Source organism: Streptomyces sp. NPDC051555, from assembly GCF_044454405.1.
Classification (GTDB): Bacteria; Actinomycetota; Actinomycetes; order Streptomycetales; family Streptomycetaceae; genus Streptomyces.
On the sequence record NZ_JBITDP010000015.1, the window covers coordinates 18,057 to 131,665 of the forward strand.

Annotated in this window: 103 protein-coding genes, 1 tRNA gene and 1 pseudogene (1 of these 105 only partly in view); 55 read left to right on the top strand and 50 right to left on the bottom strand. The window is 72.5% G+C overall.

The window, feature by feature from the left end:
• The first annotated feature begins 799 nt into the window (after positions 1–799).
• The gene (locus tag ACIBEA_RS27235; protein WP_399265262.1) at positions 800–1,138 is read left to right on the top strand and encodes a MerR family transcriptional regulator; all 339 of its coding nucleotides are present in this window, start codon (positions 800–802) and stop codon (positions 1,136–1,138) included.
• Positions 1,139–1,210: 72 nt separating this feature from the next.
• Here ACIBEA_RS27235 and ACIBEA_RS27240 read toward each other — a convergent pair whose 3' ends face one another.
• The 3 genes from ACIBEA_RS27240 to ACIBEA_RS27250 are packed head-to-tail and all read right to left on the bottom strand — an operon-like array spanning position 1,211 to position 5,308.
• On the bottom strand, positions 1,211–1,909 hold the full coding sequence (locus ACIBEA_RS27240; RefSeq protein WP_399265264.1) for a response regulator: 699 nt from the start codon (positions 1,907–1,909) through the stop codon (positions 1,211–1,213).
• Positions 1,906–3,087, bottom strand: a complete 1,182-nt coding sequence (locus ACIBEA_RS27245) for a sensor histidine kinase (RefSeq protein WP_399265266.1) — start codon at positions 3,085–3,087, stop codon at positions 1,906–1,908. The genes ACIBEA_RS27240 and ACIBEA_RS27245 overlap by 4 nt, the downstream gene beginning before the upstream one ends.
• A 19-nt stretch (positions 3,088–3,106) precedes the next feature.
• Positions 3,107–5,308 carry an MMPL family transporter gene (locus ACIBEA_RS27250; protein WP_399265268.1) on the bottom strand — a complete coding sequence of 734 codons (2,202 nt, stop codon included), beginning with the start codon at positions 5,306–5,308 and terminating at the stop codon, positions 3,107–3,109.
• A gap of 311 nt (positions 5,309–5,619) precedes the next feature.
• Between ACIBEA_RS27250 and ACIBEA_RS27255 the strand changes: the two genes are divergently transcribed.
• Complete coding sequence (locus ACIBEA_RS27255) at positions 5,620–6,513, top strand: NAD-dependent epimerase/dehydratase family protein (protein WP_399265270.1); 894 nt, start codon at positions 5,620–5,622, stop codon at positions 6,511–6,513.
• Here ACIBEA_RS27255 and ACIBEA_RS27260 read toward each other — a convergent pair.
• Positions 6,510–6,920, bottom strand: coding sequence for a winged helix-turn-helix transcriptional regulator (locus ACIBEA_RS27260; protein WP_399265272.1), 411 nt, complete (start codon positions 6,918–6,920; stop codon positions 6,510–6,512). The genes ACIBEA_RS27255 and ACIBEA_RS27260 overlap by 4 nt on opposite strands.
• Positions 6,921–7,003: 83 nt before the next feature.
• Here ACIBEA_RS27260 and ACIBEA_RS27265 point away from each other — a divergent pair, with 83 nt between their 5' ends.
• From ACIBEA_RS27265 to ACIBEA_RS27310, 10 genes are all read left to right on the top strand, one after another.
• Positions 7,004–7,957, top strand: coding sequence for an NAD(P)-dependent oxidoreductase (locus ACIBEA_RS27265; protein ID WP_399265274.1), 954 nt, complete (start codon positions 7,004–7,006; stop codon positions 7,955–7,957).
• A 171-nt stretch (positions 7,958–8,128) separates the two neighbouring features.
• Complete coding sequence (locus ACIBEA_RS27270) at positions 8,129–8,593, top strand: DUF5990 family protein (RefSeq protein ID WP_399265276.1); 465 nt, start codon at positions 8,129–8,131, stop codon at positions 8,591–8,593.
• Between the two features lie 88 nt (positions 8,594–8,681).
• Complete coding sequence (locus ACIBEA_RS27275) at positions 8,682–8,954, top strand: hypothetical protein (protein ID WP_399265278.1); 273 nt, start codon at positions 8,682–8,684, stop codon at positions 8,952–8,954.
• A gap of 72 nt (positions 8,955–9,026) precedes the next feature.
• Entirely contained in the window at positions 9,027–9,548 is a 522-nt protein-coding gene (locus ACIBEA_RS27280) for a MarR family winged helix-turn-helix transcriptional regulator (RefSeq protein WP_399265280.1), read from the top strand.
• 95 nt (positions 9,549–9,643) lie between these two features.
• Complete coding sequence (locus ACIBEA_RS27285) at positions 9,644–10,111, top strand: hypothetical protein (protein WP_399265282.1); 468 nt, start codon at positions 9,644–9,646, stop codon at positions 10,109–10,111.
• Positions 10,108–11,064 carry an NAD(P)H-binding protein gene (locus ACIBEA_RS27290; protein ID WP_399265284.1) on the top strand — a complete coding sequence of 319 codons (957 nt, stop codon included), beginning with the start codon at positions 10,108–10,110 and terminating at the stop codon, positions 11,062–11,064. Before ACIBEA_RS27285 ends, ACIBEA_RS27290 begins: the two co-directional genes overlap by 4 nt.
• Positions 11,065–11,114: 50 nt before the next feature.
• Positions 11,115–12,059, top strand: coding sequence for an RNA polymerase sigma factor SigJ (gene sigJ, locus ACIBEA_RS27295; protein WP_399265286.1), 945 nt, complete (start codon positions 11,115–11,117; stop codon positions 12,057–12,059).
• Positions 12,060–12,207: 148 nt separating this feature from the next.
• On the top strand, positions 12,208–13,422 hold the full coding sequence (locus tag ACIBEA_RS27300) for an NAD(P)/FAD-dependent oxidoreductase (RefSeq protein WP_399265288.1): 1,215 nt from the start codon (positions 12,208–12,210) through the stop codon (positions 13,420–13,422).
• A 212-nt stretch (positions 13,423–13,634) separates the two neighbouring features.
• Positions 13,635–14,612: an ATP-binding cassette domain-containing protein gene (locus ACIBEA_RS27305; RefSeq protein WP_399265290.1), complete on the top strand. Its 978-nt coding sequence runs from the start codon at positions 13,635–13,637 to the stop codon at positions 14,610–14,612.
• A 121-nt stretch (positions 14,613–14,733) separates the two neighbouring features.
• A complete protein-coding gene (locus ACIBEA_RS27310) occupies positions 14,734–15,579 on the top strand; it encodes an ABC transporter permease (RefSeq protein WP_399265292.1) in 846 nt (281 codons plus the stop codon).
• Positions 15,580–15,757: 178 nt separating this feature from the next.
• On the opposite strand, the gene ACIBEA_RS27315 is transcribed toward ACIBEA_RS27310, so the two are convergent.
• Positions 15,758–18,919 (bottom strand): ATP-binding protein, encoded by a 3,162-nt coding sequence (locus tag ACIBEA_RS27315; RefSeq protein ID WP_399265294.1) that lies wholly within the window; start codon positions 18,917–18,919, stop codon positions 15,758–15,760.
• Positions 18,920–19,132: 213 nt separating this feature from the next.
• Between ACIBEA_RS27315 and ACIBEA_RS27320 the strand changes: the two genes are divergently transcribed.
• From ACIBEA_RS27320 to ACIBEA_RS27335, 4 genes are all read left to right on the top strand, one after another.
• Entirely contained in the window at positions 19,133–19,702 is a 570-nt protein-coding gene (locus ACIBEA_RS27320) for a helix-turn-helix domain-containing protein (protein ID WP_399265296.1), read from the top strand.
• A 101-nt stretch (positions 19,703–19,803) separates the two neighbouring features.
• The gene (locus ACIBEA_RS27325) at positions 19,804–20,724 is read left to right on the top strand and encodes a class I SAM-dependent methyltransferase (RefSeq protein WP_399265298.1); all 921 of its coding nucleotides are present in this window, start codon (positions 19,804–19,806) and stop codon (positions 20,722–20,724) included.
• Between the two features lie 155 nt (positions 20,725–20,879).
• Positions 20,880–23,837 carry a BTAD domain-containing putative transcriptional regulator gene (locus tag ACIBEA_RS27330; protein ID WP_399265300.1) on the top strand — a complete coding sequence of 986 codons (2,958 nt, stop codon included), beginning with the start codon at positions 20,880–20,882 and terminating at the stop codon, positions 23,835–23,837.
• Positions 23,838–23,992: 155 nt separating this feature from the next.
• Positions 23,993–24,712: a DUF4232 domain-containing protein gene (locus ACIBEA_RS27335; RefSeq protein ID WP_399265302.1), complete on the top strand. Its 720-nt coding sequence runs from the start codon at positions 23,993–23,995 to the stop codon at positions 24,710–24,712.
• Between the two features lie 142 nt (positions 24,713–24,854).
• Here the strand turns inward: ACIBEA_RS27335 and ACIBEA_RS27340 are convergent.
• Positions 24,855–24,929: transfer RNA gene (locus tag ACIBEA_RS27340), tRNA-Trp, on the bottom strand.
• Positions 24,930–25,077: 148 nt separating this feature from the next.
• Here ACIBEA_RS27340 and ACIBEA_RS27345 point away from each other — a divergent pair.
• On the top strand, positions 25,078–25,611 hold the full coding sequence (locus ACIBEA_RS27345; RefSeq protein ID WP_399265304.1) for an NUDIX hydrolase: 534 nt from the start codon (positions 25,078–25,080) through the stop codon (positions 25,609–25,611).
• Here the strand turns inward: ACIBEA_RS27345 and ACIBEA_RS27350 are convergent.
• Positions 25,581–26,939 carry a hypothetical protein gene (locus ACIBEA_RS27350; protein ID WP_399265306.1) on the bottom strand — a complete coding sequence of 453 codons (1,359 nt, stop codon included), beginning with the start codon at positions 26,937–26,939 and terminating at the stop codon, positions 25,581–25,583. The genes ACIBEA_RS27345 and ACIBEA_RS27350 overlap by 31 nt on opposite strands.
• A gap of 398 nt (positions 26,940–27,337) precedes the next feature.
• On the opposite strand from ACIBEA_RS27350, the gene ACIBEA_RS27355 reads away from it, so the two are divergent.
• The 3 genes from ACIBEA_RS27355 to ACIBEA_RS27365 all read left to right on the top strand — a co-directional run bounded on the left by ACIBEA_RS27355 (position 27,338) and on the right by ACIBEA_RS27365 (position 29,566).
• Positions 27,338–27,493, top strand: a complete 156-nt coding sequence (locus ACIBEA_RS27355; protein WP_157853303.1) for a hypothetical protein — start codon at positions 27,338–27,340, stop codon at positions 27,491–27,493.
• Between the two features lie 82 nt (positions 27,494–27,575).
• A complete protein-coding gene (locus tag ACIBEA_RS27360) occupies positions 27,576–28,787 on the top strand; it encodes a JmjC domain-containing protein (RefSeq protein ID WP_399265308.1) in 1,212 nt (403 codons plus the stop codon).
• Positions 28,721–29,566, top strand: a complete 846-nt coding sequence (locus ACIBEA_RS27365; RefSeq protein WP_399265310.1) for an aldo/keto reductase — start codon at positions 28,721–28,723, stop codon at positions 29,564–29,566. Before ACIBEA_RS27360 ends, ACIBEA_RS27365 begins: the two co-directional genes overlap by 67 nt.
• Here ACIBEA_RS27365 and ACIBEA_RS27370 read toward each other — a convergent pair.
• The 3 genes from ACIBEA_RS27370 to ACIBEA_RS27380 all read right to left on the bottom strand — a co-directional run bounded on the left by ACIBEA_RS27370 (position 29,557) and on the right by ACIBEA_RS27380 (position 32,969).
• The gene (locus tag ACIBEA_RS27370) at positions 29,557–30,414 is read right to left on the bottom strand and encodes a hypothetical protein (protein WP_399265312.1); all 858 of its coding nucleotides are present in this window, start codon (positions 30,412–30,414) and stop codon (positions 29,557–29,559) included. The two genes, ACIBEA_RS27365 and ACIBEA_RS27370, sit on opposite strands and share 10 nt — an antisense overlap.
• 205 nt (positions 30,415–30,619) lie before the next feature.
• Positions 30,620–31,681 carry a serine hydrolase domain-containing protein gene (locus tag ACIBEA_RS27375; RefSeq protein ID WP_399265314.1) on the bottom strand — a complete coding sequence of 354 codons (1,062 nt, stop codon included), beginning with the start codon at positions 31,679–31,681 and terminating at the stop codon, positions 30,620–30,622.
• Positions 31,682–31,742: 61 nt separating this feature from the next.
• Positions 31,743–32,969: a Shedu anti-phage system protein SduA domain-containing protein gene (locus ACIBEA_RS27380; RefSeq protein WP_399265316.1), complete on the bottom strand. Its 1,227-nt coding sequence runs from the start codon at positions 32,967–32,969 to the stop codon at positions 31,743–31,745.
• Between the two features lie 159 nt (positions 32,970–33,128).
• On the opposite strand from ACIBEA_RS27380, the gene ACIBEA_RS27385 reads away from it, so the two are divergent.
• Positions 33,129–34,658 (top strand): alkaline phosphatase, encoded by a 1,530-nt coding sequence (locus ACIBEA_RS27385; RefSeq protein ID WP_399265318.1) that lies wholly within the window; start codon positions 33,129–33,131, stop codon positions 34,656–34,658.
• A gap of 71 nt (positions 34,659–34,729) precedes the next feature.
• The gene (locus ACIBEA_RS27390; protein WP_399265320.1) at positions 34,730–35,275 is read left to right on the top strand and encodes a hypothetical protein; all 546 of its coding nucleotides are present in this window, start codon (positions 34,730–34,732) and stop codon (positions 35,273–35,275) included.
• On the opposite strand, the gene ACIBEA_RS27395 is transcribed toward ACIBEA_RS27390, so the two are convergent.
• From ACIBEA_RS27395 to ACIBEA_RS27415, 5 genes are all read right to left on the bottom strand, one after another.
• The gene (locus tag ACIBEA_RS27395; RefSeq protein WP_399265322.1) at positions 35,265–36,347 is read right to left on the bottom strand and encodes a hypothetical protein; all 1,083 of its coding nucleotides are present in this window, start codon (positions 36,345–36,347) and stop codon (positions 35,265–35,267) included. The two genes, ACIBEA_RS27390 and ACIBEA_RS27395, sit on opposite strands and share 11 nt — an antisense overlap.
• Positions 36,348–36,395: 48 nt before the next feature.
• Positions 36,396–37,946 carry an alpha/beta hydrolase gene (locus ACIBEA_RS27400; protein ID WP_399265324.1) on the bottom strand — a complete coding sequence of 517 codons (1,551 nt, stop codon included), beginning with the start codon at positions 37,944–37,946 and terminating at the stop codon, positions 36,396–36,398.
• A 255-nt stretch (positions 37,947–38,201) separates the two neighbouring features.
• Entirely contained in the window at positions 38,202–38,657 is a 456-nt protein-coding gene (locus ACIBEA_RS27405) for a tellurite resistance TerB family protein (RefSeq protein WP_399265326.1), read from the bottom strand.
• Positions 38,658–38,774: 117 nt separating this feature from the next.
• Entirely contained in the window at positions 38,775–39,542 is a 768-nt protein-coding gene (locus ACIBEA_RS27410; RefSeq protein ID WP_399265328.1) for an anti-sigma factor domain-containing protein, read from the bottom strand.
• Positions 39,539–40,141 carry a sigma-70 family RNA polymerase sigma factor gene (locus ACIBEA_RS27415; RefSeq protein WP_399265330.1) on the bottom strand — a complete coding sequence of 201 codons (603 nt, stop codon included), beginning with the start codon at positions 40,139–40,141 and terminating at the stop codon, positions 39,539–39,541. Before ACIBEA_RS27415 ends, ACIBEA_RS27410 begins: the two co-directional genes overlap by 4 nt.
• Before the next feature lie 245 nt (positions 40,142–40,386).
• Here ACIBEA_RS27415 and ACIBEA_RS27420 point away from each other — a divergent pair, with 245 nt between their 5' ends.
• The 4 genes from ACIBEA_RS27420 to ACIBEA_RS27435 all read left to right on the top strand — a co-directional run bounded on the left by ACIBEA_RS27420 (position 40,387) and on the right by ACIBEA_RS27435 (position 45,794).
• Positions 40,387–42,051 carry a molybdopterin-dependent oxidoreductase gene (locus tag ACIBEA_RS27420; RefSeq protein WP_399265566.1) on the top strand — a complete coding sequence of 555 codons (1,665 nt, stop codon included), beginning with the start codon at positions 40,387–40,389 and terminating at the stop codon, positions 42,049–42,051.
• A gap of 93 nt (positions 42,052–42,144) precedes the next feature.
• A complete protein-coding gene (locus ACIBEA_RS27425) occupies positions 42,145–42,792 on the top strand; it encodes a fasciclin domain-containing protein (RefSeq protein ID WP_399265332.1) in 648 nt (215 codons plus the stop codon).
• 139 nt (positions 42,793–42,931) lie between these two features.
• Complete coding sequence (locus ACIBEA_RS27430) at positions 42,932–45,067, top strand: restriction endonuclease (RefSeq protein ID WP_399265334.1); 2,136 nt, start codon at positions 42,932–42,934, stop codon at positions 45,065–45,067.
• A gap of 139 nt (positions 45,068–45,206) precedes the next feature.
• A complete protein-coding gene (locus ACIBEA_RS27435) occupies positions 45,207–45,794 on the top strand; it encodes an NADPH-dependent FMN reductase (RefSeq protein WP_399265336.1) in 588 nt (195 codons plus the stop codon).
• 66 nt (positions 45,795–45,860) lie between these two features.
• Here ACIBEA_RS27435 and kdpC read toward each other — a convergent pair whose 3' ends face one another.
• From kdpC to ACIBEA_RS27465, 6 genes are all read right to left on the bottom strand, one after another.
• Positions 45,861–46,493, bottom strand: coding sequence for a potassium-transporting ATPase subunit KdpC (gene kdpC, locus ACIBEA_RS27440; RefSeq protein WP_399265338.1), 633 nt, complete (start codon positions 46,491–46,493; stop codon positions 45,861–45,863).
• Positions 46,494–46,499: 6 nt separating this feature from the next.
• Entirely contained in the window at positions 46,500–48,611 is a 2,112-nt protein-coding gene (gene kdpB, locus ACIBEA_RS27445; protein ID WP_399265340.1) for a potassium-transporting ATPase subunit KdpB, read from the bottom strand.
• Complete coding sequence (kdpA, locus tag ACIBEA_RS27450) at positions 48,608–50,272, bottom strand: potassium-transporting ATPase subunit KdpA (protein ID WP_399265342.1); 1,665 nt, start codon at positions 50,270–50,272, stop codon at positions 48,608–48,610. The genes kdpB and kdpA overlap by 4 nt, the downstream gene beginning before the upstream one ends.
• A 5-nt stretch (positions 50,273–50,277) precedes the next feature.
• Positions 50,278–50,367, bottom strand: a complete 90-nt coding sequence (gene kdpF / locus ACIBEA_RS27455) for a K(+)-transporting ATPase subunit F (protein ID WP_354378716.1) — start codon at positions 50,365–50,367, stop codon at positions 50,278–50,280.
• Entirely contained in the window at positions 50,364–50,486 is a 123-nt protein-coding gene (locus ACIBEA_RS27460) for a hypothetical protein (RefSeq protein ID WP_354378717.1), read from the bottom strand. The genes kdpF and ACIBEA_RS27460 overlap by 4 nt, the downstream gene beginning before the upstream one ends.
• 72 nt (positions 50,487–50,558) lie before the next feature.
• The gene (locus tag ACIBEA_RS27465) at positions 50,559–52,853 is read right to left on the bottom strand and encodes a SpoIIE family protein phosphatase (protein ID WP_399265345.1); all 2,295 of its coding nucleotides are present in this window, start codon (positions 52,851–52,853) and stop codon (positions 50,559–50,561) included.
• A 204-nt stretch (positions 52,854–53,057) separates the two neighbouring features.
• Here ACIBEA_RS27465 and ACIBEA_RS27470 point away from each other — a divergent pair, with 204 nt between their 5' ends.
• Positions 53,058–53,900, top strand: coding sequence for a SigB/SigF/SigG family RNA polymerase sigma factor (locus ACIBEA_RS27470; protein WP_399265568.1), 843 nt, complete (start codon positions 53,058–53,060; stop codon positions 53,898–53,900).
• Here the strand turns inward: ACIBEA_RS27470 and ACIBEA_RS27475 are convergent.
• Positions 53,897–54,427, bottom strand: a complete 531-nt coding sequence (locus tag ACIBEA_RS27475) for an ATP-binding protein (RefSeq protein ID WP_399265347.1) — start codon at positions 54,425–54,427, stop codon at positions 53,897–53,899. The genes ACIBEA_RS27470 and ACIBEA_RS27475 overlap by 4 nt on opposite strands.
• The gene (locus tag ACIBEA_RS27480; RefSeq protein WP_399265349.1) at positions 54,420–54,785 is read right to left on the bottom strand and encodes an STAS domain-containing protein; all 366 of its coding nucleotides are present in this window, start codon (positions 54,783–54,785) and stop codon (positions 54,420–54,422) included. Before ACIBEA_RS27480 ends, ACIBEA_RS27475 begins: the two co-directional genes overlap by 8 nt.
• Positions 54,786–54,968: 183 nt before the next feature.
• Here ACIBEA_RS27480 and ACIBEA_RS27485 point away from each other — a divergent pair, with 183 nt between their 5' ends.
• From ACIBEA_RS27485 to pucL, 3 genes are all read left to right on the top strand, one after another.
• Positions 54,969–55,709, top strand: a complete 741-nt coding sequence (locus ACIBEA_RS27485) for an SDR family NAD(P)-dependent oxidoreductase (RefSeq protein ID WP_399265351.1) — start codon at positions 54,969–54,971, stop codon at positions 55,707–55,709.
• Between the two features lie 152 nt (positions 55,710–55,861).
• Positions 55,862–57,214 (top strand): aspartate aminotransferase family protein, encoded by a 1,353-nt coding sequence (locus ACIBEA_RS27490; protein ID WP_399265353.1) that lies wholly within the window; start codon positions 55,862–55,864, stop codon positions 57,212–57,214.
• Positions 57,215–57,522: 308 nt separating this feature from the next.
• The gene (gene pucL / locus ACIBEA_RS27495) at positions 57,523–58,440 is read left to right on the top strand and encodes a factor-independent urate hydroxylase (RefSeq protein WP_399265355.1); all 918 of its coding nucleotides are present in this window, start codon (positions 57,523–57,525) and stop codon (positions 58,438–58,440) included.
• A 10-nt stretch (positions 58,441–58,450) separates the two neighbouring features.
• Here pucL and ACIBEA_RS27500 read toward each other — a convergent pair whose 3' ends face one another.
• A complete protein-coding gene (locus ACIBEA_RS27500) occupies positions 58,451–58,909 on the bottom strand; it encodes a histidine phosphatase family protein (protein WP_399265357.1) in 459 nt (152 codons plus the stop codon).
• A gap of 236 nt (positions 58,910–59,145) precedes the next feature.
• Here ACIBEA_RS27500 and ACIBEA_RS27505 point away from each other — a divergent pair, with 236 nt between their 5' ends.
• The 6 genes from ACIBEA_RS27505 to ACIBEA_RS27530 all read left to right on the top strand — a co-directional run bounded on the left by ACIBEA_RS27505 (position 59,146) and on the right by ACIBEA_RS27530 (position 62,039).
• Positions 59,146–59,358, top strand: coding sequence for a CbtB domain-containing protein (locus ACIBEA_RS27505; protein ID WP_399265359.1), 213 nt, complete (start codon positions 59,146–59,148; stop codon positions 59,356–59,358).
• Positions 59,359–59,387: 29 nt separating this feature from the next.
• Complete coding sequence (locus ACIBEA_RS27510; RefSeq protein WP_399265361.1) at positions 59,388–60,140, top strand: CbtA family protein; 753 nt, start codon at positions 59,388–59,390, stop codon at positions 60,138–60,140.
• 39 nt (positions 60,141–60,179) lie between these two features.
• Positions 60,180–60,500, top strand: a complete 321-nt coding sequence (locus tag ACIBEA_RS27515) for a hypothetical protein (protein WP_399265363.1) — start codon at positions 60,180–60,182, stop codon at positions 60,498–60,500.
• A 264-nt stretch (positions 60,501–60,764) separates the two neighbouring features.
• Positions 60,765–61,394, top strand: coding sequence for a hypothetical protein (locus ACIBEA_RS27520; protein WP_399265365.1), 630 nt, complete (start codon positions 60,765–60,767; stop codon positions 61,392–61,394).
• Positions 61,395–61,480: 86 nt separating this feature from the next.
• Complete coding sequence (locus tag ACIBEA_RS27525; RefSeq protein ID WP_399265367.1) at positions 61,481–61,831, top strand: hypothetical protein; 351 nt, start codon at positions 61,481–61,483, stop codon at positions 61,829–61,831.
• A gap of 55 nt (positions 61,832–61,886) precedes the next feature.
• The gene (locus tag ACIBEA_RS27530) at positions 61,887–62,039 is read left to right on the top strand and encodes a hypothetical protein (RefSeq protein WP_399265369.1); all 153 of its coding nucleotides are present in this window, start codon (positions 61,887–61,889) and stop codon (positions 62,037–62,039) included.
• A gap of 249 nt (positions 62,040–62,288) precedes the next feature.
• Here the strand turns inward: ACIBEA_RS27530 and ACIBEA_RS27535 are convergent, their stop codons facing one another.
• Complete coding sequence (locus ACIBEA_RS27535; RefSeq protein ID WP_399265371.1) at positions 62,289–62,687, bottom strand: hypothetical protein; 399 nt, start codon at positions 62,685–62,687, stop codon at positions 62,289–62,291.
• Between the two features lie 226 nt (positions 62,688–62,913).
• Here ACIBEA_RS27535 and ACIBEA_RS27540 point away from each other — a divergent pair, with 226 nt between their 5' ends.
• The 5 genes from ACIBEA_RS27540 (at position 62,914) to ACIBEA_RS27560 (ending at position 69,679) form a co-directional block, all read left to right on the top strand.
• A complete protein-coding gene (locus ACIBEA_RS27540) occupies positions 62,914–63,741 on the top strand; it encodes a hypothetical protein (protein ID WP_399265373.1) in 828 nt (275 codons plus the stop codon).
• Positions 63,742–63,812: 71 nt separating this feature from the next.
• Positions 63,813–65,801, top strand: coding sequence for an FUSC family protein (locus tag ACIBEA_RS27545; protein WP_399265375.1), 1,989 nt, complete (start codon positions 63,813–63,815; stop codon positions 65,799–65,801).
• A 102-nt stretch (positions 65,802–65,903) separates the two neighbouring features.
• Positions 65,904–66,614 carry a hypothetical protein gene (locus ACIBEA_RS27550; RefSeq protein ID WP_399265377.1) on the top strand — a complete coding sequence of 237 codons (711 nt, stop codon included), beginning with the start codon at positions 65,904–65,906 and terminating at the stop codon, positions 66,612–66,614.
• Positions 66,611–67,894, top strand: a complete 1,284-nt coding sequence (locus ACIBEA_RS27555) for a sensor histidine kinase (protein WP_399265379.1) — start codon at positions 66,611–66,613, stop codon at positions 67,892–67,894. The genes ACIBEA_RS27550 and ACIBEA_RS27555 overlap by 4 nt, the downstream gene beginning before the upstream one ends.
• A 240-nt stretch (positions 67,895–68,134) precedes the next feature.
• A complete protein-coding gene (locus ACIBEA_RS27560) occupies positions 68,135–69,679 on the top strand; it encodes a VWA domain-containing protein (protein WP_399265381.1) in 1,545 nt (514 codons plus the stop codon).
• Positions 69,680–69,773: 94 nt separating this feature from the next.
• Here ACIBEA_RS27560 and aspS read toward each other — a convergent pair whose 3' ends face one another.
• Positions 69,774–71,585 carry an aspartate--tRNA ligase gene (gene aspS / locus ACIBEA_RS27565; RefSeq protein ID WP_399265383.1) on the bottom strand — a complete coding sequence of 604 codons (1,812 nt, stop codon included), beginning with the start codon at positions 71,583–71,585 and terminating at the stop codon, positions 69,774–69,776.
• 125 nt (positions 71,586–71,710) lie between these two features.
• On the opposite strand from aspS, the gene ACIBEA_RS27570 reads away from it, so the two are divergent.
• The gene (locus tag ACIBEA_RS27570) at positions 71,711–73,924 is read left to right on the top strand and encodes a SpoIIE family protein phosphatase (protein ID WP_399265385.1); all 2,214 of its coding nucleotides are present in this window, start codon (positions 71,711–71,713) and stop codon (positions 73,922–73,924) included.
• Positions 73,925–73,932: 8 nt separating this feature from the next.
• Positions 73,933–75,015, top strand: a complete 1,083-nt coding sequence (locus ACIBEA_RS27575) for an AI-2E family transporter (protein WP_399265570.1) — start codon at positions 73,933–73,935, stop codon at positions 75,013–75,015.
• A gap of 40 nt (positions 75,016–75,055) precedes the next feature.
• On the opposite strand, the gene ACIBEA_RS27580 is transcribed toward ACIBEA_RS27575, so the two are convergent.
• Both ACIBEA_RS27580 and ACIBEA_RS27585 read right to left on the bottom strand, forming a co-directional pair.
• Entirely contained in the window at positions 75,056–76,051 is a 996-nt protein-coding gene (locus ACIBEA_RS27580; RefSeq protein WP_399265387.1) for a pirin family protein, read from the bottom strand.
• A 152-nt stretch (positions 76,052–76,203) separates the two neighbouring features.
• Positions 76,204–77,640 (bottom strand): hypothetical protein, encoded by a 1,437-nt coding sequence (locus ACIBEA_RS27585; RefSeq protein ID WP_399265389.1) that lies wholly within the window; start codon positions 77,638–77,640, stop codon positions 76,204–76,206.
• A gap of 118 nt (positions 77,641–77,758) precedes the next feature.
• Between ACIBEA_RS27585 and ACIBEA_RS27590 the strand changes: the two genes are divergently transcribed.
• Positions 77,759–77,956 (top strand): hypothetical protein, encoded by a 198-nt coding sequence (locus tag ACIBEA_RS27590; RefSeq protein ID WP_399265391.1) that lies wholly within the window; start codon positions 77,759–77,761, stop codon positions 77,954–77,956.
• Positions 77,957–77,994: 38 nt separating this feature from the next.
• Here the strand turns inward: ACIBEA_RS27590 and ACIBEA_RS27595 are convergent, their stop codons facing one another.
• The 4 genes from ACIBEA_RS27595 to ACIBEA_RS27610 all read right to left on the bottom strand — a co-directional run bounded on the left by ACIBEA_RS27595 (position 77,995) and on the right by ACIBEA_RS27610 (position 80,926).
• Positions 77,995–78,396 carry a hypothetical protein gene (locus ACIBEA_RS27595; protein ID WP_399265393.1) on the bottom strand — a complete coding sequence of 134 codons (402 nt, stop codon included), beginning with the start codon at positions 78,394–78,396 and terminating at the stop codon, positions 77,995–77,997.
• A 112-nt stretch (positions 78,397–78,508) separates the two neighbouring features.
• Entirely contained in the window at positions 78,509–79,477 is a 969-nt protein-coding gene (locus ACIBEA_RS27600; RefSeq protein WP_399265395.1) for an ArsR family transcriptional regulator, read from the bottom strand.
• A 21-nt stretch (positions 79,478–79,498) separates the two neighbouring features.
• Positions 79,499–79,960 carry an SseB family protein gene (locus tag ACIBEA_RS27605; protein ID WP_385783190.1) on the bottom strand — a complete coding sequence of 154 codons (462 nt, stop codon included), beginning with the start codon at positions 79,958–79,960 and terminating at the stop codon, positions 79,499–79,501.
• 57 nt (positions 79,961–80,017) lie between these two features.
• The gene (locus tag ACIBEA_RS27610) at positions 80,018–80,926 is read right to left on the bottom strand and encodes a Scr1 family TA system antitoxin-like transcriptional regulator (protein ID WP_399265397.1); all 909 of its coding nucleotides are present in this window, start codon (positions 80,924–80,926) and stop codon (positions 80,018–80,020) included.
• Positions 80,927–81,038: 112 nt separating this feature from the next.
• Between ACIBEA_RS27610 and ACIBEA_RS27615 the strand changes: the two genes are divergently transcribed.
• From ACIBEA_RS27615 to ACIBEA_RS27645, 7 genes are all read left to right on the top strand, one after another.
• On the top strand, positions 81,039–81,257 hold the full coding sequence (locus ACIBEA_RS27615) for a hypothetical protein (RefSeq protein ID WP_399265399.1): 219 nt from the start codon (positions 81,039–81,041) through the stop codon (positions 81,255–81,257).
• A gap of 106 nt (positions 81,258–81,363) precedes the next feature.
• Positions 81,364–81,807, top strand: coding sequence for a hypothetical protein (locus tag ACIBEA_RS27620; RefSeq protein WP_399265401.1), 444 nt, complete (start codon positions 81,364–81,366; stop codon positions 81,805–81,807).
• Positions 81,807–83,870, top strand: a complete 2,064-nt coding sequence (locus ACIBEA_RS27625) for a hypothetical protein (RefSeq protein ID WP_399265403.1) — start codon at positions 81,807–81,809, stop codon at positions 83,868–83,870. Before ACIBEA_RS27620 ends, ACIBEA_RS27625 begins: the two co-directional genes overlap by 1 nt.
• Positions 83,867–84,403 (top strand): hypothetical protein, encoded by a 537-nt coding sequence (locus ACIBEA_RS27630; protein ID WP_399265405.1) that lies wholly within the window; start codon positions 83,867–83,869, stop codon positions 84,401–84,403. The genes ACIBEA_RS27625 and ACIBEA_RS27630 overlap by 4 nt, the downstream gene beginning before the upstream one ends.
• 144 nt (positions 84,404–84,547) lie before the next feature.
• On the top strand, positions 84,548–86,374 hold the full coding sequence (locus ACIBEA_RS27635; protein ID WP_399265407.1) for an acyl-CoA dehydrogenase: 1,827 nt from the start codon (positions 84,548–84,550) through the stop codon (positions 86,372–86,374).
• A gap of 135 nt (positions 86,375–86,509) precedes the next feature.
• Complete coding sequence (locus ACIBEA_RS27640) at positions 86,510–87,238, top strand: hypothetical protein (protein WP_399265409.1); 729 nt, start codon at positions 86,510–86,512, stop codon at positions 87,236–87,238.
• A gap of 112 nt (positions 87,239–87,350) precedes the next feature.
• On the top strand, positions 87,351–88,643 hold the full coding sequence (locus ACIBEA_RS27645; RefSeq protein ID WP_399265411.1) for a M18 family aminopeptidase: 1,293 nt from the start codon (positions 87,351–87,353) through the stop codon (positions 88,641–88,643).
• A gap of 194 nt (positions 88,644–88,837) precedes the next feature.
• Here the strand turns inward: ACIBEA_RS27645 and ACIBEA_RS27650 are convergent, their stop codons facing one another.
• Together ACIBEA_RS27650 and ACIBEA_RS27655 are read right to left on the bottom strand one after the other, a co-directional pair.
• The gene (locus ACIBEA_RS27650) at positions 88,838–90,664 is read right to left on the bottom strand and encodes an NHL domain-containing thioredoxin family protein (protein WP_399265414.1); all 1,827 of its coding nucleotides are present in this window, start codon (positions 90,662–90,664) and stop codon (positions 88,838–88,840) included.
• A gap of 15 nt (positions 90,665–90,679) precedes the next feature.
• The gene (locus ACIBEA_RS27655) at positions 90,680–91,510 is read right to left on the bottom strand and encodes a hypothetical protein (RefSeq protein WP_399265416.1); all 831 of its coding nucleotides are present in this window, start codon (positions 91,508–91,510) and stop codon (positions 90,680–90,682) included.
• Between the two features lie 32 nt (positions 91,511–91,542).
• Between ACIBEA_RS27655 and ACIBEA_RS27660 the strand changes: the two are divergent.
• Positions 91,543–92,031, top strand: a pseudogene (locus ACIBEA_RS27660) (LURP-one-related/scramblase family protein); the annotation flags it as partial.
• 170 nt (positions 92,032–92,201) lie between these two features.
• On the opposite strand, the gene ACIBEA_RS27665 reads toward ACIBEA_RS27660, so the two are convergent.
• The gene (locus tag ACIBEA_RS27665) at positions 92,202–93,014 is read right to left on the bottom strand and encodes a carbon-nitrogen family hydrolase (RefSeq protein ID WP_399265418.1); all 813 of its coding nucleotides are present in this window, start codon (positions 93,012–93,014) and stop codon (positions 92,202–92,204) included.
• 159 nt (positions 93,015–93,173) lie between these two features.
• Here ACIBEA_RS27665 and ACIBEA_RS27670 point away from each other — a divergent pair, with 159 nt between their 5' ends.
• On the top strand, positions 93,174–94,001 hold the full coding sequence (locus ACIBEA_RS27670; protein WP_399265420.1) for a maleylpyruvate isomerase family mycothiol-dependent enzyme: 828 nt from the start codon (positions 93,174–93,176) through the stop codon (positions 93,999–94,001).
• A gap of 367 nt (positions 94,002–94,368) precedes the next feature.
• Here ACIBEA_RS27670 and ACIBEA_RS27675 read toward each other — a convergent pair whose 3' ends face one another.
• The 14 genes from ACIBEA_RS27675 to pdhA form a co-directional block, all read right to left on the bottom strand.
• A complete protein-coding gene (locus tag ACIBEA_RS27675) occupies positions 94,369–95,745 on the bottom strand; it encodes a nitrate/nitrite transporter (protein ID WP_399265422.1) in 1,377 nt (458 codons plus the stop codon).
• Positions 95,742–96,392, bottom strand: a complete 651-nt coding sequence (locus tag ACIBEA_RS27680; protein ID WP_399265424.1) for a GntR family transcriptional regulator — start codon at positions 96,390–96,392, stop codon at positions 95,742–95,744. The genes ACIBEA_RS27675 and ACIBEA_RS27680 overlap by 4 nt, the downstream gene beginning before the upstream one ends.
• Positions 96,393–96,456: 64 nt before the next feature.
• Positions 96,457–96,834: a protease inhibitor I42 family protein gene (locus ACIBEA_RS27685; RefSeq protein ID WP_399265426.1), complete on the bottom strand. Its 378-nt coding sequence runs from the start codon at positions 96,832–96,834 to the stop codon at positions 96,457–96,459.
• An 11-nt stretch (positions 96,835–96,845) separates the two neighbouring features.
• Entirely contained in the window at positions 96,846–98,789 is a 1,944-nt protein-coding gene (locus ACIBEA_RS27690; protein ID WP_399265428.1) for a C1 family peptidase, read from the bottom strand.
• Positions 98,790–98,980: 191 nt separating this feature from the next.
• Entirely contained in the window at positions 98,981–99,772 is a 792-nt protein-coding gene (locus ACIBEA_RS27695; RefSeq protein WP_399265430.1) for a hypothetical protein, read from the bottom strand.
• A gap of 240 nt (positions 99,773–100,012) precedes the next feature.
• A complete protein-coding gene (locus tag ACIBEA_RS27700; protein WP_399265432.1) occupies positions 100,013–100,777 on the bottom strand; it encodes a hypothetical protein in 765 nt (254 codons plus the stop codon).
• A gap of 98 nt (positions 100,778–100,875) precedes the next feature.
• Positions 100,876–101,829 carry a GNAT family N-acetyltransferase gene (locus ACIBEA_RS27705; protein WP_399265434.1) on the bottom strand — a complete coding sequence of 318 codons (954 nt, stop codon included), beginning with the start codon at positions 101,827–101,829 and terminating at the stop codon, positions 100,876–100,878.
• A gap of 54 nt (positions 101,830–101,883) precedes the next feature.
• Positions 101,884–102,291 (bottom strand): hypothetical protein, encoded by a 408-nt coding sequence (locus tag ACIBEA_RS27710; RefSeq protein ID WP_399265436.1) that lies wholly within the window; start codon positions 102,289–102,291, stop codon positions 101,884–101,886.
• Positions 102,291–107,105 (bottom strand): putative T7SS-secreted protein, encoded by a 4,815-nt coding sequence (locus ACIBEA_RS27715; RefSeq protein WP_399265438.1) that lies wholly within the window; start codon positions 107,103–107,105, stop codon positions 102,291–102,293. Before ACIBEA_RS27715 ends, ACIBEA_RS27710 begins: the two co-directional genes overlap by 1 nt.
• A complete protein-coding gene (locus ACIBEA_RS27720; RefSeq protein ID WP_354378765.1) occupies positions 107,106–107,672 on the bottom strand; it encodes a hypothetical protein in 567 nt (188 codons plus the stop codon).
• Positions 107,669–108,043, bottom strand: a complete 375-nt coding sequence (locus ACIBEA_RS27725; protein ID WP_399265439.1) for an SseB family protein — start codon at positions 108,041–108,043, stop codon at positions 107,669–107,671. The genes ACIBEA_RS27720 and ACIBEA_RS27725 overlap by 4 nt, the downstream gene beginning before the upstream one ends.
• 118 nt (positions 108,044–108,161) lie before the next feature.
• A complete protein-coding gene (locus ACIBEA_RS27730) occupies positions 108,162–109,586 on the bottom strand; it encodes a dihydrolipoamide acetyltransferase family protein (protein ID WP_399265572.1) in 1,425 nt (474 codons plus the stop codon).
• A gap of 31 nt (positions 109,587–109,617) precedes the next feature.
• Positions 109,618–110,598 carry an alpha-ketoacid dehydrogenase subunit beta gene (locus ACIBEA_RS27735; protein ID WP_399265440.1) on the bottom strand — a complete coding sequence of 327 codons (981 nt, stop codon included), beginning with the start codon at positions 110,596–110,598 and terminating at the stop codon, positions 109,618–109,620.
• A 2-nt stretch (positions 110,599–110,600) separates the two neighbouring features.
• On the bottom strand, positions 110,601–111,809 hold the full coding sequence (gene pdhA / locus ACIBEA_RS27740; RefSeq protein WP_399265442.1) for a pyruvate dehydrogenase (acetyl-transferring) E1 component subunit alpha: 1,209 nt from the start codon (positions 111,807–111,809) through the stop codon (positions 110,601–110,603).
• Between the two features lie 322 nt (positions 111,810–112,131).
• Here pdhA and ACIBEA_RS27745 point away from each other — a divergent pair, with 322 nt between their 5' ends.
• Entirely contained in the window at positions 112,132–112,791 is a 660-nt protein-coding gene (locus tag ACIBEA_RS27745) for a response regulator transcription factor (protein WP_330331424.1), read from the top strand.
• Between the two features lie 190 nt (positions 112,792–112,981).
• The gene (locus ACIBEA_RS27750) at positions 112,982–113,398 is read left to right on the top strand and encodes a pyridoxamine 5'-phosphate oxidase family protein (RefSeq protein WP_399265444.1); all 417 of its coding nucleotides are present in this window, start codon (positions 112,982–112,984) and stop codon (positions 113,396–113,398) included.
• A gap of 130 nt (positions 113,399–113,528) precedes the next feature.
• Here the strand turns inward: ACIBEA_RS27750 and ACIBEA_RS27755 are convergent, their stop codons facing one another.
• Positions 113,529–113,609: the end of a protein kinase gene (locus ACIBEA_RS27755; protein WP_399265446.1), read on the bottom strand. The gene runs 1,464 nt beyond the window's last position; the window shows 81 of its 1,545 coding nt (coding positions 1,465–1,545); its start codon lies off the right edge, out of view; its stop codon occupies positions 113,529–113,531.

Sequence of the window (113,609 nt, forward strand, 5' to 3'; positions counted from 1 at the left end):
CGCCGGCTCCGGGGGCGCGCGCACCCCGTTTCCCGGTCGGCGGGGCTGCCCGGGCGCGCGCCGCCACCGGCACCGCTTCAAGGGCCCGACCGGCATATGCCGGTCGGGCCCTTCTCGCGTACTCGCCTCCACACGGCCTCGGGAGCCGATCCCCGCGCGATCCCCACACGCTCCGCGCGTGCCCTCCCGAGCGTCTGACCTGCAGTGCAGGCCGCTTACAGATGCTGGGCTGACCGCAGAGGTCTAGCTGCCCTCGGTGCGCGCGAAAATCTATCTCGGCTGGAGTAGACATTGGCCTGCGTCGTGGTTATGGTTTCTCTCGTAGCCCAGAGAGACAGCAGGGCCCGGCAGAGACGAACTGCCGGGCAGCAGTATTCGCAGTCGCAGTGCGCAGGACGGTGCGGCGGTGGAGTTCCGAAGCCAGGGTTTTCGCAGGACGGCGACGGAGCTGACGACCGGACCGGGTGGCCCGCAGTGGTCAGGGGCCGCCATGAGCAGTACCAGTGGTTCGATACACCCGTTTGACAAGTAGTTGATCAGCGAGGGAAGAACGGAGGAGCCGAGCGCCATCAGGATCGCCCGGGCGGAAGTCTGAGCCCGGGTACCGCAGGACATCGATAGTGAGGTGGTCTCCGGTCAAGCAACCGCGATCCCCGCACCCCCGACAGCAGCTCGGTCGGGTCGGCGGAATCAGAAGGCCGGTGCAGTATCAGGGCCGGCAGATGGTGTAGTAGTTCCTTCGGGGCCTTGGTGCCATATGGCACCAAGGCCCCTCCACGCGTTCCATGAGAGAGGTGCAATGACAGCAGACGACTCGTTCGGCCGTCTCGACGACGACGATTACCCCGCGTACACGATGGGCCGGGCCGCCGAGATGATCGGCACCACCCAGGGGTTCCTCAGAGCCCTGGGCGAAGCCCGCCTCATCACCCCGCTGCGCTCCGGGGGCGGACACCGCCGCTACTCCCGCTACCAGCTGCGCATCGCCGCCCGCGCCCGCGAACTCGTCGATCAGGGCACCCCCATCGAGTCCGCCTGCCGCATCATCATCCTCGAGGACCAACTCGAAGAAGCCCAGCGCATCAACGCCGAATACCGCCGCGCCGCCGAATCGTCCGACCCCCCGGCCTCGGACTGAGGCGAGCGACGGTCACACGCGGCGCCTCCCCGTGCGCCGCGTTCCCTGCCCCACCGGACGGGGAGGACGGGCTCATGGCGCATGGTCTCCCGGCACCACGAGTCCTGATTCGTACGCCGTGATCACGAGCTGCGCCCGGTCGCGTATCCCCATTTTCCCCATGATCCGGCTCACATGGGTCTTCGCGGTGAGGGGACTCAGGGCCAACGCGTCGGCGATCTCCGTGTTGTTGAGGCCCTTGGCCACGAGCGTGAGGACTTCCCGTTCCCGGTCGGAGAGCGGGTCGAGGGCGGCGGGGGCCGGGGCAGAGTTCGGGGTGCGCAGGACCCGGGCGATCAGTCGGGCCGTCGGGCCCGGTGAAAGAAGCGCCTCACCCCCGGCAACCGTGCGGATGGCGGCCAGCAGTTCGGCCGGCCTGGTGTCCTTCACGAGGAAGCCGGAGGCCCCGGACCGCAGCGCTTCGACCACGTTCTCGTCGGTGTCGTACGTCGTGAGGACCAGGACCTTCACCCCGGCCAGGTCCTCGGTGGAGGCGATCAGCCGCGTCGCCTCGATGCCGTCGGTGCCCGGCATCCTGATGTCCATCACGACGACGTCGGCCCGCTCGGTGCGGGCCAGTTCCACCGCTTCCCGCCCGTTGCCGGCCTGTCCGACGACCACCATGTCGGGAGCCGATTCGACGAGCATCGCGAAGGCCGCCCGTACCAGCGTCTGGTCGTCGGCGAGCAGCACCCGGATGGCGCGGTCCTGACCTTCGGGCGGTGTGGTCACGCGGAGGCCTCCGGGGAACGGGGTGGGAGCGGCAGGCTCGCCGCGACTTCGAAGCCACCGCCGGAGCGGGGGCCCGTCCGGACGGTGCCGCCCACGCTGCGGGCCCGCTCGCCCATGCCGACGATGCCGAAGCCCGGGGTGGTGGAACCCGTTCCCGGGCCCCGGCCGTCGTCGCTGACGGTGAGCCGCAGGGCCCCGTCCGCCGCCGCCACACGGACCCGGACGGTGGCGCCCGGCCCGGCGTGGCGTACCGCGTTGGTCAGCGACTCCTGGACGATGCGGTAGGCGGCGGCCCCCACGGCCGGCGGGACATGGACTCCGGCGGTGTCCACGGTCAGTTCCGCCTCGGCCGTACGGACCAGATCGGACAGCCCCGCCAGGTCCGGCAGCGGCCCGCGTTCGTCGGCGCGCAGGACGGTCAGGGTGGTGCGGAGCTCCGTACGGGCCTCGCGGCAGGTGTCGGCGATGGAGTCCAGCGCCTCGGCGATCGCCGCCCGGTCGAGCCGGTCCGGATCCACGGCCAGGACGTGGGCGGCGATCGACGTACGGACACCGATCAGCGTGATGCTGTGGGCCAGCAGGTCGTGCAGGTCGCGGGCGATCCGCAGGCGCTCCTCCGCGATCTTGCGGTCGTTGGCCTGTTCGGCCCGGGCGCTCTCCTCGGCGAGGTACGTGCGGTAGTTGCGGACGGCGACGCCGAGCACGAGGGCCGCCACCAGCCAGCCGGAGGTGCGCAGTACGTCCAGGACGCGGTGAACGCCGTTGGACGACATGGCGCTCGCCGCGAAGCCCACGACGCCCACGCCGACCGCCACCGTCCGGCGGACCGTACCGGTGGCGGCCACGGTGTACAGGGCGAGTATCGCGGCCGGTACGGGGGCGGCGTGGGCGTTGTCGAGCAGTTGGTACGAGGCCACGCAGGCGACGACCGCGACCACCACCCCGAGCGGATGGCGCCGCCGCCACACCAGGAGCAGGACGCAGCAGGCGAGCAGGGCCCACCCGAGCGCGTCCGGTCGCATCGCGGTGTCGGCGTACGCGAGGGCCCCGCTGAGCAGGGCGACACCGGCCGCGATCAGCGCGTCGTTCCGCGTGGGGTGCGCGGCCGACAGGGGGTCCTGGTGCAGTGCGCGCAAGACGTGCTCGGCCGCGCTCGGGGGGTCGGTCACTTCTGCCACCCGGACATCCTCGCTCCCGTCACCGGTCGCCGACCAGCTCCGGAGCGGGTCCCGCGACGGCAACCGGGGCGACGGGAGGCCGGCCCGGCCACCACACCCCGCGGCCGAGCACCACACACGCGCTGGTCACCAGGTACGTGCGGACGAGGAAGGTGTCCAGGACCACCCCGACCGCGACGACCGTGCCCAACTCCACGAACATCACCAGCGGCAACGAGGCGAGCACCGCGAAGGTCGCCGCCAGGACGATGCCGGCCGAGGCGATGACCGCGCCGGTGGTGCGGAGCGCGGTCAGCGCGGCCTGCCCCGGTGCGGCGCCGCCCCGGGTCTCCTCGCGGGTGCGGTGCATCAGGAAGATGCCGTAGTCGACGCCGAGGGCGATCAGGAAGACGAAGGTCAGCAGGGGCAGCCCCGGATCGACGCCGGCGAATCCGAGGACCGGGCCGAAGAGCAGTCCGCCGATCCCCAGCGCCGCCCCCCACACCAGCACGACGGCGGTGACCAGGAGCAGCGGGGCGACGAGGCTGCGCAGCAACAGGACGAGGACGAGCAGCACCGAAGCGAGAACGAGGGGGATGACGATCAGGCGGTCGTCGGCATGGGCCGCGGCCAGGTCGAGTTGCCGGGCGCTCGCGCCGCCCACGTGCGCGCCGTCGAGTTCGGCCCGCAGCCGATCGATGGCGGCGCTCTCCCCCGCGGACTCCGGCGCGGCCCCGGTGGTGACGGCGATCTCGGTCCAGCCGCCGCCCTCGCGGCCCTTCGCCGCACTCGCGACGCCTTCGACGGACCTGGCTCCGGCGAGGATCCGGTCGGCCGCTCCGGTGGGCGCCATGACCTCGATGGGCCGGCTGCTGCGATCCGGGAAGGCCTCGGCCAGCGTTCCCATGGCGGCGATCGACTCGGGCTTGTCGGTGAAAGCGTCCTCCCTCTTGAGCGCCCCGGGCAGGTTGAACACACCGAGCGCCAGCGCGCCGAGCAGCACGACTCCCGTCACGAGCACGGCGACCGGCCGCTTGCCCGCCGAACTCCCCATCGCGGCGAAGACGCCCCGGCCGCGCTGCTCGTGTCCGCTGCCGTACGCGGGGATCAGCGGCCAGAACACCCGCCGCCCGAGCAGTACCAGGATCGCCGGCAACAGCGTCATCATCGCGACCAGCGCGCACAGGACGCCCACCGCGCCGACCGGGCCGAGGCCGCGGATGTTGTTGAGGTCCGCGGCGAGCAGGCAGGCCAGCCCCGCCACGACCGTCCCGCAGGAGGCCAGCACGGCCGGCCCGACACCGCGCAACGCGGTGCGCATCGCCTCGTAGGGAAGGGGGGTACGGCGCAGTTCGTCGCGGTAGCGGGCGACGAGCAGCAGTGCGTAGTCGGTGCCCGCGCCGAAGACCAGGACCGTCATGATCCCGGCGCTCTGACTGGTCACGGTGAGCCCGAAGCCGGAGGCGAGCCCGTAGACGGCGGCCCGGGCGCAGAGCGCACCCGCCGCGACCACCAGCAGAGGCACCAGCCAGAGGACCGGGCTCCGGTAGGTGAGGATGAGGAGGAGGGCCACCACCAGGCCGGTCGCCAGCATCAGCGTCCCGTCGATGGAGCCGAACACCTCCTTGGCGTCGACGTCCACGGCGCCTTCGCCGCCGACCGACACGGTCAGCCCGCCGGTCCCGCGCGCATGGTCCCGTACGGCCTCGACGAAGGCCTTCTTCGCCGCGTCGTCCGTGCCGGGCGCGGTCGTGGACACCGCGTACATGAGGGTGGTGCCGTCCGCGGACGGCACACCGGGTCCGCGGAGGCTCGCGCCGAAGTCCCGGGGATCCTTCGACCCGGCGAGCGCCACGCGGTGCTCGGCGGACCCTGACCCGCCGTCCGTCGTACCCGCCGTACCCGCCGTACTCGCCGTACTCGCCGTGCCCGTCGTACCCGCCGGGACCGTGACCTCCTCGACCTGCCGTTCGGCGGTGGCCCGGTCGGCGGCGGTCAGCCCGCCGTCGCGGTGGTAGACGAGCAGCACGCCGGTCACCTCGCCGCCGGGCAGCTTCTCCTGGAGCCTGGCCACCTGTGTCGAGTCGGCTCCCGACGGCAGATAGTCCGCTGTCCCGTCACGCTGTACGTCCGCGAGCCTGCCCGCGAACGGCCCGGCGACGGCGATCGCGATCACCCACAGCACCAGAACGCCCCACGGAACCACCTTGCGGTGTCCACCTGTTCGCGCTGTCCGCGCCATCACGGGCCCTCCCCCTGAACTCGGCCCGGTGGCCCCGACGGCCCGCCCGGTCTCCTCCAGCGTCCCGCCCCGGAAGGGCCGTTCCCTCACGCCGGCGCAGGAGATCGCCCGTACTCCCCCGGGCGTCCCGGACCCTCCCGTACTCCCCCGGGAGTAGCGCCGCCACCACGTCGGAACCTGCGGCCCCGGCGAAGCGGCCGGGGTGACGGAGATCATCCGGGCGATGGCCGTCGGGATGTCGCGTACGGGCCGCTCATGTTGTCCTCTGGTCGTACCCACCGGGCCGCGAGGCCGACTTCAGGAGGTTGACGATGAGAGTCCTGCTCGCCGGGGCGACCGGCGCCATCGGCCGTCCGCTGACCCGCGCGCTGATCCGCGACGGGCACGAGGTGCTGGCGCTCGCCCGCACGAACGGTTCCGCCTCGACCGTACGGGCTCTCGGCGCCGAACCCGTGCCCGCGGACGCGCTCGACCGGGACGGCCTGTTGCGCGCCCTGGACGGCCTCTCGGCCGACGCCGTGATCCACCAGCTGACCGCGCTCAAGGCGCCCAAGCGGACTCTGACCGCGGACGACCCCAGCAACCTGCTGCGCGCACGCGGCACGGCGAACCTGCTGGAGGCCGCCGGGGTGCTCGGGGCCGGCAGGTTCCTCACCCAGTCCCTCGTCCTCGGCTACGGCTACCGCGACCACGGCGACCGGGTCCTCACCGAGGAGGACCCCTTCGGCGTCCGCGGCGGCACCGTCGCCGACCACGTCATCACCGGACTCCTGGAAGCCGAGGGCCGGCTCTTCGCCGCGGACCACGTGGCGGGCACCGCGCTGCGGTACGGAGTGTTCTACGGCCCGGGAACCTGGTTCGACCCCACTCCCGGCAGCCGGACCACCCCTGTCCCCATGGGCGGGGGCGGAGTGGTGCCGTGGGTCCACGTCGAGGACGCCGCCGAGGCCACCGTCGCCGCACTGGCGCGGGGCGGGGAGGGCGAGGCGTACAACATCGTCGACGACCGGCCGTCCGACTGGGGCGAGCTCGCCACGGCGCGTGGCGGACGCCAACTCCGGCTTCCCGCCTGGGCGCTGCGCCTGATGGTCCCGTACCTCGGCGCGCTCATGCTGGACACCCGGCTGCGGGTCTCGCACGCGAAGGCGACCCGGGAGCTCGGCTGGAGCCCTCGCCACCCGGACCACCGGGCCGGCATGGCCTAGCCGTGCGGGGCGGCCTCGGCCGCCCTGGTCACCCCGACCACCCCCGTCACCCCGGTCACCTCGACCACCTCGGAGCCTTCGCGGCGCACCCGGTCGGCTCCCCAGGCGCCGAGGGGCCCGAGCGCTCGGTTGAGCGTGTGTCCGTGCTCGGTCAGGGAGTACTCCACCCGGGGCGGCACCTCGGCATAGACCTTCCGGTGCACCAGGCCGTCCTGCTCCATCTCCCGCAGGTGTTGCGTCAGCATCTTCTCGCTCACGCCGGGCAGACCGCGGCGGAGCTGGGCGAAGCGGCGTACGGAATGGGCGTCGAGTTCCCAGAGGATCAGCCCCTTCCACTTGCCGCTCACCACGTCGAGCGCTGCGTCGATGCCACAGATGTAAGGCCCGCGCCTCGGTGCCTTGGCCACCGCTGATCCCCTTACTGAAAGGTAAGTACCGAAGTAATTAGTGGGTACTTCCGAGAATAGTGGTGCTCTCCGAGCATGGAGGAGTGAACGAACAACAGCAGCAACACCAGCAGCACACCACCACCGCCACCAGCACCGCCACCAGCACCGCCACCAGGCAGAACAGCGCCGTCACCGTCCTCGGGCTCGGGCCCATGGGTCAGGCCATGACCCGCGCCCTCCTCGCCGCCGGCCACCCGGTCACCGTCTGGAACCGCACCGCCAGCCGGGCCGACGGCGTCGTCGCCGACGGGGCGGCGCTCGCGGCGACACCGGGCGAGGCGGTCGAGGCGAGCGACCTCGTGCTCCTCAGCCTCACGGACTACCCGGCGATGTACGACGTCCTCGACGGCGCCACCGCATCGCTCGCCGGCCGGACCCTGGTCAACCTGAGCTCCGACACCCCCGACCGCACGCGCGAGGCGGCGGCCTGGGCCGCGGGCCACGGGGCCGCCTTCCTCACCGGTGGGGTCATGGTGCCGGCGCCGATGGTGGGTACGGAGGCGGGCTTCGTCTACTACAGCGGCCCCGCCGAGGTCCTGGAGAGCCATCGGGCGCCCTTGGCCCTGCTCGGCACGTTGAAGCACCTGGGCGAGGATCCCGGCCTCGCCCAGATGATGTACCAGGCCCAACTCGCGGTGTTCCTCACCACCTTGTCCGCATTGATGCATGCCACCGCGATGCTGGGCACCGCGGGGATGAAGGCAGCGGAGACGTTGCCGGAGTTGCTCTCCTTCACGGACTCGATCAGCGCCATTCTCAGGGCCAATGAAGAGACTCCCGGCGCCGCCCTGGACGCCGGAGAGCATCCCGGCGCCCTCAGCACGGTCACCATGATGGGCGCGACGTCCGACCACATCGTCGAAACCAGCGCGTCGATCGGCCTCGACCTCGCGCTCCCCCTGGCCGTCCAGGCCCACTACCGGCGCGCGATCGAGAACGGACACGGCGGCGACAACTGGACCCGCATCATCGACAGCATCCGAAAGGCCGGCTGACGTCGAGTATCGAGTTCAGTGGCGCGGGAGTTCGGCGATCCCGGTCCTGCGGGGCGATGCGTGCGAGGTAGTCGGGGTGGAGCTTGATGTACCGGTCCGGCGCGGTCGCGGGGGTGCCGCGCCGGGCCAGGAGCGCGCGCACCGCCGCGCGTTCGTCGCGATGATGGGGCCATGCTGATCCGGATCGACGCCACTGATCTGCCGGGGCGGGACTTCGCCGCCGGGCCCGGCTTTCCCGGCTACGGCGACGTGCACGTCGCCGTCCAACGGCGCGGGCGCGCGGACGAGCTGCTCGATCCGCAGCCCGGCGACGCGCCGTCGGCCACGTGGGTGTTGGAGTGCACCGCGACCCCGACCGGATCCGGCGTCGTCGACATCACGGGGCCGTACGTGCAGGGGCGGCCCGCCGAGCGGTTCGTCTACTTGTCCTGGGACACGGTGGACGCGGCCGGAAGCTTCACGATGTTCCGCCGGGCCAAGCTGATGCTCGGCGACGTCCCGCCGGACACCGTCGGGGCCGCGCTGCGTTCCGGGGTGCTGCGCGCCCGCCTCGGGCTCACCGACGGCAGGGGGCTGCCGCTCTGCGCCCGGGTGTCGCCCCCGCTCGTGGAATGGTCCGCCGGCCCGGTGGGATGACCTCGCCGGCTCGGGGACCGTATGGCCAGACGGGCGGTTCTCCGTCACGGTCGCGCGGGGCCGTCGTTGCACCTATATGACTGATTCCATGGTGCAGATCCCGGCCGACTGGCTCTCCCGGGTGTTCCTCTCCCTGCGTCGCGGGACGTCCGAGGACGCCCACTCGCTCGCCGGAGAACTGCGGCCCTTCACCGAGCGGCCCGGACAGCGGGTGCCGGTGCCGAGGGCGACGGTGCTGCGCACCGAGCGCGCCCTGCGCAAGGAGATCGAGAACTCCACCGAACACGCCCGCCGCACCGAGCTCTCGGAACAGGCCGAGCAGGCCGAGCATCTGGTCAGGACGCGGCTGGTGGGCTCGTAACCCTCCTCGGCCCCCCTCGGCCCCCCTCGATCCTCCTTGACAGAGCCAGTAGTTAGGCTCCATATTATGTCCATGGACGCACAGAGGGACCCGGCCGAGGAGATCCCGACACTGGATCAGGCCCGGCGCCAGATCCAGCACTACGGCCTCGATTCCGACCCCCAGGCCGTACTGGTCGCCGTACGCCTCATGGCGGCCGGCGCCCGGCTCGGCCAGGCCAGCGAGGTGCACTTCTCCCGGTTCGGGCTGTCCACCGGTCGCTACCGGCTCCTCTCGGACCTGGAGGACAGCGAGGGCGAGAAGTCGCCCTCGCTCCTGGCCGCCAGCCTCGGCGTCTCCCGCGCGACGGTCAGCGGACTCGTCGACTCCCTGGAGAAGGACGGGCTCGTCCTGCGACGCCCGTCCGCCGAGGACGGCCGCGGCGCGGTGGTCGTGCTGACCGCGCGCGGCGCGCAGAAGCTGCGCGACCTGGCCCCGGACCACTTCCGCCGGCTCCAGGCGATGGTGGCCGACCTGAGCATCGAGGAGCGGACCGTCTTCCTCGACCTGCTCTCCCGGATCACCCGGGGCATCGGCGCCCTGACCGACCAGTAGCCCGAGTCCAGCGCAGCCCAGCCCAGCCCAGCCGTACGTCCCGGCGGACGCGTAGGTCCGCCCGTTCGCATATCCATATAGTTAGGCACCTAATTATGAGGGATCGAAGAAGCCGTACGACCGCCACGACGACCGCCCTCTGGCCCGATGTTCTGATCGCCTACGCCGCCCCCGCCCTGAGCGCCGGGGCCGGGGGGCTGCTCACGGGCCGGCCCGACCTGACCGTCGCCGCGCTCACCTCCATCGCGGGCACCTCGGCGCTCGTCGCCGCCCTCACCGGGAGCCGGCTCCGGCGCCGTGGCGTCCGCGCCCCCCGGGCCGTCGCCCCGCCGAAGGCCGTACGGGCGGTGGGGGCCGGGCTGGTGGGGGCGGCCCTCGCGGCCGCGGTCGCGTACCTCGCCGTCCGGGGCCTTGACGCATGGCCCGCGCCGTTCCCGTCGGGCTCGGCGTGGCCCGGACGCCTGCGGCTGGACCTGCCGCTGTCCGCGGCGCTCGCCGCCACCATCACCACCTGGCGCTGGTACGGAGCCCAGCCCATCTCGACCAGGAAGGACACCGCATGATCGTCGTCATGGGAGCCACCGGAGCCACCGGGAGCGCACTCCTGCACCGCCTCACCGCACTCGGAGAACCCACCCGGGCACTGAGCCGCGAGCCCGAACGGCTCCGCGCCGCACTCGACGGCGCCGGACGCGACGGCGCCGGACGCGACAATGCGGCCCCGTCCCGGACGGAGGTCGTGGGCGCCGACGCCGCCGACCCCGACTCGCTGCGGGCCGCCTTCCGCGGCGCGAGCCAGCTCTTCCTCACCATGGCCAACGGCCCCGCCCAGGTCGCCCTGGAGACCAACGCCATCGCCGCGGCCGCGGCGAGCGGGATCGGGCACGTCGTCAAGCTCTCCGCCCCCGGCGCCGGCGGCCCCGACTCGCCCGTGGCCATCGCCCGCGGACACCACGCCATCGAGGTGGCCCTGCGGGAATCGGGGATGCGCCACACCGTGCTGCGCCCGTACGCGTTCATGCAGAAGCTGCTCCTGCTCGCCCCCGGGGTCGCCGCGGGCGGCGTCGTCGCCGGCGCCACGGCGGACGCGGCCTGCAACTACATCGACTGCCGCGACATCGCCGACGTGGCGGCGGCCGCGCTGACCCGCCCCGAGATCGCCGGGCACGCCTACACCCTGACCGGCGACCGGACCTACCGCCACACCCAGCTCACCGACCTGCTCACCGGCCTGCTGGAGCGCCCCGTGCGCTACGTCGACCTGCCCGGCCCGGAGCTGCACCGCCACCTCACCACCACCGCCCGCATGCCCGACTGGCTCGCCGCCCACGTCGTCGAGATCCAGCGCATGGCCACCACCCACCCCGAAGCGCCCGACGGCACGGTCGCGCGCGTCCTCGGCCGGCCGCCCCGGACCCTGGAGGCCTTCCTCCGGGAGCACCTCGACCTCTTCCGGCTGCGACCGGGCACGGACGACGGTCCTGCGCACCCCGCGCGCCCCGCACACCTGCCATAGAGCGGTGCCCGAGCTGCCACTGCGCCGCACGGCGGCCTACGATCGCGGGCATGGCACTGATCGCGACTGATGTGGACCGGTTCGAGGCCGCCAGGCCCCGATTGGAGGCCATCGCCTACCGGATGCTCGGCTCGGCCGGCGAGGCGGAGGACGCCGTCCAGGAGACGTTCCTGCGCTGGCAGGCGGCCGACATCGGGCGGATCGAGGTGCCGGAGGCCTGGCTGACGAAGGTCCTCACCAACTTCTGCCTCAACCAGCTGACTTCGGCCCGCGCCCGGCGCGAGACCTACGTGGGGCAGTGGCTGCCCGAGCCACTGCTCAGCGGGGACCCGATGCTCGGCCCGGCCGACACCGCCGAGCAGCGGGAGTCCGTCTCGTACGCCGTACTGGTCCTGTTGGAGCGCCTGTCGCCGGGCGAGCGGGCGGTGTACGTCCTGCGCGAGGCCTTCGACTACCCGCACCGGGAGGTCGCCGAGATCCTGGACATCACCGAGTCCGCCAGCCAGCAGATCTACCACCGGGCCAAGAAGCACGTCGCCGACGGCAAGGTGCGCACCGAGATCGACGAGGCCGCCGCCCTGCGCATCGTCGAGGAGTTCCTGGCCGCGGCGACCAGCGGTCGTACCGAGCCGCTGGTCCAGCTGCTCACCCAGAACGCCGTCGCGGTCGGCGACGGCGGCGGCAAGGTTCCGGCCCGCGCGAAGGCCTTCGAGGGCGCGCTCGCGGTCGCCACCTTCATGCGCGGCCTGTTCAAGCCCGGCAAGGCCAAGCGGGCCATCGCCGGCGGCACGCCCGAGGTCTACGCCACCACCGCCAACGGCGAGCCCGCCGTGATCGCCCTCGTCGAGGGGCGGCTCATCGGGGTCATCTGCCTGGAGGTCACCCCCGAGGGCATCGTCGCGATCCGCAGCCAGGTCAACCCGGACAAGCTCGTCCGCGCGGGCGCCCGGTGGGCCGCCGCGGGCCACGAGGAGGCCCCGCTCTTCACGCTCTGACCCCTCCCGCCGCCCCCTTCCGCCGACCCCTCCGCGCCGCATGTGACCCAGGTCACATGCAGCGCCCGTCAGGAATCGCGGGGCTGTCCGGTTCAAGGTGCGGAGCCACGCCGGACAACGGCGGACCCGCCCAGACAGGAGCACGGACATGGAGCACCGCATCGTCGTCCTCGGAGCCGGCTACACCGGTGCCGTCGTAGCCGGTCGTCTCGCCAAGCGACTGCACCGCGCGGACGTCGCCATCACCCTCGTCAACCCCGAGCCCGACTTCGTCGAGCGCGTCCGGCTGCACCAGCTCGCGGCCGGCCAGGACCTGCGGCCCCGGCCGTTCGAGGAGATGTTCGCCGGCACCGGAGTGGAACTGAGGCTCGCGCGGGTCACCGCCGTGGACGCGGACGCCAAGACGGTGACGCTCGCCGCCCCGGCCGGCGCCCGGGGGGCCCAGCCGGAGACCGAGCTGGGGTACGACACCCTCGTCTACGCCCTCGGCAGCGGCTGGCACGACGGGGGCGTCCGCGGCGCGGCCGAGCACGCCCACGAGGTCTCCAGCCGTCCGGGCGCCCGCCGGCTGCGCGACCGCCTGGCCGCCCTGGAGGCGGGCGGGTCCGTGACCGTGGTCGGCGGCGGACTGACCGGGCTGGAGGCGGCCACCGAGTTCGCCGAGGCCCGCCCGGACCTCGACGTCCACCTCGCCGCCCGCGGAGTCCTCGGTGACTGGCTCTCGGAGAAGGGGCGCGCGCACCTGCGCGGGGTCGTGGACGGGCTCGGCATCACGGTCCACGAGCACGCCTCGGTCGAGGCCGTGGAAGCCGACCGCATCACCACCGAGGACGGCCGGACCGTCCCCGCCGACGTCACCGTCTGGACCACCGGATTCGCGGTCCACCCGATCGCCCGGGCCACCACCCTGGAACACACCGACAACGGACAGATCGTCGTCGACTCCACGATGCGCTCGGTCTCCCACCCGGACGTCTACGCCGTGGGCGACGCGGCCATGGCGATGGGCCCCGGCGACAAGCCGCTGCGCATGTCCTGCGCCTCGGGCATCCCGATGGCCTGGCAGGCCGCCGACGCCCTCGCCGCCCGCCTCACCGGCGCGGAGGTCCCCGGCATCGGGATCCGCTACGCGCAGCAGTGCATCTCGCTCGGCCGGACGAACGGGCTGATCCAGTTCGTCACCGCCGACGACCGCGCGGTGGAGCGGGCCCTGACGGGCCGCACGGCCGCCCGTTACAAGGAGATGATCTGCAAGGGCGCGGCCTGGAGCGTCGCCAACCCGACCCTGGGCCTGCCGACCCGGCGGCGCCGCGTCGCGCACCAGGAGACCCCGGACCGCGCACGAACCGCCGCCGCGGCCTGACCCCACCGGGCCCCGCCCCGGCCCACCCGGCCTCCGCCGACAGCCCTCGCCCGGACCTCCCCCGACCTCGCCCGGACCTCTCCTGACAGCGCCCGTCCCCGCCTGACAGCGGGTGGCGGGCGCTGTCAGCGGGCTGTCCGGGGGCTGTCAGCCGGGGCCGGCATCGTCCGGGTCATCAAGAACGGCGATGACCTGACGAGGAGTTGTTGAGCATGGGATACGCGATCCGGGCCGAAGGACTGGTCAAGAAGTACGGGGACTTCACCGCCCTGGACGGCGTCGACCTGGAGGTCCCCGCGGGCAAGGTCGTCGGCGTCCTGGGGCCCAACGGCGCGGGCAAGACGACCACCGTGCGCATCCTCGCCACGCTGGCCCGCCCCGACGCCGGACACGCCAGCATCGGCGGCCACGACATCCTCAAGGACCCCGTCCGGGTGCGGCAGTTGATCGGGCTCACCGGGCAGTACGCCTCCGTCGACGAGACCCTCTCGGGCGAGGAGAACCTGGTGCTCATCGGGCGGCTGCTCGGCCTGTCCCGGCGGGACGCGAAGGCGCGGGGCGCGGAGCTGCTGGAGAAGTTCTCCCTCGCCGAGGCGGCCCGCAAGCCGATCGCCACCTTCTCCGGCGGCATGCGGCGGCGCCTCGACCTGGCCGCCTCCCTGGTCGGTAGGCCCCAGGTGCTCTTCCTGGACGAGCCCACCACCGGCCTGGACCCGCACGCCCGGCAGGAAGTCTGGGACGTGGTGCGCCAGTTGGTCGCCGACGGCTCCACGGTGCTGCTCACCACGCAGTACCTGGAGGAGGCCGACCAGCTCGCCGACTCCATCACCGTCTTCGACAAGGGCCGCAAGGTCGCCGAAGGCCGCCCCGGTGAACTCAAGCGCCGGGTCGGCGGGCAGATCCTCCAGGTCCGGCCGAGCCTGCCCGCCGATCTGGCGCAGGTCGCGGGGATGCTCACCGAGCTGACCGGACACGCCCCGGCGCAGGACTCGGGCGTGCTCACCGTGCCCGCCGACGACCCGCTGGTCGTCGCCGCGGTCGCCCGCCGCCTGGACGGCGCCGGGATCACCGCCGACGAGCTCGGCCTGCGCCTGCCCAGCCTCGACGAGGTCTTCCTCGCGCTGACCGGACACGCGCCCACCGTCACCGCCGACCGGCCCGCCACCGACCGACCCGTCGCAGCCGCCTGAGCCCCGGCCCCACCGCCGACCGGCCCCGCCGGATCACCGGCCCCACCGGATCGCCGGCCCGCCGCAGCCGGCTCCACCGGCTTCCCCGCCCCGCGCAGACTCTCCCGAGAGGTCACCCGTCATGAGCACCCAGTCCCTCAGCGCCCAGCCCCTCCCCACCCGGTCGCGCGGCGCCGACGCCGCTTCCCCGCGCCGGATCGGCCCCGCGCAGACCGCGCGGCACAGCCTCGCCCTCGCCGGTCGTGGCGTCACCAAGTTCATGAAGTCGCCGATCCAGCTGGTCGACGTGGTCCTCACCCCGATCATCAGCCTGCTGATGTTCGTCTACCTCTTCGGGGACGCCATGTCCGGCGGCGACACCGACGGCTACCTGCGGCTCGTCGTCCCCGGCGTCATGGTCATGGCCGTCTTCCAAGCGAGCATCGGCATCGGCGCCTCGCTCTGCGCGGACGCCAGCACCGGGATCTTCGACCGGTTCCGCAGCATGCCGATCGCCCGCTCCAGCCCCCTGATCGGCGCCGTCCTGGCCGACATCGTCCGGTACGTCCTGTGCCTGGCCACCGTGGCCGTCCTCGCCCTGGTCATGGGCTACCGCGTGCAGACCGGCCCGGTCGCCGCGCTCACCGCGCTCGCCCTGCTCGTCGGCTTCGCGCTCAGCTTCTCCTGGATCTCCGTCTACCTCGGCATGCTGATCAAGAACCCCGCGTCCGTGCAGGGCCTGATGACGGTCCTGATCCTGCCGCTCACCTTCGCCAGCAACGTCTTCGTGCCCCGGAACGGCATGGCCGGATGGCTGCGGGCCTGGTCCGACGTCAACCCGGTCTCGCTGGTGGCGGACGCGGTGCGCGGCCTGCTGAACGGCGGGCCGGCCGCCGACTCGCTGTTCGGCGCCTTCGCCTGGATGGCCGGCGTGATCGTGGTCTTCTTCCCGCTGGCGGTGCGCGCCTACCGCAAGAACGCCGGATGAGCCGCGCGGACCCGGGCTCCGAGCGAGCCGGTCCGCGGTGACGAGCCCGACCGGGCGGGGTCCGCACCCACGGGGGTGGAGCGGACCCCGCCCGGTCGTCCGCACGTCCGCACGTTCGTACATCCGCACGGGCGACCGGGCGGCCGGGCGGCCGGGCTCGCGGGCGACCGGGTGCGCCTCACCCGCCGGGTGCCGTCGCCCGCAGGGTCTCCTCCTCCAGCCACCGCAGGGCGTCCTCGCGGGAGTACGCGGCCCCCTCGTCGAAGGCCCGCTGGAACTCCTCCCGGCCCGAGGCGGCCACGATGCGCTCGACCAGCTCGCGCCACTCGGGCTCGCCCCAGTCGAAGGCACCGCGCATCACCTGGCTCATGCCGAGCGCCCGGGCCCCCTCCGCGGGGGCGCCCTCCGCCGTCCGCAGTCCGCCCAGCAGCTCGGCCACCCAGGCGAGCGCGGCCCCCGCTCCCTGGCCGAAGAGGGAACCGGCCGCCTCGGGCAGCAGCGCCCTGGCCGCTACGGCGTCCCCCTCGGCGAGGCGGTTCTCGATGCGGGTGCTGACGATCAGGTCACGGGCCAACTCCCGCAGCGCGGGGCGGCGCGCGCCCAGCGCTTCGAGCCGGTCGAGGGTGGCGTCGGACTGCGCCAGGTCACCGGCCCGGCGGTGGACGTTGGCCAGGCCCACCAGGATGTTCGCCTCCAGGCGCAGCTGCCCGCGCTCGCGGGCCTGGCGGTGCGCGGCGTACAGGTCCCGGAAGGCGCCCGCCAGGTCGCCGCTGCGGCGGCGCTCGCGGGCGAGCCGGGCCTTGCTGAGGTAGAGGTAGTCCTCGGTGCCGAGTTCGGAGCTGAGCGCCACGGTCCGTTCGAAGGTGGCGATGGCCTGCGGGTACTCGCCGCGCAGCGAGTGGTCACGGCCGATCGGGAGCAGGCTCATCACCAGCCCCCAGCGGTCGCCGACCCGCTCGAAGCCGCGCAGCGCCTCGATCCGGGAACCGGCGCCCGTGACCAGGTCGCCCTGCTCGGTGAGGGCGAAGTCCCGGGCCAGGTGGGCGCTGGCCCGCACCCAGGGGTCGGGCGAGTCGAGCGGGTCCGCGGGCGCCGGGTCCGTGGACGATGTGCCCGCGGACGGTGTGCCCGCGCGGCCCCGGCCGGACGCGCCCGCCTTGTAGGAGGCCCGGGACATCCGCAGGAGCAGCAGGGCCGGGTGGAACTCGCGCGCGGTCGCCGAGTCGCCCTCGGCCGCCGTGCCCCCGCCGGCCTCCTCGGAGTACGGATGCGCATGCGCGTCGAGCTGCGTGCTCATCCCCCGGATCCCCCAGTACCAGAACATCGCACCGGCGAAGCGCGCCGCCAGCTCCGCATCCCCGGCCAGGGCGACCGTGCGCAGCGCGAGGACGAGGTTGTCGTGCTCGGCGTCGAAGACCTGGACCGCGCGCAACTGTTCGCCGGTGCGCAGCCGGGGCTCGTGCTCCTCGGCCAGCGCCAGGAAGTACGCGGCGAAGCGCCGGATGACGGCGTCACCGGGCTCCGCCTGCGCGAGCCGGCGCGCCGCGTACGCGCGTACCGTCTCCAGCATCCGGTAGCGCGGCTCGCCCGCCCCTTCGGTGACGGTGTGCACCAGCGACTTCTCGACCAGGGCGTCCAGGACGTACGGGATGTCGGCGACCGGCAGCGAGGAGTCCGCGCAGACCGCTTCGAGGGCGGGGACGCTCGCGCCGCCCGGAAACACCGACAGCCGGCGGGCGAGGACCCGCTCGGCCTCGTCCAGCAGGTCCCAGCTCCACTCGACGAGCGCGAGCAGGGTGCGCTGGCGGGGCAGGGCGGTGCGGCTGCCCGAGGCGAGGAGGCGGAAGCGGTCGTCGAGGCGGCGCGCGATCTGGTCGACGCTCATCGAGCGGAGCTTGGCCGCGGCCAGTTCGAGGGCGAGCGGCATCCCGTCGAGGCGTCGGCAGACCTCGACCACGGGGTCGAGGCTGGCGTCGTCGAGCGTGAAGTCCGGCCGGACTCCGGTGGCCCGGTCGACGAAGAGCCGGACGGCGGGCGACCGTACGGCCTCGGCCGGGTCGGGCGATCCCGTCGGGCTGTCGAGCGGGCCGAGGTGGCACAGGGATTCGCCGGTGATGGCGAGGGCCTCACGGCTGGTGGCGAGGATCCGCAACTCGGGCAGCTGGTCCAGGAGTTCGGCGGCCAGTTCCGCCGCCGCCTCCACGAGGTGCTCGCAGTTGTCGAGCAGCAGCAGGGCGTCGCCGCTGCCGAAGAGCCCGGCCATCCGCTCGACCGGGGTGGCCCGCTGCCCCTGGCCCGCGTCGTAGAGACGGCCGTCGGTGGAGCTGAGGGCGCCCAGTACGGCGTCGGCCAGCTGGTCCGGTGCGCTCACGCCGGCGAGCGGCACGAACCAGACCCGGCCGCGCGCGTGGGCCCGGTCCCGGGTGGCCGCTTCGAAGGAGAGACGGGTCTTGCCCGCGCCACCGGGGCCGACGATGGTCACGAGCCGCCCGCCGGTCAACTGACCGGCGAGCCGATCCAGTTCGTCGTCACGGCCGACGAAGCTGGTGAGCCGGGCGGGGAGCCGGCTCGGTGCGGCCCCGGCCTGCTCGGCGGGTATCTCCAACTCGCCGCGCAGCAAGGACAGATGGACCTCCCGCAGCTCGGCCGAGGGGTCGACGCCGAGTTCGTCGCCGAGCCGCGCGCGCAGCTCCTCGTACACGGCGAGGGCGTCGGACTGCCGCCCCGCGGCCACCAGGGCCCGCATCCGCAGCCCGGCGACCCGCTCGCTCAACGGGCGTTCGGCCGCGGCCTCTTCCAGATCGGCCAGCACCTCCCCGTGCCGGCCGAGCCGCAGCTCGGCGTCGCAGCGGTCCTCGACCGCCGCGCTGCGCAGGTCGTCCAGCCGGGTCGCGACGGGACCGGCGTAGGGGGCGCCCCGCACGTCCGCGAGCGCCGGGCCGCGCCATGGCCCGAGCGCCGTCGCGAACAGCGGCGCCGCCTCCTCGGCGCGCCCGGCCGCCAGGGCGCGCCGACCCCGGGCGGTCAGTTCCTCGAAGCGGTGGACGTCCAGGTCCTCGGCCCGCAGCTCCAGCCGGTAGCCGCCGGAGGCGGACTCCACCGCCGCGGATCCGCGCAGCGACCTGCGCAGTCGGGACACCAGCGCCTGGAGCGCGTTGGCCGCGTCGGCCGGCGGTTCCTCGCCCCACAGGCCGCCGACGAGCGAGTCGACGGGCACCGTCCGGCCCTCTTCGAGGGCGAGCCGGGCGAGGAGCATCCGCAGCCGCACCCCGCCGACCTCGACGGGCGTCCCGTCCTCGGCGAACGCCCTTACCGGCCCCAACAGTTCCACGCGCACCACGGCGGTCTCCCCCTCTGCACCGACCGGCGCTCCCGCCCCGTCGATCATCGTTCCAACGCCGGTCAGCATCACCCACCCCGAGCGCCCGGTAAAGGACGGTCGGCACCGGCCGTCACGTACCGACCCTCACGTACCGACCGTCACGTGATGGCGGGGCGACTCCTCGCCTCCTCGCCGCGCGCCCGTTTGCGATCCCGGCATACGCTGCTGCTCGTGACGCAAGCCGACGGCGAGCTGGACAGTCTCGTGCGCAAACGGATCCGGGCCCTGCGCGTGGCGCAGGGCTGGTCCCTGGCCGAGCTGGCCGCGCGCGCCCACATCAGCCAGTCCACGCTGAGCCGGATCGAGACCGGCGGGCGCCGCCTCGCGCTGGACCAGCTCGTCACCCTCGCCCGGGCCCTGGACACCTCCCTGGACCAGCTCGTCGAGACGGCCGCCGACGACGTGGTCAGCCACCCGGTGGTCGACGCGGCGCACGGGAGCATGCGCTGGACCATGAAGGCGGACCCCGGCATCAGCGTGGTGCGCCGGCGGATGACGGAGCCGCCGCCCGACGTCCCCGCGCGCATGCGGGCCCACCCCGGCCGCGAATGGCTGGTCGTCCTGTCCGGCACCGCGGTCCTGCTGCTGGGGAACCGGCGGGTGCGGGTGGAGACGCACCAGGCGGTGGAGTTCCCCACGATGCTGCCGCACGCCATCGGCGCCGAGGGCGGGCCCTGCGAGATCCTGGGCTTCTTCGACCGGGACGCCCGCCGCGGCCACCAGGGCGGCGACGGCGCCTGAGGAGCCGGCCACTTGCGCTTTCGGCAGCCCGTCCGGGCTTCTTCTTGCGCATACCGGGAGGCGTGCTGCCGTAACGGCACGACCCTCCTAGCGTGGCCGGCATGACCCACGCATCCCCCTCCTCCCCGTCGTCCCACGGCCACGCCCATGGCCACGCCCACGCCCCCGAGTCCGCCGGCTCCCACGACCAGACCGAGATCCTCGACCTCGACGCCGACGTGCTCGCCGAGCACACCGACTCCCTCACCGCGTGGCTGCCCGTCACGGCAGCACCGCGCCGGATCGTGGACCTGGGGTGCGGCACCGGGGCCGGCACCTTCGCCCTGCTCGCGCGCTTCCCCGACGCGAAGGTGACCGCCGTCGACGCGTCGGCCGTCCATCTGGACCGCCTGCGCGAGCGCGCCCGGGAGCTCGGCCTGGCCGACCGGATCCGCACGGTCCGGGCCGACCTCGACGGGGAGTGGCCCGACCTCGCCGGGCCCGACCCCGCCGGCCCCGAGCTGGTCTGGGCGTCGGCCTCGCTGCACCACATGGCCGATCCCGGGCGCACCCTGCGCACGGTCCGCGGGCTGCTCGCGCCCGGCGGCCTCTTCGCCGTCGTCGAGCTGGCGGGCTTCCCCCGCTTCCTGCCCGCCGACGCCCCGCGGGAGCGGCCCGGCCTGGAGGACCGCTGCCACGCCGCCCTCGCGAGCCGGCACACCGAGCACCTGCCGCACCGGGGCGCCGACTGGGGCCCCGAGCTGGCCGCCGCCGGCTTCACCGTCGAGGGCGAGCGGACGATCGCGGTGCACGTCGACGGCGACGGGGCCGGGGCCGGGGCCGTCGGCCGTTACGCGCTCAGCAGCCTGGGCCGCCTGCGCGACGGCGCCGCCGCCACCCTCGACGCCCGGGACCTCACCGCGCTGGACCGGCTGCTCGACACCGGGGGCCCCGGGAGCATCCTGCGCCGCGACGACCTCGCGGTCCGCACCGAACGCACCGTGTGGGCCGCGCGCGCCGGGGCGTCCGTACGCCGGGCCTGACGTCAGGCTCTGACGCCGGGCGTGACGTCAGGGGCGGGCGGGTGGACCGGACGGACGGATCGGGCGGGGCGGATCGGGCGGGGCGGATCGGGCGGGGCGGGGCTCGGCCGTGACGATATGCTGACGTTTCTTTGCTTCCGGGGGGGTGCAAGCAGGTGGAGTTCCGTCTGCTCGGATCGGTGACCGTCGCGCGGGGGGCCGGGGACCTACCGCTCGGCCCCGCCAAGCGGGCCAGCCTGCTGGCCGCGCTGCTGCTGCGGCCCAACCATCCCGTACCGCTCCGGCAGCTCACCGACTCGCTGTGGGACGGCGAGCCCCCGGCGCGCGCCCGTAGCGTGATCCAGGGGCACGTGTCCCGGCTGCGCACCCTGCTCGACGCCGCCGAAGCGTCCACGTACGGGGTCGAGTTGGCCACCCAGGGCGCGGCGTACGTGCTGCGGATGCCGGAGGCGCTGCTGGACGCGCACCGCTTCGAGCAGCTGGTCACCCGGGCCCAGGGACAGCAGTCGGTCGCGGACGCCGTGGTCATGTACCAGGAGGCCCTGTCCCTGTGGCAGGGGCCCGCGCTGACCGGCGTGCACCCCACACCGCCGCTGCAGGCGGCCGCGGACGCGCTGGAGGAGATGCGGCTGACCACCGTGGAGCACTTGGCCGCCGGGTACGGGCGGCTCGGCGCGCACGCGCAGGCCGCGGCGGTGCTCCGCGCCGAGGCGAGCGCCCATCCGCTGCGGGAATCGCTGTCCGCCGCGCTGGTGACGGCCCTCCAGCGGGCCGGCCGGCGCTCGGAGGCGCTCGACTGCTTCCACCAGACCCGGCGCCTGCTCGCCGAGGAGCTCGGGGTCGATCCGGGCGACGAGCTGAGCGACGCCTACGCGGTGGCCCTGCGCGGCCAGCGCGGCCAGGACGGCCGGCGCGGGCCCCTACCGCAGGGACAGGGCTGCCGACACGACCACGAGGCCGACACTGCGCACACCGTCCCCAACGCCCACACCCCGCACACCGCGCACACCGCCCGCGCCGAGGACCACCGCGGCGAAGACCACCGTGGCGCCGCTCCCGGGGCGGCGGGCGCACCGGCCCGCACCCCGGCCCCGCCGGCCCGGTACGCCGACGCCCTCGACCTGATGCCCCGCGCGCCCCGCGGCTTCCACGGCCGCGAGGCGGAGTTGGCGCAGCTGTCGCGGGCCGCCGCCGCGGAGGCGCCGATCTGCCTGGTCACCGGCCCCGCCGGGGTCGGCAAGAGCGCCCTCGCCGTCCATTGGGCACACCTGCACCACGAGCGGTTCCCCGACGGCCGCCTCCACGCCGACCTGCGCGGTTTCAGCGACACGGGCGAAGCCTCGGCCATCGACGTGCTGCGGGAGTTCCTGTTGGCACTGGGCGTCGCGCCGCTGCGCGTGCCGGAGTCGGTGACCCGCGCCGCCGCCCTGTTCCGTTCCCTGACCGCCGACCGGCGCCTGCTGGTCGTCCTCGACAACGTGCGCGCCTCGGAGCAGGTGCGTCCGCTGCTGCCGGGCGGGAGCGAGTGCGTCACCGTCGTCACCAGCCGCTACCGGCTGCGCGGCCTGATCGCCTCGGACGCGGCCCGGCCCGTTCCGCTGGGCGTGCTGGGACCGCAGGACGGTACGGACCTGCTCGCCGCGGTGCTCGGCGCGGACCGGGTGCTCGCCGAGCCCGCGGCCGCCCGACGGTTGGCAGAGCTGTGCGACGGACTGCCCCTCGCCCTGCGGGTCGCCGCCGCCCGGCTGGCGGACCAGCCGTACCTGACCCTGACCGCCATGGCCGAGGAACTCTCGGACACCACGCGCAGGTTGGCCCTGCTCGACGCCGAGGACACCGGGGTGCGCGCCGCCCTGCACCTGTCGGTGCGCCGCCTCCCGGCGGCCGCCGCGCACCAACTCGCCCACCTCGGCCGCCACCCCGGCACGCACATCGACCGCGGGGTGGCCGCGGCCCTGGCGGGCACCGGCGTCGAGGAGGCGGAGGCGGCCCTCGACCAGCTCGCCGCCGCGCACCTGTTGACGTACGGCGCACCGGGGCGGTGGGTGCTGCACGACCTCGTCCGGCTCTACGCCCGCGACATGGAGACGGACCCGCGGGCGCTGCCGCGGCTGCTGGACCACTACATCGCGACCGGCCTCGCGGCGGCCGGGGCCGCCGAGCGCGACGGGCAGCCGTGCTTCCCGTTGCACGCCGACTTCCACGCGCCCGCGTACGTACGGGACTTCCGCGACCGCGACGAGGCGATGGCCTGGTACGCGGCGCAGCGCGAGGACCTGGCCCTGGCGGCGACGGCCGCGCACGCGGCCGCCCTGCACGACCGGGCCTGGCGGATCGCGCTGTCCCTGTGGCCGCTGATGGTGTGGCGGGTCCTCGACGGCTGGGCCCCGCTTCTCTACACGGCCCTCGACTCGGCCTGGGCCGACGCCGACCTGCACGGCCAGTCCCGGGTGCTCGCCCTCCTGGGGTGGGTGCTGACCGAGGAGGGCCTGACCGAGGAGGCCCTGCCGCACCTCGAAGCCGCCCCCCTGCTGGCCGCCCGCTCCGGCGACCGCAGCGGCCAGGCCACGGCCCTGGTCAACCTCTCCCTGGCGCAGGCCTCGCTCGGCGATCTCGACCAGGCCGCGCGGGGGTGCGTACGGGCGGCGGAGCTGGCCCGCGCGGCCGGCGACCCGACCACGGAACGCCTCGCGCTCTACCACCTCTCGCGGCACCAACTGGATTCCGGGGACTGGCACCAGGCGCTGGAGAGCACGACGGCCGCGCGGGCCGCCCACGCCGCGGACGCGCAGTCCCCCTCGCGCGTGCTCCTGCTGGCCGCGACCGGGGAGGCACTGGTGGGTCTCGGCGAGCGGACCGAGGGCATCCGATGCCTGGACGAGGCCGCGAGGGAGGCCGAATCGACCGGCTTCGACGAGGGCGCGGAGCGTGCGCTCGGCGCGCTGCTCCAGTTGTCGGACGGAGAAGACGGCGAAGACCGAGAAGAGGGCGAAGAGGTAGAGGACGGAGAACCGGACGCGCCGCACGAGGAGTACGTCGCGCCCGCCCCGCACGACGCGGCCTACCGCAGCCGGTACGACAAGGTGCGGGCGCGCCAGGGCGTACGGGCGTGATCCGGCGGGTGGCACTCCACCCGCCGCGCTGACGTTGCGCCGACGTCAGCGGAACGTCAGCGCGGCGTGACCACGACGCCAGCGGTCCCCGGCACAGTGGTGTCCACGCGGGAACGACTTCGCGTGACGACCGTTCAGAACCGGGGAGTTCCCTCATGCGCACCACCCGTCGCCTCCACAGCGCGAGCCTGGCCGCCACCATCGCGGCCGGTCTCACGCTGGCCCTGACCTCGTGCGGCGGCACGAGCGGGGCGGCGGCGGGCGCGGACGGGGCGAACAGGGGCCCCGGTGCGAACGGGGCGGCCTCGCCCGGCACCGCCGGCGGGGCCTCGGCGACGGGCGCGCAGGGGGCCTCCGGCGCCCCGTCGGACGGCAAGGGAGCCGGGGCGGGCACCGCCTCCCCGGCGAAGGCGGGCACGGGCACGGGCACCGGAGACGACGCCTACGCCTACGCCCACCCCTGCTCGGCGCGGAAGCTGACCGTCAAGGTCGGTTCCGCGCAGGGCCTCCCGGCCACCGTCCGCGTCATCACGGTGACCAACAACGGCTCCACCGCCTGCGGCCTGGCCTACCACCCGACCATCGGCTTCAGCGCGAAGGGCGCCGCGCTCGGCATCACGGCCGTCGCCCCCGGCGGGCTGGGCGGCGCCCCGGCGTACCCGGTGCGCCCCGGCGCCACCGCCTACGCGGCCGTCGACCTCAACCCCGGCGGCGGGAGCGGACCGGTCGCCGACGAGATCAACGTCCTGGCCGACGCGGAGCACATGCCGAACGCGGACGGCACCAGCCTGCCGCTCACCGCACCGGGCAAGGTCGCGGCCCCGAAGGTCGGCCTCTACCGCACCACCGCGCGGGAATCACTCGGCACCCTCTGACCCCTCCCGCCCCACCCCCCGATCCCTCCGGGCCCCCGACACCCCCGACGGTCCCCGGAGCCCGTGCACCCCCAGTCCGTTGACCTGGGGGTGCACGGTTTTTCAAGAGGGTTCTGCCTTGGACGCCTTTACGGCGAGAAGGCGAAGCCGGCTGGATTCGAACCAGCGTCCTCACGATTTTGGAGACCGCGCGCGACGACCTCTGCGCTACGGCTCCGCCCCCAACCGCATCGTACGGGCCTCCCCTGCGACCTCGTCCGTCACTCATCAAGGAATTTCGTCAGTGTGACGTGAATTAGCCCGAAGTCAGCGGGAGTTCGGTGGAATTCTGCGATGCTGGAGGCCGATCGAGAGGGGCCGCAGCGATGCAGTGGAAGATCCACGGGGAACGTCCGATCTACGAGAACCCCTGGGTGAACCTGTGGCTCACCGATGTCGAGACGCCGGACGGGCACCGCTGGGAACACCACGTCGTCAAGCTCCGCCACCTGGCCGTGGCCGCTGTCATCAACGACCACCAAGAGGTCCTGATGATGTGGCGCCACCGCTTCATCACGGACGCGTGGGCCTGGGAGCTGCCCATGGGCCTGGTGGAGGCGGACGAGACGCCCGGCGAGGCTGCCGCCCGCGAAGTCCTCGAAGAGACCGGCTGGCGTCCGGGCCCGATGAAGCCGCTGATCTACGCCGAACCGGCGAACGGCATCACGGACTCCCAGCACCACCTGTTCCGCGCGGCCGGCGCCACGTACGACGGGCCACCGACCGAGAAGAACGAGTCGGACCGGATCGAGTGGGTCCCGCTGGTAAACATCCGGGGCATGATCGACCGCCGCGAGATCGTCAGCAGCGGCTCCCTCGTCGGCCTCCTCTACGTACTGATGGACGAAGGGGTTCGCTGACCCTGCGGCGGAAACATGGCTCGCAGCTGCGCCTCGAAGGCAACCGCGGCCGGCACCTCGCGATACGGCGCAAGCTGCTCGTAGAACTCGCGAAGGTGCCCGGTCACCCGCTCGGACGACACGGCTGCGGCGAGCACCAGTGCCTCGATCGCCGTGTGGCACGCCTGGTCGAGCTTGCCGCGCTGGAGCTGCGTACGGGCCAACCAGAAGGCATGCAACGCCCTACCCCGCTGGTTCGCGGGATCCTCCCGCTCCAGCGCGTCGGCGATCAACGGTTCGGCAATCGCCGCCTCGCCGAGACGGCCGTGCGCGATGCCCGTGTCCACGATCAGCTTCGGCTCGTCGAAGTACGTCACCCATGCCGGGTCCGGGTCGTCCGCCTTGATCCGGTCGTACTGGCTGTGCGCCTCGGCGATCGCGGTGTGGGTCGCTGTCCGGTCGCCCAAGGTCGCGTGGGCGAACGCCTCACGCATGGCCAGCATGGCCCGGACTCTCGACGTCGTGCCGATGGCCGCGCGGGCCTGGTCCTGGGCAGCAGACACCAGCGCGAGCGCGTCCGCCGCCTTGTCCTGGTAGGTCGCTTGCAGGCTCATGCACGCCAGCACGTTGGCCATGAAGGAGTGGTCGTCAACCTCCCGGGCCAGTTGCAGAGCCTCCGAGAAGTACGCGCGGGCCTGGTGATACTGCCGGGCATCGAAGTACGTCCACCCGGTCAACCGCGCCAGCTCCGCGGCGATGCCGTACAGGCCGTGCTGGACCGGCGTCGGTCGTTGGTCCTTCAGCAGCCCCTCGACGTATCGCAGCTGGCCGACGACAGCAGGCCGGAGCGTCTCGCCCCCGTGCTCGTCGTCGCGACGCCAGTAGTCCTCGATCGAAGAACGCAGGGCGTGCAGTGTGGATGGGCCCGGGTTGGTCCCGGCGGCCAGCGCCAGGATGCTGTCCACCTCCACGCCCGGTAAGGCGCTGAGGGGCTTCGGCTCAACGGGCAGGTGACCGAACTCCGGCCTCTCCCGCTCGGCCACGGCCAAGACAGCCGGCGTCTCCCACGTACGACGGGCAAGCCCGAGCATGTGCCCCGGGATCCGCAACCCATCGGCGATCCGCTCGATCACGTCCATGTGGACGAGTTGCCGCTGTCCCGAGATCACCTCTCCCACCCGGCTCGGCGTCAGCTCGCACTGCCGCGCGATCATCGACGGGTAGATGCCCGCCCGCGTCTTCACCAGCCGGAAGACCTTCGCGAAGTCTCGGAGACGGCACGCATCGATCATCTCGGCGTCGGTGAGCAGGCTCGCCGGGAGTTCCTTCGCGCGACGTGACTCGGGCATCGGGGCACGCTCCGGAGGAAGACTACGGATCGCTTCAAGGTCTCAACCGAGCGTAATGCTACCCAAGTTGGGTATTCCGCTGGACCTTTCTGGCCATACCCCCCGCTGACGATCCTTCTGCACATGGCGAAGCGACAGAGGACGACCGCCTTGGAGACACACGGTGGCACTCCTGACTCAAAGCGAACGACCCACGTGACGACCCCGGCCGCTATCCCCTGATCCCGGCCGCTGAGCGGCAACCGGCTTCCGGTACGTATTCCACGCTCGCTCGGCTCGTGGCCTCACGCCACCCCCGTCTCCCCACCGGCCCGGAATCAACCGGGCCGGTGAGGCACGCCCCATAGGGGCTGGGCCGGCACCCGTCGGCCCTGGACTTCCAGGAAATGGAGACACACATGGCGGCGCAGAAGGAAGACCTGCTGATCGGCGTCGAGAGCCTGATCAAGGTCCAGGACCGCTTCACCGCCGCGGCGGCCGAGTCCGACTCCACCGGTACCTCCGCGGGCGACGACGGCGAGAACCGCGACGGCCTGAACCTCCCGCAGGAGTAGCACCCAACAGCACTCACCGGGGGCCCGACATCCACGACGGGCCCCGGGCCCTCGTGCCCATGGCACCGACCGGAGGAAACACGTGGACCACCACTTCGTCACCGCACTGGAAACGGCTCTCGGCTGGGACGGCCCCGGTGAACTCGGAGCCGGTTTCGCCCGGGGAACGATCGAGGACCTCGATCTACTCGATCGCCTGCTCAACCCCAGGAAACTGCTGGACCTGGTGATGCGTCGCAGCGTCACCACGCCCCAGTTCCGCATCTTCCAGGAAGGGGCCGAACTGCACCCCGGCCGCTACATCCAGCCCTCCGTCACCCGGCGGGGACAGGCCATCCCCATGGCCGACATGCGCCGCGTCGGCGGGCTGATGCGCGAGGGCTGCACCATGGTCCTGGACGAGGTCGACTTCTTCGATCCGGTTATGGAGGCCACCTGCCGCGCGCTCCAGTGGTGGGCCCGCGAGCTGGTGCAGGTGAACGCCTACCTGACGACCCAGGACGCCAGTGGCTTCAAGCTCCACTGGGATGACCACGACACCGTGATCGTCCAGCTCGCCGGTCGCAAGAGCTGGGAAGTCCGCGGTACCTCGCGCAAGGTTCCGATGTACCGCGACTCCGCCCCCAACGCCGAGCCCAGCGAGGACATCGTGTGGCAGGGCGTGATGGAGCCCGGCGACGTGATGCACGTCCCGCGCGGCTTCTGGCACCAGGCCACCCGCAACGACCAGGGCGACGGCTACAGCCTGCACGCCACCTTCGGCATCGTGAAGCGCGTCGGCGTGAACTGGCTGGCCTGGCTCGCCGACCAGGCCCGCACGCAGGACCTGTTCCGGTACGACCTCGACCGCTGGAACTCCCCCGGCCAGTGGGAGGGACAGCAGCACCTCCTGGCCGACGCCGTCGCAGAGATGGCTACGAAGCTGACTCCGCAGGACTTCTTCGATGCCCGCGAGCGAGAACGCCTGGCCGCCCGGCACGTCCCGGCCACCGGCCTGTTCGGCAAGCCCGCGGCCGTCGTGTGCGTCACCGACTTCGAGCCCGTGATCGAGCAGCACCACGACACCGTGGACGTGCTCGCCGCAGGCAAGAAGATCACCTTCGCCGGCAAGGCGTACCCCGCCCTCGCCCTGCTGCTGAGCGGGCACCCCGTCGACATCGCCGACGCCACCGAGAAGACCGGCCTGGACGTGGAACAGCTCGCCGAGATCCTGGTGAAGGAGGAACTGTGCACCGAGCTGACCCCCGCCTTGTCCTCGGCCTACACCGGTCTCGTCACCACCGCGACATCCTGACGGCCGCACTCGACCTCGGCGTCACGGCTCTGGACACTGCGGCTCCCTACCTCGGTTTCCGCTCGCACGCGGTACTGGCCGAGACGGCCGCTGACCTACTGCCGAAGTTCACCCTCTCCACGAAGGTGGGCTTCTTCCCGAGCGCCGGAGGCGCTGAGCACTCCCTCGATCCGGTCCGGCTGCGGCTGGCCGTCGAGCGGGCGGCCCGGGAACTCCGCAGGGAACCTGACACCGTGCTCCTGCACAACCCCGAACGGAGCCTCACGGGCCTGTCCCCAGCCGATGGCCATGCCCTCCTCGGCAACGCCTGCATCGCCTTGGCCGACGCCGCCCGTGACGGCCTGTGTCGTACCTGGGGCGTTGCCTCCTGGGACACCCGGCCGTTCGACGCGATCCGGGTGGAGGACCTTCCGTCTCCGGACGTCCTCGTGGTCCGGGCCGGTCTCCTCGTGGGCATCGACCTCCTCGACGCCACCACCTTCCTGCGCACCGCCTGGCAGGCGGAGGAGACCTGGGGCATGAGCCCCTTCGGTGGCGGTCACAAGAAGGTGTGGGAGGACTTCGACCCCCGCCCGTTCCTCCGACCGCCCCACGATGGCCTGTCCCGCCTACAGGCGGCGTTCCGGACCGCATTCCACCTGCCCAACGCCTCCGCGATGGCGGTCGGTACCGACGACCCCGGGCAGCTGGCCCAGTTGGTCCAGGCCCTGAGCGCGGAGGTGGACACCGCCAACGTCAGTCAGTACCTGCGGGCCCTCCATGGACACCGTCAGAGCTGAAGCTCGGCCACCAAACGCTCGGACTCCTTCCGGGCCGGCGCCAGCAGCGGATCCTCCTCGTACGCGTGGGGTCCGACGATCTTCGACAGGAAGAACAGCGACATCAGCTTGCCGTCCCGGCTCTCCAAGTCCGCACGCCGCTCACGGTGGACGCGGTCAGCAAGCCCCGGGACGGCAAGCGCGTTGCCCCACAGCGTTGCGGCGTCCAGGCCCCGGGGCGCCATGCCCCAGTCCTCCCAGTCGATGAGCGAGAACTCCGGCCCCATCACGTTGGCCCAGGTCAGATCCGCATGAGCCGGCGCCCACCGCTCGATCCCCATATCCGCCACCCCGGGGAAGACCTCCCCGAGAGTCTGGGTCACCTGCTCCTGCGTGATCGTCACCGTGTCGGGCGTCGCGATCCGCGGTGTCTGCTGCGAGGCAAGCGCGTCCAGGGAAGCGTTCAGTGCGTCCCACCACTCGTCCGGCAGGCCCGGGTCTTCGAGCACCAAGGCGCCCTTGCCCACAGACGGCGATGCGATCAGCTCCAGCTCATCCGCCCGCCACATCACCGGCTCGCCCGGCTCGCGCCACGCCAAGCCCTGGTACCACTCGGGCATCGCGACTCCTTGCAGCACGGCAGCGGCCTCGGTCCCGTTCCAGCCCTGCGGGCCGATCCGCTCGAATCCCCGCCGCTCGATCCGCACCCACGTACCGCGGTCCGTACGGCCACCCAAGGACCGGCGCTTGCGTACGAGCGTCTGCCGATCCAGGCGCACGTGTAGGGCCTCTTCTACGCGCTCCAGCACGTCTTCTACTGGCTGACGACGCAGATCCACCTGGGCGGCAACGGGCAGGGATGCATTCATCACGACCTCCTCGGCGAACGGACGACCGTAGCAGGAACGGCCCCTGGAGGATCCAAAGCGGCACATGGGCGGATCATGATGAGACACCGCCCCGATGACGAAGGGGTACCCCGGGTCGGGACACCCCTTCAGATCAATGCATCGTCCGACCGGGTGCGGTGGGAGTGGGATGTGAACCCCTGGTGACTCGCGCCACGACGGTTTTTCACACCGTTTCGAGGGCGCGTTCGCGCAAGGGGGTGATTCGGGTGCGGGCGGTGGGGCCGTCGTGGATCGCGTTGGTGGTGATGACGACGTACCGGCCGGTGGTGGGTGCGAGGAACAGGCTGGTGCCGGTGAATCCGTGGTGGTAGGCCACGGCGCCGCCGGCGGCCACGATCCAGCCGAGCCCCCGGTGCACGCCGGGGTCGATCTCCGCGACGGGCACCAGGCTCTCCCGCAGCCAGCCGCCGAGCACGCCGTCCGGGCCCGTCGACAGCAGGTGTTCGGCGTAGGTCGCGAGGTCCGAGGCCGGGGCGAACACCCCCGCGTGGCCGGCCACATCGCCCATCGCGGCCGCGTTCTCGTCGTGCACCGCGCCCCACAGCCGGTCGTGCGCGTCGCGGTGTTCGGTCGGCGCGACCCGCGCGGACTGCGGCAGCGGCCCGTAGGCCGTGTCCCCCATGCCCAGCTCCGCCCAGAGGGCCGCGGCGAGCCGGTCCAGCGGCTCGCCGTGGACGTGGGCCAGGGCCAGGCCGAGCAGGACGTACCCCCGGTTGATGTACCGGTGCGTGCCCGGCAGGTTCTCCAGGGGCTCCGCGCAGATCAGCTCGTGCAGCGGGCGCGCGGTCAGGTCGTACAGGTCGAAGCGGGTGGCCGCCCGCAGCCCGGAGGTGTGCGACAGCAGGCGGCGCACGCTCACCGCGGCGCCGGGCAGGTGTCCTTCCATCGGCGGCAGGAAATCCCGTACGGGCGCGTCCAGTTCCATCAGGCCGCCCGCGACGGCGCGGCCGACGAGCGGCCAGGTCGCGGTGACCTTCGTGAGGGACGCGACGTCGTAGACGGTGTCCGCGCCCGGGCACTTCTGGTGCGTGAAGGGGGAGACGATCCCGGCCGACACCACCGTACGGTCCCCCGCGGCGGTGCCGCAGACGACGACCCCGCCCGGGGTCGCGCCGTCGGCGACGACCTCCTCCAGCGCCTCCCGCAGCCCGTGGACCTCGGCGGTCGTGAAGGGTACGAGGGCGGGTGCGGGTACGCCTGCGGGTGCGGGTGCGGCCTCGGTCATCTGCGCCTCCGGTGCGGTGGGTGGCCCAGGTCCCGTCGGCCTGGGCCACCCACCCTGGCGATCAACGGGACCGGGAGCCGGCAGCCGCGCCGAGCGAACGCTCCGCGTTGTCGATCAGTTCCTTGTAGGTGAGCACCTCGACCCGGGTCACATGCGCGTTGAAGGTCCGTAGGGCTTCGTTGACCTCGTGCTCCGGGACCTCCGGCTGCGCCGCCGGATGGCCGATCAGGACGAGCGCGCCGGCCCGGCGGGTCTCGATGCCGAAGTCGGCGCGCAGCCGCTCGCGGTTCTCGTCCAGCCCGACCAGGTAGTTCACCGCCTGCCCCACGGCGTCGTGCACCTCGGCGGCCGGCACCCACGCCCCGCGGTGGCGTTTCACCAGCGGCCCGGCGAGGCTCATCGACCGCTTCAGCTCGACCACGTGGAGCGAGCCGTCGCCGCGGATCAGCGGGATGTCCACCTCGTCCCCGACGACGAGCCGCCGCTGGACCGCCTCCCCCACGTACCGCCCGCCGAAGATCCAGTGCTGGCCCTCCAGCGCCCGCTGGAGGTCGGCCTCGCGCGCGCCGCGGTCCTCGGCGACGGCGCGCAGGGCGGTCAGCTGCCGCGCGCGCCGTTGGAGTTCGGCGGCGCGCAGGGCGAGCCGGCCGTCCCGGTCGGACGCCAGGAGGGAGAGCGCCTCGGGCGAGGCCGCGATCCGACGGGCCTCGGCCTCGGGGTCCGCCACCTCGATCCGTTCGTGTCGGAACACCCGCTCGATCCACAGCGCCAGCTCCGCCTGCCCCCGGGGTATCCGGTAACGGCCGGGTCGGTCCGTCGGAGCCTCCACGAATCGGCTGTCCTCCGCCAGGGAGCGCAGGTGCTCCAGCAGCTCCTGCGCGGGCGCCTCCGGGTTCTCGGCGAGGAACTGTCGCCCCATCTCCGTCATGAACCGACCGCCTCCCCACAAGGTCGTGCCCACAAGGTCCCGCAGGCTCCGGCTGCGCTCGGCGCCGCCCTGGAACAGCCGGTAGCGCTCCTCGAACTCCGGTTTCAGGATCCGCCCCTCGGCGTAGTCCACGGAGTCCTGGAGCAGTCGTACGACCTGCCACTCCCCCGCGGCGGCCGCCCGGGCCCGGGCTTCGCCGAGCAGGTCGAGGAGCGCCTTGCCGCCCCTGTACCCGCGGCTGCGCCCGCTGTGCATGTGCCTGCCCACGGCGTCGACCGCCGCGCGCACGCCGTCGTCGACCGCCTCCTCCCGGACGGCGTCCAACTGGAGGTCCAAGGCGAAATCAGCGCGGATGTCCATGTCCCGAAGGATGACGCACGGGTCCGACACCGCACGCAAGGGCGATTTCGGCCGGGCGCTGTTCGACTCCACGTCACCCGGGGAAACCGCCGTGTTCATGTCCCGCTCTTAGCGTCGGTCCGCCCGCGCCATTCATTTCCGAGGGGGACCCCCCGCATCATGCGACGCAGACCTGCCAAGACGCTGACCGTACTGGCCCTGTCCGGCGCCCTGGCGGCCTCGGCCGCCACCACCGCCAACTCGGCTCCCCAGCACGGCGGTCAGGGGGAGATCCGCAACGTCATCTACCTGCTCGGTGACGGAATGGGCCGCACCCACGTCACGGCCGCCCGCGACCGGTTCTACGGCGCCTCCGGCAAGCTGAACATGGAGACCCTGCCCTTCACCGGCGCGGTCGCCACCTACGCCGTCGAGAAGGGCAGCGACAAGCCCGCGCTCGTGACCGACTCCGCCAGCTCGGCCACCGCCTGGTCGACCGGCGTCAAGACCTACAACGCCGCGCTGAGCGTCGACTCGTACGAGAAGCGCGTCGTCACGCTGATGGAGCAGGCCAAGAAGGCCGGCTTCGCCACGGGCAACGTCTCCACCGCCGAGATCACCGACGCCACCCCGGCCGCCCAGTTCAGCCACGCGCTGCTGCGCGGCTGCCAGGGCCCGACGTACTCGGACGCCGCCTGCCTCCCCAAGAAGGAGGACGGTACGTACGAGAGCGCGCCCGCGGACAAGACGCTGGTCACGCCGATCGCCGAGCAGATCGCGCGCAACGGCACCGCCGACGTCATCCTCGGCGGCGGCCTCGCCCGCTTCGAGCCGGACGACCAGAAGGCCCTCCAGGGCCAGGGCTACCAGGTCCTCGGCAGCTTCGGTGACCCCAAGCTCCCGGCCCAGACGGCCGCCAGCCAGAAGGTCGCCACCAAGACCGACCTGAGCCACGCCAACGGCAAGAAGGTCATCGGCCTCTTCAACCGCGGCAACCTCACCGTCGAGCAGGCCAAGGCCGGCCTCCCCGCGGACGCCGTGCAGAAGCAGGAGCCGACCCTCGCGGACATGACCCGCAAGTCGATCCAGCTGCTCGGTGACCGCGGCGGCTACGACAAGAACCGCAAGGGCTTCCTCCTCCAGGTCGAGGGCGCCCAGATCGACAAGCGTTCGCACGCCAACGACGCCGCCCAGACCCTGGGCGAGATCAAGGCCTTCGACGACGCGGTCAAGGTGGCCACCGACTTCGCGAAGAAGGACGGTCACACCCTGGTCGTCGTCACCGCGGACCACGAGTGCGCCGGCTTCAACATCATCGAAAAGGGCACCTACACCAACGCCGAAGCGGTCGCTCCCCCGGCCAACACGGACGCCGGCAACACCGCCAACAACAGCACCCCCTCGCGCCCCACTTCGGGCGCCAAGGACCCGGTGCGCTCGACCGGCGCCGTCAACGGCGCGGGCTCGGGTGACGCGAAGAACTTCGCTCCCGCCACCTTCCGCACGCCGAACGACCCGGCCGGCGTCAAGGACGGCAGCCCGGACGCCAGCCTCTGGCTGACCTACCTGTCCGGCAACCACACCGGCGCCGACGTGCCGATCTTCGCCTACGGCCCGAACGGCAGCGCCTTCGCCGCGAGCCAGAACAACACCGAGCTGTACGGCAAGCTGTACCGCTCGCTGTTCGGCAAGTCGCCCCAGCAGCACTGACCCACCGAGCGAACGGCCGGGGCCGGGAGGACCATGTCCTCCCGGCCCCGGGCCGGTTCAGGAGCCTTCCGATGAGACACCTCACCCGCCGCACCGCCGGTGCGCTCGCCGCCGCGGCCGCCGTCCTCGCACTCGCCTCGGGCTGCTCCGGCGGCCCGGCCGCCGACAGCGCCGAGGCGGCAGGAGACGCGGCCGGATCCGCCGCCCCCGTCGTCCTGCCCGCGCCGCGCGGCGCCCCGGCGCCGGCCGCCGTACTGGCGCACCCGGCCGCGCAGGGCGAGGTCCGCGTCGAAGAGGGCCCCTTCACCGACCGGGTGAAGCTGACCGCCCTCAAGCTCACCGACAAGGCGTCCGTCACGGGGCACCTGGCGATCACCTCCGACATCAGTGACGTCCTGGCCCTGGAGGTCGGGGCGGCGTACTACGACGCGAGCGGACACCTGCTGGGGACCGCGAAGTTCCAGTACCAGGAGGAGGGCGAGGACGCGAAGGGCACCGCGCACCACGACGGTCCGCGCGCGGCCGGCGAAGGCATCGACTTCACGGTTCCCGCGGGCCAGTTCGCCCAGGCTCCGGCGAGCGCGGTGCTGTCCGTCCCGGTCCTCGTCAACGAGTAGCGGCGTCCGCGCCCGGGCCGCCGCGTCGCAGCAGACCGTAGGCCCAGCGCTCGTTCAGCCCGGCGAGGAAGCCCACGCCGCCCCAGAAGAAGAAGCCCTTGATGAGGGCCTGGTGGTCCGCCGCGGACAGCGGACCGGCCCCGCAGGCGCCGTCGGGGACGGCGGGCGGGGTGAGCAGGGCCAGGATCCCGCCGGTGATGAGGACGAAGAGGGACACGGCCAGGAACCAGCCGACGACCACCCGGTACCAGCCCTCCTGACGCATCAGCCGGGCCAGTTGGACCGGATCGCCGGGAACGTCGGCCGCCGCGTCCGCCGCGTCCGCCGCAGTGGGTTCGGCTGACGATTGCGCTGACGGCTGCGCTGACGACTGCGTTGACGGCTGCGTTGACGAGTCCGCCGACGCTTCCGCGAGTGCGCCGGTGCCCGTGGGCCGGGTGCTCGGGGCGTCGCGCAGCCTGACGACGACGCTCAAGACCGCTCCCAGCGCCCCGCCGGAGAAGCAGATCAGGGCCTGCGCGAGGGTGAGCCGCTCGGGGCAGCCGAGTGCGGACCCGAACAGCGGCGGCAACGTCTCGGCCGCGGCGAGGGCCAGCACGAGGGCCACCGGGCTGAACAGCACCCCGACGGAGAGGCCCGTGTTCAGGCCCCGCGCACCCGCGAGCGCCGCGTCCGCCGCGAGCGAGCGCGCCGCGGCGTCGGCCTCCACCCGGAGCACGTCGGTACGAGGTGCGGCCGCACCGGACCCGGCCCCTCCGGCTTCCGTGGCACGCGCCGCCGCCTCGGCTTCCGCCGCCTCCGCCGTCTCGCGCAGGGCCGTACGGACCGCGTGCTCCAGCTCGCGGCACACCGCCGCCCGGGTGCGCTGCTCGAAGGACCGCTGGGCCGCCCGGTGGAGGCGTTCGACGCGGGCGTACCGCACCGGCGCCGCACGCCGCAGGCGCAGTAGCCCAGGGTCCTCCTCGCCGAGGCCCAACGCGGCGGCCAGCGAGCGGGGTTCGACCTCGGCCGCCCCCAGCAACCACGCCCCGACGCGCCGCACCCACCCCTGGCGCTCCTGTTGTTGACGCATACCCGTCAGATTACGGTCCGCCGGGTCCGCCCGGTCGGCCGACCGCGGTCACTTCCCCGCGGCGCAGTACCGGTCCTCGGCCGGGCGGTGGCCGGTGGTCAGGAAGTCGGTCACCGCGCGGTCGCCGCAGGCATTGCCGTTGCCCAGGTAGACGCCGTGGCCCCCGTGGTCGACGGTGATCAGGCGGGCCCGGTCGCCGAAGGCCGCGCGCATCTTGAGAGCCCCGAAGTAGGGGGTGGCGGGGTCGCGCAGATTCTGGATCATCAGCACGTTGGAGGGGCCCCGGTCGGTGATCCGGGTGGGCTTGTCGACCGGCGCGTCCTTCCAGAAGGCGCAGGGGGTGATGTTCGCGGGCATCCCGGCGGTGAGCGGATGGGCCGCCCGGTCGGCGGCCGTGGCGCGGGCGTAGCCCTGCACGTCACCGGGCCACGTCACGTCGTTGCAGATCACCGCGACGGCGATCGCCGCGTCCTCGTCGCGCAGCGGCTGGGCCAGTTCGGGCGGCAGCACCGGGGTCGCGGCCGGGTCCTGGGCCTGCCGGACGAGCCGGGCGAGGCCCGGGAAGGCCGCGTCGCCATAGAGGGCGTTCTGCAGGGCCTGGCGCAGCAGGTTCCCGGTCAGGGGCACCCCCTCGGTGGTCGAGGTCCGGGGCGTGCGGTCGAGCGTGGCGGCCAGGGCGAGGAAGAGCGGGCGCACCTCCTCGGGGCGCTCGGCGACGCGCAGGCCCTCGGCCGCGCGGGCCGGGTCGGCGGCCCAGGCCGCGAAGTCGGGGAACCGGTCGTCGGCCCCCTGCGCCATGTTCGCGAGCCAGCCGCGAGCCACCCGCGCGGGGTCGGGGTCACCGCTGCTGTCCAGCACCCAACGGTCGGTGCGCCGGGGGTACTGCTGGGCGTAGACCGCGCCGACGTAGGCGCCGTAAGAGGTCCCCCAGGCCGACAGCTTCTGCTCGCCCAGGGCCCGGCGCAGCCGGTCCATGTCCCGGACCTGGTTGGCGGTGGTGAAACTGCGCAGCACCGCACCGCCGTTGGTCCGGCAGGCCTCGGCCACCCGGCGGGCGCGGGCCACGTTCTCCTCGATGCCGCCGTCCGCGCCGGGCCAGCCCCGCAGGGTGCTGAGCCGGCGGTCCTCGGGAGCCAGTCCGCAGCTCGCGGTGGTACTGGCGCCCACGCCCCGCGGGTCGAGGCCCACCAGGTCGTATCCGCCCGCCAGCTCCTTCCGCAGCGCCTCGCCCTTCTGGGCCAGCCGCTGCACCCCGGAGCCGCCCGGTCCCCCGGGCAGCATCATCAGCGTGCCGCGGCGGGCGGCCGGCCGGTCGCTGCGGAGCCGGGAGACCGCCAGCGAGAGCTGCTGCCCGTCCGGGTCGCGGTAGTCGAGCGGGACGGGCAGCTCGGCGCACTCCTGACCGGCGGGCCCGCCGGGCCGCTCGCAGAGGTGCCAAGCCAGCGCGGGGACCCCTGCGCTCTCGGCCGTGGCCTGCGCACTCGCCCCGACCGCCCCGACCGCCGCGTCGGCCCGCGGGGCGAAGGCCACGGTCAGCGCGGCTGCGGCGGTCACGGCGGAGAGGGCGAGAGCGGCGCTGGTGCGGGTGTAGGTCGTCATGCGACACAGCCTGGTCGGCCGGAGCCCGCCGTCCCATCCGGCAGGCGTGACGACCGGGGTGGGGCTAGCCCCCGGGGGAACCCTTCGGGGTCGCCCCGGGGATGCCGGCTGTAGCGCGGTCCCCGGGCGGGCCGTCGCCGGGTCGTCGACAGACCCCCGGCAGACCCCCGGCGGGCCCTCGACAGACCCCCGACGGGCCCCCGGCAGACCCCCGACGGGCTCTCGACAGACCGTCGCCGGTCCCTCGGCGGTCCGTCAGAGGTCGAACTCGTGCGGGGGCAGGCCCAGTGCGAAGCACGCCTCGCGGACGACGGCCTGCTCGGTCTTGTCGAAGTCGCCGTCGGCGCCGCCGATGACGATGCCGATCTGGATGACCGCGCGCGCCTCCGCGGGCTTCTTCTTCGCCTTGGCTATCTCCTGCATGACGCTGACCTTGCCGAAGTCGAAGTCGGCGGCCAGCTTGTCCAGGTTCTCGTCGAAGCGCCGCCGCAGCTCGTCGGCCGGGAAGTTCTGGAGCACCTCGTTCGTCCCGATCAGCTGGGCCACGCGCTGGCGTTCGGCGGCGTCGATCGTGCCGTCGGCCGCGGCCACGAGTGCGCACATCGCCATGCTGGAGTCCCTGAACGCCCCGCTCTTGAGGTCGTTCCGCTTCGCCACCAGCTGCGTCTGCATCGTCGCGGCGGAATCCTTGACGCGGTCCCACAGGGCCATTTCTGTCTCCTTATGTCATAGATCGGCACCCGGACAACGGACGGGACCCCTCGTCCGTGCCCGGCCTGCCGATCTCGTCCACATCGGCTGAATCCTTCCGCTTCGGCCGGTGGCGCACTACGCCGGCAGCGCCATGACCAGGACCGGGGCGGTGGTGGGGCTCGCGGAGCCGCCCGCCGGTTCGACGGTGAGTCCGATCGCCGTGGCGTCCCGCACCGCCCCGTCCAGGAGCAGCGCGTGCCCGCCGCCCAGCAGCCCGGCCGGACGCATGGAGCCGTGCTCCGAGAACCACAGCTGGTACGTCGTCCCCGCGGGCGTCGCCGGCAACTGCGGCGCCAGCACCACCGCTTGGTCGCGGGCGGCCGAGGTGACGACGGTGACCCGGGCCCCGGTCGCGGTCCGGCCGGTGGCGGTACGGGCGTCCGGCGCGGCCAGCACCGCGGCGAGCGCTTCGCTGCGCGCCCCGGCCCGGTCGGCGTCCTGCTGCGCGGACTGCCGCACCCGGTCCGCCCGCCCGGCCCGTTCGTGCTGGTCCAGGGCGAGCGCTCCGAAGGTGACGGCCGCAGCGACGCTGGCCGCGATCACGAAGACCCCGCCGCGCCGCCGGATCCGGGTGGCGAGCTCGGCGTAGCGTCCCGGCGCCGGTACGCGCGGCGGGAGTTGGCGCACGGTGTCGATGCGGTCCAGCACCCGCGCCTTCAGCTCGGGCGGCGGGGTCACGGCGGCCGCCGACGCGAGCCGGGCGGCGGTCGCGGCGAACTCCCGCACCTCCTGGGCGCAGGAGGTGCAGTGGTCGAGGTGCCGGGTGAAGGCGTGGCGCTCGTCGGGGCCCAGCGCGTCGAGCGCGTACGCACCGGTGAGGGCGTGCGGGTCTTCGGTCTTCACGTGGTCACCCCCATGCAGTCGCGCAGCCGGATCAGTCCGTCGCGCATACGGGTCTTGATGGTCGGGAGCGGGGTCTGCAGGGTCTGCGCCACTTCTCGGTAGGTCAGGCCCTGGTAGTAGGCCAGCGTGACGGTCTCACGCTGGAGTTCGGTCAGGCGGCGCAGGCAGCGGCGCACCTGTTCGCTCTCCAGCCGGGTCTCCACCTGCTCGCTGACCTCGTCGAAGGGGGGTGTCAGCGAGCCGAGGGCGTCCTTGTGGTCGCGGTTCGCGGCCGCCTGCGCGGAGCGCACCCGATCCACGGCGCGCCGGTGCGCGAGGGTGGCCACCCAGGTCATGACGGAGCCCTGGGCGCTCTGGTAGCGGGCCGCCCCGCGCCAGATCTCGATCATCACTTCCTGGGTCACCTCCTCGGACTGCGCGCGGTCCCGCAGGACCTTGAGGACGATGCCGAAAACGGGTCCGGCGATCACGTCGTAGAGCGCGGCGAAGGCGTCCTGGTCGCCGAGCGCGACCCTGGCCATCAGTTCCGCCGGGTCGGGCCGGACGGATCGCTCGTGGCGGTCTCCCTCGCCGCTGCCGAGGCGCACCGGTTGGCTCACCGCTCCGCCCTCCTTCGGTGGATCGCTTGCATGGGCAGTCCTTCGCGCCGCACGGCATGGGTGGTGGCACCCCGGGTCACCCGTTCTTCGGAGCCGGGGCCCGAACGGATTGGCCCACCGCCCCACGGATCGGCCCGGCCGCGGCAGCACCCGGGCCCGCGCGCCGGGCGTCAACGTCCGCTCCGTCGCTCGCTCCACCGGGTGATCCCGCGGGCCCGACCAATCCGGGGGGCCCGGGGCGCCGAATCCCAGACGTGACCATCAACCGATCAGCCGTGAAGCACAGCGCCCTCGCCGCGCTGAGCGGCCTGCTGTCCGGATACACGGCGCTGGCCGTCGCGGAACTGATCGCCTCGTTCGTGCGGCCCCAGGCGGGGCCGGTCACCGCCGTCGGCGGTGCGGCCATCGACCGCACCCCCGCCCCGGTCAAGGACTTCGCGATCCGGCACTTCGGCAGCGACGACAAGCTCGTCCTCCAGCTCGGCATCGTCGCGACGCTCGGCCTCCTGGCCCTGCTGCTCGGCTGGTTCGCCCTGCGCCACCGGCGCACCGGCGCCGCCGGGGTGCTGGTCTTCGGCGTGCTCGGCGCGGCGGCCGCCCTCACCCGTCCCGACGCCTCCGGTCCGCTCGACGCCCTGCCCTCGCTGGTGGGCGCGGCCGCCGGGGCCGCGGTCCTGTACCTGCTCGTCGGGCGACTGCCGCGGCCCGCGACCGGGGCCGGTGCGACCGGGCCCGGTGGGGCCGGGGTCGGTGGGGCCGGGGTCGGTGGGGCCGGGGTCGGTGGGGCCGGGGTCGGTGGGGCCGGGGTCGCGGGCCGGGTCGACCGGCGCGGGTTCCTGCTCGTCGCCGGGGCCACCGCCGTCGTGGCCACCGGTGCGGGCGCGCTCGGGCGGACCCTGGGCGCGCGGCACGGGCAGGGTGCGGTGGCCTCCCGGGCCGCCGTCCGGCTGCCCGCTCCGGCGTCACCGGCGGCGCCGGTACCGGCCCGGGCCGCCCTGCGGATCCCCGGGATCAGCCCCTTCACCACCCCCAATGCCGACTTCTACCGGGTCGACACCGCCCTGGTCGTGCCGAAGGTCGACGCCGACACCTGGCGGCTGCGGTTGCACGGCAAGGGCGTGGCCCGCCCCCGCACGTACTCCTACCAGGAGCTCCTCGGCCGGGACCTGATCGAGCGGGACGTCACCCTCACCTGCGTGTCCAACGAGGTGGGCGGACCGTACGTCGGCACCGCGCGCTGGCTCGGCGTCCGGCTGGCCGACCTGCTCCGCGAGGCGGGCGTACGGCCCCCCTCGCGCGGCGGCCCGGCCGACCAGCTGGTGGCCCGATCCGTCGACGGGATGACCCTGGGCAGCCCGGTCGAGGACGTCATGGACGGCCGTGACGCGATGCTCGCGGTCGGCATGAACGGGGAGCCGCTCCCCTTCGACCACGGCTTCCCGGTCCGCATGCTCGTCCCCGGCCTCTACGGGTACGTGTCCGCCTGCAAGTGGATCCAGGACATCGAGCTGACCACCTTCGACGCCTACGACCCCTACTGGGTCCGCCGCTCCTGGGCCCGGCGCGCACCGATCAAGACCCAGGCGCGGATCGACACCCCCAAGCCGTTCGCCCGGCCACCGGCCGGGACGACGGTGATGGTCGGCGGGGTCGCCTGGGCCCAGCACCGCGGCATCCGCCGCGTGGAGGTGCGGATCGACGACGGCCCGTGGCAGGACGCCGACCTCGCGGACCAGGACACCGTCGACACCTGGCGGCAGTGGTCCTTCCCCTGGCGGACCACACCCGGCGGCCACACCCTCACCGTCCGCGCCACCGACGGCGCCGGTCACCTCCAGACCGACCGGCGCACCCCGACCATCCCCGACGGAGCGGACGGCTGGCACAGCGTCTTCGTCACCCCCGGCTGACCCCGGGGCACCGACCTCCCCGACTCACCCCGACCCACCCCGATCCATCCGCACCACCTCATGAGTGACCGCTACACCACCTTGGAGAACGCAATGAGCACGCTTCGTTTCCGCCGTACCGCTCTCGCCGTCGCCACCGCGGCCGTCCTGCCCTTCGCCCTGGCCGCCTGCTCCTCGGACCCGAACAAGGACAGTGCGTCGGGTCCGGCCGCCGATTCGCAGAGCGCGGCCGCCAGTTCGCCCGCCGCGAACGACTCGATGGGCACGGACAAGCCGTTCGGCCCGGCCTGTGCGGGCGTTCCCGCCACCGGTGCGGGCAGCTTCGACGGCATGGCCAAGGACCCGGTCGCCACGGCCGCCTCCCACAACCCGGCGCTGTCCACGCTGGTCGCCGCCGTGAAGCAGGCCGGACTGGTCGACACCCTCAACAACGCGAAGGGCATCACCGTCTTCGCGCCGACCAACGACGCCTTCGCCAAGATCCCGAAGGCCGACCTGGACAAGGTCCTCGCCGACAAGGCCCAGCTGACGAAGATCCTCACCTACCACGTGGTGGGCGAGAAGCTCACGCCGAAGCAGCTGGAGAACGGCTCCTTCGACACCCTGGAGAAGGGCAAGGTCACCACCACCGGATCCGGCACCTCCTACCAGGTCAACGACACCTCCACCGTGGTCTGCGGCAACGTCCCGACCGCCAACGCGACCGTCTACATCGTCGACACCGTCCTGATGCCCAAGTAGCAGCCGGGGGACGGACCCCGCAGGGAACCGAGCGCACCCTCGGGGCCGGTCGCCATCAGCGGCGACCGGCCCTGAGGCATGCCCGTCACCCGCTAGGGTTTGCGTGGGTATCGCACGGGGTCGGGGAGGGCCGGGGCGGATGAGTCGTCGTTCCAGTGGACTGGTCGGGATCTGGGCCGAGGCCCAGCGCCAACAGCAACGCTCGCAGGCCATGCAGCAGCGGGAGCGAGATCGCCAGCAGCGGGCCCAGGAACGCGACACGGCCCGCGGGCTGCGCGAACAGAAGGCGGCCTACCGCCAGTACCGGGACGCCGAGGCGCGCCGACTCACCGAGAGTCTGGAAGCCCAGGTCGCCGCCCTCCAGGGGCTGCTCGGCCAGGGCTGCGCCGCACCCGCCTTCCGGATCGCCACGCTGCGCCGCCCCGAGCAGGTCGAAGCCTTCAATCCGGGGGAGCTGGCGCGCCCCGTGCCGATGCCGGAGCCGCACCAGTTCCCCGTGCAGACCGGCTGGGGGATCGGGGCGGGCCGCCGGGCGCAGGCCGAGGCCGACGCCCACGCCCGCTACACGCGGGCCTGGCACGCGGCCCAGGCCGCCGAGGTGCAGCGCCAGCAGCAGCTCGCCGCCTACCGCGCCCAGTACGACCGGTGGGCGGGCGGACAGCTCGGGGAGGTCCGCGCGCACAACACCGGGATCGCCGAGCTCGCGGCCTCGCTGCGCGCCGGGGACCCCGAATCCGCCGTCGAGTACTTCTCGGCCGCGCTGTACGCGTCCTCGGGCTGGCCCGAGGAACTGCCGCGCGCGCTGAGCGCCGCCTATGACCCCGGGGCCCGCCAACTGGTCCTGGACTGGGAGCTCCCGGGCTTCGACGTGGTGCCGACCGCGAAGTCGGTGCGGTACATGCCGAGCACGGACCAGGACAAGGAGTCACCGCTCCCGGTGGGCCAGCGCCGGGCCGTGTACCGCGACCTGCTGGCGCAGTGCGCCCTGTTGGTCCTGCGGGACCTGTTCGAGGCGGACGAGTTCGGCGCCCTGGAGTCGGTGGCCCTCAACGGCTACGTGGACGACCACGACCCGGCGACGGGCCGCCCGGCCCAGATCTTCCTGGCCACGGTGATGGCGACCCGCCCCTCCTTCGCCGCCCTCCACCTGGCCCAGGTGAACCCGGTCGACTGCCTGACCGGAGCGCTGCGGGGTCAGCTGTCGGCCCGTCCCGACGCGCTGACCGCCGTACGTCCGGCCCGCACACCGCAGGACGTCGGCTCGGGCGTGGTCACGCACGGCAGCGGTCAGGGCGGCGGTGACGGCCCCGGGGGCGGTGACGGGGAGCCCGATCTGTTCGCCATGGATCCCATCGAGTTCGAGGCCCTGGTCGCCGAGCTCTTCCGGGCCATGGGGATGCGGGCCGTGATGACCACGCGGTCCAACGATGGCGGAGTGGATGTCGAGGCGACCGACCCGACCCCCATCCGCGGCGGCTCGATCGTGGTGCAGGTCAAGCGGTACCGCAACACCGTGCCGCCGACGGCCGTGCGCGACCTGTACGGCACGGTCCAGGGGGCCGGAGCCAACAAGGGCGTGCTGGTGACCACTTCGGGCTTCGGGCCCGGGTCGCACCACTTCGCCCAGGGCAAGCCGCTGGAACTGGTCTCCGGGCCGGAGCTGGTGGACCTGCTGCACCGCCACGGCCTGCGCGGCCGCCTCGGGGACGGTGGCCGTCCGACCGCGTCCGTGCCCGCCCAGCGCGACGCCACCCAGCACGACGCCGCCCCCGCGCCCACGGCCGCCTCCGCCGAGTACAACGTCCTCGGCATGTCCTGGTCGGGCCCGGTCATGCTCGACGTGTGCGCGCTCGTCTGCCAGGGGACCCGCGTGCTCAGTGACGAGCACTTCGTCTTCTTCAACAACCACAGCACGCCCGATGGTTCGGTACGCAGCCGCGCCCACACCCCGCCGGACCGGGCCGCGATCGAGGTGGCCTTCGACTCCCTCCCCGACCGCGCCGACCGGCTGGTCCTGGTCGCGGCAGTGGACACCGAGGCCCATCCGCACGCCGACCTGTCCGGCTTCGCCGCCGCCCGGATCCGACTGCTCGGCAGCGACGGGTCGGAGATCGACCAGCTGGAGGTGTCCGACGGACGCCCCGGGGAGACCGCTCTGGTGCTGGGATCCTTCCGCCGACGAGCCGGCGGCGACTGGTCCTTCGTAGCGGGCGGCAAGGGGTACCCGGGCGGACTGGCCGCCCTCGTGCACGACTTCGGGATCGCCACGGAGTGACGGTCCGGGCCGCCCCAACAGGGGCTGTCCGAGCGGCTGTTTCACGTGAAACACCGCGTTTCACGTGAAACAGTTCATTCGTTTCACGTGAAACCCCCGACCAGAGAACCAAGATCGACTCGCACGTACCCTCCCTGCCATGGACAACAACGCACCCTGGAACAAGCTCGCCGTCATCGTCGGCTCCACCCGCGAAGGCCGCTTCGCCCCGAACGTCGCCGCATGGTTCACCGCGCTCGCCACCGAGCACGCGGGCTTCGAGGTCGACGTCATCGACGTGGCCGCGCTGGAGCTTCCTGCCGCCCACCCGAACTGGGGCACCCCGCGCACCCCCGCGCTGGAGGAGCTGTCCGAGCGCCTCATCGCGGCGGACGCGTTCGTCGTCATCACCCCCGAGTACAACCACAGCTACCCGGCCCACCTGAAGCACTTCCTCGACCTGCACACCACCCAGTGGCACGCCAAGCCGGTCGCCTTCGTCTCCTACGGCGGCGTCTCCGGCGGTCTGCGGGCCGTCGAGCACCTGCGCCAGGTCTTCGCCGAGCTGCACTGCGTCACGATCCGGGACTCGGTCAGCTTCCACGGCGCCTGGGACCACTTCGCCGAGGGCGGCCAGGCCCATGACCCGCAGGGGGCGGCCGGCGCCGCGAAGACCCTGCTGGACCGGCTGACCTGGTGGGCCACCACCCTGCGCGAGGGCCGCACGACCCGCCCGTACAACTCCTGATCCGCCACCGCACGCCGACGGGTCCGGTCCGCTCCGCGGTCCGGACCCGTTCGTACGTCACCCGGTTCAGCCGGCCAGGGACTTCAGTGCGACGTTCAACTCCAGGACGTTGACCCGGGGGTCTCCCATGAAGCCCAGGGTGCGGCCTTCGGTGTGCGCGGCGACGAGCTGCTCCACCTTGGCCACCGGGAGGTGGTTCTTCGCGGCGATCCGGCGGACCTGGAGGGCCGCGTAGGCCGGGGAGATCGCCGGGTCCAGGCCGGAGCCCGAGGAGGTCACGGCGTCGGCGGGGACCTGCGCGAGCGTCGGGGTGAAGCCGGGGACCGTGTTGTCCGCGACGACCTTCTGCTGGGCCTCTCGGACCGCCTTGACCAGGTCCGGGTTGTCGGCCGCCTTGTTGGAGGCACCGGAGACCAGCAGCGCGTACTGGGTGTTGATGGTGTTCTGGCCCAGACCGGCCGCGGGCCGGGACTGGAACCAACGGAGGTCGTCCCCGTAGCCCTGCCCGATGACGGAGGAGCCGACGACGGCGCCGGTGTGGTCCTTGACCTCGGAGCCGTTGGCCTGGTCGTGGAAGGCGGCTTGGGCGATGCCGGTGACGGCGAGGGGGTAGAGGACCCCGCAGATCACGGTCAGAACGAGGAGGGCGCGGAGACCCGCGCCGATCAGGCGCGCGGTGTTGCCTACTGCGTTGTTCATGACGGATCAGCCGATTCCGGGGATGAGGGTGATGAGCATGTCGATGAGCTTGATGCCGATGAAGGGGGCGATGAGGCCACCCACTCCGTAGAGGCCGAGGTTGCGGCGGAGCATCTTGTCGGCGCTGGTGGGTCGGTAGCGGACGCCCTTGAGGGCGAGCGGCACGAGCGCGATGATGATCAGTGCGTTGAAGATGACGGCGGAGAGGATCGCGGACTCGGGGGAGGCCAGGCCCATGATGTTGAGCTTGTCCAGGCCCGGGTAGACCACCGCGAACATGGCGGGGATGATCGCGAAGTATTTGGCGACGTCGTTGGCGATGGAGAAGGTGGTCAGTGCTCCTCGGGTGATGAGGAGTTGCTTGCCGATCTCGACGATCTCGATGAGTTTGGTGGGGTTGGAGTCCAGGTCCACCATGTTCCCGGCTTCCTTGGCGGCCGAGGTTCCGGTGTTCATGGCCACGCCGACGTCGGCCTGGGCGAGCGCGGGGGCGTCGTTCGTGCCGTCGCCGGTCATGGCCACGAGCTTGCCGCCGGCCTGTTCGCGCTTGATGAGGGCCATCTTGTCCTCGGGCGTCGCTTCCGCGAGGAAGTCGTCGACACCGGCCTCTTCGGCGATGGCCTTGGCGGTGAGCGGGTTGTCACCGGTGATCATGATGGTCTTGATGCCCATGCGCCGCAGCTCGTCGAAGCGTTCGCGCATGCCCTCCTTGACCACGTCCTTGAGGTGGATGACACCCAGGATCCGGGCGCCGCGGGCGTCCTCGACCGCGACGAGGAGCGGAGTGCCGCCGGCCTCGGAGATCCGGTTGGCCAGAACGTCGGCGTCCTCGGCGACCTGGCCGCCCTGCTCGGTCACCCAGGCGATGACGGATCCGGCGGCGCCCTTGCGGGTCTTGCGGCCGTCCACGTCGACGCCGGACATCCGGGTCTGGGCGGTGAAGGCGATCCATTCGGCGTGGGCGAGTTCGCCCTGGTGGCGTTCGCGCAGGCCGTACTTCTCCTTCGCCAGGACCACGATCGAGCGGCCCTCGGGGGTCTCGTCGGCCAACGACGACAGCTGCGCGGCGTCGGCGAGCTCGGCCTCGGTCGTGCCCTTGACGGGGACGAACTCGCTGGCCTGACGGTTGCCGAGGGTGATGGTGCCGGTCTTGTCCAGCAGCAGCGTGGAGACGTCGCCGGCGGCTTCGACCGCGCGCCCGGACATGGCCAGGACGTTGCGCTGCACGAGCCGGTCCATGCCCGCGATACCGATCGCGGAGAGCAGCGCCCCGATCGTCGTGGGGATCAGGCAGACCAGCAGTGCGGTGAGCACGATCATCGACTGCTCGGCGCCCGCGTAGATAGCGAAGGGCTGGAGGGTGACGACCGCGAGCAGGAAGACGATGGTGAGCGAGGCCAGCAGGATGTTGAGGGCGATCTCGTTCGGGGTCTTCTGCCGGGCCGCGCCTTCGACGAGGGCGATCATGCGGTCGATGAAGGTCTCGCCGGGCTTCGTCGTGATCTTGATGACGACGCGGTCGGAGAGGACCTTGGTGCCGCCGGTGACCGCACTGCGGTCACCGCCCGACTCCCGGATGACGGGGGCCGATTCGCCGGTGATGGCGGACTCGTCGACGGAGGCGACGCCTTCGACGACGTCACCGTCGCCGGGGATGATGTCACCGGCCTCGCAGACCACGAGGTCACCGATCCGCAGCTCGGTGCCGGGGACCTGCTCCTCGACGGTTCCGCTGAGGCGGCGGGCGACGGTGTCGGTCTTGGCCTTGCGCAGGGTGTCGGCCTGGGCCTTGCCCCGGCCCTCGGCGACGGCCTCGGCGAGGTTGGCGAAGATCGTGGTCAGCCACAGCCAGGCCGTGATGGCCCAGCCGAACCAGTCGGTCGGGTTCCCCAGGGCCAGCACGGTGGTGACGACCGAACCGATCAGCACCACGAACATGACCGGGGACTTGACCATCACCCGCGGATCGAGCTTGCGGACGGCGTCCGGGAAGGACTTCAAGAGCTGCGCCGGGTCGAAGAGGCCGGCACCGACCCGCCCTTGCTCCGGCGCGTGTCCGGTGGGGGCGTCCTGGTGCGGTGCCCGCGTGGGCGTGGGGGTGGGGGTGGCGGTGCTCATGAGGCGAGCCCTTCGGCGAGCGGGCCCAGCGCCAGGGCCGGGAAGTAGGTCAGTCCGGTGATGATGATGATCGTGCCGACCAACAGGCCCGCGTAGAGCGGCTTGTCGGTGCGCAAGGTGCCCGCCGTCTCCGGGACCGGCCGCTGCTCGCCCAGCGAGCCCGCCAGTGCGAGGACGAACACCATCGGGAGGAAGCGGCCCAGCATCATGGCGAGGCCGATGGTGGTGTTGAACCACGGGGTGTCGGCGCTCAGCCCCGCGAAGGCGGACCCGTTGTTGTTGGCGCCCGAGGTGTAGGCGTAGAGGACCTCGGAGAATCCGTGCGCCCCGGCATTGGCCATCGACTCCCGCGGCCCGCTCAGGGCCATCGCCACCGCGGTGAACCCGAGGACGAGTACGGGGGTGATGAGGATGTAGCAGGCGGCCAGCTTGATCTGGCGGGTGCCGATCTTCTTGCCGAGGTACTCGGGGGTCCGGCCGACCATCAGGCCGGCGATGAACACCGCGATGATCGCCATGACCAGCATGCCGTAGAGGCCGGAACCGACACCGCCGGGCGCGATCTCGCCCAGCTGCATGCCGAGCAGCTGGATGCCGCCGCCGAGCCCGGTGTAGGAGGAGTGGAAGGAGTTGACCGCGCCGGTCGAGGTCAGGGTGGTGGCGACCGAGAAGATCGCCGACCCACCGATGCCGAAGCGGGTCTCCTTGCCCTCCATCGCGCCGCCTGCGGCCTGCAACGCCGGTCCGTGGTGCGCGAACTCGGTCCACATCATCAGCGCGGTGAAACCGAGCCAGATCACGGCCATCGTCGCCAGGATCGCGTAGCCCTGGCGCAGGCTTCCGACCATCCGCCCGAAGGTGCGGGTCATCGCGAAGGGGATGAGGAGGATCAGGAAGATCTCGAAGAGGTTGGAGAAGGGGGTCGGGTTCTCGAAGGGGTGGGCGGAGTTGGCGTTGAAGTAGCCGCCGCCGTTCGTGCCCAGTTCCTTGATGACCTCCTGCGAGGCCACCGCTCCGCCGTTCCACTGCTGCGTGCCGCCCATGAACTGGCCGACCTGGTGGATCCCGGAGAAGTTCTGGATGACCCCGCACGCGACGAGGACGAGCGCACCGATCACCGCGATCGGCACCAGGATGCGGACGGTGCCGCGGACGAGGTCCGCCCAGAAGTTGCCGAGGTCACCGGTGCGGGAGCGCGCGAAGCCCCGTACGAGGGCCACCGCGACGGCCATGCCGACCGCCGCCGAGACGAAGTTCTGCACCGCCAGCCCACCGGTCTGCACGACGTGGCCCATGGCCTGCTCGCCGGAGTACGACTGCCAGTTGGTGTTCGCCACGAAGGAGACGGCCGTGTTGAAGGCCTGGTCCGGCTTGATCGAGGCGAAGCCGAGCGAGCCGGGGAGCACGCCCTGCAACCGCAGCAGACCGTAGAGGAACAGCACGCTCACGCCGGAGAAGGCGAGGACGGCGCGCAGGTAGGCGGGCCAGCGCATCTGCGCGGACGGGTTCGCGCCGATGGCCCTGTAGATCCACTTCTCCGGCTTGTAGTGCTTCTCGGAGGAGTAGACGCGGGCCATGTAGTCGCCCAGCGGACGATAGGCGAGGGCCAGCGCGGCGACGAGCGCGAGGAGCTGGAGCACCCCGGACAGAACGGGACTCATCGGGGCTAGAACCTCTCCGGGAACACGAGGGCTATGACCAGATAGCCCAGCAGCGCGACGGCGACCAGCAGGCCGACGATGTTTTCGACGGTCACAGCTTGGCCACCCCCTTGGCGACGAAGGCCACCAGCGCGAAGAGCGCGACCGTGGTGACGACGAAGGCCAGATCGGCCATCGTGAGCTCCTGAGGGTTCCGGGGACGACTTTCGGACACCTCCGAGTGGAACCCCTGGAACGCCTCCCGCACACGTCCTTGACGGGCCCCATACGCCCCCGTAGGCGGCTTTTACGCCTCTCTAACGCCTGAGCCCGCCACCCGGCCCGACGCCCGGCCCGCCCCGTGGCCCGTCGCCCGTCCCGCCCCGTGGCCCGACACCTGGCCCGGGCCCGCCCGGGGCACCCGCACCACCACCAGGCTCGTGTCGTCGTCGGTGTCCCCGGTGACCTGCGACAGCAGGTCGTCCGCCATCGTCTCCACGGGCCCGGCCCCCACCCGCTCGGTCGCCCGCCGCAGCGCGGCCAGGCTCCGCTCCATGGCGACGTGCCGCCGCTCCACGAACCCGTCCGTGTACAGCAGCAGGGTGTCCCCGGGCCGCAGGTGCAGCTCCGCCTCCTCGTAGCCCGCCCCCGCCACGGCCCCGAGCAGGATGTTGTGCGGTGCCGCCAGGATCGCCGCCCGCCCGTCGCGCAGCAGCAGCAAGGGCGGGTGGCCCGCGCCGGCCCAGCGCAGCGAACCCGTCCGCGGGTCGTACACCGCGCACACCGCCGTGGCCGTGGGCCCGCCCCGGGTGCCCAGGGTGACCTCGTTGAGCCAGGCCATCAGGGCGCCCGGGTCCGCGCCGGTCACCGCGAGCCCGCGCAGCGCGTTGCGCAGCACGACCATGCTGGTCGCCGCGTCGATGCCGTGCCCCGCGATGTCCCCTACCGCGAGCATCACCCGGCCGTCCGGCAGGGCCAGTACGTCGTACCAGTCGCCGCCGACCAGGTAGTCCTGGGCGGCGGGCCGGTAGCGCGCCGCGATGTCCAGGCCGCCGGCTGGTTCCGTGACCGAGGGCGCCTCCGGGACGATCGCCCGCTGGAGCCGGAGCACGAACAGGGCCCGCGCCGTCGCGTCCTCGTGGGCCGCCGACAGCGCGAGCTCGTTGTGGTGCTGCGCGGAAACGTCCTGATAGACCCCGGTGAGCCCGACCAGCACCGCCCCCGACAGCAGGGGCTCGGCGGCGATCCGTACGTGCCGCACGCCTCCGTCCGCCCGGATCGCCCGGACCAGTGCCCGGTCCCCACGACGCCCCTCCACCAGGGAGGCCAGCAGCCCCTCCAGCAGGGGGACGTCCTCGGGATGCAGTCGGGCGCCGAGCCGGGCCAGCGGCACCGGCGGCGCGTCCGGGCCCATCCCGAAGACCGTGTACGTCTCCCGGCTCCAGTTCGTGGCACCCGTCAGCAGGTCCTCCGCGAAGTACCCGACCCGCTCCAGCCGCCCCAGGACCCGGGCCAGGGCCTCGCTGCGCAGGGCCGCTGCCTCCCACAGCACCGCGGCCCGCCCCCGCCCCAGCGGCAGCACCCGGACGTCGTCCAGTCCGCCCACCCGTCCCAGCCGCAGCGGCTCCGCCCCGGCGGCGGCGGGCCCCAGGACGCTCCAGGCGTACGGGAACACCTCGGCGCCCGACCGCCCCACCGGGCTGCGCACCGCGCCCAGCGCCCTGCGCGCGGCCGGGTTCACGTATTCCAGCCTGCCGTCCACCCCCAGCAGCGCCGCCGGGCCGGTGGCCAGCTCCAGCAGCACCTCCTCCCCGGCCCGGGTCCCGGGCGGATCCGGATCGCCCAGCAGCGCCCCGCAGGGCTCGCACAGCAGCTCGGCGGTGCGCCGCACCCGGTCGTCGGGGCCCTCGGCGGTGTCCCAGACGCACAGCGCCACCCCGACGATGTGCCCGTGTCGGCGCAGCGGCAGCACCGCGCGCGTCCCGGTACCGCCCGGCAGCCAGTCGTCCACGCCCCACCAGGCGGCCCCCTCCCACAGCACCCGGTGCAGCGGGGTGTCCGGCGGCACCCACTGCCAGTGCCGCGCCTCCTGGGGCCCCGCCCCGGCCTGTCCGGCCAGTGCGAGGCAGTCGGTGCCGGTCCGGCGCCAGAGGTAGAGCGTGCGCACCCCGATCCGGCGCAGCCCCCCGTCCAGCAGGGTGACGGCCGCCTCCCCGGCGGTGTCGGTCGCGAGGACGGCCGCCGTGGCCCGACGGATCCGCCGGGCTTCGGCCGGGGCCTCGGCGACCAGGGACTTCGCGGCGGCGTTCAGGATGTCGGCGGCCAGGTCACCGGCGCTGAGCCCGGTGCTGACGGCCAGCTCCAGCAGGTGGTCCGCCGCCTCGGCCGGGGTCACCCGGAGCTGGTCGACGAGCACCCCGGTGGCCAGGTCGAGCAGCCGCCGGCGCGCGCGGTCGTCGTACAGCTCGGCGACCTCGGCGGTCAGCGCGGAAACGGCCGCGGCCAGGGCGTCGTCGGCGGCGCCGCGCAGACCCCGGACCGCCTGCGGCCCGGGGTCCCGGCTGCTGTCCCCACCGGTGTCCCGGTCGATGTCCCGGCTCATGTCCCGGCTCCAGGTCCTCAAGGATCTCCAGTGTGCTCCCTGAGCAGCCCCGGGGTGTGCCTCCGGTCACTCGAACGGGTAAGCCCAGGGGCCACCGGGTATACCGGAGGGGTCAGCTCGCACGACGGCCGTGCCGCGATCAGGCAGTGCGACCACCCGTCGGAGGAGCACCACATGCTGCGAACAGATGACCGCCACCAGCTCATGGAGGGCATACCGGAGGAACCGCGCAAGGCGAGCACCGCCGATGCCAGAACCCTTTCGGCGACCCTGTTCGAGCGGTTGCGGGCCCTGGAAGAGGGCACCGCCGAGTACTCGTACGTGCGCAACACGCTCGTCGAGCTGAACCTCAGCCTGGTCAAATACGCCGCCCGCCGGTTCCGCGGGCGCAGCGAACCGGTGGAGGACATCATCCAGGTCGGCACGGTTGGGCTGATCAAGGCCATCAACCGCTTCGACCCCGGGCGCGGGGCGGAATTCACCACCTTCGCCATGCCCACGATCACCGGCGAGATCAAGCGGTTCTTCCGTGACACCAGCTGGGCCGTGAAGGTCCCGCGCCGGCTCCAGGAACTGCGGCTGGACACGGCCAAGGCCCAGGACGCGATGGAGCAGGACCTCGGCCGCGCCCCCACCGAGGAGGAGCTGGCCGAGAAGCTCGACGTGACCCCGCAGGAGCTGGCCGAGGGCCGCAAGGCCGCCGTCGCCTATTCCGCGCGCTCACTGGACGCTCCGGTGCAGGGCGAGACCGACGGGGACTCCTTCGACAGCCAGCCGGTGCTGGGCGAGGACGAGGACGCCTACGACCGGATCGAATGCCTGGAGTCCCTCAAACCGCTGCTGTCGGTGCTGCCCGAGCGCGAGCGCACCCTGCTGTCGCTGCGGTTCGGCGACGAGCTGACGCAGTCCGAGATCGGCGACCGGCTCGGCCTGTCCCAGATGCACGTGTCCCGGCTGCTGACCCGCACCCTGGCCCGGCTCCGCGCCGGCCTGCTGGAGGACGCCCCCGAGAACGACGGTGCCGACGGCTCGTCCCCCTCGACCTAGGCCCGGCGGCCCCGGGCGGGCGGCGGGATCGGTGCGGCCACCTCGGCCCACACGGTCTTGCCGCCCACCACGTCGTTGGGTTCCCAGCCCCACGCGCGGGAGAGCCTTTCGAGGACCACCAGTCCGTGTCCCCCGGGGACGGACGGATCGTCGGGCGAGCGGCGGCGGGGGTGCTCGGGGCTCCCGTCGCTGACTTCCATCCGCAGCCCGCCCCCGGTGTGCCGCAATACCAGCGCCCCCGGGCCCCCCGCGTGCAAGCAGGCGTTGGTGACCAGCTCGGACACCAGCAGCAGGACGTCCTCCGCCACCTCCGCGGCCTCCGCCGCCGCCGGGTCGCCCCCTCGGTCGGCCTCGGCCCCCGGGTCGGCCGGGAGCCAGTCCCACGCGGTGAGGGCACGCCGGGTGAAATCGCGGGACCGCGTGACCACCCCCGTCACCGGCCCGCCCAGGACCAACCGCCGCGTCTCCTCGGCCGGCGCGGCCGCGGCTCGCGCCGGCCCCGGTCGTGCCCGCTCGGGTTCAGGCACCGGTATCGCCCCCGTCGCTCGCCAGGGCCGCGGCGAGGTCGTCGTGGACGCGGAAGACCACATCGGCCCCGGTCGTCCGGAACATCCTGGCCACCGGCTGGCGCAGCCCGGCGAGCTCCAGGCGTCCGCCGGTCTCCCGCGCGGCCAGCCGGGCCCGCAGCAGCGCGTTGAGCCCGGTGGAATCGCAGAAGCCCAGCCCCGCGCAGTCGATGAGCAGCCGGGCACCGCCGTCCCCGGCCAGTGCCGCCTCCAGGGCCGCCCGCAGGGGGCCCGCCGTGTCGTGGTCGAGTTCACCGGAAAGCGTGAGGACGACCGCGCCCTCCACGTGGGTCGCCTCGACCGAGAACCGCTCCGCCATCACCCGGCCCACCTCCCGTCGCCCCCCGCCTACCCCACTCCCCCCGGCTCAATCACCTGGCGATCACGCGCCGACCCCTTCATCCACCCCACTCCTTAATTCCGCATTACGGAAACTTGATTCCAGCATGCGATAAGTTAAGATCCATTTCCTTGCCACCCGGCACCCCGAGCAGGAGGACACATGACCGAGAGCCGCGTAGCCCTGATCACCGGTTCGTCTTCCGGAATCGGCGCCGCCATCGCCCGCCGGCTGACCGCCGAGGGCATCCGCGTCGTGATCAACTCGGCCCGCAGCGAGCAGGCCGGCCGGGAGCTCGCCGCCGAGCTGCCGGGGGCGCTCTACGTGCAGGGGGACGTGTCCGACCTCGCCGACGCCCGCCGCATCGTGGCGACCGCGGTCGAGGCCCACGGGCGCCTCGACATCCTCGTCAACAACGCCGGTCGGACCCGCTTCATCCCCCTCGACGACCTCGACGCCGCCGATGCGGACGCCTGGCGCGACATCTTCGAGGTGAACGTGCTCGGCACCTGGCAGATGGTCACCGCCGCCGCCCCCCACCTGCGGAAATCCGGGGCCGCCTCGATCGTGAACATCTCCTCGGTCTCCGCGACGCGGGCCCTGGGCAGCTCCGTCCCCTACGCCGTCAGCAAGGCCGCGGTCAACCACATGACCCGGCTGCTCGCCGCGCAGCTCGGGCCCGCCGTCCGGGTGAACGCGGTGGCCCCCGGGCTGATCGAGACCCCCTGGTACGACGAGGCCGAGGAGGTCTGGGAGAGCTCGCGCGAGTGGATCACGGCCAACACCCCGCTGCGCCGGGTCGGCACCCCGGAGGACGTCGCGGAGGCCACCCTCTACCTGGTGAACGCCGCTTACACGACGGGCGACGTGCTGACCGTCGACGGCGGCCGCCACGTCGTCTGACCCCGCCCCGGAACCGCGCGGCGCCGGCCCGGGACCGCGCGATCCGCCGCCCCGGGACCGCGCGGCGCCGACCCGGGCCCCGGCCCGGTCGCGGGCCGGGTCGTCCGCCTCACCGCCCGCCCATCCACATCGTGGACAACTACGCTCGACCCATGAACGCAGAAGCCGCCCGCACCCGTGACGCCGTGAAAGAAGCCGACCGGAAGCACGTCTTCCACTCGTGGTCGGCCCAGGAGCTGATCGACCCGCTCGCCGTGGCCGGGGCGCAGGGTTCGTACTTCTGGGACTACGAGGGGAACCGCTTCCTCGACTTCTCCAGTTCGCTCGTCTACACCAACATCGGCTACCAGCACCCCAAGGTCGTCGCCGCGATCCAGGATCAGGCCGCCCGGCTGTGCACCCTGGCCCCCGGCTTCGCCGTGGACGTCCGCTCCGAGGCCGCCCGCCTGATCGCCGAGCGCACCCCCGGCGACCTCGACAAGATCTTCTTCACCAACGGCGGCGCCGAAGCCGTCGAGAACGCCGTCCGGATGGCCCGGGTGCACACCGGGCGCGCCAAAGTGCTGAGCACCTACCGCTCGTACCACGGGGCCACCTCCACGGCGATCAACCTGACCGGTGACGCCCGCCGCTTCGGCAACGACACGGCGACCGCCGGGGTCGTGCACTTCTGGGGGCCCTACCCCTACCGCTCGCCCTTCCACTCCGAGACCCCGGAGCAGGAGGGCGCGCGGGCGCTGCGGCACCTGGAGGACACGATCGTCTTCGAGGGCCCGCAGTCGATCGCCGCGATCATCCTGGAGAGCGTCGGCGGCGCCCCCGGTGTGCTCGTACCGCCGCCCGGCTACCTCGCGGGCGTGCGCGAGCTCTGCGACCGCTACGGCATCGTCTTCATCCTCGACGAGGTCATGGTCGGCTTCGGCCGCACCGGCCGGTGGTTCGCCGCCGACCACTGGAACGTCACCCCCGACCTGCTCTGCTTCGCCAAGGGCGTCAACAGCGGCTACGTACCGCTCGGCGGCGTCGCGATCTCCGGCGCGATCGCCAAGACCTTCGCCCGTCGCCCCTACCCCGGTGGCCTGACCTACTCCGGGCACGTCCTGGCCTGCGCCGCGGCGGTGGCGACCCTCACCACCATGGCGGAGGAGGGCATCGTCGAGCAGTCGGCCCGCACCGGTGCGGAGCTGCTGGGTCCGGGGCTGCGGGAGCTGGCCGAGCGCCACCCCTCGGTCGGTGAGGTCCGGGGACTGGGCACCTTCTGGGCACTGGAGCTCGTACGGGACCCGCAGACGCGCGAGCCACTGGTTCCGTACGCCGCCTCGGGCGCGGCGGCCGCTCCCATGGGCGCCTTCGCCGAGGCCTGCAAGAAGGGCGGGCTCTGGCCGCTGGTCGCGGGCAACCGGCTGCACGTCGCCCCGCCCTGCAACATCGGCGCGGCGGACGTGGCCAAGGGCCTGGCCGTCCTCGACGAGGCCCTCGCGGTGGCGGACGCGCACATGGCGTGAGCCGTGCGCCCGAGCCTCCGTCGGGGGCCCGGGGCGGTCCGGGACGGTCCGGGACGGGCCGTCCTGTGCGGTCGCCCAGGCAGGGGCGCCGGTTCTCGGACGATCCGTACGGGGAACAACCGGCCGCCGGCGTGCTGCAATCCCCATCAAGCACCTACGGACCGGGATGCACGTCAGTCCCGGGGCGGCCCCTGCGGGCCGAACGGCGGGGAGCGGCGCGTCCAGGGCATCGGGCGGACGCTGGACGCCGGGCGTACGGGATCCAGAACACCGGACTCCGTGTTCCCGAGTACCCGAAGGAAGACAGCATGAGCAAGCACGTCCTGGGCCACAACCAGTACGGCAAGGCCGAGAACCGCATCGTCAAGGTCACCCGCAAGGGCAGCGACGGGTCCTGGCACGAGATCCGCGACCTCAACGTCTCGGTCGCGCTCCGCGGTGATTTCCGCGACGTCCACCTCACCGGCGACAACGCCCACTGCCTGCCGACCGACACCACCAAGAACACGGTGTACGCCTTCGGCAAGGAGCACGGCATCGACTCCCCGGAGGCCTTCGGCATCCGGCTCGCCAAGCACTTCGTCTCCTCGCAGGCCCCGATCCGCGAGGCGCAGATCCGCATCGAGGAGTTCGCCTGGGAGCGGATCCCCGTCCCGACCCGCAAGGAGCAGCACTCCTTCGTCCTCAAGGGCCAGGAAGTGCGCACCGCGCAGGTCACCTACAGCGAGACGACCGGTCTCCAGGTCATCTCGGGCCTGAAGGACCTGACCGTGATGAACTCGACCAACTCCGAGTTCCACGGCTACATCAAGGACGAGTACACGACCCTGCAGGAGGCGTACGACCGCATCCTGGCCACCAAGGTCACCGCGCGCTGGGCGCACTCGGCACTGGCCGCCGACGACCCGGAGCACGACTGGGACCGGTCGTACAAGAAGGTCCGCACGCACATGCTGGACGCCTTCGCCGAGACGTACTCCTACTCGCTCCAGCAGACCCTGAACCAGATGGCCGAGCGGGTGCTCGACCACTGCCCGCGGGTCAACGAGGTCCGGCTGAACCTCCCCAACAAGCACCACTTCCTCGTCGACCTGGAGCCCTTCGGCCTCAAGAACGACAACGAGGTCTACTTCGCCGCGGACCGGCCGTACGGTCTGATCGAGGGCACCATCCACCGCGAGGGCGTGCAGCCGGTGATCGCGACCAGCGACTGGATCGTCGCCTAGCCCGTCTCTTTCAGTCCCCTTGCGGGACGCGCCCCACCAGCAGGTTCCAGCGGCCGGCCCGGCCGGTCAGCTCGGTGACCGTCTCCGGGCGCACGTCGAGCCGCCAGAAGGCGGCGTGCGGCAGCTCCAGCGCGTGCACGACGGCCGCGCGGACGACGGCCTGCTCGACGGGCAGCCGGTGGCGGCCCCCGGCCAGGTCGGCGAGGGCCGCCCCCACCCGCGCCGTCAGCGCGGCCACCGACTCGCCCCCGGGCGGCGCGCAGTGCGGGTCCGTGAGCCACCCACTGACCCCGGCCGGGTCCTCGGCGGCCACCTCGTCCAGGGTCCGGCCGGCCCAGGCACCGGTGTCCAGGCCGTTCAGACCGGGATGTTCCGGGCAGGGCGCGCCGGACCCGAAGCGGCCCTGGCGGGCGGCGAGGTCCAGCGCGGGGGTGACGAGGAGCAGGCGCACGGGCGCGGCGGAGGACATGGGCCGAGGGTAGAGCGCACGCCCGGGGCGTGAGACGGCGGCCACACGCCGTGGTGTTCACGCCACTCGCGCGGTACGGTCTCGGACGACATGACGACGGTATGACGGAAGTACCGGTGAGAATCCGGCACGGTCGCGCCACTGTGAATCCTCCCGCGAGGGAGGGAAGTCAGACCCGCCACCTTCGTCGAGAGCACCACTGACCGGGACGCGTGTTCCCCCCTGGAGGTCCTGCCATGGCCCACTCCGCCGTGCCCACGACGGTTCCCGCCGTTTCGCCCATCTCGCTCAAGGAACTGGCCCCCTGGGCCCTGTTCGTCGGCATCCTGATGCTGGTCCTGCTCTACTTCGTCGGCGCCGAACAGGGCGCCACCGCCGTCTTCCAGGGCGACACCATCCACGAGTGGATGCACGACGGCCGCCACCTCCTCGGCTTCCCCTGCCACTGATCCCCGCCACGGCAAGAGGAACCGAACCAATGAACTCCATTTCCGTGCGTGCCCTGTTGATCCGGGGCATGCTGGCCGGCCTGGTGGCCGGTGTGGCCGCCTTCCTCGTCGCGTACCTCCTCGGTGAATCCAAGGTGGACGCGGCGATCGCCATCGAAGAGGCGGCCAACGCCGGTCACGACCATGCCGAGATGGCTCCGGTCAGCCGCGCCCTGCAGTCCACCGCGGGGCTCGGCACCGGCGTGCTGCTCTACTCGGTCGCGCTCGGCGGCATCGCCGCACTCGTCTTCTGCTTCGCGCTGGGACGCATCGGCCGCTTCACGCCGCGGGTCACCTCGCTGCTCGTCGCGGGGGGCCTGTTCGTCACGGTCAGTCTGGTGCCCTTCCTGAAGTACCCGGCCAATCCGCCCGCGGTCGGTGACCCCGACACCGTCGTGAAGCGGACCACCCTCTACGTGCTGATGATCGCGCTCAGCGTGCTGCTCGCCGCGGCGGCCACCGTGCTGGGACGGCGGCTGGCTCCCTCGCAAGGGAACTGGAACGCCAGCGTCATCGCCGTCGCCGCCTTCGTCGTGGCGATCGGTGTCGCCTACGCGTTCCTGCCGTCGATCTACGAGGTTCCCGCCGATTTCCCGGCGGGGCTCATCTGGCAGTTCCGGCTGACCTCGCTCGCCATCCAGGCGACGCTGTGGGCGGTTTTCGGCCTCGGCTTCGGCACTCTTGCCGAACGCCTGCTTGTTCCTTCCGCCACGCACAAGGAAGCTGTTCAGCCTACGAGCTGATCAGCTGATCGCCTCGGTCACCACGACGGAGGGCCCGGCATGCGAACGGCGACACGGCGTTGGCAGACCGGGCCCGGGCAGACCCGGCCCGGACAGACCGGACCCCGGCAGAGCTGGCACCCGCAGGGCTGGCGCTGGCAGGGCTGGACGGGCGCAGCGCCCTTCTGGGTCAACCTGCTGCTGCTCGTCGTGGTCCAGTTCTCCGACGTGACCCTGCTGGCCCAGATCGGCATCATCACGGCGCTGGCCGCGATCGGCGGTCTGGTCCGGCACCTCTGGTACGGCGACTACGGCCACCCGGCCGTCCACCTGGCCGCCGCGCTCTTCGGCGCGGCGGCCGTGGCATTCGTCCTCACCTGAGCGGCCTCACCTGAGCGTCCCCGCCTGAGCGCCCTGATCTGCGCGCCCCCACCTGGGCTCACCCGTTCGGCGGCATGCCCGCCATCGGCTCGAAGCTGCCCGCGCACCCGCCGCGAGCTGGGAAGACGCCCTCCTGACGACCCGACACGCCCTGGACACCTCAGCAAGGGCCGGTCGTTCTCACGGTAGGGACAGTCCGACGGGGGTCCACTGCTCACGGGAATCCGGCCGCCCCCGCCCCGGCCGGACTCTGGAGGGACTGCCATGCACCGCCCGAAATGGATCGCCGGCGGACTGACGGTGGCTCTGCTGTGCACCGGACTCGTGCTCTTGCGCAACACCGACGGCGCGGACGGCGACCCCGGTGGCACCGATGCCACCGGCGCCTCCGCCAAGGCCCCCGCGGAGGGCTTCCCCTCCCGGGCACTGGGCCTGTCCGGACACCGTCGGCTCGTCGAGCAGCTGGAGGACGGGCGCGAGGAGCACGCCGGGCACGGCGCGGGCCGCGGTCCCCACCGGGGCGCGGGTCGGTCGACGGCCGCCCCGCTGTCGGCGGCCCGCCCGCTGCGGCTGCGCATCCCCGACCTCGGGGTCGACCTCCCGCTGAGCGCGGGTTCGGCGGGCAACGCGGTCGGCTGGGACGTGGACAGCCCGACTCCGGGCGCGGCCGGGACGGCCGTGGTCTCCGGAGAGAGCGCGACCCTGCGGCTGGCCACGCTGCGCAAGGGGCGGACGATCGAGATCCCGCGCGCGGACGGACGTACCGCCGTCTTCACGATCGACCACATCGGCACCCCCCGGGCGACGGACTCGGGCAAGCGCGCCGAACTGCGCGTGGTCACCGGCGAGACCACGGTCCACGCCCACCTGACGGGGACCCGGCGCAGCAGGTAGCCCGTGGGGGGTGTGTTCGTCACCCGATCGGGGGCTTCTGGGGTGCCGCAGGGGCACCCCCGGGCGTGTCTGGGCACATCCCCAAAATGAGCGGGACGCGGTGTGCGCGGACGGTGCGGACGGCACTGGCGAGGGCCCTGACAGTGGCCTGCGTCGTGCTGCTCTGCGCGTTCGGCGCCGGCGCCGGGGCAGCCGCGGCGGGTCCGGAGCCCGCCCCCCGGTCCGCGTCCGCGGCCGAGCCCGCCGAATCCGATCCGGGCATCGATCCCGAGGTACGGGCCGCCCCACGGCCCTGCGCGCGCGGCATCGCGCCGCGCCACGTCCCGTCACCGGGCATCACGGTGTTCGCGGCGCCCGCGGGGCGCGCGTTCCCGTACGCGTGCGGGGAGAGCGGGGACGGGCCCCGCACGGTGCGGAGTGTGGTCCTGCGCTGCTGAGCGGGCCGAGCAGCAGCGCACCCCCACACCCCTGTCACCCCTGTGAGGTTCCGCCATGCCCATCGACCCCTACGCGGCCCTGAACGCCATGCTCCGCGCGGAAGCCGCCCGTTTCACGGTGGCGCCCCCGACCCCGAGCCCCGCACCGCTCCCGGCCGACACCAGGCCCGGCGCCGACGCCCCGGTGGAGGCCACGCCGGGCGAGTGAGCGGCCCGGGCGGGTGAAAGCACGGTGTTTCACGTGAAACACCGGCGCGCCTGACGCACTGGACGAGCGCATGAGGAACGCCGCTTCCCGGGCCCTCGGCAACGGAGAGTGGACGGTGAGGTTCGACCACCGGGCCCGGGAAGCGGCGCCTCTGTCAGTCTGCGACAGGGGCGCCGGGTCCCGCCTCGGGCAAAAGTCCACGGTTCGTCGGCCGGAAGACCCATCCGGGTCGGACCGCCGGGGGATCGCTCAGGGCTCGCGCGTGTAGTAGCGGTAGAACGCGCCCACCGCCACGCCCGCGGCCGCCGCGAGGGCGATGCCGCTCGACAGCAGCACGCTCTGGCCGGTGAGGCTGTACAGGTAGCCCAGCGCGATGCCCGTGAAGATGCCGTACGCCGCCGCGCGGGCCTCCCGCGGCAGCTTCGGGCCGACGCGCGCGAGCACGAACAGGCAGGCGGCGAAGAGCACGCCGCACAGGATCCCGTAGAAGACGTTGCCCACGTCGACCGGTCCCATCTGCCGTTTCATGAAGGCCGCGTAGACCCCGTAGATCAGCCCGAGGGTCAGCGGGCGGGCCAGGGCGGCCCTACCGGATTGCTTGAGGTCCGCCGCGTACCGCGCGCGGGCGGTGGGTGCCGCATGTGCCATGACCGGGCTCCCTCTCTGGGTCGGAGCGTGTCCGTCGGGAGCGTGTCCCGCTTCCTCACCCTCAAGGGCACACCCGCCGTCCGCACCGGGCAAGTGGATCAAGCGCGGCGCTGGGCGGAGCCGCCCGACCGGTTCCCGTGGCGCACGGGTGACCTTGCCCCGGCGGAACCACCCGTACGCAGCAACCACGCTCGCCCCCCGCCCCCGCCTGGCATTGGCTGGTGGCGTGCGCAGCTACCTCTCGGCCGTCCTCGTCGTGCTCGTGGCACTCCTGGTGCCCCTGAGCGCCGTCGCGTACTGGGCCGACCGCGAACTGGGCGACGCCGACCGCTACACCGCCGCGATGTCCCCGCTGGCCGGGAACCACGACGTGCAGCAGGTGGTCGTCACCCAAGCCTCCCGCACGCTCGCCGGCCAGATCGACGCGGGCCCCTTCCAGGGCGGGGTCGAGAGCCTCCTCGGCGAGGCCCTGCGCTCCTTCACCGGCACCCCCGCCTACCGGACCGCCTGGGACGCGGCCAACCGCGCCGCGCACGCCGCGTTCCTCCAGGCGCTGACCACCGGCGAGGGCGACGCGCTGACCATCGACCTCGCGCCCATCGTCGAGCAGGTGAAGGGGGAACTCGTCGGTGACGGCGTGCCGCTCGCCGACCGGATCCCGGTCTCCCACCTCACGGTCAAGGTCATGGAGTACGACAACCTCGGCGCCCTCCGGAGGAGTTTCCACATGCTCCAGATCGCGGGCATCTGGCTCCCGGTCCTCACCCTGGTCCTCGCCGTCGCCGCGGTGGCCGTCGCCGCCCGCCGCCGCCGCGCCCTGATCGCTGTCGGCGCGGGTCTGGCGATCGGGGCCGGGCTGCTGTGGCTCGCCGTGCGGATCTGCCGCGGACTCACCCTGGACGACCTGCCGCCCGACGTCGACCGGCCCGCCGCCGCAGCGGTCTACGACGCGCTCACGGCCTTCCTGCGCACGACCACCTGGGCCGTCCTCGCCCTCGGACTCGCCGTCGCCCTGGCCGCCTGGCTGACCGGTCGACTGCGCCGGACCCCATAAGCTCGGAACGTACACAACGTCCCAGGAAAGCCCCAGAAGAACCGATTCGCGAGGGGCGGTACGGAAGCGGCATGAGCAGCGAACAGATACCGTCCGGACGGACCCGGTCCCATCCGCTCGCCCCGCCCGACTGGCTGCTCAAGGGACTGCGTCCGAGCACCGCTCCGGTCCCCTGGGCCGCCGCGGCGCGCGCCGGCGTCGCGCTCGCCGTGCCGCTCGCGGCCGGATTCGCCCTCGGCGAGCCGGAGTACGGCGCCCTCGTCTCGATGGGCGCCCTGTCCGGGGTCATCGGGGACACGGCCGACGCCTACCGGATGCGGGTGCTCAACATCGCCGTCCCGCAGCTCTTCGGCGGGGTCGGCGTCGCCCTGGGCACCCTGGTCTTCGGCCACGGCTGGCTCGCCGTCGGGGTGCTCACGCTCATCGCGCTGGTCTCCGGGATGATCTCCTCGATCGGTACGGTCGCCTCCGTCTCCGGTCTCCTGTTGCTGCTCAACGCGGTGGTCGGGGCCGGGCTGCCGATGCCCGAACCCTGGTGGACCGCACCGCTGCTGCTCAGCGCGGGCGGGCTGTTCGTCCTCGCGCTCACCCTGCTCGGCTGGCCGCTGCGCGGGCGCCGCCCGGAGCGCGCCGCCGTCGCGGCCACCTACCGCTCGCTCGCCGAGCTCCTGGAGGACGCGGGCGGGCCCGGCTACGAGGAACGCCGCCAGAAGGTCACCCAGGCCCTCGACCAGTCCTACGACCTGGTGCTGGGGCGGCGGGCGCGGGTGCACGGCCGCAGCAGCTCGCTGGTGCGGATGCTGGCCCAGCTCAACGTGATCATCCCCCTGGTCGAGGCCGCCCCGGCGGCCCACCTGCGCGGCCGGCCGCTGCCCCCGGAGGTCCCCGCGGCGGTGCGGCAGCTGGCCGCCGCCGTCGAGGAGGGCCGCACGGGGGCCTTCGTACTGGAACTGCCCGCCCCGCACGGCCAGTCCGAGCGGGCCATCGACGCGGCCCTGCGGCACGCCGCCGCGATCGTGCACGTGGCCGAGCCGTCCATGCACAACGTGGACGACCGGCTCGGGCGGCCCGCCGCGCTGGGCGTGCGGGCCCGGCGCGCGGTGCGCGACATGGCGTTGTCCGGGGCCTCCTGGCGGTACGGGCTGCGGCTCGCGCTGTGCATCGGGCTGGCCCAGGCGCTCGTGTCGGTGGTGGAGATCGAGCGCTCGTACTGGGTGGCCCTGACCGTCACCTTCGTCCTCAAGCCCGACTTCGGCTCGGTCTTCTCCCGGGCTGTGCTGCGTGCGCTGGGCACGGCGGGCGGGCTGGTCGTGGCCGCCGCCGTGCTCTCCGAGGTGCCGCGCGGCTGGTGGGACGTCCCGGTGATGGTGGCCCTCGGCGCGCTGATCCCGGTCTTCTCGGCCAAGGGGTACGCCTTCCAGACCGCCGCGATCACCCCGGTGATCCTGCTGCTGTCGGACCTGCTCAACCACCAGGGCTTCGACCTGATCCGGCCCCGGCTGCTGGACAGCCTGATCGGCTGCGCCATCACCCTCGTCGCGGGCTACCTGCTGTGGCCGGAGAGCTGGGGGACCCGGATCGGGGACCGGCTCGCCGACACGGTGGACGACGCCGCCCGGTACGTCGAGCGGGCCTTCGGGCCGCACGAGGACACCGAGGCGGGGCTGCGGGCGGCGCGGACCGCCCGGTTGCAGGCGCGCCGCCGGATCTACCGCGACCTGTCGGGGGTGCGCAGCGAGTTCCAGCGGGCGCTGACCGAGCCGCCGCCCGTCGGGGCCCGGGCCGCCGCCTGGTGGCCGCTGGTCGTCGCCGTGGAACGGATCGTGGACGCCACCACCGCCGCCCGGGTCCGGGTCAACCACGGGGCCGAGCGCCCGCCGGCCGAGGAGGTCGCCTCCGTCACCGCCGGGCTGCGCGCCCTGGCCGGGGCCGTCCGCGCTCCCGGCGCCCCGCCGCGGGAGCGCGCGGCCGCGTCCGACGCCGTCGCGGAGGACTCCGTCCTCTCCCCCGTGCAGCAGGAACTGGCGGCGGCCCGCGCGATCGCCGACCCGGCGCCGTAGGGCCTGACGTAAGGGCTGTCGTAAGGGCTGCCGTAAGGGCTGGCGTAACCCGGATGGGTCCGCGCCCGGGCCCCGTCGGGCGGGGCGGGAGAGCATCGGAGCATGCGGAGCCCGCACGCGCGCGTCCTGCCGGTCCTCGTCGCCCTGCTGGCGGCCACGGCGGGCTGCGCCGACACCGAGGGCCTGCGCAGCGGGGGCGACCTGGGCGTCGTCCACGCGCCGCAGACCCTGTGGAAGGACGTCCGTCCCGCCCCGCCCGGCGCCGGGCAGGCCCCCGGGCGGGCCGCGGTCGTGCCCGGGCTGGCCGTGGTCCCGGGCGGTGACATGCGGGGCGTGGACGTGCTGGACGTCGTACGGGCCGACATCACCTCCGATGCCCGGCAGGACGGCGGCACCGGGCGCCTGGTCGACCCGCGGGCCGCGCAGCGGCTCGCGCTCTGCACCGACGAGCCGGGCGGCGGGCCGGACTGCCCGCTGCGGCCGGGCGTCCTGCACGACCTCACGGGCAACGGCAAGGACGAGCTGATCGCCGCCCTGGACATCGACGACCGGGTCAGCGAACTGCGCGTCTACACCGTCCAGGACGACGGCAGGATCGCCCGGATCCTGGCCCGCCGCGGGGTCCTGGAAGGGGTGGAGGTCGCCGCCGAGCACCTGGCGGTGCGCGAGCCCACCTCGAATCCGAAGTACATCTCGGTCTCCGACTACGTGTGGGACCCGGAAGCCGGGCTGATGAACCTGGCCCAGCTGACCCTCGACGACTGCCCCGCCTCGGGGAACCCGGCCGTCCCCTGCCCGGCGAGCGGCCCGTGACCGGCCGCCGGTGGCGTCCCCTGCGCCGGCTGACGGGCAGCCTGCGCTGGAAGATCGCGCTGACCACCACCGCCGTGTGCTGCGCGGTGGCGGCCGTACTCGGGGTCCTGGTGCACAACGTCGTGGCCCGGCAGATCAGCGGCGAGGTCCGCAAGGACGTGGACCGCGACCTGGAGAACGCCCTCGCCGCCTACCAGTACGGCACGACGATCGGCGCGGCGAACTCCGCCCTGGACCCGCCCGCCCTTCCCGGTCCGCTGCGCGCGCTCGTCGCGCGCGGCGAGACGGGCAGCATGGTCGGCGCCCTCGACGGCAAGCCCGTCATGTGGGCCGCCGGGCCCGCCGACCACAGCGCGCTCGCGGTCTGGCAGCCGTACGGGGACACCCGCGGCCGGCTGCGGGACATCGACGCCGCGATCCTCGCCTCCAGCGCGCTCGCCGCCGGGCTGGTGGCACTGGCCGGCCTGTTCCTCGCCAACCGGATCAGCAAGCGGCTCGCCACCACGGCCGCCGTCGCCCGCCGGATCAGCGCCGGGGACCTGGACGCCCGGGTGGGCCTGGCGAAGGGCCCGGGGCGGGACGAGGGCGGGGAGCAGGACGAAGTCCGGGACGTGGCCGTCGCGCTGGACTCGATGGCCGCCTCGCTCCAGGGGCGGTTGGAGGCGGAGAAGCGGTTCACCGCGGATGTGGCGCACGAGTTGCGCACGCCGCTGACCGGCTCGCTCGCGGCGGCCGCCCTGCTGCCCGAGGGACGCCCCAAGGAAATGATCAATGACCGGCTACGGGCGCTCCATCTGCTGACCGAGGACCTGCTGGAGATCTCCCGACTGGACTCGGGCGTCGAACGGGCCGAGCTCGCCCACATCGAACTCGGCCGGGCCGTCCAGCGGATCGTCGCCGGGAGCCGGTCGGCGGCCTCGGTCGTCGTGGTGCGCGACGCGGTCGTGCTCACCGATCGGCGGCGGCTGGACCGGATCATGGCCAACTTGTTGGCCAACGCCGAGAAGCACGGCCGGCCGCCGGTGCAGATCACCGTGGAGGGTCCGGTGGTGGCCGTGCGCGACCACGGGCCGGGATATCCGGCCGACCTCATCGAGCACGGCCCGCAGCGCTTCCGCACCGGTGACCCGGGGCGCGGGCGCGGGCACGGCCTGGGTCTGACCATCGTGCTGGGACAGGCCGCCGTGCTGGAGATCGCGCTGGACTTCGCCAACGCGACGGACGGGGGCGCGGTGACGACGCTGCGGCTGCCCATCGGGAAGCTGACGCCCGGGAGTTGACCCGCGGGCCGGTGGCCGGTGGGCCGGCCCTGTGACCGGGTGATGAACAGAGGGTGAACCAGGGCTCCGCCAAGGGGAGTTCGCCCTGGTCGCAGGCGTGCGGGGGCGGCGAACGACGCGAAGGGTGCCCCTGCCGAGGTTCCAGCCAAGGGGCCGATAACCTTACGTGTCCACTCTGGGCAGGGATCTTCCCCACAGCACGGACAAATGACGCACGCACTCATGTGAAAGGCCTCGCCCATGGGTATTCGGAGCTTGTTCCGCAAGGTGTTCGGTCGTTCCCCGGAGCCGGTCCCGGAGGCCTCGGCGGACACCACCGCCGTCGCCCCGCAGGCCGCCGTACCGTCCCAGGGGGCCGAACGCACCCCCCTGGACGCGGCAGCGGAACTGGTGGCGGCGTCCTTCGACAGCCCTACGGTTCCCCCGCAGTCCACCCCGCGCGACGGCGGCGGCACGGTCATGACCGCCCCGTCCCCGACCCCCACTCCCACCCCGGACCCCACGGTCCCCGAAGCCCGCCGGCCTTCCGCCGATGCCGCCGCCGCTGCCGCTGCCGCTGTGGAGCCGGAGCCCGTGGCCGCCGCCGCGTCGGAGCCGGTGGCTGTCGCCGAGCCCGCACCCGAGACCGCTGCCGCGGTGGAGCCGGTCCTCGAAGCCGAGCCCGTCGCGGCGGAGCCGGAGCCCGCTGCCGCGGTGCAGCCGGAGCCGGTGGTCGAGGCCGAGCCCGTAGCCGCGCCCGAGCCCGTCGTGGCCGAAGTGACGGCGGAGCCGGTCGTCGAGGCCGAACCGGTCGTCGAGGCCGAGGCCGTCGTGGCCGAGCCGGAGCCCGAGCCCGTCGTCGAAGCCGAGCCCGCTGCGGCCGAGGTGACGGCGGAGCCCGTCGTCGAAGCCGAGCCCGAGCCGGCGGCTGCCGTCGAGCCCGTGACGGCGGAGGCCGAACCCGAGGTGACGTCGGAGCCGGTGGTCGAGGTCGCGGCGGAGCCGGTCCCCGTGCCCGAGGCCGTTGTGGCCGATGCGGCACCCGAGCCGATCGTCGAGCCGGAGCCCGCCCTGGCCGAGGTCGAAGTCGAAGTCGAGCCCGAGCCCGTCGCGTCCGAGCCCGAGCCCGTTGCCACCGAACCCCAGCCCGACACGGAACGACTGGTCGGGGCCGCTGCGGTGCGGCGTCGCGCTCCTGCGCTCGGGGGCGCGTACAAGGCGGCCGCCCAGGTGCTCCGCACCAAGGGGCGGACCGACGCCCGCGCCACCGTCTACCTGGTCCTGGACCGCTCCGGTTCGATGCGCCCGTTCTACAAGGACGGCAGCGCCCAGTACCTGGCCGACCACGTCCTCGCGCTGGCCGCGCACCTCGACCCGAACGCCACCGTGCACACGGTCTTCTTCTCCACGGACATCGACGGCGCCGCCGACCTCACCCTCGACGAGCACACCGGCTGGGTCGACGCCCAGCACGCAGCGCTCGGCCGCATGGGGCGGACCAGCTACCACCGGGCCGTCGAGGAGGTCGTCGAGCACTACCAGAAGAACGGCGGCGAGGGCCGCGCCCTGGTCGTCTTCCAGACGGACGGCGCCCCTGACAACCGCGTCCCGGCCCGCCAGGCGCTCGCCGAGGCCGCCGCGCACGACATCCACTGGCAGTTCGTGGCCTTCGGTGACGACGACGCCAAGGCCTTCGACTTCCTGCGCAAGCTGGACGCCGAGAACGCCGGCTTCTTCCACGCCGGTCCCGCTCCGCAGGAGCTGACCTCGGCCGCCCTCCTCAAGGGCCTCCTGAACCACCTCTGAGCACGTAAGCACGTACGCACGCACACGAACGCCCCCGCCGGATCCGATCCGGCGGGGGCGTTCGCGCAGCTACTGCCCGGCTACTGCCCGGCCACTACTCCGCGGCGGAAGGCGCGACCGCCTCGGCCACCGGGGCGGCCGCCTTCGTCTCCACCGGCTTGCGCAGCGCGATGTTCAGCTCGCGCAGGCGGGACTCCTCCAGCACCGTCGGCGCGCCCATCATCAGGTCCTGGGCGTTGCCGTTCAGCGGGAAGGCGATCGTCTCGCGGATGTTCGGCTCGTCGGCCAGCAGCATCACGATGCGGTCGACGCCCGGGGCGATGCCACCGTGCGGCGGGGCGCCGAGGCGGAACGCCCGCAGCATGCCCGCGAACTCGCGCTCGACGGTCTCGGCCTCGTAGCCGGCGATCTCGAAGGCCTTGAGCATCAGGTCGGGCTCGTGGTTGCGGATGGCGCCGGAGGACAGCTCGATGCCGTTGCAGACGATGTCGTACTGCCAGGCCAGGATGTCGAGCGGGTCCTTCTCCTCCAGGTCCTTCAGGCCGCCCTGCGGCATGGAGAACGGGTTGTGGGAGAAGTCGATCCTGCCCGTCTCCTCGTCCTTCTCGTACATCGGGAAGTCGACGATCCAGCAGAAGCGGAAGACGTCCTCTTCGAACTGGCCCGCGCGCTTGGCGGCCTCGACGCGGACGCCCGACATGATCTTGGAGACCTCGTCGAACTCGCCGGCGCCGAAGAACACCGCGTGGCCGGCCGCGAGGCCGAGCCGCTCGGTGAGGACCTTGACGTTCTCCTCGGTGAGGAACTTGGCGATCGGGCCGGTCAGGGCCCCTTCCTCGCCCACGCGGACCCAGGCCAGGCCCTTGGCGCCGAGCGAGATCGCGTACTCGCCCAGGCCGTCGAAGAACTTGCGCGGCTGCGCGGCGGTGTCCGGGACGGCCAGCGCGCGCACGTGCTTGCCCGCGAACGCCTTGAACTCGGAAGCCTCGAAGACATCGGTGATGTCGACCAGTTCGAGCTTCGCGCGCAGGTCGGGCTTGTCGTTGCCGTACTTGACCATCGACTCGCGGAAGGGGATCCGCGGGAACGGCGAGGTGACCGGGCGGCCCTTGCCGAACTCGGTGAAGATCTCCGTCATCAGCTTCTCGATGGGCTGGAAGACGTCTTCCTGCTCCACGAAGGACATCTCGACGTCGAGCTGGTAGAACTCGCCCGGCGAACGGTCGGCGCGGGCGTCCTCGTCGCGGAAGCAGGGCGCGATCTGGAAGTACCGGTCGAAGCCGGAGATCATCAGCAGCTGCTTGAACTGCTGCGGCGCCTGCGGCAGGGCGTAGAACTTGCCCGGGTTCAGGCGGGACGGCACCACGAAGTCACGGGCGCCCTCGGGGGAGGTCGCGGTGAGGATCGGGGTCGCCATCTCGTTGAAGCCGAGGTTCACCATCTTGGAGCGGATGGAGGCGATGACGGCGGAGCGCAGCATGATGTTGCGGTGCATGCGCTCGCGGCGCAGGTCGAGGAAGCGGTACTCCAGGCGCCGCTCCTCGTTCACGCCGTCGTCGGTGTTGATCGTGAAGGGCAGCGGGGCCGCGCCGCCGAGCAGCTCGACGTCGGTGACCTCGATCTCGATGTCACCGGTGCCCAGCTCGGGGTTGCGGTTGTCCTCGCCGCGGGAGACGACCTTGCCGTCGATGCGGACGACCGACTCCTTGGAGATGCTGGAGAGCACCTCGTTCGCCGCGGTGCCCGGGCGGACGACGAGCTGGACCAGACCGTAGTGGTCCCGCAGGTCGATGAAGAGGATGCCGCCCAGGTCACGCCGATTGTGCACCCAGCCGCTCAGTCGGACGTCGGAGCCGACGTCAGAGTTGCGCAGCTCGCCGCAGCTGTGGGACCTGTACCGATGCATCGTTCATCCAGTTCTTCGCGATAGCAGGGTGGAAATCAACCCTGCCCAGGTTACCGTCCGGCCGGGCACGCCCGCGGGCCCCGGTGAACGGGCACCTCTACGGGGTGACCTGTAAAGATGGCTAGATGCGCACCGAGGACGTCCTGGCGGCGATCGCCACCGGTCTGTGGCGCTGGGACAACGCCGCCGGAACGGTCACCCTCGACGGTGAGGCCGCCCGGCTGCTCGGCCTGCCCGCCGAGCCCGTCACCCTGCCCGAAGTGTCCGTGCGGTCCCGGTTCCACCCGGTCGACTGGAACGAGATCAACGGCATCGTGAACCTGGCCGTCGCCGAGGGCACCCTCGCCGAGGCCCGGCTGCGCATCATGGACGTGGACGGGCGCGTCCTGCGGACCGTGCGCAGCCGCTCCAAACCCGTGCCGCACACGGCCCCGGACGGCCGGATCGACTACGAGCTGATCGGCACGATCCAGGAGATAGCCGAGCCCCAGCCGGGCACCACGGCCGTCCACACCCCCATCACCGGCGACTGGCGGCGCTCCCGCGAGGCGTTCCTGCTGGACGCGGGCCGCGCGCTGGCCGAGGCCCGCTCGACGGCCGAGGTGCTGCGGGTGGCGGCCTCGCTGTCGATGCCCGGCTTCAGCCCGGACGGGCTGGCCGTCTTCGGGATGGACGGGGACCGGCTGTCGATCATCGGACACCACGGGCACGACGCCGGGGACGAGTCCCCCTTCGCGGACATGCGCATGGACACCGACTATCCGGCCGCGGAGGTCGTCCGCAGCGGCCGGGCGATCTACCTCCCCACCCCGGACGACTACAAACGGCGCTTCCCGGCCACCTGGCCGCTCGCACAGCGCTTCGGCCGGACCTCCTGGGCCTTCCTCCCGCTGATCGTCGCCGGGCGCACCATGGGCGCCTGGATGGCCGCCTTCAAGCACCCGGTGTCCTTCTCCCCCGACGAGCGCTCGGTGCTGACCACGGTGGCACGGATGCTCGCGCAGGCGCTCCAGCGCGCCGTGGTGGCCGATTCCGAGCGGGAACTCACCACGGGCCTCCAGCGGTCGATGATGCCGCAGCTGGGCCCCGAGATCCCGGGCATGACCCTCGCCGCGCGCTACGTCCCGACCGGTGGCGGCCTCCAGGTGGGCGGCGACTGGTACGACATGATCCCGCTGCCGTCGGGCCGGTTCGCCCTGGTCATCGGGGACGTCCAGGGGCACGACGTGCGCGCGGCGGGCCTGATGGGCCAGTTGCGGATCGCCGTACGGGCCTACGCGTCCGAGGGGCACCGACCGGACGCCGTGCTCTCCCGGGCCTCCCGCTTCCTCGCCGGCCTGTGCTCGTCCGAGGAGCGGACAGCCCCATACGGGGACGCGGACGGGGGCGGGGACGGGGGCGGGGACCACCTCAGTCCGCGCTTCGCGACCTGCCTGTACGTCGAGTGCGACCCGCGGACGGGCCTGCTGGAGGTGGCCCGGGCCGGCCACCCGGACCCGGCGGTCCGGATGACCGACGGCACGGTGCTGATGCGCCCGACCGCGGGCGGGCTGCCGCTCGGCATCGTCGCCGACACCGACTACCCGACGACCCGGTTCACGCTGGAACCCGGCGAGACGATGATGCTGTGCACGGACGGCCTGATCGAGACCGGCGGGCACGACCTGGACACCGGCTGGGCCCGGCTGCGCGCGATCCTGGAGTCCGAGACGCACTCCGAGACGCACGAGGGCGGGAGCCTGGAGAAGCTCGCCGACCTGCTGGTCTCCGCCGTCCACGGGCCCTCCTCGCACCACACCACCGGCCCGCTCGCCGACCGGCGCGAGGACGACATAGCCGTGGTGCTGCTGTGCCGCGAGGACCCCGGCTGTGGCTGTGGCACCCCGCTCACGCACCCGGTCCGGCCGGCCCGGCGCACGCTGCTGACCGTGGCGCAGGCCGAGCCGGAGCGCATCGCGGGCGCCCGGCAGCAGATCCGCGAGCTGTTGCACGACTGGGCGGACGAGGACCAGCGGGACTCGGCGGTCCTGATGGTCTCCGAGATGGTCACCAACGTCCTGATGCACACGGACGGCGACGCGCTGCTCACGGCCGAGGCCGTCGGCGAGCTGGGCGAGCGGCGGCTGCGGGTGGAGGTGGCCGACTCCAGCGACGAACCGCCGCACAAGCGGCAGCCGGGCGAGATGGCGTCCAGCGGGCGCGGCGTGCTGCTGATGGAGATGCTGGCGGACCGTTGGGGCGTGGACCCGCGGGGCGACGGCAAGTCGATCTGGTTCGAGCTGGACGAGCAGTCCAAGCCGGATCCGCTCCCGGACGACCGGGACCCGGCCCTACGCTGAGCCCGGTGATCGCTTCCCTGCTCCCCGCGCCCGTGCGGCGCCTCGCCGCCTGGTGCGTCATCGCCCTCCTCGTGTCCGGCGTGGTCGGCGTCTTCCTCTGGCTCTGCGACGTCTTCCAGACCGCGGTGACGCCCGTCCTGCTGGCCCTGCTGGGCACCGCCCTGCTGCGCCCGATGTACCGGCGCCTGGTGCGGATGAAGGTGAACCGGTCGCTGGCCGCGGCCCTGACCTGCCTGGCCATCATCGGCGTGGTCGGCGGGGCCTCGTACGTCGTGGTCGCCGCGATCCTCGACACCGGGGACCAGATCCTCTCGGCCCTGCGGCACGCGGTCGAGCGGCTCTCCCTGCACTACGGGGGCGACGGGAAGACCGTGCCCTTCCTCGCGAAGAACGCCAAGGAGCTGCTCACGCGCTTCGGCGCCACCGCGGCCTCCGGCGTCCTGGCCGGGATCAGCGTGGTCGGCGAGGTGCTCGCCACCGCGCTCCTCGCGCTGCTGCTGGTGTTCTTCTTCCTGCGCGACTCCCACCGGGCCGCCGACGCGCTGCGCTCGGTCGTGCCGCGCTCCGCCGGTGACACGGCCGTGGCGATGGCCCGCCGCGCCTTCCAGGCGGTCGAGGGCTTCATGCGCGGGACCACCTTCATCGCCCTGATCGACGCCCTCTGCATCACCATCGGCCTGCTGGTGCTGGGCGTGCCGGGGGCGGTGGGGCTGGGCTCGCTGGTCTTCGTCGGCGCGTACGTCCCGTACCTCGGCGCGTTCTTCTCCGGCGCGGTGGCGGTCCTGGTCGCCTTCGCGGACCGGGGGTGGGTCACGGGGCTGTGGACGCTGGGCGTGGTGCTCGCCGTGCAGGTGCTGGAGGGCAACGTGCTCCAGCCGATGATCCAGAGCCGCACGGTCCAGATGCACCCGGCGGTGGTGCTGCTGGCGATCACCGCCGGGGCCAGCGTGGCCGGGATCCTGGGCATGCTGCTGGCGGTACCGCTGGCGGCGGCGGGCTTCGGGGTGCTGTCGGAGCTGCGCGCCCGGTACACGGCCGAGCAGCCGCCACCGCCGCACGCGCCGGAGGCCGGGGCGGCTGCCCCGGCCTGAGGGCCGTGCTGTGTCGTGCGGGTCGTGCGGGTCGTGCGGGTCAGTCGTTCGCCGTGCCGGTGCCGCGGTGGCCCAGACCCGTCCGCGCGGTGGTGGGGATGCGCCCCAGCCGCCCGGCCTGGAAGTCGTCGAACGCCTGCTGGAGCTCGTGCTTGTTGTTCATCACGAACGGCCCGTAGTGCGCCATCGGCTCCCGGATCGGCTGCCCGCCGAGGAGTACGACCTCCAGGTCGGGGGCGTTGGAGTCCTGGGCCTCGTCCGCCCGGACCGTGAGCGAGCCGCCCTCGCCGAAGACGACGGTCTGCCCGGTGTGCACCGGCCGCCGGTCGGTGCCGACGCTGCCGCGCCCGGCCATGACGTAGGCGAGGGCGTTGAAGTCCGCGCGCCACGGGAGGGTGATCTGCGCGCCGGGGGTGATCGTCGCGTGGATCATCGTGATGGGGGTGTGGGTGATGCCCGGGCCCTGGTGACCGTCCAGCTCACCGGCGATGACGCGCAGCAGCGCGCCGCCGTCGGGGGTGGAGAGCAGCTGGACCTGGCCGCCGCCGATGTCCTGGTAGCGCGGGGGCATCATCTTGTCGGAGGCCGGCAGGTTGACCCACAGCTGGAGGCCGTGGAAGAGCCCGCCGGACACGACGAGGGACTCCGGCGGGGCCTCGATGTGCAACAGGCCCGCGCCGGCGGTCATCCACTGGGTGTCGCCGCCGTTGATGACTCCGCCGCCGCCGTTGCTGTCCTGGTGGACGAAGGTTCCGTCGATCAGGTAGGTGACGGTCTCGAAGCCGCGGTGGGGGTGCCAGGGGGTGCCCTTGGGCTCGCCCGGCGCGTACTCCACCTCGCCCATCTGGTCCATCATGATGAACGGGTCGAGGTACTGGTAGTTGATCCCGGCGAACGCACGGCGCACCGGGAATCCCTCGCCCTCGAAACCACCGGGAGCGGTCGTGACGGCCAGCACCTTGCGGGCGGTCGTCTCCTGGTCGGGCTCGGCGACGCGGGGGAGCGTCAACGGGTTCTCCACAGTCACTGCAGGCATGGTCGGGACCTCCTTCTGACGTCGAGTTTAGTTGAAACTCGAACTTTCCGCCATGTCTGACAGAACAGAAGGGACCCCGGAGGCATTCCCCGCGGCCGGGCGACCCTCCGACCGGGCCGCCGCCGGGCCGACCGCGCACCGCGCACCGCGCGTCACGGACTCGACTGGCCCGGGGTCTGGCCCGGGGTCTGCTCCGGGGCCGAGCCGCCCTTCGTCGAGCGGGCCTTCTCCAGGAGCCCCTTGTAGGGCGTCCAGTCCGTGGAGCCACGCACCTCCGAGAAGCCGTACCGGTCGAGGATCCGCTTACTGAAATCAAGGCGCTGCGGATCGAAGACGATCGTGTCACCCGGCGGCGTTATGGCCACATCCACACGCGCCAAATTGCCTGGTATCCGCCACGACGTTATGCGCTGGCGACCTCGGGTGATGTTGAGGATCTCACTGCTGTTCGAGATGCGGGAGTCGTTCACATATTCCGCGTCGTCCGGCACCGCCGCAGCCCGCTCGCCCTCCTTCTTGAACTCCTTGACCTCCACACGGTGCTTCCCGTACTCAGGAGGCAGTGTCATCCTGTCCCTCCTGATCACGTACACCTCGGTCTGAGCCCCGATCACCTCATAATTCGCTTTTTCGGGATCCTTGATCTCAACGACCACGTCCTGTGAGATCTCCTCCCCCGGGTTCAGCTCGCGTCCCGCCGGTATGACGAACTCGCCATCATAAATCGATGTGTAGGAGAACACGCTCTTGGAGAGGTTGTTCGCGGGCCCGCCCCGGATCCAGTAGATGCTGCCGAGCACGTACACCGGAATGTTGCCGTCGTTCTTCACATACACATGGAGCGTCGCCTCCATGGCCGCCCGCGCACTGTCCATGCTCGCCTCCTTGAACTCGGCCCCGCTCACGATCAGCGGGGTCGTCACATAGGGGACGTAGACCTGCGAATACGCCAGGTTGACGCCGGCGAGAAGGGTGGGAATGATCGCCCCGATCGCGACGCTCCGGGGGTTGGGGAAGCCCTTCCACACCCGCGACCTGATGAGTTCGATCCCGGCCACCACGGACCCGGCGAGGAAGCAGATCCCGATCGTGGTCCAGCCGCTGAAACCCTCGCCGATCTGTAGGAGGAGGAGTGAGGAACTGGCGATGAAGACGATCGCGACTCCGGCCAGAACGGCCACTCCCGAATAGTGCCTTCTGCGCTTGTGCCAATAGTCGAGAGTGGCCACCGCGGCAATCAACTCCACCAGGCCCGCGGTCAGCACGGTATATCCGGCGAGCCGCTCACCGAAGGTCAGGGCGTTACCGCCGTCCGTCCAGCCGACCCTGATGAGCAGGCATGCGGTCAAGAGGAAGCCGATGAACATGAGGCTGCCGACCGTCCGCCGCTGCACCGCCCGATCCGGCCAGACCGTGCTGTCTCCGCCGATCCAATGGACGGGCTGCCCGAATTCCAGCCCGCCATGTCGCAGGAATCTCTGAAGCTCTCCGGGGGACCGCACCTTGCCGGCGGGCTTGTGATCGATCGTGACCTTCCGCCAGCCAAGGTCATCAGGCGGCCCTACGGTTACCTCGGGCGTGTTCGCCATACCACCAGCCTGCCCCTTGCTCGCGGGAGGCGCCCCCGGAACGGGGTGCGCTCGGCGCGGCGCGGGGCGAAGCTGGTGTCATGACGAGTTGGTGTCGCTGACACTCACGGGAGTTCCCATGCGTACACGACTTCTCGGCTTCGTCGCCGCCGTGGTCCTGGCCGTTCTCGGCGCCGCGGGGCCCCCTGCACAGGCTGCCGCTCCCGCCATCACCGGGCCGCAGTGCGTGGCCGGCGGAGGCACACTGCAGTACGACTCCGTCGCCGCCGGCTGGGTCTGCGTGGGCGGCAGCCAGGACACCGAACCCATCACCTGAGAACGGCGTGAGGGCTCAGGGCCCAGCAGCGCCGCGGGTCACGGTGTGTCGAGCCGGATCGAGTTGAACGGCGAGAGGTTCACCAGGTAGGTCACGCGCGGCGGGACCTTGTAGTTCTCGCAGCTGTTGCCCCACGTGTCCCAACAGACCTGCGCCGTCCAGCCCTCCGTCTGGTTGTTGACGACGTAGTGCCACTGCTCCATCCCGTAGATCGGGTGGCCGCCCCGCTGGGTCTCACGCTGGATGGGGCGGTCGTTGTTCCAGGTCGCGTTGCCCCACGCGTCCGTGGGGTAGATGCAGACCTCGCCGGAGTTGCAGCCGTGGATCGGCGGATTCCACGCGGCCTGCGCCGGCGACGCCGCCAGGACCCCCGTACCCAGCGCCATCACCGCCGTCGCCGCCAGTGCCGCGAGCTTCGTGCGGGTCGACGTACACGTCATACCGGCCTCCTCGGTCGTGGCGGGGGGTCCCCCGTGGATCCCCCCGCTGCGCCGATACTGCGCCGCGCGGCGGACCGGTCGCGATGGTTTCGGGCCCCGCCGAAACGTGGGCTCAGCCGCCGCTGCGCAGCAGGTCCACGCCCAGGCCCGTGGCCGTGTGCAGGACCGCCTTGCCGTCGCGGCGGGTGGTGATCAGGCCCGCCGCGCGCAGGGTGCGGGTGTGCTCCGAGACCGAGGGGAGGCTGATGTGCAGGTCCCGGGCCAGCTCGCTGGTGGTCCGCTGCTGGATCAGCAGGGACAGTACGGCCGCCCGCGTGCGCCCCAGCAGGGCGTCCAGCGACCCCTCCGCCCGCCCCGGCGGCACCAGCGGCATCGGGGTCATCGCCGGGTAGATCAGGAGGTTCGAGCCGTCGGGGTGCCCCGCGAGCAGCGGCCGGCCCGTCCAGAAGGGCGAGGGCATCAGGGTCAGCCCGCGCCCCTCCAGCCGGATCTCGAAGTCGGGCGGCCGGCCGACCTCGAAGACCGTGCCCGCCCAGGCCGCGGCCGGGTGCGTACTGGCCAGGGCGGCCTTGATCCCGTGCGTGGCCATCAGGTGGCTGCGCCAGGCGACGTCCGCCCGGAAGGACTGGCCGATCGCGGCCCAGTGCGGGGCGATCACCACCTCGTGGGCGGCCCGCAGGGCGTCCTCCAGCAGCCCCCAGGACTCCCGGTCCCCGTCCCGCAGCCCGCGCAGCCAGGGCGCGACGGCGGCCCGACCGCGGCTGCGCGCCAGGATCCGGCTCAGCTCCGCATCGTCGATGAGGGGGGCGGCCAGGCGTACGGCGTCCAGCGCCTCCTCGAAGTCCCGCACCGGGGGTTCCACGAAGGCCGGGTTGTCGCCGTCCGGGCGCAGCACCTCCAGCAGCGGCAGCGCGGTCCGGGGCAGCTCCCGCCCCAGCCGCTGGCGCCAGCGGCCGAAGACCTCGGGCGCGTCGGTGCGCTGCGCGGCCACCACGGCCAGCGCCAGCTCGACGAGCGGCAGCGGCTCGGGGGCGAAACGGACGCCCAGCAGATCCTCGGCGGTGAAGTGGACCCTGAGCACGCGCCCCCCTGAGCGTTCGCCCTATCCGTACATGCGGCGCATGGCGTAGTCGACCATCTGCTCCACGGCCTTCGCGTCGAAGACCATCCGGTGGTCGCCCTCCATGTCGAGGACGAAGCCGTACCCGGTGGGCAGCAGGTCGATCACCTCGGCGCCGGTGATGATGAAGTGCTTGGACTCCTTGCCGGCGTAGCGGCGCAGCTCCTTGAGCGTGGTGAACATCGGGATCACCGGCTGCTGCGTGTTGTGCAGCGCCAGGAACCCGGGGGTGTCCCCGCGGGGGCAGTAGACCTTCGAGGTCGCGAAGATCTGCTGGAAGTCCTCGGCGGACAGCGACCCGGTCGTGAAGGCCCGCACCGCGTCCGCGAGGGTCGGCGGCGAGGGCTCGGGGTACAGCGGCTGCTGCGGCGGCTGCGCGTACCCCTGCTGGGGCTGCCCGTACTGCTGCTGCCCCGCGCTCACGTTCTGGTCGTAGCCGTACATGGGGGCCACACTACCGACCGGCCAGGGGCATACCGGCGGGTACCGGCCACGGCCGGGTCACGGCCCCAGGCCGGAACCGCCCTTGGCCATGAGCCGGGATGCGAACGAACGCGGCCGCTTCCCGTTCCGGTAGTCCTCGGCCACCGACTCGATCAGCCGGAGCGACAGCTCTGGCGGCAACGCAGTGGCCCGCAGGCGGTCGTAGGCGTTGCGGTACTGGCGCACTGCCACTGGCCCCTCGACCAAGTGACCGCTGTACGCGGATTCGGTGTACACGGCGGGAGGAGCTCCGTCGAACTCCATGAGCAGCGTCGTTCCGCACAGGAACGGCTGGGCACCCACGGAGCTGTCTTCGGACGGGAGGACTTGCGGTACGAAACCACCGCGACGGGCAACGGCCGCCACATGAGCCAGCTGCTCTGCCGTGTCCGCGTATCCGAGGAGTGGTTGCAGCAGCACCGACTCATGCACGACGAGCCAGGAAATGGGCCCCTCCTTGTCGTCCATGAGCCATGACCGCGCCCTGCGCGTGCTGACGCGCTCCTTCAACACCTCCGACGTCACCCGCGGATCGCTCAACTGGACCAATGCCTCGATGTAAGGCTCCAGTTGCAAGGCTCCCGGAATGAGCATGGGTTCCCATTGGACGATGTCCAGCGCGCGGGGCTGCATCTCCCGGACCCTGTCGAAGTAGTGCCCGCCCGCCTGCTGCCCGGCATTCCTCACGTCCTCACATCCGCGTGCGAAGAACCCGTCCGTTCCCAGCACCCTGTCCACGTGCTGCGCCAGGTCCAGAGGCATGCGCCGCCTGCCCCGCTCGATCTCGCTGAGGTAGCTCACGGAGTAGAAGACGCCCCGCACGGTCTGCTCCAGAGTGAGACCCGCCCGCTCCCGCTGCCAGCGCAGCTCCTTGCCGTAGAACTCCGGCACCCCGGCCGCCCCGTCGATCTCTTTCCCAGCGGGCACCGCTCACCCTTTCCACACCTCGCGCTGTCGAACGCGGAACCCTTCCCACGCTACGCGCACCCCCGTCACGCTGTGAGCGATTCGTCACAGAACGTAGACACCAGGAGTCACCATGAGCGACCACGACAGCGACGACACCGCCCGCGCCAGCATGATCCGGCTGCGGGAGGCACTCACCGCGCACGGGATCACGCTGCCCTCCCTCGGGCTCGACCTGCCGACCTTCGCCAGCGTCTACCTGAGCCCGCCCCTGATCAGCCTCGGCAACTGCAACGTCACCACCGCGGACCGGCTGGCCGACGTACTGCGCGCGGCGGCGCTGCGACGCTGACAGGGGCGTAGCAGTACTGGAACGAAAGGCCCTGGGGGACGCGGGGTGGCGCGTACTAGCCTGGCCGGGATCGATCCGATGACGTCACGTTCTACGGGGGAATCCGATGTCGTTCGACCAGGAATGGGCGCAAGTACGCGCCTCGGTGGCCGACAAACAGGCGGGGGTGCGCCTCAACCACGTGCCCGACGACGGGGGCGGCGGGCCGGCGCCCCAGGGGGACCTCGTCGTCACGCAGCAGGACCTCGCGGCCGTCGGCGACGCGGCCTTCAAGCTGCACCAGCGGTTGGACACCGACGGGGACCACGCCAAGGCCAGTACCTACGAGGCGGCCGGCGCCATGAAGAAGGACTTCGCGCTCGGCGGCGCCCTGTCCACCGTCGGCGACAAGTGGAACGCCCAGGTCAACAGCCTGCTGGAGGCGTGCGCGCACATCTCCAACCACCTCGACTACACGCAGAACGCGCACGCCGAGGGCGAGCACTGGATCGCCACGCAGCTCAAGTACGAGCAGCTGGACAAGGGCTTCGAGGAAAGGGCGCGGCACTGATGGACCTCGACGCACTCCGCTTCGCGGACTTCGGCAAGCTGGCCACCGCCGTCAGCGACTGGTCCGCGATGGTCACCAAGCTCCAGCAGCTGTCCGAGGACGCGCGCACCGACATGGGCGGGAAGGCGGCCAAGGCGAACTGGGCCGGGGTGAACGCCACCGTGACCCGGGAGTTCATCGGCAAGACCGCCAAGGAATTCACCGACGCGGCGACCGAAGCGGACAGCATCCGCAACATCCTGAGCGACACCCACGGCGAACTGGTCGGCTACAAGACCGAGTTGAACACGACCATCGAGCAGGCCCTGGCCCGGAACCTGACCGTGGTCGGTACCGGCAACGGCGGTTTCACGGTCACCATGAACATCCACCCGGACCGCGCCGCCAAGGGCCACCCCGTGCCCGAGCACACCGAGGCCGACGCCATCGCGCTGCGCGACACCGTCCAGGGGATCCTCCAGCGGGCCACGGAGAGCGACACCACGGCGGCGCAGGCCCTGTCGATGCTGGTGAGCCAGAACCCGTACGGCTTCTCCGACGCCAGCTACTACAACCGGGACGTGGCCGCGGCGGCCATCAAGGACGCGGAGCGGATCGCGAACCTCCTCAAGAAGAAGGGCGACGACCTGACGCCCGAGGAGTTCGACCAGCTCAACAAGGACCTCGCGGCCCACAAGGACGACCGGCTCTTCCAGGAGGAGTTCGCGACCACGCTCGGCCCGCGCGGCCTGCTGGACTTCTGGGCGGACCTCTCGGACCCCTCCGACGGCGGCGCCCTCCAGCGGGCCCGCTTCGACCAGCTCGGCGACTTCCAGAAGAACCTCAGCTTCACGCTGGCCGGGGCCACCCAGTCCGACAGCCCGGCGATGCGCGGCTGGGAGGACGAGATGGTCCGGCAGGGCGACCAGATGGTCCAGACGCGCGGCACGCGGGTCTACGGCTTCCAGCTGATGAGCAACCTGATGAGGAACGGCGACTGGGACAACCGCTTCCTGAACGACTACGGCAACGCACTGGTGGCCACCGAGAAGAAGATGAAGATGCCGGACCACTACTGGAACGGCGGCGTCCCCCCGATGCCGAAGATGAACTTCACCGGCGACGACTTCGGCCGCGACCCGATGACCGGCTTCATGACGGGCCTGGCCAACAGCCCCAACGCGGCGACCGAGTTCTTCAACACGACGCAGCCGACGGACAACGCGCAGTACGTCCTCAAGGACCGGACCGTCTTCGACGACACCCCGACCAACAGCCACGACGGCAACTCCTCCCGCGAGGCGACCGGCAACGCCCTGGTCGCGGCGGCGACCGGGCAGAACCCGCTCGACCCGAACGCCCACCAGGTCGACCTGGGCCCCGAGCACCGCAAGGTGCTGGACCGCTCGCTGACGTACCTCTCGCAGACGGGGAACGACTTCCCGCCCGAGATGCGCGACGACATGGCCAAGGTGCTGTCCCGGCACAGCGACGTGGTCAACCACACCGCCAGCACGCTCGCCGACGACGCGGGCGACCCCCGCCTCCTCGACCGCAAGGAGCTGCTGGAGGTCAGCAAGCAGGTCTCCCGCGACCAGAACGCCTACGGCATGCTCAACGAGGCCATGAACCGCGAGATGGTCAACGACATCCACACGGGCGTCCCCACGGACCAGAAGGAGACGCTGCTGCGCTCCGGGGCCACGGTCGGCTTCCTGGAGGAGGCCCGGTACCAGGCGATCCAGACGGACAAGGAGGACCCGAGCTGGGACGCGAAGTGGATCTACCACGGCTTCGGCTCGGCGGTGAACTTCATCCCGGTCGTCGGCGACGTCGCGCAGCGCGGCGTCGACGCGCTCGCCTACCAGTGGCAGCTCGACGAGCAGGCCCGGATCAGCGCCGAGATCTCGCGGCAGAACGGCGATACCTTCACGGTCCGCGAGCGCCAGCTCCAGGCGCTGGCCGACGAGTGGGCCGCGACCAACCCGCACCCCGGCCAGAACCGCTACACCCTGACGCACGAGATCAACGGCGCCGCCTTCGACGGCAACCAGCGGGCGTCGGGCCTGGCGGGCAACGGATGAGGCGCCGCGGCCTGACGACGCTGGCAGCGGTCGGCCTGCTGCTCGCCCTGGCGGGCTGCGGCCAGGACCGCGAGTACGCCGTCCCGGACAGCGCCTGCGGGGTCGGCGTGGGCGCCGCGGCCCTGAAGCCCCTGCTGCCGGCCGGTGACGCCCTGCGGGTCCAGCCGGAGGACCTCGGGCAGGGCAGTGCGCGCTGCACGCTCTCGGTGGACGCGAAGCCGGCGCTCTCGCTGAAGACGGACGTGAGCACCGAGGTGGCGGAGCTGCCCAAGGTCATCCAGGAGAAGCTCGACCGTTCCGGGCACCCCGAGAAGATCACCTTCCCGGGAGGGGAGGGCTGGGTGGCGGACTCGCTGGCCCTGGCGACCGTGAAGTGCACCTTCCAGGGCCAGCCACGGCTCTTCATCACCGAGGTGTCGGCCTCCGGCGGGCCCTCCGACGCGGCAGCGCGGCGTACCGCCCTCACCGCCCTGATCACGGCGTACGAGCCCGCGGCCCGGAAGGCGGTGGGCTGCACGGCCGGACCCCCTTGAGCGGCTCTCCAGCGTTTCTGGCTTGATGCTGGTCACAGTCGTCGAGCAAGGGTTGTTCTTATTACCCGTGGGTAGCATCATGACATTACCGATTGGTAAGTACGAGGATCCTGTCTCCCCGAGCCTTAAAACGGAGCCGTAGCCATGGGGCACTACAAGTCGAATCTGCGCGACATCGAGTTCAACCTGTTCGAGGTGCTCGGCCGCGACAAGCTGTACGGCACCGGCCCGTTCGGAGAGATGGACACCGAGACCGCCAAGACCATCCTCAGCGAGATGACCAAGCTCTCGGAGAACGAGCTGGCCGCCTCCTTCGAGGACGCCGACCGCAACCCGCCGGTCTTCGACCCCACCACCAACACCGCGCCCGTCCCGGCGTCCTTCAAGAAGAGCTACAAGGCCTTCATGGACTCCGAGTACTGGCGCCTGGGCCTGCCCGAGGAGATCGGCGGCACCACCTCGCCGCGCTCCCTCATCTGGGCGTTCGCCGAGACCATCCTGGGCGCGAACCCGGCCGTCTGGATGTACTCCTCCGGCCCGGCCTTCGCCGGCATCCTCTTCGAAGAGGGCAACGAGGCGCAGAAGAAGGTCGCGGCGATCGCGGTCGAGAAGCGCTGGGGCTCCACCATGGTCCTCACCGAGCCCGACGCGGGTTCGGACGTCGGCGCGGGCCGCACCAAGGCGATCGAGCAGGCGGACGGCTCCTGGCACATCGAGGGCGTCAAGCGCTTCATCACCTCCGGTGAGCACGACATGGAGGAGAACATCCTCCACTACGTCCTCGCCCGCCCCGAGGGCCACGGCCCGGGCACCAAGGGCCTGTCGCTCTTCCTGGTCCCGAAGTTCCACTTCGACTGGGAGACCGGCGAGCTGGGCGAGCGCAACGGCGTCTACGCCACGAACGTCGAGCACAAGATGGGGCTCAAGGCCTCCAACACCTGCGAGATGACCTTCGGCGACCAGCACCCCGCCAAGGGCTGGCTGATCGGTGACAAGCACGACGGCATCCGCCAGATGTTCATGATCATCGAGTTCGCGCGGATGATGGTCGGCACGAAGGCCATCGCCACCCTCTCCACCGGCTACCTGAACGCCCTGGAGTACGCCAAGGAGCGCGTGCAGGGTCCGGACCTGGCGAACTTCATGGACAAGAGCGCGCCCAAGGTCACCATCACGCACCACCCCGACGTGCGCCGCTCGCTCATGACGCAGAAGGCGTACGCCGAGGGCATGCGCGCCCTGGTCCTCTACACCGCCTCCGTCCAGGACGAGATCCAGGTCAAGCAGGCCGCGGGCGAGGACGCCTCCGCCCTCATCGGCCTGAACGACCTGCTCCTGCCGGTCGTGAAGGGCTATGGCTCGGAGAAGTCCTACGAACAGCTCGCCCAGTCCCTGCAGACCTTCGGCGGCTCCGGCTACCTGCAGGAATACCCGATCGAGCAGTACATCCGGGACGCCAAGATCGACACCCTCTACGAGGGCACCACGGCGATCCAGGGCCAGGACTTCTTCTTCCGCAAGATCGTCCGCGACCAGGGCGCCTCGCTGAACGTCCTCACCGAGACGATCAAGAAGTTCCTCGCCGAGGCCGTCGGCGGCGAAGAGCTCTCCGGCGCCCGCGACGCGCTGGCCAAGGCCGCCGTGGACCTGGAGGCCATCGTCGGCCAGATGGTCACCGACCTCACCGCCACCGGCGAGGACGTCAAGAACATCTACAAGGTCGGCCAGAACACCACCCGCCTGCTGATGGCCTCGGGCGACGTGATCGTCGGCTACCTGCTGCTCAAGGGCGCGGCCGTGGCCGCCGAGAAGCTCCCGACGGCCGCCGCCAAGGACGTCGCCTTCTACACGGGCAAGATCGCCGCGGCGAAGTTCTTCGCCGGTCAGGTCCTGCCGGGCGTCGCGGTCCAGCGCCAGCTGGCCGAGGCCGTCGACAACACCCTGATGGACCTCGACGAGGCGGCCTTCTAGTCCCGGGCACCGCCCCGCAGGAACCCACGACCCACGACGTACGCGGTGTACGCGCGCCGGCCGGACTCCCAGCTCAGCTGGGGTCCGGCCGACCGCGTGCACGGGTTGTCGGCGGTTCGTGGGACGCTCGTAGGTATGAGCGCACACGAGCAGCACAGCAGGGGGTACTCCGTCCCGACCGGGCGGCCGTACGCCCTCAAGGAGCTGCACGCGAAACTCGGCGCGCTCGGCGACGGCGTCCAGGACCTCTACGAGGGCGCGCACCCCACCGAGTACGACGGCATCGCGGACGCGCTCTACACCGCCTTCCAGACGGCCTCGGCCCTGGCTCCCTCCAAGAGCTACACCGGCTGCCCCCAGCACCCCAACGGCGCCCTGGACCCGGAGGCGCCCGACGGCTGGGGCCGCTGCCTGCTCTGCAACGACCGGCGCCGGATGGGCCTGCGCGGCCGCGGCGGGGCCCCCACCCCGGCTCCGGCGGGGGAACAGCGCCGCCTCGGCTACCCCGTGCCGGAGGGCCCGTACACGCTGGAGAAGCTCCGGCAGTACCTCCGTACGCTCGACGAATACCGCTTCCACCTGACGATCGGCTCACCGGACGACGAGTTCGTCCGGGTCGCCGACAACCTGCACCGGGCCTTCATCGTGGCCCGCGAGCTGTCCCGCCCGCGCAACGCGTCGGGATGTGCCGAACATCCCGGCGCGCCGATGGATCCCGACGCTCCGCCCGGCGAGGCATGTATCTTCTGCGCCGGACGCAAGAGGCGCGCACAGCGCTCCGCGCAGACCCCTGAGATGCTCCCGCGCATCCGCCGGGGCGAGCGCAGGCAGCTGCAGCGCCGCTTCGAGCGTCCGCCGGGCTGAGCCGACCGGGATCGCAGTTCACACCACCACCGCGCCCTCGTCCTCCGGCTGTCCGTGGGCTATCCGCCACAGCCCGGCCATGACGAACACGACCGTCGTTAAGGTGAACCACATGAGCTCTCCCGCCCGCTTCGACCGCGGCCACACCGACGATCTGATGACCTACCTGGCGGCGAGCCCCTCGCCGTACCACGCCGTCGCCAACGCGGGCGAGCGGCTGGAAAAGGCCGGCTTCAGGCAGTTGTCGGAAACGGACGCCTGGGATTCGAGCGCGGGGGGCAAGTTCGTACTGCGCGGCGGCGCGCTCATCGCCTGGTACGTCCCCGAGAGCGCGACCCCGCACACCCCGTACCGGATCATCGGCGCGCACACCGACTCCCCCAACCTCCGGGTCAAGCCGCTTCCTGACACCGGGTCACAGGGCTGGCGGCAGATCGCCGTCGAGGTCTACGGCGGCACCCTGCTCAACACCTGGCTGGACCGTGACCTGGGCCTCGCGGGACGACTGACCCTGCGCGACGGCACCGAGCGGCTGGTCAACATCGACCGCGCGCTGCTGCGCGTGCCGCAGTTGGCCGTGCACCTGGACCGGTCCGTCAACTCCGACGGCCTCAAGCTGGACAAGCAGCGGCACATGCAGCCGATCTGGGGTCTGGGCGAGGCGCACGAGGGCGACCTGATCGCCTTCCTGGAGGAGGAAGAGGGCCTGCCCCAGGGCGCGGTGGCGGGCTGGGACCTGATGGTCCACTCGATCGAGCCGCCGGCCTACCTGGGCCGTGACCGAGAACTGCTCGCCGGACCGCGGATGGACAACCTGCTGTCGGTGCACGCGGGCATCGCCGCGCTGGCCGCCGTGTCCACCGCCGAACACCTGGACCACATCCCGGTGCTGGCCGCCTTCGACCACGAGGAGAACGGCTCGCAGTCGGACACGGGCGCGGACGGACCCCTGCTGGGCAACGTGCTGGAACGTTCAGTCTTCGCGCGCGGCGGTAGCTACGAGGACCGTGCGCGCTCCTTCGCGGGCACCATCTGCCTCTCCTCGGACACCGGTCACGCGGTGCACCCCAACTACGGCGAGCGGCACGACCCGACGCACCACCCGCGCGCCAACGGCGGCCCGATCCTCAAGGTCAACGTCAACCAGCGGTACGCGACGGACGGCAGCGGGCGCGCGGTGTTCGCGGCGGCGTGCGAGCGCGCGGGCGTGCCGTGGCAGAGCTTCGTCTCCAACAACTCGATGCCCTGCGGCACCACGATCGGCCCGATCACGGCCGCGCGCCACGGCATCCAGACCGTCGACATCGGCGTCGCGATCCTCTCCATGCACAGCGCCCGAGAACTGTGCGGCGCGGACGACCCGTACCTCCTGGCCAACGCCCTGGTCTCCTTCCTGGAGGGCTGACCCCCTCCCCGGCGGGGCCATTTCAGCCCCGCCGGAGCCATTTCAGCCTCGCCGGCGATTGAGGCGCCCCCGGAGGGATCGGAGGGATCCGCCGGTGGGCGCCTGCGGCTTGCTCTCGCCTCCGGCGGCGCCTCAAACGCCGGCGGGGCTGGATGGGCTCCGGGCGAGGCTGGAGGTGGCCGACCCCGCCGGGGTCAGGCGTCCAGGCCCGCCAGGACCAGCGGCAGGCGTGCCGCGCCCCCCGGGGCGACCCGGACCGGAACCCCCCAGTCCTGCTGGTGCATGTGGCAGGCGGGGTACTCGTTCTCCGGGTCGTCGTCGCAGGAGGCCGCCATCGCCGAGACGTGCAGCACGCCCTCGGTGACCCCCTCCGCGAACACCAGGTCCCGGAAGAGGTCCGTCCCCTGCCCCGCGCCGCCGGCCAGCAGCTCCGGCGGGGTCGAGGAGACCTGGAGCCGGGTGGAGGGACCGTACCGGTCGTCCAGCTTCTGCCCGGTCGGGGCCCGGAAGACCACCTCCAGCCGGAGCGTGCCCGGCGCGACCTCGGTGGCCGCGCGCTGCGTGCGGTGGGCGACCGACTCGACGCGGACGGCCTCCTCCGGCAGCCGCAGCCGGGTCAGCCGGTGCCGTGCGGACTCCACGACCAGGATGTCCTCACCGACCAGCACCGCGTCGCTGGGCTCGCGCAGGTCGGTCGCCAGGGTGCTGACCTCGCCCGTGGCGGGGTCGTAGCGGCGCAGGGCGTGGTTGTACGTGTCGCAGACGGCGACCGAGCCGTCCGGCAGGACGGTCACCCCGAGCGGGTGCTGGAGCAGTGCCTGGTCCGCCGCGCCGTCCCGGTGGCCGAAGTCGAACAGGCCGCTGCCGACGGCGGTCCGGATCGCGTACGCGTCCGCCTCGCCCGCCACCGGCTCGACCCAGCGCAGCGCGCTGGTCTCGGAGTCGGCGATCCACAGCCGGTCCCCGGCCGCCGCGAGCCCGGAGGGCTGCGCGAACCAGGCCTCGGCGGCGGGCCCGTCGACCAGCCCCTCGTTGGTGGTGCCGGCCGCCACCGCCACGGTGTCGCTCTGCGGGTCCCAGGTCCACAGCTGGTGCACGCCGGCCATGGCGATCCACACCCGGCCCCGCCACCAGGCCACGTCCCACGGCGAGGACAGGTCCACCTCGCGCGCGGGCCCGGCCGTCGGCGAGCCCTGCCACCACTGGCGGCCCGTACCGGCGACGGTCTCCACGGCGCCGGTGGCCGGGTCGAGGACGCGCAGCGCGTGGTTGACGGTGTCCGCGACCACGACCCGGCCGTCGGGCAGCAGCGCCAGGCCCTGCGGCTCGCTGAAGGCTTCGGGCCCGAAGCCGCGCTCCCCACTGCCGATCCGCCGCACCACGCTCTCGCCGTCGGCGGCCAGCTCCACGAGCTGGTGCCGGGTCGAGTCGGACACCAGGACGTTCCCGGAGGGCAGCACGAGCGCCTTGCCGGGGAAGCGCAGGTCGGTCGCGACCGGCGCCGGCGCCACGTACGGCCCGTCCCCGCGCCGCAGGGTGCCCTTCGCCGCGTGCTCCGCCTCCAGCTCCTCGACGAGCCGCGCGATGGCGTGCGCGTGCCCCTCGCCGGCGTGCTGCGCGACGATGTACCCCTCCGGGTCGATCACCACGAGCGTGGGCCAGGCGCGTACGGCGTACTGCTTCCAGGTGGCCAGCTCGGGGTCGTCGAGGACGGGGTGGTGGACCTCGTAGCGCTCGACGGCGTCGACGACGGCCTGGTGCTCGGCCTCGTGCACGAACTTCGGCGAGTGCACGCCGATGATCACGACGGTGTCCCGGTGCTTCTCCTCCAGCTCCCGCAGCTCGTCGAGGACGTGCAGGCAGTTGATGCAGCAGAAGGTCCAGAAGTCGAGGATGACGATCCGTCCTCGCAGGTCGGCGAGGGTGTAGGAGGTGTCACCGGTGTTGAGCCAGCCGCCCTTGCCGATCAGCTCGGGGGCACGGACTCGGGCGCGACGGGGTGCGGACGCGGCAGGATTCATGCGTCAAGGGTGCCATCAGCCCAGGAAGGACCGCAGGGAGCCCACCAGGGCGTTCACGAAGGCGTCACGGACGGGCTCCGGGAGCAGCTCCAGGGACAGGTAGGGGTTGAGGTCCTCCAGCTCGACCAGCAGGAGTTCGCCCGACGGGGCGCGGCAGGCGTCGACCCGCTGGATCCCGTGGGTCAGGGTGTTCCAGCCGATGAAGGTGCGGGCGAAGTCGAGGTCCGCGGGGCTCGGGTCGTAGGGCTCCAGGTCCCAGCGGCGGGCCGGGTCGGGCGCGTACAGGGCGTACTGGAAGGCGTCGTCGACGAAGTAGAAGGACACCTCGTGCTCGAAGTCGATCCGGGGCTGGATCAGGAGCGAGCCGGGGGCGGCCCCCCGGCCCGCGAGGTCCGCGAGGTGCGCGGCCGGGTCGGCGGTGAAGGCCAGGCCGATCGAGTCGGCGCCCTGGCGGGGCTTGACGGCGTACTCGGCCACCTGCGGCAGGAGGTGCAGGTCGGCGGGGTCGTCGACGGTGGGTATCACCGGATGGCCCGACCTGGTGAGGTCCAGCAGGTACTGCTTGCCGGCCATGTCGGCGCGGCCGGTGAGCGGGTTGTAGACCCGGGCCCCGGTGGCCAGGGCGTGGGCGCGGAAGGCGTCGTAGGCCTCCTGGTGGTGCAGGACGGGCCCGCTGTTGCGGACGATCACCGCGTCGAAGGCGGGCAGCAGGGCCTGCGCGTCGAGCGGGTGGCACAGGGCCAGGGGGAAATGCTCGCGCAGCCGCGAGGTGAGGAGGACGTCCTCGTCGCCGTAGCGGCGGCCGCGCGCCGGGTAGGCCAGGTCGGTCACGTAGAGGAGAGGCATGACGGCAACCTATCGCGGGCAGCGATGACGGCATGAAATACCTCGTTCGGGACAAAGTGCTGGCCATCGGCGACGACTACTGGGTCGAGGACGAGGCCGGCCGCCACGCCTACCTGGTCGACGGGAAGGCGCTGCGCGTCCGCGACACCCTGGAGCTGAAGGACCCGGACGGCCGGATCCTGATCACGCTGCGCGAGAAGATGTTCAGCTTCCGCGACGCGATGACCCTGGAGCGGGACGGCGAGCAGCTCGCCGTCATCCGCAAGAAGCGGCTCTCGCTGCTGCGCAACCACTACCGCGTGACCCTGTCCGAGGGGACCGTCCTCGACGTCAGCGGGCGGATCCTGGACCGCGAGTTCAAGGTCGAGTACGAGGGCGAGCTGCTGTCGCTGATCTCCCGCCAGTGGTACCGGGTCCGCGAGACGTACGCCGTGGACGTGATCCGGGAGGAGGCGGACGCGGCGCTGCTGCTGGCGGTGGCGGTGTGCGTGATCAGGATGGCCGAGAAGGAGCGCGAGGAGCGGGACGAGGAAAGGGAGGAGCGGGCGGAGCGGGAGGAGCGGGAGGAGCGGGCGGAGCGGGCGGAGCGGGAGGAAGCCCGGGAGGGCGAGCGGCGCGGCGGCGGCCGCTGAGCACCGGCCGCGGGCCCCGTGCGAGCGGGGCGCGGCGGCCGGTGCTCAGGGGTCGGTCGCTAGGAGGTGGCCCAGGTGCCGCGGGCCGGCGGGCGGATGCCGAGCATCCGGTCCTTCAGGGCCGGGAACTGCTCCCGGGTCTGCGCCACCTCGGCCGGGTCCAGCTCCACGGTCAGCACCTCCTCGCCCGGGCCCGCCTCGGCGATCACCTCGCCCCACGGGTCCACCACCAGGCTGTGTCCCGCCTGCTCGACCCCGGCGTGCGTCCCGGCGGTGCAGCAGGCGAGGACGTACGCCTGGTCCTCGACGGCGCGCGCCCGGTTCAGCAGGGTCCAGTGCGCGCGGCGGCGGGCGGGCCAGCCCGCGGCCACCACCAGGGTCTGCGCGCCCGCGTCGACCAGCCCGCGGAAGAGCTCCGGGAAGCGCAGGTCGTAGCAGGTGGCGATGCCGAGCACGGTCTGCGGCAGGGTGACCGTCGTCAGCGAGCCGCCCGCCGCCATCAGCACGGCCTCGCCCTGGTCGAAGCCGAAGCGGTGGATCTTGCGGTACGTGGCCGCCAGCTCGCCCTCGGGGGAGAGCACGAGGGTGGTGTTGTAGAGGGAGCCGTCACCGGAGCGTTCCACGACCGAACCCGCGTGCAGCCAGACCCCGGCGTCGCGCGCCGCCTTGGACATCACCTCGAAGGTGGGCCCGTCCAGCGGCTCCGCCTCCGTCTCGAACTGCTCGTAGGAGAAGGCGCCCACGCCCCACAGTTCCGGCAGCACCACCAGATCGGAGCCGCTCTGTTCGCGGACGAGGTCCGCCACCCGGGCACGTCGGGAAACCACCGACTCGCCCTCGTTCACCGCGATTTGGATCAGGGAGGCGCGCACACTACCACCGTTCTGGCATTGAAGCCGTCAACTCGGGGCCTACGATCGTCACACGAAAGCACTGCCGGGGTGCTCAACGGCAGCGTAACTTTGACAAGGCCGCCGCCCGCCAGTCCGACCGTCCACAACGCGCCACTGAACAGCACGCGAGGGGTCCCGTTGACCGTCCATCCCAGCCTTCAGCCCTATGCCGATGCGTGGACCCACTCCATCGAGGCGATATCCGAACTGGTCCTCCCCCTGGCGGAGGCCGAATGGAACCGGGCGACCCCGTGCCCCAACTGGTCGGTCCGTGACGTCGTGTCACACATCATCGGCATCGAGTGCGAGCAGCTCGGCGACCCCCGCCCCATCCACACCCTCCCCCGGGACCTGCTCCACGTGGTGGACGAGTTCACCCGGTACATGGAGGTCCAGGTGGACGTCCGGCGCCACCACACCGCCCCCGAGATGACGTCGGAGCTGGAGTACACCGTCATCCGGCGGATGCGGCAGCTGCGCAACGAGAAGCGGGACCCGGCCACCACGATGGTGCGCGGACCGCTGGGCGAGCAGGTGACCCTGGAGCTGGCGCTGCGGCTGCGGGCCTTCGACGTGTGGATCCACGAGCAGGACCTGCGGGCCGCGCTCGGCGTCCCGGGGAACTGGGACTCCCCCGGCGCCCTGGTCGCCCGGGACCTGCTGCTGGCGGGACTCCCGAAGGTCGTCGCGAAGCACGCGGGCGCCCCGGCGGGCTCGGCGGTGGTGCTGGACGTGCACGGGACCCTGGAGTTCATGCGGACGGTCCGGATCGACGCCGAGGGCCGCGGCACGATGGACAACGCGCCGTCGCTGGGCCCCGCGGTGACGCTGACGATGGACTGGCAGACCTACGTCCGCCTCGCCGCGGGCCGCGGCCGCTGGCACACCCTGGCGGACCGCGTAAAGGTCGAAGGCGACCCGGAACTGGCAGAAGCGATCCTCTCCCACTTCGCGGTCACGCCGTAGCCGACCGGGCCGGCCCACATCCAGCCCCGCCGGCGTTTGAGGCGCCGCCGGAGGCCCCGCCCACGGACCAGGCCGGCCCAAATCCAGCCCCGCCCACGGACCAGGCCGGCCAAATCCAGCCCCGCCGGCGTTTGAGGCGCCGCCGGAGGCCCCGCCTACGGACCAGGCCGGCCCAAATCCAGCCCCGCCGGCGCTTGAGGCGCCGCCCGAGGCCCCGCCTACGGACCAGGCCGGCCCACATCCAGCCCCGCCGGCGTTTGAGGCGCCGCCGGAGGCACCTCAAGCCGGCCCGGCGCTTGAGGGCACCACCGGGCCCGCCCACCACGCACGGCGGCGGCCCGGCGGCGGCCCGGCGGCGCCCCCGCCCTCAGACCTGGACGGCAGCCGCGCCAGCGGCCCCCGCGGGCGCGGAAACCGGAACCGACCCCCCGGCGGAGCGCTCCCGCTCCCGCCGCAACGCCCGCCCCCGCAACCGCAGGATCTGCGACACCCCCAGCACCTCCAGCACGAAGACCGAGGAGAACGCGATCCGGTAGTCGTCCCCGGTGGCGTCCAACAGCACCCCCACCGCCAGCAGCGTCGTCATCGAGGCGATGAACCCGCCCATGTTGGTGATCCCGGAGGCCGTCCCCTGCCGCGCCGCCGGATTCGCCGGGCGCGCGAAGTCGAAGCCGATCATCGACGCGGGCCCGCACGTCCCCAGCACCACGCACAGCGCGACCAGCAGCCACATCGGCGCCCGCTCCCCCGGATACACCAGCACCGCGCCCCACATCAGCGCCGTCACCCCCACCGTGCCGAGCGCCAGCGGGATCCGCGCACCCTGCCGGCGCCCCACCAACTGCCCGTAGAACAGCCCGAAGCCCATGTTCGCGACGACGATCAGCGTCAGCAGCCCGCCCGCCCCGCCGCGCGACAGCCCCTGCGCCTCGACCAGGAACGGCATCCCCCACAGCAGGAGGAACACCATCGCCGGGAACTGCGTCGTGAAGTGCACCCACAGCCCGAGCCGGGTCCCGGGCTCGCGCCAGGATTCGGCGATCTGACGGCGTACGTAGCCCCCTTCGCCCCGCGCCACCGGCGCCGGCGCATGCCCCTCGGGGTGGTCGCGCAGGAACAGCAGCAGCGGCACCAGCACCACCAGCCCGGCCACCGCACTGCCCGCGAAGGCCGGCACCCAGCCCACCCCGTGCAGTACGGGCGCCAGCACCAGCGTGGAGACGAGGTTGCCCGCCATGCCCACCAGCCCGGCGAGCTGCGCCATCAGCGGCCCCTGCCGGGCGGGGAACCAGCGGGTGCCCAGCCGCAGCACCGAGATGAAGGTCATGGCGTCGCCGCAGCCCAGCAGGGCGCGCGCGGCCAGCGCCGTCCCGTAGGACGGGGAGAGCGCGAAGCCGATCTGGCCGGCCGTGAAGAGCACCGCGCCGAGCGTGAGCACCTTCTTCGTGCCGAGGCGGTCCACCATCAGGCCGACGGGTATCTGCATGCCCGCGTACACGAGCAGTTGGAGCAGCGAGAAGGTGGACAGGGCCGAGGCGCTCACGTGGAAGCGGTCGGCGGCGTCCAGGCCTGCGACGCCCAGGCTGGTGCGGAAGATGACGGCGACGAAGTAGACGGCGACGCCGATGGACCAGACGAAGACGGCCCGCCGCCCGCCCGGCGGGTCCATCGGCAGGTGGGGCGCGGGCGGCAGGCCGGCGGCGGGGGCTGGAGCCGGCGCCGGGACGGGGACGGAGGCGCTCATCGCGCGTCACCCCGGACCAGGGCCGCGACCCGTCCGACGTGCCCGCGCACCGCCACGGCCGCGCTCTCGCCGTCCCCGGCGCGCAGCGCGTCCAGGATCTCGGTGTGCTCGGCGAGGGTCTTCGCGATCCGCTCGGGGTGCGCGTGCAGCAGCGCGACGCCCATCCGCAGCTGCCGGTCGCGCAGTTGGTCGTAGAGCCGGGACAGGATCTGGTTGCCGGCGCTGCGGACGATCTCGGCGTGGAAGCAGCGGTCGGCGACGATCAGCGCGCTCAGGTCGCCGCTCGCGGCGTGCCGACGCTGCTCGTCGATCAGCTCCGCGAGCCGCTCCAGCAGGGCGGGCGCGGCCGGTACGGCCCGCCGGACGGTGAACTCCTCGACGAGCAGCCGGGTCTCGACGACGTCGGCGATCTCCTGCGCGGAGACGGCCAGGACCAGCGCGCCCTTCTTCGGGTAGAGCTTGATCAGCCCTTCCGTCTCCAGGCGCAGCAGCGCCTCGCGCACGGGCGTGCGCGAGACCCCCACCGCGTCGGCGAGCTCGCCCTCGGTGAGCAGGGTCCCGCCTTCGTAGCGGCGGTCGAGCACGCCGTTCTTGACGTGCTGGTAGACGCGTTCGGCGGCCGTGGGCGCGAGCGTGGCGGATGGCATGCGCACAGCATAGATACAACACAGGTGCAACCCGGCACCCGTCCGGGATGTGGACGCCGGCGGCTCAATCCGCCGCGGGAGGGGCAGCGGGCCCGACCTCGACCTCCAGCACGAACTCGTCGTACGGCGCCTCGTCGGGGTAGGGCGGCCGGACCTGGGCGAAGCGGATCCGGGCCCGCCCGCCCGGACACCGGCCGCGCACGACGTACGTCCGCTCCACCGGCGCTCCGGGCAGTACCGGCGCCGCTTCCCGGTCCGGCGGGCCGCCCGGCTCCGCCCGGCCGCCAGAAGGCCCCTCGGACACCTCCACCGCGTCCGCGTCGCCCGTCACGCGCCAGGTCCACACGTACCCGCGCGCCCCGCGCCCGGTGAGGCGCAGGACGTACGCCTCACCGACGCGGAGCGCCACCGTCCGTACCTCCACCGGGGCCCCTCCGCTCACGTCGCCGCACCTCAGGCGGGCCCGATCACCGGCCCCTCGTGCCATCCCGCGCCGTCGCGCCAGTAGTGCTGGAGTCGGCGGTCGGTGCGCAGGACGATGACCTCCAGATTGAACCCGAAGCTGCCCTGCAGCATCCCGGTGACCGCGAGCGCGTCGTGCCCGAAGACCGCGCTGCGGTTCCAGGCCGCGCCCGCCGCGTTCCCCCGCCACCAGTGCTCGATCCGGCCGCCCGCCGCCACGCACAGCTCGTAGTTCCCGGCCGTGTCCTCGTCGGCGGCTCCGTACTGGCCCTCGATCAGGCAGGGCGCGGAGGTGATCCCGGTGCCGAAGAGCTCGCCCGCGCGCCAGGCGAAGCCGTTCGGGTCGTCGCGCCACCACAGCTGCATGCGGCCGTCGGTACGGGTGGCCACCAGGTCGAGGTGGCGGGCGCGGGTCTGGACCAGGGCGGGACCGTAGTGGGCGATGCCCGAGGCGAAGCGGCCGCCGTCGTTCCAGGTCCAGGGCGAGCCGTTGATCCGCCACCAGTGGTTGAGGCGTCCGTCGGCGGTCCGCAGGACCACCTCGAAGTTGCCCGGCTTGCCGTAGTCGCTCTGGATGAACCCCGGCGTGCTGCCGGGCGCCGCGTCGGAGGGGCCGAAGATGCCCGCGTCGCGCCAGGTGCCGCCGGACTGGTCGTAGAACCAGTGGTGCAGCCGCCCGCCCGTGGTGACGTGCACCGATTCCAGGTTCCGGTTGTAGGTGGTGCTCGTGAAGGCGGGCAGCCCGGAGGCATCGCTGCCGAAGGCCGCGGCGCGGGCCCACGGGAAGGGCGCGTCGCCCTCCCGCCACCAGTGCTGGAGCCGACCGCCGCCGGTCGTCGCGAGCATCTCGAAGTTGCGGTGCGCGCGGCCGTTGCCGCTCTCGAAGACGTTCCCGGTGTGCAGTCGGCGCTTGGTCCACGGGTCGGCGTTGGTGCCGCGTAGCCCGCACTTGGCCCAGTAGTCGATCTTCACCTCGCCGTAGGCGATCCGCCCGTAGCCCCCCACGTGGTAGCCCGTGCCCCAGGAGTTCTTGAAGAGCCAGCACCCGGCCGCGTCGTCGTAGCCGACGATCAGCACGCAGTGGCCGCCCGCGTAGTGGTCGCTGGTGCGCCGGTAGACGCCGGAGCCGAGCCCGAAGAAGTCGTCGTAGACGTCGAAGCAGGCCGTCAGCGGGCCGACCGTGTCCAGCCAGACCTTCTGCTGCTCGACGTCGCCGAGCCGGACGTAGTCGGCGATCCGCACGGTCCGGCCGGACCGGTCCCAGCTGGGCGTGTAGTCCGCCCGCCAGGCATCGCGGCGGTCGGCGGGCACGGAGGCCGGCGGGGTCGTGTACGGATAGCAGTCCGGGTCGCAGATGCCCCCGTTGACCTTGATCCAGTCCAGCGCGGTCTCGGGGTTGCTGCCCTGGCCGCAGCTGAACTTCAGGCCGTCGTGCACGTCCCCCTCGGAGCGCTCGGCCCACACCGCGTGCTCGATGCGCGCCATCGACTCGACCAGGCCGGTCGCGCCGAAGGCCCAGCAGGAGCCGCACGGATTCTGGTCCTTGACCTTGGTGATCCAGGGCCAGCCCCAGCGGCCCCGCCAGTCGACGGCGGCGGGCCGGGCCCCGACGACCGGCGGCTCCGTCTCCGGCAGCAGGCCGTGCGCCGCGCGGCGCCGGGTGAGGTCGCGGTTCGCGCTCTCGCGGCCGATGAGCGCCCGCAGGTCCACGGGGCCCGCCTCGGCGGCGGGCGTGAGGTTGGCCCCCGGCTCCAGACCCAGCGAGGGCCGCGGCACGGCTTGGTGGTCGGCGAGGTGTTCGCTCACCGTCCACGAGGCCCCGGCGCCGGCGAGCTGGGCCCGCAGCTCCCCGGCGAGCTGGACGCGGGCGGTGCGGTGCGGGTCGGGCCCGTCGTGCGGGTCGTGCTCGTCGTGCTGGTCGGACTGCTCCGGCATACCGGTCCCCCCAGATGCGTACGGATGCGAGGTCCCGGAGCGTCCATCCGGCGCGCACCGCCGTCAAGGGGGTCCGCGCGGTGGCACCGGGGCACGGGGGGAGCACCGGTGCGCGGAGCCCTGAGGGGGCGGGCCGCCCGTGCCCCGCCCCCACCACCGGGTGTCGGGGCGGGGGCGCGGGCGCGGTGCGGCTACTCGACGGGCAGCGCCGGGGCCGGTACCGGGAGGGCGGGGGCCGGGACGGGCAGCGCGGGGACCGGGACCGGGAGCGGCGGGAGTCCACCACCCGTCAGGACCGCCGCGACCAGGGCGACCAGGGACGACACGACGTCGGTGGACTTGGCCGCGGCGTCGGTCGAACAGCCGCAGGGTCCGGAGGCCTTGAGCAGCCCGTCGACGGCCTTCTTGAGGTTGTCCACGGCGACGGTGACCAGGTCCAGCGGGGCCGCCTTCGCCCCTGCGGCGGCGGCCGCGACCACCGGCAGCTTGGGCGCGTCGACCGGGAGCTTCGGCGCGTCGACGGGAAGCTTCGGGGCGTCGACCGGGAGCTTCGGGGCGTCGACGGGCAGCTTCGGGGCGTCCACCGGGAGCTTCGGCACGTCCACCGGGGGCTTCGGGAGGTCGACCGGCGGCTTCGGGACGTCGACCGGCGGCTTCGGGACGTCGACCGGGGGCTTCGGCAGCTTGGCGACGGCGTCGTCGATCGCCTTCTTCAGCTTGGCCGCGTCCGCCTCGGGGACCTTGCCGTCGGGGGCCTTGAGCACGGCGGAGATCAGGTCGGTGACGGCCTTGAGGATCTCGCCGGTCACCCCGAGGGACGCGACCTGCTGTTGCAGCGCGTCCGTCCCCGGGATGGCCCGGGACGAACCGGAGGCGACGGGCTTGTGCGCGTCCTGGGAGGCCGCCCCGGCGAGGCCGGGGGACGCGGCCAGCAGGGACACGCAGAGGACTGCGGGGACGGTGTAGCGGGTGAAGCGGCGCAACGTTCTCTCCTGTCAGGCGCGGTGACGGCATGGGACGTACCGCCGCCACCCACTCACGGACACCCCGTCAGATCCCGCAACTCGATGCCCTGCGGCCCACGCTGGGACACGCCGAGCAACTGGCGCACCCACCCCTGTGACCAGCGGCGATGACGTCACCCCCGGGGCGTGCTGCACCCTCGTGAACCGGCGCGGGGGTACGCGGCCCGCCGGGATCCCGCACCATCCGCACGGGACGGCCTACGGAAGCCGCGGCCGGACCTGCGTCCAGGCGTCCACGGCCGCGCCCAGCGGGTCGTCCGGCGCGAGGTGCGGCCGGACCAGCGCCAGCCACGGCAGCAGGTTCTTGATCCGGCGCAGGTGCAGGATGCGGGCCTTGGGCAGGTCGCGCCAGGAGCGGGCCTCGCCGGCCGCCGCCCCGGGGGTCAGGTCGATCAGCGCCAGCAGGTCCCGGCAGAGCGCCGCCGGGTCCCCGCCGGGCCCGGGGCCGAACTGCTGGATGAGGTAGCCCCGTACGGCCGCCTCCTCGGCGGCGGCCACCAGCGCGTCCTCCCCCGCCCGGGCGGCCTTGCGGCGGGTCGCGGCCACCGCCACGCGGCCCCAGCGCAGTCGCACCCCGTCCGGCAGCCGGCCGTCCCGCGACCGGCCCACGGCCAGCGCGCGCAGCTCCAGCGGCCTGGGCTCGTCGTCCAACGGCGGATCGGTGGCCAGCCAGAGCTCCAGCTCGCCCAAGGCGTGCCCGTCGGGCGGCACCGAGGTCAGCACCTGGCCCCGGGTGAGCAGGGCGACCACAGCGCCGGTCAGGTGCACCGTCGCCACGTTGCCCGCGGCGAAGAAAGCGACGGGGCGCCCGTTCCGCTCGATCCGGCGCAGCCCCAGCCTCGATTCCCCGGCCGCGTAGACCTGTCCGGCCCGCGCGACCCCGCCCACGCAGCGCACGACGCACACGCCACCGGACACGTCCGCTTCTTCGACGGAGTACACCTGCAACTCGGCGATCGACACACCGGCCCCCCTTCCCCGGCGGCACGCTACCGCGTCGACGCCCGCTCGGCCGGGGCCTTGCGGCCATCGCCCGCGCCGCCTGCCGCCGGCTCCGGAGCTCAGGGCCCGGACGGCTCCTCCAGCACCAGGCGGATCTCCGTCACCCGGTAGCCGGCGCGGTCGAAGGCGGCCGCCATCGGCCGGTTCACGGTGTCCGTGGTGGCGGTGATCCGGTCGGCGCCCTCGGCCGCGTGGAAGCGGGTGATCTCGCCGAGGACCTCGTCGATCAGCCCCTTGCCGCGCAGCTCGGGTACGACGCCGAGGTAGCCGACGTTGCGGTGGTAGGGGGTGCGGGAAGGGATCGCCATCCCCGCCGGGGTGCCGTCGGGCAGGTGGGCCAGGCGCCACCAGGAGCGCTCGCCCGGGCAGTCGAGGTAGTAGGCCAGGTCGTCCCGGGCCAGGGCTTCGGCGTCCATCGTGCGCAGCTCGGCCCGGGTGTGCAGGTCCAGGCTGCCGCGGGACAGCCGGGCGAAGAAGTCGAGGAACTCCTCGTCCGTGCCCTCCCGGAAGACCAGTCGGCCCGTGGGTTCCGCGGTCCCCGCCTCGGGCGTCCACTCGTAGCGCAGCCGCTCGACGGTGCTGGTCAGCCCCGCCCGGCGGGCGGCCTCCTCGCGCCAGGCGACCGCGCGGGCCAGCGCGGGGGTGGCCCGCCAGTCGTGCGGCAGCGACAGGTTGTACAGCGGCCGGATGCCGAAGGCCTCGTGACCGGCCGCCAGCAGCCGCACGGCCAGGTCGGCCGGGTCGGACACCTCGGGCCGCACCTGGAGGCAGTCGAGCGCCAGCGGGTGCTCGCTGTCGGCGCGGCCCCACCACAGGGCGCGGGCCAGGATCCGGCCCTCCTCGTCCTCGGCGAACCAGGTCCACTCCGGCCGGAGCTGGTTCGCCGCGAGTTCGTCCCGGACCCGCTGGGCGTCCAGTGCGGGTACGGGGTCGGTCGGGCCGTCGGCCGGGTAGGCGACGGCCCGTTCGAGGTCGGCGGGGTCTGTGGTGGCGGGGCGGAATCGAAGAGACATCCGCCGATGATCACATTCCGTGCCCGGTGGGGAAAGGGAGTTCTTCCTCCGCCGTCAGCGCCAGGTACGGGCGTCGCGGACCGCACCCGCCGCCAGGTCCAGGCGGCCCTGGAAGTCGCCCGAGCGGGTGGCGATGACCAACAGGGGCAGCCCCGCGGAGTCCCGGTAGGCGCTGTAGAACCCGAGCACCGCGTTCGGGTCGGACAACAGGTCCGCCGGGGGGCTCAGCCGGAGCAGTTCCGTGCCGTCGGCCCGGTAGACGACCGCGTTGTCCTTCGGTGTGAAGGGCCGGGTGTCCAGGGCTTCCACCACCAGCACCAGGGTCTCGCCGTCGTGCGTCCACGTCATGACCGACTGCGGCGGCGCGCCGTGATGCTTCTCGACCGCGGCGCCACCGTCGTTCCAACGGACGGTGCTCTCGCCGGCGGTCCAGTCGACCGTCATCTCGGGTTCCTTCGTCATTACTTGGGGATCTCCACGGGAGGGCCGACCGGGATCAGTCGGGCGCGGTCTTCGTAGTTCAGGATTTCCAGCTGGCTGACCCCGCCCGGCAGATGGCCCAGCGTCGGGTCCGTCTGGGGGCCGATGATGCTCTCCTGGATCCGGATGGGGTCACCGGTGTCCGGGAAGCGGTACCGCTGGAGCATCGAGACGTCGTCCTTCCAGTCGGTGCGGATGGCCAGTTGGTCGCGCACGAACTGCTGGTTGGGGACGCCTTCGAAGGTACCGAATCCACCGGGGCTGGTGGCCGGCTGCCCCTTGGACAGCACCATGTTGAACTCCTCGCCCGGCCGTGCCAGTCGGGAGGTGATCGGCGTCCCGTACATGTTCGGGGGTTCACGCTCGGCCTTGGGCAGTGCCAACTGCTCCTTGCCCGCCGCCGGGCAGCCGCTCAGGCCCAGCGGGTCGGCCCACACCAGCGGGTTGGTGACGTAGGCGACCGGGTTCGGGGACGGCGTCAGACCCAGCGGGTCGGAGGTCAGGTAGCGGGCCGTCTCCGGGTCGTAGGTCCGGAAGTGGTTGTGGTGGAGGCCCGTCTCCGGGTCGTAGTACTGGCCGGGGAAGCGCAACGGCGTGTAGGCGCTCGCATCGCGGTTCCAGCTCGTCGCGCCCCACACGGTGGCGCGGGTGCGCCAGGCGACGGACCCCTGCTCGTCGATCATCTCCGTCGGGGTGCCGACCAGGTCGGTGACGATGGCGAAGAACCGGCTGTCGATCTCCGGCTGTGGCAGCTCGCGCGGGTCCCCCGGCGCGGCTACGGGCCGGATGGACTCGACTTGGGTGAGTGGATGCAGACCGGCGTGCGTCCAGCTGAGCGTGACCTCGTGCGGGTTGTCCCGCACAAGGGTGGTCTGCTCGGCCAGTGTGGTCCCGTCCCACGTGAAGAGGGTTTCCTCCGCCACCACGGGGTCCGCGAAGGGTGTTTCACGTGAAACACCGACAACTCCCGCAGCGAGGACACCTGTTTCACGTGAAACATCTTCGGTTTCACGTGAAACACCGGCCGGATCGAGCCGCTGCTTGGCGATGCGGCGGCCGAGCCCGTCGTACCGGTAGCGCCAGCGGGTTCCGTCCGCGGTGGTGACCTCGGTCAGCCGGTCGTCCGCGTCCCAGACGTAGTGCCAGGTGTCGGGCTTGCGGGAGAGTCGGGTGCGCTGCCGCAGGACCACACGGCCCTGCGCGTCGTGCTCGTAACGGACCCGGCCCGCCCGGGTGATCCGGGTCCCGGTGTACTCGCGCTCGCCCACGGCGTCGGCGCCCGGGTGGGCCTGCGGCCAGTCGGCGGAAGTCTGGTTGCCCGCCTCGTCGTAGGCGTAGCGCTCCGACCAGGAGGCGGCGTCCACACCGGTGATCCGGGACGCGCTGTCCAGGGTGAAGCGGCGCGGACCGGTCGTCTCGTCGTCGATCTCCAGCAGGTTGCCGTCGGCCCGGTAGGCATAGCCGCGGCGTTGCAGGGTCCGTTGGTCCGAGCCGGTGATGTGCCGGGTGGTGAGCCTGCCCGCGGCGTCGAAGGTGTGGTGCAGGGTCGCGCTCTGCCCGATGCGCCGGGTCAGTTCACGGCCCGCGGCGTCCCGCTCGAAGGCCACGTCCCGGCCCGAGGCGTTCAGCCCCGTGCAGTGACCGGCCGCGTCGTAGGTCCAGTGGGTCCGCGCCCCGCTGGGCAGGGTCCGGGCCACGGGTCGGCTCAGCTCGTCGTAGGCGTAGCGGACCGCCCGCCCGTCCACGCGTTCCTCGGCCAGGCGCCCGTGCCGGTCGCGGATGCGCACCAGGTGGGTGCCATCGGTCGAGGTCACCGCCGCGGGCAGGTCGAAGACGTCGTACTCGAAGGTGGCCGTGCCCGTCGGGGAGGTCTTGCGGACGATCCGGCCGAGCACGTCCCGCTCGTAGGTGATCTCCTCGCCCGCCGCGTTCGTGCGGGAGGCGAGCCGTCCCGTCGGGTCATAGGCGTAGCTCAGGGTCCGGCCGTCGAAGTCCGTCTCCGAGGTCAGCCGGCCCGCCGCGTCGTAGGTGTACTCCCAGTTCAGGCCCTGGGGGTTGCGCACACCGATCAGCCGCAGTCCCGCGTCGTAGGTGTAGGCGTGCCGCACCCCGTCCGGTCCGGTGCGGGCGGCGAGGAGGTCGAAGTGGGTGTATTCGAACCGGGTCACCCCGCCCGACGGATCGGTGAAGGCCGTGCAGTTGCCCTCGCCGTCGTAGACCCAATGACGCTGCGCGCCGTCCGGGTCCACCCGGCGGGCGGGCTTGCCCTCGGTGGTCCACTCCATGAGCGTGACCCCGCCGAGCGGGTCGGTGACCCGGACCGGGCGGCCGAAGGCGTCCCGGTCGAAGCGGGTGACGGCGCCCAGCGGATCGGTGCTGGTGACCGGGAGGCCCGCCGCGTCACAGGTGGTGCGGGTGACCGCGCCCAGCGGGTTGGTGACCGCCGTGAGGTGGCCGCGCTCGTCGTGGGCGAAGGTCGTCACCGCGCCCGCCGAGGTGGTGAGCGAGGTGCGGTTGCCGCGCTCGTCGTAGCTCTGCCGGAGCACCGTGCCGTCGGCGTTCGCCACCCGGACGGGCAGACCCAGCCGGTCGTACTCGGTGCCCGCACTCCGGCCGTCGGGGCGGACGGAGCGGATGATCCGGCCCGCCCCGTCGTACTCCTGGTGGGAGGTGGCGCCGAGGGCGTCCGTGCGGCTGGTCGGCCGCCCCTGCCGGTCGTAGGCGTAGTGGGTGACGGCGCCGAGCGGGTCGATCTCGGCGACCACCCGGCGGTGCGCGTCGATCAGGTAACGGCGGGTCTCCCCCGCCGCGGTGGTGACGCTGGTGATCCGGTGACCGGTGGTCGGGTCGACGGCGTCGTAGTCGAGGGTGAGGGCGAGGTGTCCGCCGCTGCCGCCCTCGGCGACGCAGCGGTCCTGGTCGTCGTAGACGTAGTCGTAGCGGCTGTGGTTGGTGTCGGTCCAGGACGTGATCCGGCCGCGCTCGTCGTAGTCGAACCGCAGCGGCAGGCCCGAGGAGTTGGTCACGCCGGTGAGCTGACCGCCGGTGTAGTCGTACGCGAGGATCCGCGGGCCGCCGCTCAGGTGCAGGGCGGTGATCCGCCCGTCGGCCGTCTCCAGGTCCAGGTGGTAGCCGCCGCTGTGGGCTATGCCCACCGGGGTGCCCTCGGCGTCGTACTCGAAGGTGATGGTGTTGCCGTTGCGGTCCGAGAGCTCCGCGATCGGGGCCGAACCGCCCCCACCGGCCTCCGGGGCGGGCGCGGTGAAGCGGCGGACGTGGCCGGTCACCGGGTCGGTCAGCGTGTAGTCGCCTTCGGGGGTGCGCTCCAGGGGCCGGGACGGGCCCGTGGCGGGCAGCACCGGAACACCGGGGGCCGGATGCGGGTACCCGATCAGGAGGCCGTCCTCGGTGACCAGGACGACGCCCTCGGCGTCGATCTCCAGGTGCTGGTCGACCGTGCTGCTCCAGGAAGGCCCGAACCAGCGTCCCGCCGTGTAGCCGGACTCCGCCCGGCGCCCGAACACCAGGGGCAGGGCGCCCGGCAGCACCACGTCGGTCTGCGGCAGGTACATCCTGCCGGTGGCGAGGTCCACCGGGTCCGTGCCGCCGGTGGTCCGCTCGCCGTCCGGGGTCTTGTGAAGGTCCGGACCGTCCCCGGTGAGGGCCTTGCGGCCGGGCCCGGTCGGGATGTCGTCGGCGAGCTTGGCGACCGTACCGGCCTTCTTCGCCAGCCCGAGGCCCTTGGTGCCGATCAGCTCCGGAAGGAGCTTGCCGATGCCCTCGGAGGGGTCCTTCATGAACTGGTCGAGCATCTGCTTGCCCGCGCCCATGGGGTCGTTGACGGCGGTGACCAGTCCGGCGACCGTCGAGTTCAGGCTGGTCGCGTACTCGGCGGGATGGGTCAGGTTGTACGGGTCCGTCGGGTTGACCGAGCGGACGAAGTTGAGCAGTCCGGCCGTGCCCTTGATGACCCCGCCGGTGAGGTGCGTCTTGGCGATGTCGAGGTACTGCATCCCGTCGCCGAACTGTTCGCCGTACGAGGGCTTCTCCGGGGCCGCGTCCCGCGCCGCGCGGACCGCCGTGCGGGCCGTCTCCGCCACCTCGTTGCGCTGCTTGCGGGCCCCGTCGAGCTTGTCCTGGGCCGCGTGGGCGAGTGCGGTGCCCGGGTCGGTGAAGCCGCCCGGCTTGGGCGGCAGGGTGTCCTTCTTCGCGTCGATGGCGTCGTTGTAGGCGTCGACCTGCTTGTTGTAGGCGTTGCGGGCGTCCGTCGAGGCCTTCTTGGCCGCGTCGTAGTCCGCCAACGCCTCCTTGGCCTGACCCTGCGCCCACTCCACCGTCTCGGCGAAGCCCCCCACGGCGACGGCGGCCTTGCCGAAGGACTCGGCCGCCTTGAACCAGCGCGGCGGTTCCTTCGCGACCGATTCTCGGAAGGCGTCCGCCGTCTTGCCCTTCAGGCCGTCCGCGTCCATCCCCTTGAGCCCGCTGCCGACCTTGTCGAAGGCCGCTTTGAAGTCCTGGAGGTGCGCGGCCTGGGCCCGGATCTTGGAGACGCTGCCGTAGACCAGCTTGTGCGGGTCGTCGGTCTGACCGAGTTCCAGCTCGGCGACGTCCGCGCCCAGTTGGTTGGCGGCGGAGCGGCTCTTGTCCCGGATCCAGTCGCCCGCGTCCTCCAGCCCCACCTTGTCGGCCAGCCCGGCGACCTTGTCGCCGGTCCATTCGATGGCGTCGCCGACGTCTTCGACGCGGTCCTCGACCCAGTCCTCGACGGGGTCCGGAATGAAGTCGCCGAGCCCCATCTACTTGCCGTCCCCGCTGCCGGTGGCCTGGTCGACCATGTCTTTCAACGAACCGATCTTTCCGGTGGTCATCAGCTTGTCGCCGGTCTGGGACCAGGTGTCCTTGATGTCCTGGCCGCTCTTCGCGAACGACTCGGGGCTGTAGTCGGGCTTGTACACGTCCGCCCGGAAGATGTCGCCCCAGCCCTTCTCCTCGATCTCGTCCTCGCTCGCGTGCGGGTTCCCGTACGCCGAGTTGGCCGCGACCTTGAACGCGCCCTGGATGTAGTGGTCTTCCTCCCACAGCGTCCCCGCGGAGATCCCCAGCGCCTGCGCCAGGGTGCTCGCGTCCTGGACAAGGGAGCGCACGCCCCACTCCCAGCGTTCGCAGAAGTCCTCGAAGTCCGTGGCCAGGCCGGCGTGACCGGCTTCCATCCCGGTCATCGACAGCGAGCTGAACCCGGCCCCCATCGAGGCCCCGCCCGCGTCGGCACCGGACTCCCGCAGCTCGCCCACCGCCGCCCGCAGACCGTCCTGGACGCTCTTCACGGCCTCCGGCGCGACCGCCAGGTCCTGGTCACCGCTCACGCCGTCACCGCCACGGCATCGGGGACGATGCCCACGACCGGCGGGAAGAGCATCGCGCCCTCCCCGTCCGCCACGTTGACGGCGATACCGGTCGGGCCCTCGGCTCCGGGAACGACCGTGTCGGCCAGCCGGGCGCCGAGCACCGCGAGGTACTCCCACTCCCGGTCCCCGGCGCCGCGTGCGAGCGCGAAGCGCGCCAGGGCGGCCTCGTCCGTGAAGGCGTAGATCCAGCGGACCCCGCCCTGCTCGCCCGACATCAGGGCGCCGTCGGTGAGCGGAGCCAGCAGGAGCGCGCGCCGGAATTCGCCGAGCAAACGCGGTGGATGTCCGGATCCGCCCCTCAGGTCGGATATCTCCTCGGTCAGTCCCATGTCCTGTGCCCCGTTCCCGGAGGTGCCGGGTCGGCCCCCGATTCGCACACGTTACTCAGCACCGAGGGCCGGCCACCCCTGGGGGTGACCGGCCCTCGCTGATGCGGCGAACGGTTGCTCAGGACCAGGTGACCAGGCGCTTCGGGTGCTCCAGGACCGCCGCGATGTCCGCGAGGAAGCGGGAGCCCAGCTCGCCGTCGATCAGCCGGTGGTCGAAGGACAGTGCCAGGGTGGTGACCTGACGTGCCTTCACCTTGCCCTTGTGGACCCACGGCTGGAGCTTGATCGCACCGACCGCGAGGATCGCGGACTCGCCGGGGTTCAGGATGGGCGTACCGGTGTCGACGCCGAAGACGCCGACGTTGGTGATGGTGAGGGTGCCGCCCTGCATGTCCGCGGGGGAGGTCTTGCCCTCGCGGGCCGTCGCCACCAGGTCGGACAGGCCCTGCGACAGCTCCGCCAGGGTCTTGACGTGCGCGTCCTTGACGTTCGGCACGATCAGACCGCGCGGGGTGGCCGCCGCGATGCCCAGGTTCACGTAGTGCTTGAGCACGATCTCCTGGGCCGCCTCGTCCCAGGACGCGTTGACGTCCGGGTTGCGGCGGACGGCGATGAGCACGGCCTTGGCGATGAGCAGCAGCGGGTTGATCCGCAGCCCCGCCAGGTCCGGGTCGTCCTTCAGCTCCTGGACGAGCTTCATCGTGCGCGTCACGTCGAGCGTGACGAACTCGGTGACGTGCGGGGCGGTGAAGGCGGAGCTGACCATGGCCTGGGCCGTGACCTTGCGGACGCCCTTGACCGGGATGCGGGTCTCCCGCGCGTCCGGCGCCGACACGGCCGCGGCGGCCGGTGCGGCCTGGGCCGCGGGGGCGACGGGAGCCACGGCGGGCGCGGCCGGCCGCGGAGCCAGCGCGGCGGAGGCCGCCGCGTGCACGTCCTCGCGGGTCACGACGCCACCGTCACCGGTGGGCACGATCGCCGCCAGGTCGATGCCGAGGTCCTTGGCGAGCTTGCGGACGGGCGGCTTGGCCAGCGGACGCTCGGCGCCCTGCTGCCCGTGGCCGCCGTAGCCGTTGCTGCCCGATCCGTTCGAGACCGCGACCACCGGAGCCGCCGGAGCGGGTACGACGGGGGCGGGTACGACGGGCGCGGCCGCTGCCACGGCCTCCGGCGCGGCCTTGCGCGGGCGGCGCTTGGTGGAGGCGGTGGAGACGCCGTAACCGACGAGGACGGGCTGGCGCGCGGCCGGCGCGGCCTCCTCCGCCGCGGGAGCGGCCTCGGCCGCGGCGACGGCCGGGGCGGCGGCCGGGGCCGCGTCGTCGGCTCCGGTCCGCACCGAGATGATCACCTGGCCGACGTCGACCGTGGTGCCCTCGGCGAAGCGCAGCTCCTGGACCACGCCGTCGAAGGGGATCGGCAGCTCGACGGCCGCCTTCGCGGTCTCGACCTCGCAGACCACCTGGCCGTCCGTGACCGTGTCCCCGGGCTGCACGAACCACTTGAGGATCTCGGCCTCGGTGAGGCCCTCGCCCACGTCGGGCATCTTGAATTCGCTGATCGTCACGAAAATCTCCTCAGTACGCCAGCGAGCGGTCGACGGCGTCGAGCACCCGGTCCAGGCCGGGCAGGTACTCGTCCTCCAGGCGGGCCGGCGGGTACGGCGCGTGGAAACCACCGACGCGCAGCACCGGCGCCTCCAGGTGGTAGAAGCACCGCTCCGTGATCCGCGCGGCGATCTCCGAGCCGACGCCCAGGAACACCGGGGCCTCGTGCACGACGATCAGCCGGCGGGTCTTCTCCGCCGAGGTCTGGATGCCGTCGAAGTCCACCGGGGACATGGACCGCAGGTCGAGGACCTCGACCGACTTGCCCTCCTCGGCGGCGGCCGCGGCGGCCTCCAGGCACACCTTGACCATGGGTCCGTAGGCGGCCAGGGTCACGTCCGACCCCTCCCGCGCGACCCGCGCCTTGTGCAGCTCGCCGGGGATCGCCTCGACGTCGACCTCGCCCTTGTCCCAGTAACGGCGCTTCGGCTCGAAGAAGATCACCGGGTCGTCGCTCTGGATGGCCTGCTGGAGCATCCAGTAGGCGTCCGCCGCGTTCGACGGCGAGACCACCTTGAGGCCCGGCACGTGCGCGAACAGCGTCTCGGGGGACTCGGAGTGGTGCTCGACCGCGCCGATGCCGCCCGCGTACGGGATGCGGATGACGATGGGCATCTTGATCTTGCCCAGCGAGCGCGCGTGCATCTTCGCGAGCTGGGTGACGATCTGGTCGTAGGCGGGGAAGACGAAACCGTCGAACTGGATCTCCACCACGGGCCGGTAGCCGCGCAGCGCGAGCCCGATCGCGGTGCCGACGATGCCCGACTCGGCGAGCGGGGTGTCGATGACCCGCTCCTCGCCGAAGTCCTTCTGCAGGCCCTCGGTGATCCGGAAGACACCGCCCAGCTTGCCGACGTCCTCGCCCATGATGAGGACCTTGGGGTCGTTCTCCAGCGCCTTGCGCAGCGAGTCGTTGAGCGCCTTGGCGATGGTCAGTTTCTGTACCGGCATGGTCACTCCCCACCCTCGAAGGACGCGAGGTAGGCGGCGAACTGTGCGCGCTCCTCGTCGACGAGCGCGTGCCCGTCGGCATAGACGTTCTCGAAGATCGCCATGGTGTCCGGGTCGGGCATGGCCCGCACGACCTCGCGGACGTGCTTGCCGAGGGCCTCGCTCTCGGTCTCCAGCTCCTCGAAGAACGCCTCGTCGGCGTCTCCGCTCGCGAGCAGGTACGTCTTGAGGCGCAGGATCGGGTCCTTGACCTCCCAGGCCGCGCGCTCCTCGTCCCGCCGGTACTTGGTCGGGTCGTCCGAGGTGGTGTGGGCGCCCATGCGGTACGTGAAGGCCTCGACCAGCGTCGGACCCTCGCCGCGGCGCGCGCGGTCCAGGGCCCAGCGGGTCACGGCCAGGCAGGCCAGGACGTCGTTGCCGTCGACCCGTACGCCCGGGAAGCCGAAGCCCTGGGCGCGCTGGTAGAGCGGGACGCGCATCTGGCGCTCGGTGGGCTCGGAGATCGCCCACTGGTTGTTCTGGCAGAAGAACACCACGGGGGCGTTGTAGACGGCCGCGAAGGTGAACGCCTCGGCCACGTCGCCCTGGCTGGAGGCGCCGTCGCCGAAGTACGCGACGACCGCGGAGTCCGCGCCGTCCTTGGCCACGCCCATGGCGTAACCGGTCGCGTGCAGCGTCTGCGAGCCGATCACGATCGTGTACAGGTGGAAGTTGTTGAGGGTCGGGTCCCATCCACCGTGGTTCACACCGCGGAACATGCCCAGCAGGTTGGTCGGGTCGACCCCGCGGCACCAGGCGACGCCGTGCTCGCGGTATGTGGGAAAGACGTAGTCCTCGTCGTTCAGCGCGCGGGCGCTGCCGATCTGAGCGGCTTCCTGGCCCAGCAGCGAGGCCCACAGGCCCAGCTCGCCCTGGCGCTGGAGCGCGGTGGCCTCGCCGTCGAAACGGCGGGTCAGGACCATGTCGCGGTAGAGACCGCGCAGGTCGTCTCCCGTGATGTCCTCGACGAAGGCCAGGAATTCCGCGTTCTCAGGATGGTCCGCGGCCGAAACCCGGGTCCCCTCGGGCGTCAGCAGCTGTACGAGCTGGGGCTCGGCACTTTCGGTGGCGGCGGCAGCGGCGGCCTTCTTGCCGGCGCTCGCGGCGCCGGCCGCTCGCTTGGTGCCGCTGCTGCGTCGCGGCTTGCGCGCGGCAGTGCTCTCCACGGTCACGTGTGCTCCTCCGTCGGTCCGGCACCCGGGTTCTCCGGGGACCAGTGCGGCTCGCCAAAATCCGTGCGCGCGCACGGGGTGGGTGCGACGCGTAGGGATTCCGGCGTGACAGGTGCCCCGGCGAGTGCCCTGCACAATGCACGTTACCCAGTGCGTCGCATATCTGCGAAACCCCGTTTGACCTGCGATTTTGCTTGGATTTCCAAGTAAATCCGAGGATCCGGGAACAACCACTGGTCACAGCCTTGCAGGGGGCCGGAACAACGGCACGTTATCCCGGCCTCTTGCGGCAGGGAAGGGGTGAGTGTGTGAAACTGATTCTGTGCGCGAAGACGGAAAAATCAAGGTATTCCTCCTGGACGACCACGAAGTGGTACGCCGAGGTGTCTATGAGCTGTTGTCGGTCGAAGAGGACATCGAGATCGTCGGCGAGGCCGGTACGGCCGCTGACGCTCTGGTCCGCATCCCGGCCACCCGCCCCGACGTCGCCGTGCTCGACGTCCGCCTGCCGGATGGCAGCGGCGTCGAGGTCTGCCGCGAGGTGCGCTCCCAGAACGAGGACATCAAGTGTTTGATGTTGACCTCGTTCGCCGACGACGAAGCGCTCTTCGACGCGATCATGGCGGGCGCCTCCGGGTACGTCCTCAAGGCCATCCGCGGCAACGAGCTGCTGCACGCCGTCCGTGACGTGGCGGCCGGCAAGTCGCTGCTGGACCCCGTCGCCACGGCGCGGGTGCTGGAGCGGCTGCGCGACGGCAAGAACGGGAAGGGCGACGACCGCCTCTCGAACCTGACCGAGCAGGAGCGCAAGATCCTCGACCTGATCGGCGAGGGCCTGACGAACCGCGTGATCGGTGAGCGCCTGCACCTGGCCGAGAAGACGATCAAGAACTACGTCTCCAGCCTGCTGTCCAAGCTGGGCATGGAGCGCCGCTCCCAGGCCGCCGCCTACGTGGCCCGCCTCCAGGCCGAGAAGCGCTAGGACGGCTCCCCCAGCCGCCCCACCGCCCCCGCCGACCCGGCACCGCCGGTACCGGCACCGCGACGCCCCGTGGCCGCACGTTCGCCGTGTGATTCCACGGGGCACGCTGTTTAATTCGGGACCAACGTCCCCGATCATCGGGGCGGGCTCCTCTTTCCCGGCACGGTGTCGGCAGCGGACAGTGGACGGCATGTCCCCTGAGGAACTCCACGCCATCGAACTGCTGCGCCAGGTGCCGTACGGCCGGGTCGCCACCAGCATGCGCGCGCTGCCCTTCCTCGCCCTGGCCCGCCACATCGTGGTCGACGGCAAGGTGGTGCTGAGAATGCACGCGGGCTTCGGTTATCACCAGGCCTGCAACGGCAGCGTGGTCGCCTACGGCGCCGACAACTTCAATACCGGGGACCCCCGGTTGTGGTCGGTGCAGTTCACCGGAACGGCACAGATCGTCGAGCCGACCACGGCAGAACTGGAACTCTTCGGTCCAGGTCCGCATTTCATCGACGGCGCGGTCTTCGACCCCGTCTACATGCGAATCGAGCCGCAGTTCGTGACGGTCCACGCGCTGGCCGGTAATCACGACCGGCAGTACCAGCACGCCCTCTGAGCAGCACGATCTCCGAACAGCACGGCCTCCGGGCAGTACGTTCTCCGAACAGCGGGAACGCCGAGCACGCGGACGGGCCCGGCGGAAGGAATTCCGCCGGGCCCGTCCGCGTGCTCCTGCCGCTGTCCCGCTAGGGGGTGTCCGGGGAGGGGCTCGACGGCTTGCTCGACTGCGACCTCGACGGCGCCGGGGACGACGGCGTGTGCGAGGG

Bases quoted from the DNA above. Each gene is read 5' to 3' on its own strand.
- ACIBEA_RS27630 (WP_399265405.1), top strand. From the start codon at position 83,867: ATGAGGCGCCGCGGCCTGACGACGCTGGCAGCGGTCGGCCTGCTGCTC.
- ACIBEA_RS27280 (WP_399265280.1), top strand. From the start codon at position 9,027: ATGGACGCACAGAGGGACCCGGCCGAGGAGATCCCGACACTGGATCAG.
- ACIBEA_RS27310 (WP_399265292.1), top strand. From the start codon at position 14,734: ATGAGCACCCAGTCCCTCAGCGCCCAGCCCCTCCCCACCCGGTCGCGC.
- ACIBEA_RS27290 (WP_399265284.1), top strand. From the start codon at position 10,108: ATGATCGTCGTCATGGGAGCCACCGGAGCCACCGGGAGCGCACTCCTG.
- ACIBEA_RS27560 (WP_399265381.1), top strand. From the start codon at position 68,135: ATGGGTATTCGGAGCTTGTTCCGCAAGGTGTTCGGTCGTTCCCCGGAG.
- ACIBEA_RS27405 (WP_399265326.1), bottom strand. From the start codon at position 38,657: ATGGCCCTGTGGGACCGCGTCAAGGATTCCGCCGCGACGATGCAGACG.
- ACIBEA_RS27485 (WP_399265351.1), top strand. From the start codon at position 54,969: ATGACCGAGAGCCGCGTAGCCCTGATCACCGGTTCGTCTTCCGGAATC.
- ACIBEA_RS27625 (WP_399265403.1), top strand. From the start codon at position 81,807: ATGGACCTCGACGCACTCCGCTTCGCGGACTTCGGCAAGCTGGCCACC.
- ACIBEA_RS27715 (WP_399265438.1), bottom strand. From the start codon at position 107,105: ATGGGGCTCGGCGACTTCATTCCGGACCCCGTCGAGGACTGGGTCGAG.
- ACIBEA_RS27465 (WP_399265345.1), bottom strand. From the start codon at position 52,853: ATGAGCCGGGACATCGACCGGGACACCGGTGGGGACAGCAGCCGGGAC.
- ACIBEA_RS27470 (WP_399265568.1), top strand. From the start codon at position 53,058: ATGGAGGGCATACCGGAGGAACCGCGCAAGGCGAGCACCGCCGATGCC.
- ACIBEA_RS27345 (WP_399265304.1), top strand. From the start codon at position 25,078: ATGCAGTGGAAGATCCACGGGGAACGTCCGATCTACGAGAACCCCTGG.
- ACIBEA_RS27380 (WP_399265316.1), bottom strand. From the start codon at position 32,969: ATGGACATCCGCGCTGATTTCGCCTTGGACCTCCAGTTGGACGCCGTC.
- ACIBEA_RS27590 (WP_399265391.1), top strand. From the start codon at position 77,759: ATGCGTACACGACTTCTCGGCTTCGTCGCCGCCGTGGTCCTGGCCGTT.
- ACIBEA_RS27270 (WP_399265276.1), top strand. From the start codon at position 8,129: ATGCTGATCCGGATCGACGCCACTGATCTGCCGGGGCGGGACTTCGCC.
- ACIBEA_RS27570 (WP_399265385.1), top strand. From the start codon at position 71,711: ATGCGCACCGAGGACGTCCTGGCGGCGATCGCCACCGGTCTGTGGCGC.
- ACIBEA_RS27325 (WP_399265298.1), top strand. From the start codon at position 19,804: ATGACCCACGCATCCCCCTCCTCCCCGTCGTCCCACGGCCACGCCCAT.
- ACIBEA_RS27750 (WP_399265444.1), top strand. From the start codon at position 112,982: ATGTCCCCTGAGGAACTCCACGCCATCGAACTGCTGCGCCAGGTGCCG.
- ACIBEA_RS27250 (WP_399265268.1), bottom strand. From the start codon at position 5,308: ATGGCGCGGACAGCGCGAACAGGTGGACACCGCAAGGTGGTTCCGTGG.
- kdpA (WP_399265342.1), bottom strand. From the start codon at position 50,272: ATGAGTCCCGTTCTGTCCGGGGTGCTCCAGCTCCTCGCGCTCGTCGCC.
- ACIBEA_RS27510 (WP_399265361.1), top strand. From the start codon at position 59,388: ATGAACTCCATTTCCGTGCGTGCCCTGTTGATCCGGGGCATGCTGGCC.
- ACIBEA_RS27305 (WP_399265290.1), top strand. From the start codon at position 13,635: ATGGGATACGCGATCCGGGCCGAAGGACTGGTCAAGAAGTACGGGGAC.
- ACIBEA_RS27645 (WP_399265411.1), top strand. From the start codon at position 87,351: ATGAGCTCTCCCGCCCGCTTCGACCGCGGCCACACCGACGATCTGATG.
- ACIBEA_RS27650 (WP_399265414.1), bottom strand. From the start codon at position 90,664: ATGAATCCTGCCGCGTCCGCACCCCGTCGCGCCCGAGTCCGTGCCCCC.
- ACIBEA_RS27710 (WP_399265436.1), bottom strand. From the start codon at position 102,291: ATGACGAAGGAACCCGAGATGACGGTCGACTGGACCGCCGGCGAGAGC.
- ACIBEA_RS27520 (WP_399265365.1), top strand. From the start codon at position 60,765: ATGCACCGCCCGAAATGGATCGCCGGCGGACTGACGGTGGCTCTGCTG.
- ACIBEA_RS27580 (WP_399265387.1), bottom strand. From the start codon at position 76,051: ATGCCTGCAGTGACTGTGGAGAACCCGTTGACGCTCCCCCGCGTCGCC.
- ACIBEA_RS27505 (WP_399265359.1), top strand. From the start codon at position 59,146: ATGGCCCACTCCGCCGTGCCCACGACGGTTCCCGCCGTTTCGCCCATC.
- ACIBEA_RS27550 (WP_399265377.1), top strand. From the start codon at position 65,904: ATGCGGAGCCCGCACGCGCGCGTCCTGCCGGTCCTCGTCGCCCTGCTG.
- ACIBEA_RS27425 (WP_399265332.1), top strand. From the start codon at position 42,145: ATGAGCACGCTTCGTTTCCGCCGTACCGCTCTCGCCGTCGCCACCGCG.
- ACIBEA_RS27375 (WP_399265314.1), bottom strand. From the start codon at position 31,681: ATGACCGAGGCCGCACCCGCACCCGCAGGCGTACCCGCACCCGCCCTC.
- ACIBEA_RS27535 (WP_399265371.1), bottom strand. From the start codon at position 62,687: ATGGCACATGCGGCACCCACCGCCCGCGCGCGGTACGCGGCGGACCTC.
- ACIBEA_RS27275 (WP_399265278.1), top strand. From the start codon at position 8,682: ATGGTGCAGATCCCGGCCGACTGGCTCTCCCGGGTGTTCCTCTCCCTG.
- ACIBEA_RS27350 (WP_399265306.1), bottom strand. From the start codon at position 26,939: ATGCCCGAGTCACGTCGCGCGAAGGAACTCCCGGCGAGCCTGCTCACC.
- aspS (WP_399265383.1), bottom strand. From the start codon at position 71,585: ATGCATCGGTACAGGTCCCACAGCTGCGGCGAGCTGCGCAACTCTGAC.
- pucL (WP_399265355.1), top strand. From the start codon at position 57,523: ATGAGCAAGCACGTCCTGGGCCACAACCAGTACGGCAAGGCCGAGAAC.
- ACIBEA_RS27620 (WP_399265401.1), top strand. From the start codon at position 81,364: ATGTCGTTCGACCAGGAATGGGCGCAAGTACGCGCCTCGGTGGCCGAC.
- ACIBEA_RS27705 (WP_399265434.1), bottom strand. From the start codon at position 101,829: ATGTCTCTTCGATTCCGCCCCGCCACCACAGACCCCGCCGACCTCGAA.
- ACIBEA_RS27615 (WP_399265399.1), top strand. From the start codon at position 81,039: ATGAGCGACCACGACAGCGACGACACCGCCCGCGCCAGCATGATCCGG.
- ACIBEA_RS27530 (WP_399265369.1), top strand. From the start codon at position 61,887: ATGCCCATCGACCCCTACGCGGCCCTGAACGCCATGCTCCGCGCGGAA.
- ACIBEA_RS27390 (WP_399265320.1), top strand. From the start codon at position 34,730: ATGAGACACCTCACCCGCCGCACCGCCGGTGCGCTCGCCGCCGCGGCC.
- ACIBEA_RS27235 (WP_399265262.1), top strand. From the start codon at position 800: ATGACAGCAGACGACTCGTTCGGCCGTCTCGACGACGACGATTACCCC.
- ACIBEA_RS27430 (WP_399265334.1), top strand. From the start codon at position 42,932: ATGAGTCGTCGTTCCAGTGGACTGGTCGGGATCTGGGCCGAGGCCCAG.
- ACIBEA_RS27370 (WP_399265312.1), bottom strand. From the start codon at position 30,414: ATGAATGCATCCCTGCCCGTTGCCGCCCAGGTGGATCTGCGTCGTCAG.
- ACIBEA_RS27680 (WP_399265424.1), bottom strand. From the start codon at position 96,392: ATGCCATCCGCCACGCTCGCGCCCACGGCCGCCGAACGCGTCTACCAG.
- ACIBEA_RS27355 (WP_157853303.1), top strand. From the start codon at position 27,338: ATGGCGGCGCAGAAGGAAGACCTGCTGATCGGCGTCGAGAGCCTGATC.
- ACIBEA_RS27585 (WP_399265389.1), bottom strand. From the start codon at position 77,640: ATGGCGAACACGCCCGAGGTAACCGTAGGGCCGCCTGATGACCTTGGC.
- ACIBEA_RS27335 (WP_399265302.1), top strand. From the start codon at position 23,993: ATGCGCACCACCCGTCGCCTCCACAGCGCGAGCCTGGCCGCCACCATC.
- ACIBEA_RS27635 (WP_399265407.1), top strand. From the start codon at position 84,548: ATGGGGCACTACAAGTCGAATCTGCGCGACATCGAGTTCAACCTGTTC.
- ACIBEA_RS27545 (WP_399265375.1), top strand. From the start codon at position 63,813: ATGAGCAGCGAACAGATACCGTCCGGACGGACCCGGTCCCATCCGCTC.
- ACIBEA_RS27675 (WP_399265422.1), bottom strand. From the start codon at position 95,745: ATGAGCGCCTCCGTCCCCGTCCCGGCGCCGGCTCCAGCCCCCGCCGCC.
- ACIBEA_RS27655 (WP_399265416.1), bottom strand. From the start codon at position 91,510: ATGCCTCTCCTCTACGTGACCGACCTGGCCTACCCGGCGCGCGGCCGC.
- ACIBEA_RS27725 (WP_399265439.1), bottom strand. From the start codon at position 108,043: ATGGGACTGACCGAGGAGATATCCGACCTGAGGGGCGGATCCGGACAT.
- ACIBEA_RS27395 (WP_399265322.1), bottom strand. From the start codon at position 36,347: ATGCGTCAACAACAGGAGCGCCAGGGGTGGGTGCGGCGCGTCGGGGCG.
- ACIBEA_RS27490 (WP_399265353.1), top strand. From the start codon at position 55,862: ATGAACGCAGAAGCCGCCCGCACCCGTGACGCCGTGAAAGAAGCCGAC.
- ACIBEA_RS27500 (WP_399265357.1), bottom strand. From the start codon at position 58,909: ATGTCCTCCGCCGCGCCCGTGCGCCTGCTCCTCGTCACCCCCGCGCTG.
- ACIBEA_RS27385 (WP_399265318.1), top strand. From the start codon at position 33,129: ATGCGACGCAGACCTGCCAAGACGCTGACCGTACTGGCCCTGTCCGGC.
- ACIBEA_RS27690 (WP_399265428.1), bottom strand. From the start codon at position 98,789: ATGCCGGAGCAGTCCGACCAGCACGACGAGCACGACCCGCACGACGGG.
- ACIBEA_RS27480 (WP_399265349.1), bottom strand. From the start codon at position 54,785: ATGGCGGAGCGGTTCTCGGTCGAGGCGACCCACGTGGAGGGCGCGGTC.
- ACIBEA_RS27255 (WP_399265270.1), top strand. From the start codon at position 5,620: ATGAGAGTCCTGCTCGCCGGGGCGACCGGCGCCATCGGCCGTCCGCTG.
- kdpC (WP_399265338.1), bottom strand. From the start codon at position 46,493: ATGAACAACGCAGTAGGCAACACCGCGCGCCTGATCGGCGCGGGTCTC.
- ACIBEA_RS27735 (WP_399265440.1), bottom strand. From the start codon at position 110,598: ATGCCGGTACAGAAACTGACCATCGCCAAGGCGCTCAACGACTCGCTG.
- ACIBEA_RS27730 (WP_399265572.1), bottom strand. From the start codon at position 109,586: ATGCCCGACGTGGGCGAGGGCCTCACCGAGGCCGAGATCCTCAAGTGG.
- ACIBEA_RS27525 (WP_399265367.1), top strand. From the start codon at position 61,481: ATGAGCGGGACGCGGTGTGCGCGGACGGTGCGGACGGCACTGGCGAGG.
- ACIBEA_RS27595 (WP_399265393.1), bottom strand. From the start codon at position 78,396: ATGACGTGTACGTCGACCCGCACGAAGCTCGCGGCACTGGCGGCGACG.
- sigJ (WP_399265286.1), top strand. From the start codon at position 11,115: ATGGCACTGATCGCGACTGATGTGGACCGGTTCGAGGCCGCCAGGCCC.
- ACIBEA_RS27285 (WP_399265282.1), top strand. From the start codon at position 9,644: ATGAGGGATCGAAGAAGCCGTACGACCGCCACGACGACCGCCCTCTGG.
- ACIBEA_RS27300 (WP_399265288.1), top strand. From the start codon at position 12,208: ATGGAGCACCGCATCGTCGTCCTCGGAGCCGGCTACACCGGTGCCGTC.
- kdpB (WP_399265340.1), bottom strand. From the start codon at position 48,611: ATGAGCACCGCCACCCCCACCCCCACGCCCACGCGGGCACCGCACCAG.
- ACIBEA_RS27435 (WP_399265336.1), top strand. From the start codon at position 45,207: ATGGACAACAACGCACCCTGGAACAAGCTCGCCGTCATCGTCGGCTCC.
- ACIBEA_RS27400 (WP_399265324.1), bottom strand. From the start codon at position 37,946: ATGACGACCTACACCCGCACCAGCGCCGCTCTCGCCCTCTCCGCCGTG.
- ACIBEA_RS27605 (WP_385783190.1), bottom strand. From the start codon at position 79,960: ATGTACGGCTACGACCAGAACGTGAGCGCGGGGCAGCAGCAGTACGGG.
- ACIBEA_RS27640 (WP_399265409.1), top strand. From the start codon at position 86,510: ATGAGCGCACACGAGCAGCACAGCAGGGGGTACTCCGTCCCGACCGGG.
- ACIBEA_RS27515 (WP_399265363.1), top strand. From the start codon at position 60,180: ATGCGAACGGCGACACGGCGTTGGCAGACCGGGCCCGGGCAGACCCGG.